General features: G+C 67.5%; 82 protein-coding genes and 1 tRNA gene (1 of these 83 running past the window's edge). 35 read left to right on the top strand and 48 right to left on the bottom strand.

What is annotated here, in order from left to right:
• Window positions 1-536: 536 nt before the first annotated feature.
• Complete coding sequence (msrQ, locus tag KUV62_RS09510; RefSeq protein ID WP_222603438.1) at window positions 537-1,145, bottom strand: protein-methionine-sulfoxide reductase heme-binding subunit MsrQ; 609 nt, start codon at window positions 1,143-1,145, stop codon at window positions 537-539.
• Window positions 1,146-1,249: 104 nt separating this feature from the next.
• Between msrQ and KUV62_RS09505 the strand changes: the two genes are divergently transcribed.
• Window positions 1,250-1,897, top strand: coding sequence for a hypothetical protein (locus tag KUV62_RS09505; RefSeq protein ID WP_222603437.1), 648 nt, complete (start codon window positions 1,250-1,252; stop codon window positions 1,895-1,897).
• A 14-nt stretch (window positions 1,898-1,911) separates the two neighbouring features.
• On the opposite strand, the gene msrP is transcribed toward KUV62_RS09505, so the two are convergent.
• A complete protein-coding gene (msrP, locus tag KUV62_RS09500; protein WP_222603436.1) occupies window positions 1,912-2,817 on the bottom strand; it encodes a protein-methionine-sulfoxide reductase catalytic subunit MsrP in 906 nt (301 codons plus the stop codon).
• A gap of 254 nt (window positions 2,818-3,071) precedes the next feature.
• Here msrP and KUV62_RS09495 point away from each other — a divergent pair, with 254 nt between their 5' ends.
• Window positions 3,072-3,689: a hypothetical protein gene (locus tag KUV62_RS09495; protein WP_222603435.1), complete on the top strand. Its 618-nt coding sequence runs from the start codon at window positions 3,072-3,074 to the stop codon at window positions 3,687-3,689.
• Window positions 3,690-3,740: 51 nt separating this feature from the next.
• On the opposite strand, the gene KUV62_RS09490 is transcribed toward KUV62_RS09495, so the two are convergent.
• Window positions 3,741-5,249, bottom strand: coding sequence for an FMN-binding glutamate synthase family protein (locus KUV62_RS09490; protein ID WP_222603434.1), 1,509 nt, complete (start codon window positions 5,247-5,249; stop codon window positions 3,741-3,743).
• Window positions 5,250-5,369: 120 nt separating this feature from the next.
• Between KUV62_RS09490 and KUV62_RS09485 the strand changes: the two genes are divergently transcribed.
• On the top strand, window positions 5,370-5,819 hold the full coding sequence (locus KUV62_RS09485) for a DUF302 domain-containing protein (protein WP_222603433.1): 450 nt from the start codon (window positions 5,370-5,372) through the stop codon (window positions 5,817-5,819).
• A 474-nt stretch (window positions 5,820-6,293) separates the two neighbouring features.
• On the opposite strand, the gene clpB is transcribed toward KUV62_RS09485, so the two are convergent.
• On the bottom strand, window positions 6,294-8,909 hold the full coding sequence (gene clpB, locus KUV62_RS09480; protein WP_222603432.1) for an ATP-dependent chaperone ClpB: 2,616 nt from the start codon (window positions 8,907-8,909) through the stop codon (window positions 6,294-6,296).
• A 206-nt stretch (window positions 8,910-9,115) separates the two neighbouring features.
• On the opposite strand from clpB, the gene KUV62_RS09475 reads away from it, so the two are divergent.
• Complete coding sequence (locus tag KUV62_RS09475) at window positions 9,116-9,394, top strand: hypothetical protein (protein WP_222603431.1); 279 nt, start codon at window positions 9,116-9,118, stop codon at window positions 9,392-9,394.
• Window positions 9,395-9,518: 124 nt separating this feature from the next.
• Window positions 9,519-10,226 carry an orotidine-5'-phosphate decarboxylase gene (gene pyrF, locus KUV62_RS09470; protein WP_222603430.1) on the top strand — a complete coding sequence of 236 codons (708 nt, stop codon included), beginning with the start codon at window positions 9,519-9,521 and terminating at the stop codon, window positions 10,224-10,226.
• Window positions 10,227-10,254: 28 nt separating this feature from the next.
• Here the strand turns inward: pyrF and KUV62_RS09465 are convergent, their stop codons facing one another.
• Both KUV62_RS09465 and KUV62_RS09460 read right to left on the bottom strand, forming a co-directional pair.
• Window positions 10,255-10,521, bottom strand: coding sequence for an NfeD family protein (locus KUV62_RS09465; RefSeq protein ID WP_222603429.1), 267 nt, complete (start codon window positions 10,519-10,521; stop codon window positions 10,255-10,257).
• Entirely contained in the window at window positions 10,518-11,417 is a 900-nt protein-coding gene (locus KUV62_RS09460) for an SPFH domain-containing protein (protein WP_222603428.1), read from the bottom strand. Before KUV62_RS09460 ends, KUV62_RS09465 begins: the two co-directional genes overlap by 4 nt.
• Before the next feature lie 121 nt (window positions 11,418-11,538).
• Between KUV62_RS09460 and KUV62_RS09455 the strand changes: the two genes are divergently transcribed.
• Window positions 11,539-11,856 (top strand): hypothetical protein, encoded by a 318-nt coding sequence (locus tag KUV62_RS09455; protein WP_222603427.1) that lies wholly within the window; start codon window positions 11,539-11,541, stop codon window positions 11,854-11,856.
• Window positions 11,857-11,863: 7 nt separating this feature from the next.
• On the opposite strand, the gene KUV62_RS09450 is transcribed toward KUV62_RS09455, so the two are convergent.
• Window positions 11,864-12,256, bottom strand: a complete 393-nt coding sequence (locus tag KUV62_RS09450) for an NUDIX hydrolase (RefSeq protein WP_315901573.1) — start codon at window positions 12,254-12,256, stop codon at window positions 11,864-11,866.
• A 67-nt stretch (window positions 12,257-12,323) separates the two neighbouring features.
• Here KUV62_RS09450 and KUV62_RS09445 point away from each other — a divergent pair, with 67 nt between their 5' ends.
• Window positions 12,324-13,577 (top strand): DNA polymerase IV, encoded by a 1,254-nt coding sequence (locus KUV62_RS09445; protein ID WP_222603426.1) that lies wholly within the window; start codon window positions 12,324-12,326, stop codon window positions 13,575-13,577.
• Window positions 13,578-13,692: 115 nt separating this feature from the next.
• Here the strand turns inward: KUV62_RS09445 and KUV62_RS09440 are convergent, their stop codons facing one another.
• The 3 genes from KUV62_RS09440 to mutL form a co-directional block, all read right to left on the bottom strand.
• Entirely contained in the window at window positions 13,693-14,022 is a 330-nt protein-coding gene (locus tag KUV62_RS09440) for a DUF3775 domain-containing protein (RefSeq protein WP_222603425.1), read from the bottom strand.
• Window positions 14,023-14,173: 151 nt separating this feature from the next.
• Window positions 14,174-15,304: a DNA recombination protein RmuC gene (locus tag KUV62_RS09435; protein ID WP_222603424.1), complete on the bottom strand. Its 1,131-nt coding sequence runs from the start codon at window positions 15,302-15,304 to the stop codon at window positions 14,174-14,176.
• Window positions 15,301-17,187 (bottom strand): DNA mismatch repair endonuclease MutL, encoded by a 1,887-nt coding sequence (mutL, locus tag KUV62_RS09430; RefSeq protein ID WP_222603423.1) that lies wholly within the window; start codon window positions 17,185-17,187, stop codon window positions 15,301-15,303. Before mutL ends, KUV62_RS09435 begins: the two co-directional genes overlap by 4 nt.
• A 499-nt stretch (window positions 17,188-17,686) precedes the next feature.
• Between mutL and KUV62_RS09425 the strand changes: the two genes are divergently transcribed.
• Window positions 17,687-18,061: a rhodanese-like domain-containing protein gene (locus tag KUV62_RS09425; RefSeq protein WP_222603422.1), complete on the top strand. Its 375-nt coding sequence runs from the start codon at window positions 17,687-17,689 to the stop codon at window positions 18,059-18,061.
• A gap of 129 nt (window positions 18,062-18,190) precedes the next feature.
• On the opposite strand, the gene KUV62_RS09420 is transcribed toward KUV62_RS09425, so the two are convergent.
• Both KUV62_RS09420 and KUV62_RS09415 read right to left on the bottom strand, forming a co-directional pair.
• Window positions 18,191-19,591 carry an aspartate aminotransferase family protein gene (locus tag KUV62_RS09420; protein WP_222603421.1) on the bottom strand — a complete coding sequence of 467 codons (1,401 nt, stop codon included), beginning with the start codon at window positions 19,589-19,591 and terminating at the stop codon, window positions 18,191-18,193.
• Between the two features lie 223 nt (window positions 19,592-19,814).
• A complete protein-coding gene (locus tag KUV62_RS09415; RefSeq protein ID WP_222603420.1) occupies window positions 19,815-20,474 on the bottom strand; it encodes a GntR family transcriptional regulator in 660 nt (219 codons plus the stop codon).
• Window positions 20,475-20,625: 151 nt separating this feature from the next.
• Here KUV62_RS09415 and KUV62_RS09410 point away from each other — a divergent pair, with 151 nt between their 5' ends.
• The 5 genes from KUV62_RS09410 (at window position 20,626) to KUV62_RS09390 (ending at window position 26,252) form a co-directional block, all read left to right on the top strand.
• Window positions 20,626-21,711 (top strand): polyamine ABC transporter substrate-binding protein, encoded by a 1,086-nt coding sequence (locus tag KUV62_RS09410; protein WP_315901572.1) that lies wholly within the window; start codon window positions 20,626-20,628, stop codon window positions 21,709-21,711.
• Between the two features lie 67 nt (window positions 21,712-21,778).
• A complete protein-coding gene (locus KUV62_RS09405; RefSeq protein ID WP_222603418.1) occupies window positions 21,779-23,227 on the top strand; it encodes an ABC transporter ATP-binding protein in 1,449 nt (482 codons plus the stop codon).
• A gap of 3 nt (window positions 23,228-23,230) precedes the next feature.
• Window positions 23,231-24,121, top strand: coding sequence for an ABC transporter permease subunit (locus KUV62_RS09400; protein WP_222603417.1), 891 nt, complete (start codon window positions 23,231-23,233; stop codon window positions 24,119-24,121).
• Entirely contained in the window at window positions 24,118-24,936 is an 819-nt protein-coding gene (locus tag KUV62_RS09395) for an ABC transporter permease (protein ID WP_222603416.1), read from the top strand. The genes KUV62_RS09400 and KUV62_RS09395 overlap by 4 nt, the downstream gene beginning before the upstream one ends.
• A complete protein-coding gene (locus tag KUV62_RS09390; protein WP_222603415.1) occupies window positions 24,933-26,252 on the top strand; it encodes an NAD(P)/FAD-dependent oxidoreductase in 1,320 nt (439 codons plus the stop codon). Before KUV62_RS09395 ends, KUV62_RS09390 begins: the two co-directional genes overlap by 4 nt.
• 360 nt (window positions 26,253-26,612) lie before the next feature.
• Here the strand turns inward: KUV62_RS09390 and KUV62_RS09385 are convergent, their stop codons facing one another.
• From KUV62_RS09385 to KUV62_RS09375, 3 genes are all read right to left on the bottom strand, one after another.
• Window positions 26,613-27,347 carry an SDR family NAD(P)-dependent oxidoreductase gene (locus tag KUV62_RS09385; protein ID WP_222603414.1) on the bottom strand — a complete coding sequence of 245 codons (735 nt, stop codon included), beginning with the start codon at window positions 27,345-27,347 and terminating at the stop codon, window positions 26,613-26,615.
• Window positions 27,348-27,379: 32 nt separating this feature from the next.
• The gene (gene ggt / locus KUV62_RS09380) at window positions 27,380-29,047 is read right to left on the bottom strand and encodes a gamma-glutamyltransferase (protein WP_222603413.1); all 1,668 of its coding nucleotides are present in this window, start codon (window positions 29,045-29,047) and stop codon (window positions 27,380-27,382) included.
• A 76-nt stretch (window positions 29,048-29,123) separates the two neighbouring features.
• Window positions 29,124-29,366, bottom strand: coding sequence for a hypothetical protein (locus KUV62_RS09375; RefSeq protein ID WP_222603412.1), 243 nt, complete (start codon window positions 29,364-29,366; stop codon window positions 29,124-29,126).
• Window positions 29,367-29,501: 135 nt separating this feature from the next.
• On the opposite strand from KUV62_RS09375, the gene KUV62_RS09370 reads away from it, so the two are divergent.
• From KUV62_RS09370 to KUV62_RS09360, 3 genes are all read left to right on the top strand, one after another.
• On the top strand, window positions 29,502-30,503 hold the full coding sequence (locus tag KUV62_RS09370) for a DctP family TRAP transporter solute-binding subunit (RefSeq protein ID WP_222603411.1): 1,002 nt from the start codon (window positions 29,502-29,504) through the stop codon (window positions 30,501-30,503).
• A gap of 65 nt (window positions 30,504-30,568) precedes the next feature.
• Window positions 30,569-31,078 carry a TRAP transporter small permease gene (locus KUV62_RS09365; RefSeq protein ID WP_222603410.1) on the top strand — a complete coding sequence of 170 codons (510 nt, stop codon included), beginning with the start codon at window positions 30,569-30,571 and terminating at the stop codon, window positions 31,076-31,078.
• Window positions 31,079-31,084: 6 nt separating this feature from the next.
• The gene (locus KUV62_RS09360; RefSeq protein ID WP_222603409.1) at window positions 31,085-32,362 is read left to right on the top strand and encodes a TRAP transporter large permease; all 1,278 of its coding nucleotides are present in this window, start codon (window positions 31,085-31,087) and stop codon (window positions 32,360-32,362) included.
• A 358-nt stretch (window positions 32,363-32,720) separates the two neighbouring features.
• On the opposite strand, the gene KUV62_RS09355 is transcribed toward KUV62_RS09360, so the two are convergent.
• From KUV62_RS09355 to KUV62_RS09315, 9 genes are all read right to left on the bottom strand, one after another.
• Entirely contained in the window at window positions 32,721-34,112 is a 1,392-nt protein-coding gene (locus tag KUV62_RS09355) for an FGGY family carbohydrate kinase (protein WP_222603408.1), read from the bottom strand.
• A gap of 3 nt (window positions 34,113-34,115) precedes the next feature.
• Window positions 34,116-35,333 (bottom strand): NAD(P)/FAD-dependent oxidoreductase, encoded by a 1,218-nt coding sequence (locus tag KUV62_RS09350; RefSeq protein WP_222603407.1) that lies wholly within the window; start codon window positions 35,331-35,333, stop codon window positions 34,116-34,118.
• Window positions 35,330-36,724 carry an NAD(P)/FAD-dependent oxidoreductase gene (locus KUV62_RS09345; RefSeq protein ID WP_261395494.1) on the bottom strand — a complete coding sequence of 465 codons (1,395 nt, stop codon included), beginning with the start codon at window positions 36,722-36,724 and terminating at the stop codon, window positions 35,330-35,332. Before KUV62_RS09345 ends, KUV62_RS09350 begins: the two co-directional genes overlap by 4 nt.
• A complete protein-coding gene (locus tag KUV62_RS09340) occupies window positions 36,717-36,869 on the bottom strand; it encodes a hypothetical protein (RefSeq protein WP_222603406.1) in 153 nt (50 codons plus the stop codon). Before KUV62_RS09340 ends, KUV62_RS09345 begins: the two co-directional genes overlap by 8 nt.
• Before the next feature lie 141 nt (window positions 36,870-37,010).
• Window positions 37,011-37,784 carry a DeoR/GlpR family DNA-binding transcription regulator gene (locus KUV62_RS09335; RefSeq protein WP_222603405.1) on the bottom strand — a complete coding sequence of 258 codons (774 nt, stop codon included), beginning with the start codon at window positions 37,782-37,784 and terminating at the stop codon, window positions 37,011-37,013.
• 181 nt (window positions 37,785-37,965) lie between these two features.
• Window positions 37,966-38,757 (bottom strand): ethanolamine ammonia-lyase subunit EutC, encoded by a 792-nt coding sequence (gene eutC, locus KUV62_RS09330; RefSeq protein ID WP_222603404.1) that lies wholly within the window; start codon window positions 38,755-38,757, stop codon window positions 37,966-37,968.
• A complete protein-coding gene (locus KUV62_RS09325; RefSeq protein WP_222603403.1) occupies window positions 38,754-40,145 on the bottom strand; it encodes an ethanolamine ammonia-lyase subunit EutB in 1,392 nt (463 codons plus the stop codon). The genes eutC and KUV62_RS09325 overlap by 4 nt, the downstream gene beginning before the upstream one ends.
• Before the next feature lie 226 nt (window positions 40,146-40,371).
• The gene (locus KUV62_RS09320) at window positions 40,372-41,814 is read right to left on the bottom strand and encodes a sensor histidine kinase (protein ID WP_222603402.1); all 1,443 of its coding nucleotides are present in this window, start codon (window positions 41,812-41,814) and stop codon (window positions 40,372-40,374) included.
• A complete protein-coding gene (locus tag KUV62_RS09315; protein ID WP_222603401.1) occupies window positions 41,811-42,548 on the bottom strand; it encodes a response regulator transcription factor in 738 nt (245 codons plus the stop codon). Before KUV62_RS09315 ends, KUV62_RS09320 begins: the two co-directional genes overlap by 4 nt.
• A gap of 211 nt (window positions 42,549-42,759) precedes the next feature.
• On the opposite strand from KUV62_RS09315, the gene KUV62_RS09310 reads away from it, so the two are divergent.
• From KUV62_RS09310 to KUV62_RS09290, 5 genes are all read left to right on the top strand, one after another.
• Window positions 42,760-44,004, top strand: a complete 1,245-nt coding sequence (locus KUV62_RS09310; RefSeq protein ID WP_222603400.1) for an ABC transporter substrate-binding protein — start codon at window positions 42,760-42,762, stop codon at window positions 44,002-44,004.
• A gap of 79 nt (window positions 44,005-44,083) precedes the next feature.
• Complete coding sequence (locus KUV62_RS09305) at window positions 44,084-44,956, top strand: carbohydrate ABC transporter permease (protein ID WP_222603399.1); 873 nt, start codon at window positions 44,084-44,086, stop codon at window positions 44,954-44,956.
• Window positions 44,949-45,860, top strand: a complete 912-nt coding sequence (locus KUV62_RS09300; protein ID WP_222603398.1) for a carbohydrate ABC transporter permease — start codon at window positions 44,949-44,951, stop codon at window positions 45,858-45,860. Before KUV62_RS09305 ends, KUV62_RS09300 begins: the two co-directional genes overlap by 8 nt.
• 5 nt (window positions 45,861-45,865) lie before the next feature.
• The gene (locus KUV62_RS09295) at window positions 45,866-46,963 is read left to right on the top strand and encodes an ABC transporter ATP-binding protein (RefSeq protein ID WP_222603397.1); all 1,098 of its coding nucleotides are present in this window, start codon (window positions 45,866-45,868) and stop codon (window positions 46,961-46,963) included.
• Between the two features lie 185 nt (window positions 46,964-47,148).
• The gene (locus KUV62_RS09290; protein WP_222603396.1) at window positions 47,149-48,576 is read left to right on the top strand and encodes an amidase; all 1,428 of its coding nucleotides are present in this window, start codon (window positions 47,149-47,151) and stop codon (window positions 48,574-48,576) included.
• Here the strand turns inward: KUV62_RS09290 and KUV62_RS09285 are convergent, their stop codons facing one another.
• The 6 genes from KUV62_RS09285 to KUV62_RS09260 form a co-directional block, all read right to left on the bottom strand.
• Complete coding sequence (locus KUV62_RS09285) at window positions 48,577-49,182, bottom strand: ABC-type transport auxiliary lipoprotein family protein (protein ID WP_222603395.1); 606 nt, start codon at window positions 49,180-49,182, stop codon at window positions 48,577-48,579.
• Between the two features lie 13 nt (window positions 49,183-49,195).
• The gene (locus tag KUV62_RS09280) at window positions 49,196-50,935 is read right to left on the bottom strand and encodes an MCE family protein (RefSeq protein WP_222603394.1); all 1,740 of its coding nucleotides are present in this window, start codon (window positions 50,933-50,935) and stop codon (window positions 49,196-49,198) included.
• Between the two features lie 2 nt (window positions 50,936-50,937).
• Window positions 50,938-51,741, bottom strand: a complete 804-nt coding sequence (locus KUV62_RS09275) for an ABC transporter ATP-binding protein (RefSeq protein ID WP_222603393.1) — start codon at window positions 51,739-51,741, stop codon at window positions 50,938-50,940.
• Window positions 51,738-52,868, bottom strand: a complete 1,131-nt coding sequence (locus tag KUV62_RS09270) for an ABC transporter permease (protein ID WP_222603392.1) — start codon at window positions 52,866-52,868, stop codon at window positions 51,738-51,740. The genes KUV62_RS09275 and KUV62_RS09270 overlap by 4 nt, the downstream gene beginning before the upstream one ends.
• 207 nt (window positions 52,869-53,075) lie before the next feature.
• Window positions 53,076-53,900: a sulfite exporter TauE/SafE family protein gene (locus tag KUV62_RS09265; RefSeq protein ID WP_222603391.1), complete on the bottom strand. Its 825-nt coding sequence runs from the start codon at window positions 53,898-53,900 to the stop codon at window positions 53,076-53,078.
• A gap of 38 nt (window positions 53,901-53,938) precedes the next feature.
• A complete protein-coding gene (locus KUV62_RS09260; RefSeq protein WP_222603390.1) occupies window positions 53,939-54,580 on the bottom strand; it encodes a GntR family transcriptional regulator in 642 nt (213 codons plus the stop codon).
• Between the two features lie 222 nt (window positions 54,581-54,802).
• Between KUV62_RS09260 and KUV62_RS09255 the strand changes: the two genes are divergently transcribed.
• Genes KUV62_RS09255 through KUV62_RS09230 form a run of 6 tightly spaced genes read left to right on the top strand, consistent with a single transcriptional unit; the run spans window position 54,803 to window position 61,906 of the window.
• Window positions 54,803-56,410 (top strand): ABC transporter substrate-binding protein, encoded by a 1,608-nt coding sequence (locus KUV62_RS09255; RefSeq protein WP_222603389.1) that lies wholly within the window; start codon window positions 54,803-54,805, stop codon window positions 56,408-56,410.
• Entirely contained in the window at window positions 56,410-57,360 is a 951-nt protein-coding gene (locus KUV62_RS09250; protein ID WP_222603388.1) for an ABC transporter permease, read from the top strand. Before KUV62_RS09255 ends, KUV62_RS09250 begins: the two co-directional genes overlap by 1 nt.
• Window positions 57,357-58,256, top strand: coding sequence for an ABC transporter permease (locus tag KUV62_RS09245; RefSeq protein ID WP_222603387.1), 900 nt, complete (start codon window positions 57,357-57,359; stop codon window positions 58,254-58,256). The genes KUV62_RS09250 and KUV62_RS09245 overlap by 4 nt, the downstream gene beginning before the upstream one ends.
• Window positions 58,253-59,227, top strand: a complete 975-nt coding sequence (locus KUV62_RS09240; RefSeq protein WP_222603386.1) for an ABC transporter ATP-binding protein — start codon at window positions 58,253-58,255, stop codon at window positions 59,225-59,227. Before KUV62_RS09245 ends, KUV62_RS09240 begins: the two co-directional genes overlap by 4 nt.
• On the top strand, window positions 59,224-60,264 hold the full coding sequence (locus KUV62_RS09235) for an ABC transporter ATP-binding protein (protein ID WP_222603385.1): 1,041 nt from the start codon (window positions 59,224-59,226) through the stop codon (window positions 60,262-60,264). Before KUV62_RS09240 ends, KUV62_RS09235 begins: the two co-directional genes overlap by 4 nt.
• 52 nt (window positions 60,265-60,316) lie before the next feature.
• Complete coding sequence (locus KUV62_RS09230; protein ID WP_222603384.1) at window positions 60,317-61,906, top strand: gamma-glutamyltransferase family protein; 1,590 nt, start codon at window positions 60,317-60,319, stop codon at window positions 61,904-61,906.
• A gap of 96 nt (window positions 61,907-62,002) precedes the next feature.
• On the opposite strand, the gene KUV62_RS22810 is transcribed toward KUV62_RS09230, so the two are convergent.
• Both KUV62_RS22810 and KUV62_RS09220 read right to left on the bottom strand, forming a co-directional pair.
• Entirely contained in the window at window positions 62,003-62,491 is a 489-nt protein-coding gene (locus KUV62_RS22810; RefSeq protein ID WP_222603383.1) for a LysM peptidoglycan-binding domain-containing protein, read from the bottom strand.
• A 117-nt stretch (window positions 62,492-62,608) separates the two neighbouring features.
• Window positions 62,609-62,692 (bottom strand) — tRNA-Leu (locus KUV62_RS09220).
• A gap of 135 nt (window positions 62,693-62,827) precedes the next feature.
• Between KUV62_RS09220 and KUV62_RS09215 the strand changes: the two genes are divergently transcribed.
• Complete coding sequence (locus tag KUV62_RS09215) at window positions 62,828-63,337, top strand: Hint domain-containing protein (protein WP_222603382.1); 510 nt, start codon at window positions 62,828-62,830, stop codon at window positions 63,335-63,337.
• An 81-nt stretch (window positions 63,338-63,418) separates the two neighbouring features.
• Here KUV62_RS09215 and KUV62_RS09210 read toward each other — a convergent pair whose 3' ends face one another.
• The 4 genes from KUV62_RS09210 to KUV62_RS09195 all read right to left on the bottom strand — a co-directional run bounded on the left by KUV62_RS09210 (window position 63,419) and on the right by KUV62_RS09195 (window position 66,306).
• Complete coding sequence (locus KUV62_RS09210) at window positions 63,419-64,330, bottom strand: DMT family transporter (RefSeq protein WP_222603381.1); 912 nt, start codon at window positions 64,328-64,330, stop codon at window positions 63,419-63,421.
• A 102-nt stretch (window positions 64,331-64,432) separates the two neighbouring features.
• Window positions 64,433-64,810 carry a hypothetical protein gene (locus KUV62_RS09205; protein ID WP_222603380.1) on the bottom strand — a complete coding sequence of 126 codons (378 nt, stop codon included), beginning with the start codon at window positions 64,808-64,810 and terminating at the stop codon, window positions 64,433-64,435.
• 12 nt (window positions 64,811-64,822) lie between these two features.
• Window positions 64,823-65,596 (bottom strand): DUF6478 family protein, encoded by a 774-nt coding sequence (locus KUV62_RS09200; RefSeq protein ID WP_222603379.1) that lies wholly within the window; start codon window positions 65,594-65,596, stop codon window positions 64,823-64,825.
• A gap of 116 nt (window positions 65,597-65,712) precedes the next feature.
• Window positions 65,713-66,306, bottom strand: coding sequence for a dihydroxy-acid dehydratase (locus KUV62_RS09195; protein ID WP_261395490.1), 594 nt, complete (start codon window positions 66,304-66,306; stop codon window positions 65,713-65,715).
• Window positions 66,307-66,510: 204 nt separating this feature from the next.
• On the opposite strand from KUV62_RS09195, the gene KUV62_RS09190 reads away from it, so the two are divergent.
• The 3 genes from KUV62_RS09190 (at window position 66,511) to KUV62_RS09180 (ending at window position 69,652) form a co-directional block, all read left to right on the top strand.
• The gene (locus KUV62_RS09190; RefSeq protein WP_222603378.1) at window positions 66,511-67,398 is read left to right on the top strand and encodes a CPBP family intramembrane glutamic endopeptidase; all 888 of its coding nucleotides are present in this window, start codon (window positions 66,511-66,513) and stop codon (window positions 67,396-67,398) included.
• Window positions 67,399-67,466: 68 nt separating this feature from the next.
• The gene (gene accD / locus KUV62_RS09185) at window positions 67,467-68,381 is read left to right on the top strand and encodes an acetyl-CoA carboxylase, carboxyltransferase subunit beta (RefSeq protein WP_222603377.1); all 915 of its coding nucleotides are present in this window, start codon (window positions 67,467-67,469) and stop codon (window positions 68,379-68,381) included.
• Window positions 68,378-69,652, top strand: coding sequence for a bifunctional folylpolyglutamate synthase/dihydrofolate synthase (locus KUV62_RS09180; protein ID WP_222603376.1), 1,275 nt, complete (start codon window positions 68,378-68,380; stop codon window positions 69,650-69,652). Before accD ends, KUV62_RS09180 begins: the two co-directional genes overlap by 4 nt.
• 595 nt (window positions 69,653-70,247) lie before the next feature.
• Here the strand turns inward: KUV62_RS09180 and zapE are convergent.
• On the bottom strand, window positions 70,248-71,324 hold the full coding sequence (gene zapE / locus KUV62_RS09175; protein WP_222603375.1) for a cell division protein ZapE: 1,077 nt from the start codon (window positions 71,322-71,324) through the stop codon (window positions 70,248-70,250).
• A gap of 143 nt (window positions 71,325-71,467) precedes the next feature.
• Between zapE and KUV62_RS09170 the strand changes: the two genes are divergently transcribed.
• Window positions 71,468-72,706, top strand: a complete 1,239-nt coding sequence (locus KUV62_RS09170; protein WP_222603374.1) for an MFS transporter — start codon at window positions 71,468-71,470, stop codon at window positions 72,704-72,706.
• A 60-nt stretch (window positions 72,707-72,766) separates the two neighbouring features.
• Here the strand turns inward: KUV62_RS09170 and KUV62_RS09165 are convergent, their stop codons facing one another.
• From KUV62_RS09165 to KUV62_RS09145, 5 genes are read right to left on the bottom strand one after another with little or no spacing between them, the layout of a single operon-like run.
• Window positions 72,767-73,678: an ornithine cyclodeaminase family protein gene (locus tag KUV62_RS09165; protein WP_222603373.1), complete on the bottom strand. Its 912-nt coding sequence runs from the start codon at window positions 73,676-73,678 to the stop codon at window positions 72,767-72,769.
• Window positions 73,675-74,295, bottom strand: coding sequence for an HAD family hydrolase (locus KUV62_RS09160; RefSeq protein WP_222603372.1), 621 nt, complete (start codon window positions 74,293-74,295; stop codon window positions 73,675-73,677). The genes KUV62_RS09165 and KUV62_RS09160 overlap by 4 nt, the downstream gene beginning before the upstream one ends.
• Window positions 74,296-74,299: 4 nt before the next feature.
• A complete protein-coding gene (locus KUV62_RS09155) occupies window positions 74,300-74,752 on the bottom strand; it encodes a YaiI/YqxD family protein (RefSeq protein ID WP_222603371.1) in 453 nt (150 codons plus the stop codon).
• Window positions 74,749-75,675, bottom strand: coding sequence for an AEC family transporter (locus KUV62_RS09150; RefSeq protein WP_222603370.1), 927 nt, complete (start codon window positions 75,673-75,675; stop codon window positions 74,749-74,751). The genes KUV62_RS09155 and KUV62_RS09150 overlap by 4 nt, the downstream gene beginning before the upstream one ends.
• Before the next feature lie 47 nt (window positions 75,676-75,722).
• Window positions 75,723-75,902, bottom strand: coding sequence for a zinc-finger domain-containing protein (locus KUV62_RS09145; protein WP_222603369.1), 180 nt, complete (start codon window positions 75,900-75,902; stop codon window positions 75,723-75,725).
• A gap of 75 nt (window positions 75,903-75,977) precedes the next feature.
• Here KUV62_RS09145 and KUV62_RS09140 point away from each other — a divergent pair, with 75 nt between their 5' ends.
• The gene (locus KUV62_RS09140; RefSeq protein ID WP_222603368.1) at window positions 75,978-76,904 is read left to right on the top strand and encodes an ABC transporter ATP-binding protein; all 927 of its coding nucleotides are present in this window, start codon (window positions 75,978-75,980) and stop codon (window positions 76,902-76,904) included.
• A 246-nt stretch (window positions 76,905-77,150) separates the two neighbouring features.
• Here the strand turns inward: KUV62_RS09140 and KUV62_RS09135 are convergent, their stop codons facing one another.
• Window positions 77,151-77,714: a hypothetical protein gene (locus KUV62_RS09135; protein WP_222603367.1), complete on the bottom strand. Its 564-nt coding sequence runs from the start codon at window positions 77,712-77,714 to the stop codon at window positions 77,151-77,153.
• A 173-nt stretch (window positions 77,715-77,887) separates the two neighbouring features.
• On the opposite strand from KUV62_RS09135, the gene KUV62_RS09130 reads away from it, so the two are divergent.
• Together KUV62_RS09130 and KUV62_RS09125 are read left to right on the top strand one after the other, a co-directional pair.
• Window positions 77,888-78,154 (top strand): hypothetical protein, encoded by a 267-nt coding sequence (locus tag KUV62_RS09130; RefSeq protein WP_222603366.1) that lies wholly within the window; start codon window positions 77,888-77,890, stop codon window positions 78,152-78,154.
• Between the two features lie 9 nt (window positions 78,155-78,163).
• Window positions 78,164-78,781: a DUF1523 family protein gene (locus KUV62_RS09125; RefSeq protein WP_222603365.1), complete on the top strand. Its 618-nt coding sequence runs from the start codon at window positions 78,164-78,166 to the stop codon at window positions 78,779-78,781.
• A gap of 3 nt (window positions 78,782-78,784) precedes the next feature.
• On the opposite strand, the gene KUV62_RS09120 is transcribed toward KUV62_RS09125, so the two are convergent.
• The 5 genes from KUV62_RS09120 to KUV62_RS09100 form a co-directional block, all read right to left on the bottom strand.
• A complete protein-coding gene (locus KUV62_RS09120; protein WP_222603364.1) occupies window positions 78,785-79,654 on the bottom strand; it encodes a dimethyl sulfoxide reductase anchor subunit family protein in 870 nt (289 codons plus the stop codon).
• Complete coding sequence (locus KUV62_RS09115; protein WP_222603363.1) at window positions 79,654-80,403, bottom strand: 4Fe-4S dicluster domain-containing protein; 750 nt, start codon at window positions 80,401-80,403, stop codon at window positions 79,654-79,656. Before KUV62_RS09115 ends, KUV62_RS09120 begins: the two co-directional genes overlap by 1 nt.
• Before the next feature lie 22 nt (window positions 80,404-80,425).
• Complete coding sequence (locus KUV62_RS09110) at window positions 80,426-81,004, bottom strand: DUF6882 domain-containing protein (protein ID WP_222603362.1); 579 nt, start codon at window positions 81,002-81,004, stop codon at window positions 80,426-80,428.
• A 111-nt stretch (window positions 81,005-81,115) separates the two neighbouring features.
• A complete protein-coding gene (locus KUV62_RS09105) occupies window positions 81,116-83,923 on the bottom strand; it encodes a molybdopterin oxidoreductase family protein (protein ID WP_222603361.1) in 2,808 nt (935 codons plus the stop codon).
• Window positions 83,924-84,014: 91 nt separating this feature from the next.
• Window positions 84,015-84,427: the 3' end of a glycosyltransferase family 4 protein gene (locus tag KUV62_RS09100; protein WP_315901571.1), read on the bottom strand. The gene runs 757 nt beyond the window's last position; the window shows 413 of its 1,170 coding nt (coding positions 758-1,170); its start codon lies off the right edge, out of view — the gene reads right to left on this strand; the stop codon is at window positions 84,015-84,017.

Genomic DNA, 84,427 nt, shown 5'->3' with positions numbered 1-84,427 from the left:
CCAAGGTCGCCCACATATCTCTTCAGATATTAGCGATGTCAAACAGCGTGAGAGACAAAAACCAGACCAGTGCGCCCTAACTTGTTCGGCGCGCCCGCCCGTCAACCTCTCGAATTTCTCTCCGCCTCGTCTGCGTCAGCTCCGCGTCTCCGCCTCGCCGCCGCCCCGTCTGGCGCCCCGTCGTGCGCCTCAGCGCCGCCGGTGAAGGGGCTTTTACGGATACCTCCCAACACCCGCAACCCCTTTTTTAGGAAAACGTCATGATTTTCCAAAATCACTAGCAAAATATAATAAATACAATAACTTAGAAGCACGATTTTCTGAAAGACAACCACCCAAAACCGCCCTGACCCAAGGGCAAGACACAACCCCCGAGTCGTCTGTTCGGGCCGGGGAGGCAGCTACCCACAGACCTATCCACAGATCGCTGCAGAATCCGGTCGATTCAGCCTCGAACTTCCCCGAGTCACCGCCCCTGAATCGCAAACGGCCCCGACTCGGACGAGTCGGGGCCGTTCAAACGAGTCGGCGAAACCTCAGCCGCGAAGCGCCACGCGGCGCTGCAGGGCCGGAAGCCGGAGCGCGACCAGCACCGCCGTCGCTCCTAGATAGAGGAGCGGCTCGACCTGGAAGCCCTTCGCCAGCATCACGAAGTGCAGCCCGCCAAGCAGCGCTGCCGCGTAGACCAGCCGGTGAAGCTGGCGCCAGCGCTTGCCCAGACGACGGATCGCCCCGTTGGTCGAGGTCAGCGCGAGAGGCAGCAGCAGCAAAAAGCCCGCCATGCCCACGGTAATATAGGGGCGCTTGAGAATGTCGGCCCAGATCCGGGCCGGATCCTGGATGTCGAGCAATAGCCAGACCAGCAGATGCAGCGCCACGTAGAAGAAGGCCATCAGCCCGACGGCGCGGCGGAACTTCAGCAGGTTCACCCCGGCGTGGCGGCGCAGCGGCGTGATGCAGAGCCCCGCGATCAGCAATTGCAGCGCCAGCTCGCCCAGCTCGTGCTCGAGCGCCTTGATCGGCTCGACGCCGAGACCGCCGGTCGCCCCGCTATAGAAGAGCCACGGCGCGGGCAGCGCCAGCAGCAGGTAGACAAGCCAGCTCGGCACACGGCGCGCCCCTTTGTTGATCCGGTCCACCAGCATGGTGCAGCCACTCCTTCCCATTGACTTCAACTTACCCGAATTCCGCGCCACTCGGTCCATATTCCCCTGCGATCGCGGGTACGGATCAATTGAGGATCGACCACATGATTGATGACACGTTTCTTCTGACCATTTGCGGCCTTGGCGCCTCGGTGCTGCTGACCATCGCCTTCGGGATCTGGAAAAGGTCCAAGGGCAAGACCTCGATCTTCGCCCAGGATGACAGCCTCGAGGATGTCGGGCTCTCGGTACTGTCCGCCGCCTTTCCCTCGCGCGCGACGACAGAGGATTTCCACACCGTACTGCGCCCTCCCTGGGGGCTGCGCATTGGCGGGCCGATCCTCGCGGCGCTGATGCTTATATATGTCGACCTCACGCCGCTGACGGACTCGCTGGGCTGGGCGCTGCCGGAAGGGGCGCTGCTCTTCAAGCTGGGGATCGGCGCGGTGCTGACCTACGCAACCGCCATGCTGCTCTTCGTGCAGCGCGTCGCCTATGACCGGCGCGAGATCCGCAGCTACGGCATCGACCCGCGCGCCCAGACCCGACAGCTCTCGGGCCTGACCGGAATCGAGATGCACCCGAAGCGGCCTGCGCTGGTACTGAGCTTTGCCGATCAGCCGCATCTCTACATCCCCAAATACCTGAGCGAGCGTGAGCGCTTCATCACGGAGATGAAGGCGATCGCCGCGCAGAACGCGCTTGTGGCGCCGAACCATGACCAGAGCCTGCGCTACCGCATGGGGCTCTGAGCCGGGGCCGGGCCTCAGAAGTTCGCAGTAAGGTCCATGCCCTCGTAGAGCGAGGCCACCTCGTCGGCGTAGCCGTTGAACATCAGCGTGGGCTTGCGGGGCGAGAACAGCCCGCCGCCGATCTCGCGCTCCGTCGCCTGGGACCAGCGCGGATGGCTCACCTCGGGGTTCACGTTGGAATAGAAGCCGTACTCGCGCGCGTTGGCCTTGTTCCAAGAGGTCGGCGGCTCGCTGTCGGTCAGGGTGATGCGCACCACCGACTTGATCGATTTGAAGCCGTATTTCCACGGCACCACCAGACGCAGCGGCGCGCCGTTCTGTTTCGGGATGTCGCGGCCGTAGATGCCGGTGGCCATGATGGTGAGCGGGTGCATCGCCTCGTCGAGCCGCAGCCCCTCGACATAGGGCCAGTCGAGCACCTTGTAGGCGGTGCCGGGCATCTCGTTGGGGCGAAGCACGGTCTCGAAGGCGACATATTTCGCCTCTGACTGCACGCCGGCCAGCGCCAGGAGATCGGCCAGCTCGAACCCGTTCCACGGCACCACCATCGACCAGGCCTCGACACAGCGGAAGCGGTAGATGCGCTCCTCGATGGTCATCTGGGACATGATATCCTCGAAGGCGTAATCGCCGGGCCTGTCGACCATGCCGTCGATCCGCACCGTCCAGGGCGCGATGGTCAGCTGCTCGGCATGGCGGGCGGGATCCTCCTTGCCGGTGCCGAACTCGTAGTAATTGTTGTAGCTGGTGATTTCTTCCCACTCATTGGGCTCGAGATCGCCCGGCGCCGCGCCTGCCCTGCCAGCGAGGCCCGCCAGACCGAGCCCCGCGGCCCCGGCCATCAGCTGGCGGCGGTTGAGCCAGACGTGCTCGGGGGTGACGTCGGATGCGGTCAGCGGACTCTTGTAGCGGCCAGCCATGCGGAACCTCCTGCGTTTGCTTTCCGAAAAGGTAAGCGAGCCATGCACATCTGCCAAAGCAAAGCGTCTCACGTTCCCGTTCGGGCGCTGAAACATTGGCCCGGCGCAATCCCCGTGCCGCGCGATGAACCTTTTCCGCGCCAGCGCGCACTTACCCGGCACACCACCGCGGCCAAAGCGCATACGGCGCCCGCAACCGCGCTCCGTCATCTCCCACCGGCCCGGAACCTGGCCGCTCATGAAAGGAAGCCCCAATGCCGAAGACCGTTGGCCTTTTGACCTACCCGACCACCATCGCCGGGATCGAACGCGATACCGAACTGGTGCGCGCCTTCTCTGCCTACCTGCGCGGCAACAAGGAATACGACGCCTATTTCAAATACGTCACCGCCGATGCCCGCCCCTGGGTGCGCTACGACATGTTCTTTGCCAAGAACGCCAGCCACAAGATCAAGATGTCGCCGAAGATGCAGCAGATCGCCGATCACGCCTCCAGCAACGAGGAATGGGACAATCCCGACTACAAGAAGGTGATCGACTTCATGGAGCAGCATTGCCGCAAGCTGCTCGACGGCAAGGCCGTGCCCGGCTTCTTCGGCAGCAAGGCCTTTGCCGATTTTCACTGCAAGCGTATCACCGGCTACCCGGACCCGAACAAGGCCGCGATCGAGGCGGCGAAGAAGCTCAACCTCAAGAACAAGAAGCATGTCGGCGTGGTGAAGCAGATCTTCCTCGAGGCACTGTTCGGCCGCGAAGCCAAGATCGCCCGGCTCAACAAGGAGCTCGAGGAGACCCGCGCGAAGGGCAGCAAGGCCAAGGGCAAGCGCGACGTCTATGCCGAGATGAAAGCCGGCCGGATGATCCACGCCTGATCCTGGGGCTCCGCCGCGCTCCCCGGCGGGGCCACCGACGCCGCGTCCGGCTCAGACGCCTGTCTGGCTCGGCGCGGTTTCCGGCTGGTAGCTCGGACGGATCTTGTTGAACGGGATCGAGCTGCCATCGGCCTGCACGATGCGCACGTGCCGCCGCCGCATCTGGCGCGGCTCCGAGACGCCCACCGAGTGCGCGATGGTCTCGACCTCCTTGATCACGCCCTTGGCGTAGTTGGCGACCTTCTTGTACTTGTTCTGCACCACCAGCCCCTGCTGAAGATGCGGGTCATGGGTGGTGATGCCCGTGGGGCAGGTGTTGCGGTTGCACTTCAGCGCCTGGATGCAGCCGAGCGAGAACATGAAGCCCCGCGCCGAGGTGACGAAATCCGCGCCAAGGCAGATCGCCCAGGCGACATCGGCGGGGTTCACCAGCTTGCCGGAGGCGATGATGCGGATCCGGTCCTTCAGCCCATAGCGGTCGCGCAGATCGACAATGCGCGGCAGCGCCTCGCGGATCGGCATGCCGACGAGGTCGATCAGCGGCATCGGCGCGGCGCCGGTGCCGCCCTCGCCGCCATCGATGCAGATGAAGTCCGGCGCACTCTCGCTGCCGCGTTCATTGATCAGCCTGAAGAGATCCTCCCAGGCGTCCGACGAGCCGATCACCGTCTTGAAACCCACTGGCTTTCCCGAGACCTCGCGGATGTGGCCGATCATGTCGAGCAGGTCGTCGAAATCGTCGATCTCCGGGTGGCGGTTGGGCGAGATCCCCGCCTGACCCACCTTCAGCCCGCGGATCGCCGCGACCTCCTCGTTGACCTTCTCGCCCGGAAGAATGCCGCCCTTGCCAGGCTTGGCGCCCTGCGCCAGCTTCAGCTCGAACATCTTGACCTGCGGATTGGCGGCCACGGCGCGCAGCTTGTCGTCGTCGATGCGGCCGTGCTCGTCGCGCAGGCCGAACTTGGCGGTGCCGATCTGGAACACCAGATCGCAGGGCGCTGCCTCGTGATAGGGCGAGAGCCCGCCCTCGCCGGTGTTGAGCCAAATCCCCGCCTCGCAGGCGCCCTTGCTCAGCGCCTCGACCGCCGGCTTCGAGATCGCGCCATAGCTCATGCCCGAGATGTTGTAGATCGACTTGGCCAGATAGGGCACCCGGGCATGCGGGCCGATCACCATCGGGTCGGTCGTGGCGAACTGGTCGTCAAGCGGCGGGAACACCGCGTTGACGAAGATCGGCGTGCCGGGAATGTTGAGGTTGCGGGTCGAGCCGAAGGCCACAGTGTTATCCTTGCCCTTGGTGGCGTGGTAGACCCAGTCGCGCTGCGCGCGGTTGAACGGCATCTCCTCGCGGTCCATGGCGAAGAAATACTGCCGGAAGAACTCGCCCAGCTTGGTGAACAGCCCGCGGAAGCGCCCGATCACCGGGTAGTTGCGCCGGATCGCATCGTTCGACTGGACCGAGTCGATGACGTAGAGCGCCAGCGCCACGAAGACGCCGATTCCCACCACGGCGACAAAGACCAGTGCCAGCACCTGAAGCGCATACATTGCCGCACCCATGGTCACATCCTCACGTATTCATTGGTTTGCATAACAGCGTCCCCCCGCATACCCTGCGAGTCCTGTTCATACAGTGACAACGCTTGTCGGAGACGGCAACCGTAAGGGAGGAGAGAAACCATGAAATGGATTGCTGCGCTCTTGTTGAGCACCGCGCCGGCACTGGCGGCCGGTGTCGTTTCTGCCGATGTCGTTTCCTATGACACCGACCAGAGCTTCGACGACGTGATCTTCGGGCTCGAAAACGCGATCATCGATGCCGGGCTGGTGGTCGACCACGTCAGCCACGTGGGCGAGATGCTCGAGCGCACCCGCGCCGATGTCGGCTCGGAGGTGGTGCTTTTCGATCAGGCGGATGTCTACAGCTTCTGCTCGGCGCAGCTGTCGCGGCAGGTGATGGAGGCGGACCCGATGAACATCATGTTCTGCCCCTACGACATCTTCGTGGCGGTCCGCCATGATGCGCCCGAAACCACCACCATCGGCTTCCGCGGCTTTCCCGAGGGCGAGATGCAGGTGATCCACGATCTGCTCGACGGGCTGGCACGGGCGGCGATCGGGATGGAGTGAGCGGCTGGGCCGTCGCAGAGTTGCGCCAAGCTCGAAGTAGAGCGCCGCGTCATTGAGCGCGCGAGATTGGGCGGCCCTAGTGGCCACCAAGTCGACTGGTCGGAAAGAAGAGCCGCGCCATCGCCGGCCCGCGGGGTGACGATCAGACGCTCTGAACATCTCGATTTATCCCAGCCAAGTCCGAGGGACCTCGACACGCATCACCCAGCTCGGCCAGATCGCCAGCCCGGGGGGCGGGTCATGCCGGAGGCATGCTTTCAGCATGACGATGGCGCGCCTCTCGGCGTTTGCTTGCAAACGCCTGCCGTCAACACATCGCGAAACGCGATGTGTGAGAGGCGCCCTTCGGGCTTGATTCCGCGCGGGGCAACGCTCGAACCCCAGACTCCAAAACGCGCTGGATAGCCAAACCACCAAACGCCCCAATGAAAAAGGCCCGCCAAGCGGCGGGCCTTTCCCATTCTTGCACGTGGATCAGTGCACCACGGCATCGTCCGGCCGCGGCCGGCTCGAGGCACCGACGCGCTCGCCGATCAGCAACCCGTCACTGCCGGCAGTCACCGGCACCAGATCGCCGTCGTGGATCTCGCCGCCGAGGATCAGCTCGGCCAGCGGATCCTGCAGCGCGCGCTGGATCACCCGCTTGAGCGGGCGCGCCCCGAAGACCGGATCGTAGCCTTCCTCGGCCATCCACTTCTTGGCGCCCTCGTCGAGCTGCAGCGTGATCTTCCGGTTGGCCAGCCGCTTGAGCAGCCGCGCCATCTGGATCTCCACGATGCCGTCCATGTCCTCGCGCTTGAGCCGGTCGAAGATGATCGTCTCGTCGAGCCGGTTGAGGAACTCGGGGCGGAAATGCGCCCGCACCGCGTCCATCACGTCGCGCTTGGCCTGCGCGCTGTCGGCCCCCTCGGGCAGTTGCGACAGCGCCTGCGAGCCGAGGTTCGAGGTCAGCACGATCAGCGTCTGCTTGAAGTCCACGGTGCGGCCCTGACCATCGGTCAGCACGCCGTCATCGAGCACCTGCAGCAGCACATTGAACACGTCGGGATGCGCCTTCTCGACCTCGTCGAACAGCACCACCTGATAGGGGCGCCGGCGCACGGCCTCGGTCAGCACACCGCCCTCGTCATAGCCGACATAGCCCGGAGGCGCGCCGATCAGACGGGCCACGGAGTGTTTCTCCATGAACTCCGACATGTCGATCCGCACCATGGCGTTGTCGTCGTCGAACAGGAACTCGGCCACCGCCTTGGTGAGCTCGGTCTTGCCGACGCCGGTCGGCCCCAAGAACAGGAACGAGCCAAGCGGACGGTTCTCGTCGTTGAGCCCGGCCCGGGCCCGGCGCACCGCGTTGGCGACCGCGCGCACCGCCTGGTTCTGGCCGACGACCCGCTTGTGCAGCCCGTCTTCCATGCGCAGCAGCTTCTCGCGCTCACCCTCGAGCATCTTCGAGGTCGGGATGCCGGTCCAGCGCTCCACCACCTCGGCGATCTGCTCCGGGCGCACGGCCTCTTCGACCATGATGTCGCCCTCGGCTTCCTCGGCCTCGGTGAGCTTCTTCTCCAGCTCCGGGATGCGGCCGTATTGCAGCTCGCCCGCCTTGGCGAAGTTGCCCTCGCGCTTGGCGATCTCGAGATCGGCGCGCAGCCGGTCGAGCTGCTCCTTGACGTCGCGGGCCGAGGCCAGCTTGTCACGCTCGGCCTGCCATTGCGCCGTCATCTCGGCGGAGCGCTCCTCGAGATCGGCCAGCTCGCGCTCGAGCGTCTCGAGACGGTCCTTGGAGGCGGCATCGTCCTCGAGCTTGAGTGCCTCGACCTCGATCTGCATCTGCAGGATGTTGCGGTCGAGCTGGTCGAGCTCTTCGGGCTTGCTGTCGACTTCCATGCGCAGCCGCGAGGCGGCCTCGTCCATCAGGTCGATGGCCTTGTCGGGCAGGAAGCGGTCGGTGATGTAGCGATGCGACAGCGTCGCCGCCGCCACCAGCGCCGAGTCCGAGATCCGCACGCCATGGTGCAGCTCGTACTTCTCCTTGATGCCGCGCAGGATCGAGATCGTGTCCTCGACAGTCGGCTCCTGCACCAGCACAGGCTGGAAGCGCCGGGCCAGCGCCGGATCCTTCTCGACATGCTTGCGATACTCGTCGAGCGTGGTCGCGCCGACGCAGTGCAGCTCGCCGCGCGCCAGCGCCGGCTTGAGCAGGTTCGAGGCGTCCATCGCGCCATCGGCCTTGCCGGCGCCCACCAACGTGTGCATCTCGTCGATGAACAGGATGATCTCGCCGGCGGCGCTCTCGATCTCCTTCAGGATCGCCTTCAGACGCTCCTCGAACTCGCCGCGATACTTCGCACCGGCGATCAGCGCGCCCATGTCGAGCGCCATCAGCCGCTTGTTGCGCAGGCTCTCGGGCACGTCGCCATTGACGATGCGCAGCGCCAGCCCCTCGGCGATGGCGGTCTTGCCGACGCCGGGTTCGCCGATCAGCACCGGGTTGTTCTTGGTGCGGCGCGACAGCACCTGCATCGATCTGCGGATCTCGTCATCGCGGCCGATGATCGGGTCAATCTTGCCCTGCTCGGCGGCCTCGGTGAGATCGCGGGCGTATTTCTTCAGCGCGTCATAGCCCTCTTCGGCATTGGCGCTGTCGGCGGTGCGGCCCTTGCGGATGTCGTTGATCGCCTCGTTGAGCTTCTGCGGCGTCACGCCACCGGCCTCCAGCGCCTCCTTGGCGCCGGATTTCTCGATGCCCAGCGCCATCAGGATGCGCTCGACCGGGACAAAGCTGTCGCCGGCCTTCTTGGCGATCTTCTCGGCCTCGTCGAGCACCTTGCCGGTGGCCGGGTCGAGATAGACCTGGCCGGCATCGCCGCCGACCTTCGGGATCTTCGCGAATTTCTGCTCGAGCGTCTCGACCACACGGGCCGGTTGGCCGCCGGCGCGGGTGATGAGATTGGACGCGAGCCCCTGCTCGTCATCCATCAGCGCTTTCAGCAGATGCTCGGGCGCGAGGCGCTGGTGGCTTTCGCGCATGGCAATGGTCTGTGCGGCCTGAATGAACCCACGCGACCGCTCCGTGAACTTCTCCAAGTTCATGGTGTCTCTCCTTCCAATAAGCGCCCGTTGGGATTTCGCCGCGCCCGGCTGGGCGGCACGCGGCAGGATCGGGCCTCGATAAGAAAATGGTCGCCCATAGCGATGGCTTCAAGATCCGTGATCACAAAAATGCGGGCGATCCGAGAGCTGCAACGGAATCGTCATGGTTTTCTGCCAAGGCTGGCCACGAGACTGGAGGCTGAGCCATGCATATCAGGGAAATCTCGTTCGACGGGTTCGACGGGTCCGAGCCCGAGGGGCTGAAACGGGGCAGCGTCTCGCTGGTCGCGGAGAACGGGCGGATCGAGGTGGCGCTGGTCGCGCCGCCCCGCGTATCGCCGTGGAAGCGCGCCCTCGAGCGGCGGCTGCTGCGCCGCGCGGTCGCGACGGTGCTGCGCCTGCCGGAGTATCGCGACGGCCGCGAGGAGCTGTGGTTCGATGGCGAGACGGTGGCGCGGATGCGCCTCGGAGTGCGGCCCGACTAAGAGCGCTCCAAGGGCCGTCCCGGAGCCTGTTTTCGGCGAAAGCCCCGCCTCTGCCCGAGCCGCGGCCTTGACGCAGGGCCAAGCGCGCCGCAAGAGGGGCCGACCCGGAAAATGGAGGCCCCCCATGTCAGATCACCGCGCCGATGACCGCCTGATCGTCGCCCTCGACGTGCCGAACGCGCTGCAGGCGCTGCAACTGACCGACCGCATCGGCGATGCGGTGTCGTTCTACAAGATCGGCCTCGGCATGCTGACCGGTGGCGGGCTGGCGCTAGCCAACGAGCTCAAGCAGGAGCACGGCAAGCGCATCTTCCTCGACATGAAGCTGTTCGACATCGGCCAGACCGTCGAGAACGCGGTGCGCGGGCTGGCGCAGTTCGATCTCGATTTCCTCACCGTGCACGGCGATCCGCACGTTGTGCGCGCCGCCAAGGAGGGTGCGTCGGGCAAGGACACCAAGATCCTCGCCGTCACCATCCTGACCTCGCTCGACCGCGGCGATCTCGATGACGGCATGATGCGCAGCGGCGATATTGCCGAGATGGTGGTCGAACGCGCCGCCCGCGCCTTCGAGGCCGGGGCCGATGGCGTCATCGCCTCGCCGAACGAAGCCGCAGCGATCCGCGCGCTGCCGCAGTCCGAAGGCCGTCTGATCGTGACCCCGGGCGTCCGCCCCGCGGGTGCCGCGGATGATGACCAGAAGCGCATCGCGACCCCCGGCAACGCGATCTCGGCCGGGGCCGATCACATCGTCGTCGGCCGCCCGGTCTGGCGCGCCGACAGCCCGCGCGACGCGGCGCTGGCGATCCAGCACGAGCTGTCCGCGCTCTGAGAAACAGGCGCGCCCGACCCGGCGCGCGTCAGTCTTCGTTGATATCGCGATCCCAGAGCTTGATCTGGCCCTTGCGCACGCCAACCAACTGCCGCAGCACCAGCCACGCGATCAGCGAGACCACCGCGAAGATCAGCAACAGCCACACCCAGGCCAGCGCGTAGCCTGCCAGCAGCCAGACGCCGACCACCGCGGCGCCGATGGCGAAGCCCAGGAAGATGAAGCCCGGCGCCAGCACCTCGAGCACGAGAAGCAGCACCGCCGCCGCCATCCAGACCCACCAGAGATAGATCATGTGCCGCGGCCCTTCAGCAGGCTGAAGGCATCGCGAAAGACGTCGACCGCATCCGCCGGCAGCACGATGGTCTGCTTGCCCTCGCCCTGCCCCAGCGCGGTCAGCGCCTCGACCTGCTTCAGAGCCACCTGGTATTGCGCCGCCGACAGCCCGTGCTCGGCGATCGCCTGCGCCACCACCTGCGTGGCATAGGCCTCGGCCTCGGCGGCGATGCGCCGCGCCTTGGCAACCTGTTCGGCGGCGTAGAGCTCGGCATCCGCCGACAGCTCGACGGCGCGCTTCTTGCCCTCGGCCTCTGTCACCTGCGCCCGGCGCGCACGCTCGGCGTTGAGCTGCTGCAGCATCGCGTCGCGGGTGGCCTGATCGAGGTTCACATCGAGGATCTCGGCCCGGGTCACCTCGATGCCCCAGTTGTCGACCGCGTCCTCGACATTTCCCTTGATAGTTGAGATCAGCGCCGCGCGGTTCGATTGCACCTCGTCGAGCTCCATCTTGCCGATCTCCGCCCGAACGATGCCCGCCACCGTGGTGGCGATGGCGGCATCAACGTCGCGGATGCGGTAAACGGTCTTTTCCGGCTCGAGGATGCGGTAGAAGACCGAGGTCTCGACCTGCACAAGAACGTTATCCGCCGTGATGGCGTCCTGGCTGGCGTTGGGCAGCTGGCGCTCGAGGATCGACACCTTGTGGCGCACCCGATCGAGGAACGGCACGATGAAGTTGATGCCCGGCCCGAGCACGGCGCGCAGGCGCCCGAAGCGCTCGACCACGTGCTTTTCCGACTGCGGGACGATGCGCACGCCCAGCAGGATGCACAGGATGATGAAGCCCGCGAGCAGCAGCACCACGAGGTTGCCGCCGAGCAGGAAATCGAGGAGAAAATCTTCTACGGTCATGTGTTCCGACCTCACAAAATGCCTGCGCACTATGGCGCGCAACCGGTAGGGGTGGAAGCCCTTTCGGGAACCGCGACCGGGGGATCGCGTTTCATTGCCGTAACAGGCAGGAGACACTCCGATGACACAGAGCCAAGCTCAGATCGGCAATCTGACCTATAATGCCGCCGATGAATGCTATCAGGCGCTAGTGACCTTCCATACCGACGAAGGCCGCATCCGCGTCGCCAGTTCCTACGCCGCGCCGCTGGACGCCGACCCCGAAGAGGTGGAGCGGGCGTTGATTTCCGATGCGCTGACCGCGCCGGACAGGCCGAACCGGCTGCGTGCCCGGCTGAAGCCGCGCCTTTCCGAGCGGCCGCGCCCGGCGCCCGAGCCCAAGACCCCGCTGCACGGCGCGGTGGACTGGCTGCGCCGGATCGGTGGCCGCGCGGCCTGAGCCGCCCTCAGCTCCGCTCGGTGAGATAGGCGTTCAGCAGCTCGCGGAAATGCGGGATGCCATCGTCCCGGGCAACGTATTCCTCCGGCGGCATCATCCACCAGTCATGGCCCTCGTCGCCGAAGCGCACGTCAGACACCCGCTCCGCCGGCAGGTGCGCGGCGAAGAACCAGCTCGGGCCATGTTGACGGGTCCAGACGATCTGTTCCTGCGACAGGCTGAGCCCGACCTCCTCGAAGGTTTCGCGCAGGGCGCATTCCTCGGGCGTCTCGTCGCCCTCGCGCCCGCCGCCCGGAAAATCGAGATAGCCCGGCCACGGGATCTCGGGCTTTTCATCGCGCCGGATCACCAGCAGCTCCTCGCCGAGGAACAGCATCAGTTTCGCACCTGAAAAGCTCACGCGATGGCCCCCGCTCTGGTTACATCCTATAGTCCCCAGATAACCACTCGGCTGCGAATGACCACCCATGCCCGCGCTTTGTCGTGATTGCCTCACCGAATTCGAGACCGGCCCGCGCTGCCCCGCCTGCGGGCGGCCGAGGGTCGTGCGCCATGACGAGCTGCGCAGCCTCTCGATCGCCCACATGGATTGCGATGCCTTCTATGCCAGCGTCGAGAAACGCGAGAATCCCGAGCTTGCCGACAAGCCGGTGATCATCGGCGGCGGCAAGCGCGGCGTGGTCTCGACCGCCTGCTACGTGGCGCGCATCCGCGGCGTGCGCTCGGCCATGCCGATGTTCAAGGCGCTCGAGCTCTGCCCCGATGCGGTGGTGCTGAAGCCGCGCATGGCGCTCTATGCCGAGGTCTCGCGGCAGATCCGCGGCTTCATGGAAGAGCTGACCCCGGCGATCGAGCCGCTGTCGCTCGACGAGGCGTTTCTCGACCTGACCGGCACCGAGCGCCTGCACGGCGCGCCGCCGGCCGTCATGCTGGCGCGGCTGGTGAAGCGGATGAAGGACGAGCTCGGCGTCACCGGCTCGGTCGGGCTCAGCCACAACAAGTTCCTTGCCAAGATCGCCTCGGATCTCGACAAACCGCACGGCTTCTCGGTCATCGGCAAGGCCGAGACGCAGGATTTCCTGAGGCCACGGCCGGTGCGGATGATCTGGGGTGTGGGTCAGGCCGGGCAGGACGCGCTCGAGCGCTCGGGCATCCGCACATTCGAAGACCTGTTGCGCTGGGATCGCGAGGGGCTGATGGTGCGCTTCGGCAGCGTGGGCGAGCGGCTCTGGCACCTGGCCCGCGGCGAGGATCACCGCCGGGTCACCCGCAACGCGCCTGTGAAGTCGATCTCGAACGAGACCACCTTCCACGAGAACACCAAGGATCCCGACATCCTCGACGGCCATCTCTGGCGCATGAGCGAGAAGGTCGCCGACCGCGCCAAGGCCAAGGGTCTGGCGGGGCGCGTGGTGGTGCTGAAGGTGAAGCGGGCCGATTTCAAGCTGATCACCCGGCGCCACGCGCTTGGAGATGCCACGCAGATGGCCGACCGGATCTACCGCACCGCGCGCGGCATGTTCGACCAGCTGGGCAGCGGCGTGTCCTACCGGCTCTTGGGCACCGGGATCTCGGAGCTTGTTCCGGCGGATCAGGCCGACCGGCTGGGCGACCTGCTCGATCCGCAGGCCGAGAAGCGGGCGGGGGCAGAGCGCGCGACGGATGCGATCCGCGCGCGCTTCGGCAACGAGGCCATCGTCAAGGGGCGCTCGCTGCGCTGAGCCGCGCCGGGTGCATTGACCCGACGCTCCGCTGCGCCCGACGGGCCAGCGCGGGCTCGGCGCGACGGGCCGTGCCGAGTGCGATGCATCGGCGGCGGGGCAGACGCGGGCGGGCTCAGGCGCCGCGGCGCATCAGCTCGTCTTCCTCGTCCTGGGCATCGTAACCCAGCGCTTCGAGCCCGGCCTCGAGGTGATCGGCCAGATGCGGCGTGCCGATCAGGTAGTTGGCGGTCGGCGTGGTGGCCTCGGCCATCGCCGTGGCATAGGCCTCGCCCCACTCGTCGGCGTCGAAGGCATCGCGACCGATCCACATGACCGCGACCAGCGCGGCCTGTTCTTCCTCGGTCATCTGCTCGATGACGCCGCGCAGCTCGCCTTCGCCACGATCCATCTCGCGGGCCAGCAGGATGACATGGGCGACTTTCCTGACACTGATCTCTTCCATCTTCCCTGTCTCCTTTCTCTGGCTAAAGAGACTGGGGCAAAGCCCCGTCCCCGTCCTTGATCCTGCGCAAGCTTACGAGAGGCGCGCGCATCTGGCAAAGACTGTCGAGAGGCAGATAAGCAATAATATTGCCCGAGGGAAGAGAGCCGGCTCAGGAGTTGCTCGGCATTGGCACGATCTTCTTGTCGCGCCCGTCCTCGAAATCGAAATTGTCGAGCCGCCGCGCCCGCTGGCCCGCCTTGTCGGCGCTGATGCGGATATCCGCCACGTCGCGCGCCGCCTGCGAGAAATGCCGGTCGAGATTCTCGACCCGCGTGCCGAGCCGCTCGACATCGGCATTGAGCAGCGCCAGCTCGCGCCGGATCGCACCGGCCTGCTCGCGCATGCGGGCATCCTTGAGCACCGCGCGCAGGGTGTTGAGCGTTGCCATGCAGGTGGTCGGCGAGACGATCCAGACCCGCAGGTTGAAGCCCTCTCGCACCACCTCCGGGAAATGCGCGTGCAGCTCGGCATAGACCGCCTCCGAGGGCAGGAACATCAGCGCCGAGTCGGCCGTCTCGCCCTCGAGGATGTAGCGCCCGGCGATGTCGCGCAGGTGCTTGCGCACCGCGAGGCGGAAGGCCTGCGCGGCGCGGGTGCGGCTCTCGCCCTTCTCGGCGCGCTGCAGCTGCTCGTAGGATTCGAGCGGGAACTTGGCGTCGATGACGATCGGGCCCGGCGGCTCGGGCATGTGGATCAGGCAGTCGGCGCGGCGGCCGTTCGAGAGCGTGGCCTGCAGCGTGTAGCTGTCGGCGGGGAGCGCCTTCGAGACGATGTCGTTGAGCTGGATCTCGCCAAAGGCGCCGCGGGTCTGCTTGTTGGAGAGGATGTCCTGCAGCGACAGCACGTCGCCCGACAGCCGGGTGATGTTGTCCTGCGCCCGGTCGATGACCTTGAGCCGCTCCTGCAGCTCGCCAAGGCTGTGGGCGGTGCGCCGCGCGGTGCCGTGCAGGCTTTCGGACATCTGCCCCTGCACCTCCGCCAGCCGGCGCTCGACCAGCTCGAGCATGGCGGTCTGGCTCTGCAGCTGCGCCTCGGTGACATGGTGCAGCCCGCCGGCGAGCCGTTCCTGCCCTTCGCCCAGCGCCTGCACCCTCTGACCGAGCTGCGCCAGCGGATGCGCCAGCCGCGCGGCACGGTTGGCGGCGCGGATCACCACAACCATGACCAGCAGCAGCACGCCAAGCGCCGCGGCGGCCCAGAGGCGCGGATCCTCGAGCATCAGGGTCAGCGGATCGCTCATGTGCGCCCGAAAAGCCGCTCGATATCCGAGAGCTTCAGCTCGACATAGGTCGGGCGGCCATGGTTGCACTGGCCGGAATGCGGCGTCGCCTCCATCTCGCGCAGCAGCGCGTTCATCTCCTCGGCGCGCATGCGGCGACCCGAGCGGATCGAGCCGTGGCAGGCGACGCGGCTGAGGATGGCCTCGATCTTCTCCTGCACCAGCTGGCTGGAGCCGAAATCGGCGATCTCGTCGAGAATGTCGGTCAGCAGCGCCTTGGCGTTGACCTCGCCGAGGATCGCCGGGGTCTCGCGCACCGCGACGGCGCTGCCGCCGAAGGCCTCGATGGTCAGGCCCATGCGCGACAGGTCGTCGGCGATGCTCAGCAGCCGCGAGAGATCGTCGGCGGAAAGCTCGACGATCTCGGGGATCAGCAGCGCCTGCGCGGCAACGCCACGCTCTGCCATCTGGTGCTTGAGCTTCTCATAGACCAGCCGCTCATGGGCGGCATGCTGATCGACGATGACGATGCCGTCGCCGGTCTGGGCGATGATGTAATTCTCATGCACCTGCCCGCGCGCGGCCCCGAGCGGCAGCGTCTCATCGGCCCCTTGCGGGCCCTCCTCGACCGGATCGACCCGGCCCGAAAAGCTGCCGGCGAACTCGGCGAAGCCGATCTCGGCGGGGCGCGGCGCGGGCGCTGCGTAGGGCTGGTAGGGCTCGACGGGCGTCATCGGCGCCTGCGCCCGGTAGGCGGCGCCGAGCGCCCCCTGCGAGGGGCGGTCCATCTGGTAGACCCGCGGTGTGCCCGAGGGCTCGGGCCGCATCGCGCCCAGCGTCGCCCCGGCCACGGTGGTCGAGGCGCGGTGCCCGGCCTCGGCCAGCGCGTGGCGCAGCGCCGAGACGATCAGCCCGCGCACCAACCCCGGCTCGCGGAAGCGCACCTCGGATTTCGCCGGATGCACGTTGACGTCGACCTTGTGCGGATCGCAATCGACGAACAGCGCCACCGCCGGGTGCCGCTCGCGGCTGAGGAAATCGGCATAGGCGCCGCGCAGCGCGCCGAGCAGCAGCCGGTCCTGCACCGGGCGTCCGTTGACGAAGAGATGCTGCGCCACCGAGGAGCCGCGCGAATAGGTCGGCAGCGCCGCCAGCCCGGTGAGCCGGAAGCCCTCGCGCTCGGCGTCGATGTTGAGCGCGTTGTCGGTGAACTCCGCCCCCATGACCTGTGCCAGCCGCCCGCGCAGCGCGTCGAAGAGATCACCCGAGCAGGGATCGGCGCGGAAGGTGGTGCGGTCCTTGCCGTCGCTGACATCGCGCAGGGTGAAGCCGACCGAGGGCTCGGCCATGGCAAGCCGCTTGATGACCTCGGAGATCGCCTGCATCTCGGCCCGATCGGAGCGCAGGAACTTGAGCCGGGCGGGGGTGGCGTAGAACAGGTCACGCAGGGTGACCACGGTGCCCCCGTTGAGCGCGCAGGGCTTCACCGCCGCCATCTGGCCGCCAGCCACGGCGATCTCGGCGGCCTCCTCGCCGCTGGCGCGGCTCTGGATGGTCAGCCGCCCCACCGCGCCCAGCGAGGGCAGCGCCTCGCCGCGGAAGCCGAAGCTGTGGATGTTGAGCAGGTCCGAGCCATCGATCTTCGAGGTGGCGTGGCGCGACAGTGCCAGCGGCAGCTCGTCGGCGCTCATGCCGCAGCCGTCGTCGGTCACCCGGATCAGCGTCTTGCCGCCGTCGGCAAGCTCGATGTTGACCCGGCGGGCGCCGGCGTCGATGGCATTCTCGACCAGTTCCTTGACCGCCGAGGCGGGCCGTTCGACGACCTCGCCAGCCGCGATCCGGTTGATCGCGGAGTCGTCGAGCTGTCGGATGACCGGGCGCATATTGGGGCTGAAGCTGTTCATTCTACCAAACCTAGCAGGCGCACCGCGATTCTGAAACGGGGGAAAGCAGAGGCCTACCGGGTTTCGCCGGCACATGGAACCAAAGTCCTAATTGGCGAGTTTGAGACATATTATTACTCTCAGCGCCGAACCTTTTGCATTTCGTTGCGCACTCACCGACAGCGCCGCTCGGCCCACAGCCAAGGCATCGGCGCCCCAGACCCGGTAGAAACCGCGACCAGACCAAGGAAAAACGCCATGCCCGTGAACCGTTTCACCTACGAGACCATCGCCAAGCTCTACGGAGAAAGCTTCGCCAGCCTGTGGTTCCGCCCGGTTTCGGCGGTCTTCAAGGACGCGACCTGACGACAGCGCCGCCCGTGCGGACTGCCCGCCCCGCGCGCAATTGCGCCCCGGCTGGGGCGGCCCGGTGCGGTGTTTTTTCTTGCCCGTCGTCATCGCACGGATACATCTCGGGTATCGAATGAAACCCGGACATCCTTTCGAGGGGAGAAAGCTCATGAAATCCGAACAGGTCGGCGACAGCATCCTAGAGACCTGGACCGTGGACGAGGTCCAGGCGGCGTTTGACAAGAATGAGATCGTGCTGATCGACGTGCGCACGCCGCAGGAATACATGTTCGAGCATATCGAGGGCGCGCTGCTGATGCCGCTGGCCTTCTTCAAGGCCGAGAAGCTCCCCGGCCAGACCGAGAAGCGCATCGTGTTTCATTGCGGCTCGGGGGTGCGCTCCGAGAAGGTCGCCCGTGCGACGATCGAGGCGGGCTTCGCCAAGGTCGCCCACATGGAAGGCGGCTTCGGCGCTTGGAAGGGCGCCAAGAAGCCCTATATCGGCACCAACATGGCCACCGGCGCCCCGCACAAGGTCAGCTGAGCCTCAGCCGCTCCCGGAAGATCGCCTCCTGCAGGCGCGACGAGACTGTTCTGAACAGCAAAAAGCCCGGCCCCGGATCATCGGGGCCGGGCTCTTGTTTTTGCGCGCGGGGCCGCACCCGCAGATGGCTCAGCGCGTGCCCGCGACCATCAGCCCCTGCTTTTTCAGCTCAGCGTGGCATTCGTCGAGCGAGCGGGTGGCACGCTCGATCAGCGTGTCGATCTCGTCCTTCGACAGCACCAGCGGCGGCGAGATGATCATGCGGTCGCCGACATGGCGCATGACGAGGTTGTTGGCGAAGCAGCGCTCGCGGCAGATATAACCCACGGTGCCCGCATCGGCGGCGAAGGGCGCGCGGCTGGCCTTGTCCGGGGTCAGCGCGATCGAGCCCATGAAGCCCGCGATCTTGGCCTCGCCCACCAGCGGGTGACCGGCCAGCGCCTCGAATTTCTGCTTGAGATAAGGGCCGGTCTCCTCGCGGACGCGGGTGACGACGCCTTCCTCGTCGAGGATGCGCAGGTTTTCCAGTGCCACGGCGGCGGCCACCGGGTGGCCGGAATAGGTGTAGCCGTGGTTGAACTCGGTCTTGCCGATGACGCCGGCGATCTCGTCGTTGACGATCGAGCCGCCGATCGGCTGGTAGCCCGAGGACAGGCCCTTGGCGATGGTCATGATGTGTGGCTTGATGCCCATGGTTTCGGAGCCGAACCAGTTGCCGGTCCGGCCGAAGCCGCAGATCACCTCGTCGGCGATCAGGATGATGCCGTATTTGTCGACGATGCGCTGGATCTCGGGCCAGTAGGTCTCCGGCGGGATGATCACGCCACCGGCGCCCTGCACCGGCTCGGCGATGAAGGCCGCAACCTTCTCGGGGCCGATTTCCTCGATGGCCTGCTCGAGCTGGCGGGCGCGCTCGAGGCCGAACTCCTCCGGCGTCATGTCGCCGCCCTCGGCCCACCAGTTGGGCTGGTCGATGTGGTGGATGTCGGGGATCGGCATGCCGCCCTGCGCGTGCATGCCCTTCATGCCGCCGAGGCTGCCCGAGCCGACCGACGAGCCGTGATAGGCGTTCCAGCGCGAGATGATGACCTTGCGCTCGGGCTGGCCCTTCTCTTCCCAGTAGGTGCGCACGAGGCGGATGTTGGTGTCGTTCGCCTCGGAGCCGGAGGAGGCATAGAACACGTTGTTCAGGTCGCCCGGCGCCAGCTCCGCCAGCCGTGCCGAGAGCTGGATCGCCGGCACATGCGTGGTCTGGAAGAAGGTGTTGTAATAGGGCAGCTCTTCCATCTGACGCGCCGCGGCGGCGGCCAGTTCCTTGCGGCCATAGCCGACGTTCACGCACCACAGGCCCGCCATGCCGTCGAGGATGCGCTCGCCCTCGCTGTCGGTGAGCCAGCAGCCCTCGGCGCGGGTGATGACCCGCGCGCCCTTGCGAGCAAGGTCCGCACCGGTGGTGAACGGGTGCATGTGGTGAGCGGCATCCAGCGCCTGAAGCTCGGCGGTGGGGGTGTTGGTGGAAATGAGCGTCATGGCCGCGTCTCCTGAAGATTCCGGGTTTCGCTGCAGAATATGATCAAATTATTTACTGTCAATCGAATCGCGGCTCTCAGGGGGCTGTGGCACGTGGATCGACCAAGGGCCGTGCACCAAGTCGGCTCTGGAGCAAGCCGCGGCACGGGGCGCCCCGCATCGGTCATGGCGCAGGCACGCCCTGGGCATGTCCCGCTCCTCATGTCCGAGGCCGCGCCGCGCCCTAGCCCTCCAGCGCGGCCGAGATCTGCTCCATCCCCTGCCGCACGTCCTGCTCCATTGCCCGCGCCGCCGCCTCGGCATCACCGGCGTCGAGCGCGTCGAGGATCGCCTTGTGCAGGTCGGGCAGGTTGCGCGTGCCAAACTGGCCGCAGACCACCCGCAGCGACGGGCCGAAGCGCAGCCACAGCCCCTCGACCAGATCGGTGAGAATCGGAGCGCCTGCGATCTCGTTCAGCTCGGTGTGGAACTGGTGATTCTCCACGAGATAGCCTGTCACGTCGCCCTTCCCGATCGCGGCGTCGAGCCGCGCGTCGGTGGCACGCAGGCGCACCACGCCCTCGGCGTCGCAGCGCAGCGCCGCGCGCCGCGCCAGCTGCGGCTCCAGCGCCACCCGGGCCAGCGTCAGCTCCTCCACCGCCGCCGCGTCGAGCACCGGCACGGTGATCCGCCGATTGCCTTGGAACACCAGCGCACCCTCGGCGATCAGCCGCCGCAACGCCTCGCGCACCGGCGTCATGCCGACCTCGAGCCGCTCGACCAGCCCCTGAATCGTCACCGGCTGGCCGGGCGCAAGCTCGCCGAAGAGGATCATGTCCCGCAGGCGGCGATAGACCACCTCGTGAGTCGGAAGCCCTGCGCTGTCTGCCCGCATATTCACCATCTGCCTCCTGCTTGACCAAAGCGCCCTCAAAGCCATCTTGCACGCCATGTTGGGCCGTGGAAACATCTCTCATGTTGCCAACGGGTGCAACATTTGATCAAATTCAGGGGCCACGGGGCGGCAAGACCCCATGACCAACCGGGAGCACATGATGAAGACACCCTTTCTGACCCTCACCGCGACCCTCGCCCTGACCGCCGGGCTGGCGCAGGCCGAAGAGGTCCGGGTCTACAACTGGTCCGACTATATCGACGAGAGCCTGCTGGCCAAGTTCGAGGAAGAGACCGGCATCGACCTGATTTACGACGTGTTCGACAGCAACGAAGTGCTTGAGACCAAGATGCTCGCCGGCGGCTCGGGCTACGACGTGGTGGTGCCCACCGGCACCTTCCTGCAGCGCCAGATCATGGCCGGCGCGTTCCAGCCGCTCGACAAGTCGAAGCTGCCGAACCTCGAGAACATGTGGGACGTGATCTCCGACCGGACCTCGAAATACGACCCCGGCAACGAATACGCGATCAACTACATGTGGGGCACGACCGGCATCGGCGTGAACGAGCCCAAGGTGCGCGAGATCCTCGGCGAGGATGCACCGGTGACCTCGTGGGATCTGGTCTTTGACCCGGCCAACATGGAAAAGCTCGCCGAATGCGGCGTGATGTTCCTCGATGCACCGGCAGAGATGATCCCGGCGGCGCTGAACTATATCGGCGAAGACCCCGACAGCCACGATCCCGACGTGATCGCCAAGGCGGAAGAGGTGTTCATGCCGGTCCGCCCCTACATCCAGAAGTTCCACAGCTCGGAATACATCAACGCGCTGGCCAATGGCGATGTCTGCGTCGCGGTCGGCTGGTCCGGCGACATCCTGCAGGCGCGTGACCGCGCCGCCGAGGCCGACAACGGCGTCGAGGTTTCCTACTATGCCCCCGACGAGGGTGCGCAGATGTGGTTCGACCAGATGGCGATCCCGGTCGACGCTCCGAACCCCGAGGCGGCCCACACCTTCCTGAACTTCATCATGGATGCCGAGAACATGGCGGCGGCGTCGAACTATGTCTACTACGCCAACGGCAACGAGGCCTCGCAGCAATATCTCGCGGAGGACGTGATCGGCGATCCGGCGATCTACCCGACGCCCGAGGCGATGGAAAACACCTACACCACCACGCCCTACGAGCCGAAAGTCCAGCGCACCGTCACGCGCCTGTGGACCAAGATCAAGTCCGGCACCTGATCCGCGACTGACCGGCCCGCGCCTTTGCGAAGGCGCGGGCCTTTCTCTGACAGGACGTATCCCGCACATGGCCCAGACCGTCTTTGCCCCCTGGGAAGACCCCGATCGGAAACCGCTGATCGAGTTCCGCAACGTGACCAAGCGCTTCGGCGAGTTCACCGCGATCGACAACCTCTCGCTCAATATCTACGAGCGCGAGTTCTTCGCCCTGCTCGGCCCGTCGGGCTGCGGCAAGACGACGATGATGCGGATGCTCGCCGGCTTCGAGAGCGTCACCGAGGGCCATATCTGGCTGGGCGGTCAGGACATCATCAACGTGCCGCCCAACAAGCGCCCGGTGAACATGATGTTCCAGAGCTACGCGCTGTTCCCGCACCTGTCGATCTGGGACAACATCGCCTTCGGCCTGCGGCGTGAGAGCAAGGACAAGGCGATGATCGAGGAGCGTGTCGAAGAGATGCTGCGCCTCACCCGCCTGACCAAGTTCGCCAAGCGCAAGCCGCACCAGATCTCCGGCGGCCAGCGACAGCGCGTGGCGCTGGCCCGCAGCCTCGCCAAGGCACCGAAGCTGCTGCTGCTCGACGAACCGCTCGGCGCGCTCGACAAGAAGCTGCGCGAAGAAACGCAGTTCGAGCTGATGGACATCCAGGAAAAGACCGGCACCACCTTCGTGATCGTGACCCACGACCAAGAAGAAGCGATGACCGTGGCCTCCCGCATCGCGGTGATGGACGAGGGCCGTCTGGTGCAGGTCGACACGCCCGACGTGATCTACGAGGCGCCGAACTCGGTCTATGTGGCCGATTTCATCGGTGACGTGAACCTGATCCCCGGCACCGCCAGGCCGCGCCCCGCCGAGCCGGTGACGCCCGTGGCTGATCCGGCCCCCGCCCCGCAGCCAGCCTCCGTCGAAGACGCCGCGCCCGCGGCGGAGGAGACCGCGCCCGAGGCCCCCGTGCAGGCACAGGCCCCGACCGATGCCCGCCAGCCCGCGCCCAACGCGCGCGGCGAGTGGCTCTACAAGAAGGTCTTCGCGCGTTTCATGGGCCAGCGCGACCTCAACACCCCGCAGCTGCCGCCGCCGAGCCCGGAAGAGCTCGCCGCCGCCCGCAAGGCCGAGGCCAAGGCCGCTGCCGCGAAGCCCGCGCCGGCCGCCGCTCCCGAACCCGCGATCAAGCCCGGCGGCATCCTCATCGACTGGGCCGAGGGCCAGCCGCCGATCATCGCCGCCAATGGCGACCCAGCGCTCGACGGCAAGCCGGTGACCCTGTCGATCCGCCCCGAGAAGGTCACCATCGACCTCGAAAAGCCTGACCGGCCCAACGTGCTGCCCGGCAAGGTCATCGACATCGCCTATCTCGGCAACATCTCGACCTACCATGTCGAGCTCGCCACCGGGCAGATGGTCAAGGCGCAGATGGTCAATGCCCGGCGCATCTCCAACCGGCACATCACCTGGGAAGACGAGGTCTGGATCGGCTTTACCGAGACCGCCGGCGTCATTCTCGAGGAGTAAGCCATGCGCCGCGCCGCCCTGATCCTCATCCCCTATCTCTGGCTGCTGGTCTTCTTCCTCGTCCCCTTCGTGATCGTGCTGAAGATCTCGCTGTCGGACGTGGCGCTGGCCCGCCCGCCCTACACGCCGCAGTTCGACCTCTCGCTCGGCTGGGAGGGCATACGCAGCTTCTTCTCGGAGCTTGATTTCGAGAATTTTGTCTTCCTGACCACCGACGATCTCTACTGGAAGGCCTATGTCAGCTCGCTGAAGATCGCGCTGGTCTCGACCCTGCTTACCCTGCTGGCGGGCTATCCCATCGCCTACGGCATGGCGCGCGCGCCCAATGAGTGGCGCCCGACACTGCTGATGCTGGTGATCCTGCCGTTCTGGACCTCGTTCCTGATCCGGGTCTACTCGTGGATGGGAATCCTGTCGAACGAGGGCACGCTCAACACCGTGCTGCTCTGGCTCGGGGTGATCGACACGCCGCTGCAGATCATGAACACCAACAGCGCGGTCTATATCGGTATCGTCTACACCTACCTGCCCTTCATGGTGCTGCCGATCTACTCGGCGCTCGAGAAGATGGACGAGAGCCTGATCGAGGCGGCAGAGGACCTCGGCTGCTCCAAGCTTGCCGCCTTCTGGCTGGTGACCTGGCCGCTGTCGCGCAACGGAATTATCGCGGGCTGCTTCCTCGTCTTCATCCCGGCGATCGGCGAATTCGTCATTCCCTCGCTGCTCGGCGGCTCGGGCACGCTGATGATCGGCAAGGTGCTGTTCGAAGAGTTCTTCTCCAACCGCGACTGGCCGGTGGCCTCGGCGGTGGCGGTGATCCTGCTGCTGATCCTGATCATCCCGATCATCCTGTTCCAGCGCAACGAGCAGAAGGCACGGGAGGCCGAAGGATGAGACGCTTTTCCTGGTTCAACGTCACCTCGCTGACGCTCGGCTTCGCCTTCCTGTACCTGCCGATGATCCTGCTGGTGGTCTACAGCTTCAACGAGAGCCGCCTGGTCACCGTCTGGGCCGGCTTCTCGACCAAGTGGTATGGCGAGCTGTTCCGCAACAAGGAGTTCCTCGACGCCGCCTGGGTCACGCTCAAGGTCGCGATATTCTCCTCGACCATCGCCACGGTGCTCGGCACGATGGCGGCCTATGTGCTGGTGCGCGCCGGGCGCTTCGCCGGACGGACGCTGTTTTCCGGCATGATCTACGCGCCCCTGGTCATGCCCGAGGTGATCACCGGCCTGTCGCTGCTGCTCTTGTTCATCGGCATCGGGCTCGACCGCGGCGTGCTGACCATCGTGCTGGCCCACACCACCTTCTCGATGTGCTACGTCTCGGTGGTGGTGTCGTCGCGGCTCACCAGCTTCGACCGCTCGCTGGAAGAGGCGGCGCTCGATCTCGGCTGCTCGCCCTTCGAGGCATTCCGGCTGGTGACCCTGCCGATCATCGCGCCGGCGGTGATCTCGGGCTGGCTGCTGGCCTTCACCCTGTCGCTCGACGACCTGGTGATCGCGAGCTTCACCACCGGCCCCTCGGCCACCACCCTGCCGATCAAGATCTTCTCGGCGGTGCGTCTCGGCGTCAGCCCCGAGATCAACGCGCTGTCCACCCTGCTGATCGGCATCGTCACCGCAGGCGTCATCACCGCCTCGATCGTGACCAAGCGGGCGGCGGTGGCGCAGGCGCGGGATGAACAGGCGGCCGAGCGCAGCGAATGAAACGGATCTACGAAGCCCCGGCCTACGGGCCGCAGGGCAAGTGCTACTGGGCCGACACCGTCGGCCCCGACGACTGGCCCGCGCTCCCCGGCCCGCGCCACAGCGAGGTCGCGATCATCGGCGGCGGCTTCACCGGCCTCTCGGCGGCTCTGCACCTGGCGCAGGACGGGGTCGAGGTCACCGTGCTCGAGGCCGAGCACGCGGGCTACGGCGCCTCGGGCCGCAATGGCGGCTTCTGCTGTCTCGGCGGTTCCAAGGGCTCGAGCGGCTACCTGCGCCGACGCTATGGCGAGTCCGGCCTGCGCGGTTGGCGCGCCACCGAGAAGGCCGCGGTCGCCACCGCCCGCCGCCTGATCGACGAGCACGGCATCGAGGCCGACACCCATTCCGAGGGCGAGACGCTGATCGCCCACTCGCCGCGCGCCTTCGCCAAGATGCGCGACGGTATCGAGGAGACCGAGCGCGAATACGGCGTCACCCCCAGGCTCATCGAGCTCGAGGACATGGCCGCGCACGGGCTCTCAGGGCCGTTCTTCGGCGCCATGACCACGCCCATCGGCATCGCGCTCAACCCGCGCAAGTATCACGCTGGCCTCGCCCGTGCCGCGCTTGCGGCCGGGGCCGTCCTGCACGGGCACAGCCCGGTTACCGCGCTGCGCAAGGATGGTCGCTGGCAGCTCGAGACCCCGCATGGCACGCTGACCGCCGACCGCGTCATCCTCGCCACCAACGGCTATTCGTCGGAGGACCTGCCCGACTGGCTGCGTGCCCGCTACCTGCCGGTGCAGTCGAGCGTCATCGTCACCGCGCCGCTCGAGCAATCTCTGCTCGACGCGCAGGGTTGGACTTCGGGGCAGATGGCCTATGACACGCGGGTGCTGCTGCATTACTTCCGGCTGATGCCGAACGGCCGCTTCCTGTTCGGAATGCGCGGCGGGCTGACCGCCACGCCACGGGCGCGAGCCGCGATCTCGCGCAAGATCCGCGCCGATTTCGCCCGCATGTTCCCCGCCTGGCACGCCGCCAAGATCACCCATGAGTGGGACGGGCTGGTCTGCCTGATGGCAAGCCTGACGCCGTTTGCCGGCGCGGTCCCGGATCACCCCGGTCTCTTCGCCGGGCTCGGCTATCACGGCAACGGCGTCGCCATGGCGAGCCACACGGGCATGCTGCTGGCCGATCTGGTGCAGGGCAAGCCGCCGCGCGGGCCCTACCCCGAGGTCATGCGCCAGCCGCCGCGCCGCTTCCCCATAGGCCGCTGGCGACGGGCGCTGCTGGCCCCGGCCTATGCGACGGCGACGCTGTTCGATCTTTAGGAGGGCGCGACCTTCAGGTTTGCAAATGGTGCAGGGCGCGACGCCCGCCGCGTCATCGCCGGCCCGCGGGATGGCGATCCGGCGCTTTGAGCCCCTTGTTTTATCCGGCTCAAATCCGAAGGACCTCGACACTCAGTGTGGGCGTCACCAAATCGCCAGCCCGTCCGGGCGGGCCGGCGATGGCGCGCCTCTCGGCGTTTGCTAGCAAACGCCTGCCGGCAACACATCGCGGAACGCGATGTGTGAGAGGCGGCCTGCGGCCTTGATTCCGCGCTGGGTCTCCGCTTGAGCGCGCCCCAAACGACAAGACCCCCGCCGCAGAAACCTGCGCCGAGGGCCCCTCATTTCAAATCCCGAACCTCAGGCGTGCTGCCCGCCGTTCACGTCGACAGACGCGCCGTTGACGTAGGAGGCCTGCTCCGAGCACAGGAACAGCACCACCCGCGCCACTTCGTCGGGCTTGCCCAGGCGCCGCAGCGGGATGATGTCGGTCATCTCCTCGGTCCCCGGCGACAGGATCTCGGTCTCGATCTCGCCCGGCGTCACCAGGTTGACCCGGACCCCGCGCGGGCCGAGCTCGGCCGCCGCCTCGCGTGTCAGCGCGTCGAGCGCCGCCTTCGAACAGGCATAGGCCGCCCCCGCATAGGGGTGCACCCGCTTGCCGACGATCGAGCCCACGTTGACCACCGCGCCGCGCGCCTGTTCCAGCTCGGGCAGCAGATCGCGCATCAGCGCCGCCGGCCCCAGCAGGTTGACCGACAGCACCTGCTGCCAGACCTCGTCGCTGCTCTCGGCAATGCCGAGCCGCGCGCCACCCTCGCCCTTGGGCGAGATTCCGGCATTGTTGACGATGGCGTGCAGGCCGCTGTCTCCCAGCGTCTCGCGCACCCGCGCCACCAGGTCGGCGCGCGCCTCGGCATCGGCGAGATCGCCCTGGAAATGGTCGGTCGAGCCCGCGTGCCAGGGGCAGCGCGAGTCGAAGGCGGTGCGCGACACGGTCAGCACCCGCCAGCCCGCCGCCTGGAACACCTTCACCGTGGCGTGGCCGATGCCCCGGCTCGCCCCGGTCAGCAGCAATGTCTTCTGATCTGTCATGGCCTCGCCTTTCTGCCCCTGCGACTCACGCCCTAGATGTGGAACGCAATGCCGTCATCGGCAAGGCCGCCACCAAGCGCCGAGACGGTTCCGTCCGCCCGCCAGCAGGCCGCGCCGGTCATTTCACCATCCGCCCCGAAGGCGATGGCGTTCATCCCACCGCCGATATGCGGTACGATCTTCATCTCGTGCCCCATCGCCGCGAGCGCCTCTTCGTGATGCGCGTAGCCCGGCTCGAGCTCCACATGCGCGCCCTCGGTCCAGATCCGCGGCGCCTCGACCGCCTGCTGCGGGGTCATGCCGAAATCGATCAGGTTGACGATGGCCTGCATCGCCGAGGGGAAGATCCGCACCGCCCCCGGCAGCCCCAGCGCAAAGCTCGGCTTGCCGTCCTTCAACACAATCATCGGCGCCATGGAGGTCGGCACCCGCTTGCCCGGCGCGATCGACAGCGCCTTCCCGGGATGCGGGTCGAAATTGTACATGTAGTTGTTGGGGATCATACCGGTGCCCGGCACCATGAAGCGCGCCCCGAAAAGCCCGTTGATGGTGTGGGTGGCCGACACGATCATACCGTCGCGGTCGGCCACGGTGATGTGGGTGGTGTTGTTGCTCTCGTAGCCCGGCGGTACGTGGCCGGCGCCGCCCGCGGGGCGCATGCGGGCGCGGCAGGCCTCGGCATAGTCCTTTGAGATCAGCTTCTCGACGGGGATGTCGACGAAATCCGGGTCGCCCGAGGCGGCGCGGCGGTCCTCGAAACCGACGCGGATCACCTCGGCCAGCAGGTGCAGGCGCTCGGGGTTGTCGAAGCCCATCGCCTTCAGGTCGTAGGCCTCGAGCATGTTGAGCATCTGCGCCACGTGCACGCCCGAAGAGGCGGGCGGCGGCGGGCCGACGATGTCATGGCCGCGGTAGCTGCCGAAGATCGCATCGCGCTCGCGGGCGGTGTAGCCCTCGAGATCCGCCATCGAAACGCTGCCCGCATCCTCGCCGCCGGTGGCCAGCGCCTCGACCAGCGCCTGCCCCAGCGCCCCGCCATGCAGCGCCTCGGCGCCCTCCTTGGCAACCAGCTTCAAGCTCTCGGCGTAATCCGCCTGCACCAGCCGGTGGCCCGGCTTGGCCGGGCTGCCATCGGGCAGGAAATGGCGCGAGATCTCGGGATCCTTCGACATGTCCTCGGCGTGGCGCTCGATGTTGGACGACAGGTAGCTCGTCACCGGGAAACCGCCGGCGGCCAGCCGGATCGCCGGGGCGATCACGTCGGCGAAGGGCAGCGCGCCGTGGGCGGCGTGCATCTGGCACCAACCGCGCAGGTTGCCCGGCACCGCCACCGAGGACGCGCCGACGAGATTGCGGCGGCCGGCGGTCTCCATGTAGTCGGGGAGCGCGTCGGAGACCGGGGTGAACATGTCGGGCGTGGCCGAGGCCGCCGCCTGCGACAGGCAGTCATAGACTTTGTGGGTGCCGTCGGGCAGGCGGAGGTGCGAGACGCCGCCACCGACGATTCCGACCATCATTGGCTCGACCACGGTCAGCGTCAGCAGCGCCGCGACCGCCGCGTCGACGGCATTTCCGCCAAGCGCCATCATCTCGTGGCCGGCGGCGGAGCCCAGCGGGTGGTTGGTCACCACCACGCCCTGCGACCCGCTGGCGGGGGTCTTGCGGCAGAGGAAGGGCAGCGGCGTGGGGTCGGTGGTCATCGGTCTGAGCTCTCTATTCCTGTTCGGTCTGTCTTTATCATCTCTGCGACTTTCGTGCAGCAGAATGTGGTTTCGGTCAAAATACTCGTGCAATCATGAACTTGGCAAGGTTGAGCACGGCGAGCCCTGCAAAACCTGAGGAAAACCGCGCCTCCGGGCCGTTTGATACGGCTTGTTCTTGCGCCGAAATGCCCTTATCCGCCATCGCGACCGGCAGATCTCGTGAGATTTTCCTCCCCGACAGCGCGCAGATCGGCGCATTTCGCTCAAAAAACGGGCAAATATTTTGGATTTTCCCATAAAAACGGGCAAAATCCATCAAAATGGCCAAAAAGATGCCCGAACAGTCGATATTTTATGATTACTCAGTCATAAAGACGTCACACGGACCAACACCGTTCACAACAGGGATTCGCCCGGGACAACGCCAGCGGGCCACCGAAGGAGACACGACATGACCTTTTCCAAACCCCTCGGCGCACTGGTCGCCGCCGCGGCGCTGAGCGCCGCCATTGCAGCCCCCGCCGCCGCGCGCGACATCAAGATCGGCCATTTCGGCGCTCCGGGCACCCCGTTCGATCTGGGCGTGCAGTATTTCGCCGAGCAGGTCGAGGCACTGTCCGACGGCGAATACACCGTGACCAACTTCCCTTCGGGCCAGCTTGGCAACGAGGCGCAGCAGATCGGCGCGCTGCAGGGCGGCCTGCAGGAGATGCTGATCACCTCCTCGACCAACCTGATCAAGTACAACGAGCTGTTCCAGCTCATCGACCTGCCCTTCGCCTTCGAAGACGACGCCGCCACCGACAAGGTGCTGCTCGGCGAAGTCGGTGCGAAGATGCTGGCCGGTCTCGATGGCTCGGGCATGAAGGGCCTGACCTTCATCGACAACGGCTTCCGCGACCTGTCGAACTCCGAGCGCCCGATCGAGAGCCTCTCCGATTTCGAGGGCCTGTCGTTCCGCGTCATCGGCGCGCCGGTGTTCATCAACACCTTCTCGGCGCTCGGCACCAACCCGGTTCCGATGCCCTTCCCCGAGGTTTACACCGCGCTCGAGACCGGCACCGTCGACGGCCAGGACAACCCGCTGATCACCGTGCGTGACGTGAATTTCTTCGAGGTTCAGGATTACCTGACCACCTCCAAGCACGCATACTCGGCGCTGGTGCTGCTGGTCAGCCAGCCGTTCTGGAACAGCCTGTCGGACGAAGACAAGGCGCTGCTGCAGGACGCGGCCGACAAAACCGCCGTCGAAAACCGCAAGATCATGCGCGCCGCCGTCGAGGACGCCAAGGCGTTCCTGTCGAGCGAAGAAGGCGGCATGACGATTTCCGAGTTCACCCCGGAAGCCCGCGCCGAGATCGTCGAAGCGGTCGCGCCGGTCACTGAGGAACTCGTCACCGATGCGATCCGTCCGCTTTATGACGAGATGCAGGCCACGCTCGCCGCGGACTGATCGTATCGCCAAGGGGTCGGTGCCGCTCCCAGCGCCGGCCCCTTTCTTATTCAAGGAGACCCTGAATGCCCGTACTGCGCCTCGCCGAGAAACTGCTCGAGGCCCTCGTCGCCGCCCTGCTCTTCGCACTGGTGGCGATGGTCTTCGTCAACGTCATGCTGCGCTTCTTCATGAATTCCGGCATCGTGGTGACGGAAGAGCTGTCGCGGATCGTGCTGTCGATCCTGATCCTCAGCGGCGCCGTGCTCGCGCTGATCCAGCAACGCCACATCGCCATGACGCTGGTGGTCGACCGCCTGCCCAAGGGCGGCAAGAAGGCCATCGTCGCGCTGACCGGCGCGATCATGCTCTACGGCAACTACCTGCTCGCCAAGGGCGCGTGGATGCAGGCGACGCTGAACTTCTCCTCCTCCTATCCGATTTCCGGCCTGCCGATGGCGACGATCTACATCGTCGCGACCCTCGCAGGCGCCGCGCTGGCGCTGGTCGTCGCGGTGCGCATGGTGCTGATCCTCTCGGGTCGCATGGAGCCGGAAACCTTCTTCCAGGCCGCCTCGGCCGATATCGCGGAGTGATCCTGCGTGACTTTCGTTGTCTTCCTTTCCGTCCTGATCCTCGGCATCGTGCTCGGCCTGCCCATCGCCTGGGCGCTGATCGCCTGCGGCATCGCGCTGATGCTGCATCTCGACTACTTCAACGCCCAGATCATCGCCCAGAACATGATCCTCGGCACCGACAACTTCATCCTGCTGGCGATCCCATTCTTCATCCTCGCCGGTGAGCTGATGAACCGGGGCGGGCTCTCGCGCCGCATCATCGAGGTCGCCATGGCCGCCTTCGGCCACGTCTCCGGCGGTCTCGGCTACGTGGCGATCTGCGCCTCGCTGATCATGGCCTCGCTTTCGGGCTCGGCGATCGCCGACAGCGCCGCGCTGGCCGCGATCCTGATTCCGATGATGAAGCTCGGCAACTATCCCGAAGGCTCCTCGGGCGGCCTGCTCGCCGCCGGCGGCGTCATCGCCCCGGTGATCCCGCCCTCGATCGCTCTGGTGGTCTTCGGCGCCATCGCCAATGTCTCGATCAGCGGGCTGTTCATGGCCGCCATCGTGCCCGGCACGCTCATGGCCGTGTCGCTGATCGTCGCCTGGCGCTTCGTGTCGCGCGGCGGCGGCTTCCAGACACTCGAGCGTCAGCCCCGCGCCGAGGTGCTCCGCGCCCTATGGCGGGCGCTGCCGGCGCTGGTGCTTCCCATCGTGGTGATCGGCGGCCTGCGAGTCGGCATCTTCACCCCGACCGAGGCCGCGGTGATTGCCGCCGTCTACGCCTCGCTCGTCGGCGCCTTCGTCTATGGCGAGCTTACGATCAAGAGCTTCTACGAAGGGCTCGTCGAGGCCGGCAAGACCTCCGCGGTGGTGATGTTCCTCATCGGCACCTCAATGGTCTCGGCCTGGCTGATCACCATCGCCAACCTGCCGACCCAGGTGATCGCCTTCCTGCAGCCCTTCATGGACACGCCGCAGCTTCTCGTGGGCATGATCGTCGTGCTGACGCTCCTTCTGGGCATGGTGCTCGATTTCACCCCGCTGAGCCTGATCCTGATGCCGATCGTGATCCCGCTGGCCAAGGCCGCCGGCATCGACCTGATCTATTTCGGCGTGGTCTTCACCATCGCCGGCGCGCTCGGGATGCTGACCCCGCCGGTGGGCAACGTGCTCAACGTGGTGGCCGGCGTCGGCAAGGTGCGGCTCGACAAGATCATGGTGGGCGTGCTGCCCTTCCTCTTCGCCGAGCTTGCGGTTCTGGGCCTCCTGGTCGCCTTCCCGTGGATCATCACCGGACCCCTGGACCTGCTCCGCTAGGCCTGCTCAAGACACCGCCCGGACCGATTTCTCCCCTAAGGTCCGGGCAAGAGCGCCGCTCCGCCCACCGGAGCGGCGCTTTCTTTTTGCGAAAAGGCACGGACCTGAAGGTTGCGCCCCGCCGGCCTCGGGGCCGCGACACACAGGGGGCGATCCCCAGTCTCGTCTCGCTCACGCCCGACGCATCTGGAAGCCGCGCGTGAGTGCCGTGCCTCCGGCCGTTCTTCAGACCGGGCATCCGACCCGTCGCTTCCGGTGCATCACCGCCCTACCCCCTGCCGCGCCAGACAAAAAAGCGCCGGGTGGAGGGACCACCCGGCGCTTTGCCCACGCGTTGCTGTCGGAACAGGGGGAGAGATCAGCCCCGCCAGCCGCGCGAGCGGGAGACCGCGTCGGAGAAGCGCGCCATGCGTGCCGCCCGGTCGCAGGGGCGCGGGCTGACCACCGCGCGCGGCGCGGGAGAGGGCAGCGTTCCGCCATGGCCAAGCGCTGCGAGCTGCGCCGCGCCGAGCGCCGTCAGTTCCTCGGTGCCGGGCAGCACGATCTCGGCCCCGCTGACGTCGGCGAGGAACTGGCAGAGATAGGCCGAGCGCGTCAGCCCGCCATCCATCGACAGCCGTGCCACCGGCCCCATGCGCGCGATGACCTCGGCGGCGCGCAGGGCCACGCCCTCAATCAGCGCCTGCGCCATGTCTTGCCGCGTGGTCGCCCCGGTCATGCCGATGAACAGCCCGGCAGCGGAGCCATCCCAGTGCGGCGCCGCGAGGCCGGCCAGCGCCGGCACGAATGCCAACCCCCGGTCGATGGCGGCGGGCGCATCGAAATGGCCAAGCGCCTCGGGGCTGTCGAGCAGACCGATGCGCAGCGCCCACTCGACCGCAGCCCCGGCGGCATGCACGCCGCCATCGACGGCAAAGGTCGTCTCACCGCCGATCTGCCAGGCCACGGTGGGCAGCAGTCCGCTGTCATCCTCCGCAGGGCGGGTCTCGCCGGTGACTGCGAGCGCGAAGGCGCCGGTCCCGAAGGTGATCTTGGCATCGCCGGGCGCGCGGCAGCCATGCCCGTAGAGCGCCGCCTGCTGGTCGACCACCGCCGCCGTCACCGGCACGCCGCCGATCCTACCGAAATCCGACACCGTGGGGCGGATCTCGGGGAGGCACTCGATCTGCACGCCGAAGAGCTCGCAGAGCTCCGGATCCCACCGGCCGGTCTCGAGCGACATCAGCGAAGTCCGCGAGGCGGTGGTGATATCGGTGAGTGCCTGGCCTGTCAGGTGCTGGAGAAAGAACGCATCCGTGGTGCCGAGCCGCAGCCGTCCGGCGCGGTGCGCCTGCTGAACCTTGCGATTGTTGTCTCCCAGCCAGCCGAGCTTGGAGGCGGAGAAATACGGGTCGAGCGGCAGCCCGGTGCGGGCGCGGACCTTGTCGGCCTGCTCCGCCATGCCGGCGAGCTTCGCCTCGGTGCGGCGATCCTGCCAGACGATGACCGGAGACAAGGGCTCACCGGTCACCGCGTCCCAGGCGAGACAGCTCTCGCCCTGGTTCGACAGCGCAATCGCATCGACCGGCCCGGCGGCCTCGATCACCGCACGCAGGTTCGCCAGCAGCTCCATCGGGTCGTGCTCGACCCGGTCGGCTTGCGGGAAATGCTGTTCGTGCCGGACCGCGTGCACGATCTCGGCCAGGCCTGTATCATCGGCGACCAGCCCCCGCGTGGAGGTTGTCCCCTGGTCGAGCGCCAGTATCCGCATCTCTCAGTCTATCCTCTCGAGCCGCAGGCTAAGATCGCCCGAGAGCGCGTGAGACTCCAGTGCCGGAACCGACAGCCGCACCGGCTGTTCGGGATAGCTGCGCACCGAGCGCGCCGCGAGCTCGCGGCCGCTGGCATCGCTCAGCACAAGGCGGCCGCGCACGGCGCCATCGGTGCGGATGTTGAGCGTGGCGGCAGATCCCGCGGCAAGCCGCTGCGGCACCACGTAGCGCAGCCCTTTGCCGGGAACCACGCGGGCGCCCGAGGCGGGCTCGGGGGTCTTGCGCAGATCCCTGAAGATCGTCTGCGCGACCCGGCGCCCCTCGGCCCAGCAATGGCCCGCGGTCTCGACCGGGTGCAGAACGTTTCCGGCCACGAAGACCTGCGGATCCGAGCTGCGCCCCTCGGCGTCGATCTCGGGCCCCAGCGTGCCCGCGTCGAGCACCATGTCGCTCTGCCGCGCCACCGTGGCTTCCGGCGTGAAGCGGCCCGAGAAGACGATGCCGTCGCAGTCGAGCCGGCGCTCCTCGCCCTTGTGGCGGAGGCGCAGCGCCTCGACGCGGCGTGCGCCCTCGATGGCCAGCAACTCGGCCCCGGTGAGCACCGGCACGCCCATCAGCCGCGCCAGCACCATGTCGATGCGACGGGTCTGCGGGCGGTCGCGGGTCTCGACCATCGCGACCGGCCTGATGCCGTGGCGGCGGCAGGTCAGCAGCGCAGAGAGCGCGACGATCTCGGAGCCGATGATCACCGGGCGCGAGAACGGGCGCTTGCCCTCGAGATAGACCATCGATTGCAGCGCACCGGTGTTCATCACGCCGACCGGGCGCACGCCCGGGGCCAGAAGCTGCGCGCGGGTGCGCTCGCGGTTGCCGGTGGCAATGAGCACCCGGCGCGCGGTGAGTGTTTGCGGGCCTTGCGTCGTCGCAAGCTCCAGAACGCCGCCGGGGCGGATCGCGGTCACGGTGGTGTCGGTGCGGATCTCGACGCCGGCATCCTCGGCGGCATGCACGAGCCGCCTTGCATAGGCCGGGCCGCTCAGCACACGGCGGAACTCGCGCATCCCGAAGGGCGGGTGGCCGCAATGGCGCGGAATGCCCCCGGCCTCGCCGAAGCGCTCGAGCACCACCACACGGCGCAGGCCGAGCTTGCTCAGCTCCAGCGCCGCGCCAAGCCCGGCGGGGCCACCGCCGACGATGGCCACATCGCAGGTCATGCTCATGCCGCGTCCTCCGGCAGGATCGGCGCGCTCAGCTTGCCCTCGGCAAGGCTGGCGATGCGTCCGAGACAGTTGAAGCCCTGGCAACGGCCCATGGCACAGCGGGTGCGGCGGCGCAGACCGCCGAAATCGCCCGGCGGCAACCGGCTGTCGAAGGCGGCGCGGATCTCGCGCGCGGTGACCATCTCGCAATGGCAGACGATGCCGTCATGGCCAGGGATCTGGTAGTCGCGCGGCAGGTGCTCGGCCAGGTTCGGCATCCACGGCGCCATGACATCGTTGGGCTTCGACCAGGCCAGCGAGTTGCTCTCGCTCCACAGCGCGAAGACGTGCCGCGCGATGCCCAGCGCCGCCGTAAGCCCGGTGGAGCGGATGCCTCCGGCGCAGTAATAGCCCAGCTCGGCATCGGCATGGACGCGGTATTCCTTGCGTTCGCTGGCGGGGCGCAGCCCGGCATAGACCGCCGTCACCGGCATCGCTTCGAGCGACGGCACCAGCTCGACCGCCTTGGCGATCAGCATCTCGAGCTCGGGGGTTGTCACGTCGGGGCGGTCGCGCGCCTCCTGCTCCTCGGCGGTGGGGCCGACCAGCAGGTTGCCAAAGGCGGTGCGGGTCAGCACCACGCCCTTGGTGCGATCGTTAGGCACCGGCAGCAGGATGGTGCGCAGATGCTCCGAGGCCGCCTTGTCGAAGACCACGAACTGGCCCTTGCGCGGGCGGATCTCGAACGACGGCGCCCCGGTGAGGATCTCTTCCACCTTGTCGCCGTAAAGCCCGGCGCAGTTGACCACCGTCTTGGCCATCAGCGGGCCGGCCCCGGTCTCGAGCTGCCAGGTGTCGCCGTCGCGGCGCGCCCCGGTGAGTGGCGCGTTGAAGCGGAAATCGGCCCCCAGCGCCTTGGCTTGCGTTGCATAGGCCAGCGGCGCCGACCACGGGTCGATGACATGCTCGCGCGGCACCAGGAGCGCCCCGCGCACGTGGGAGGCCAGCGCGGGCTCGCGGGCCAACACCTCGTCGCGGCTCAGGATGCGCGTGTCGGTAACGCCATTGCCCTGCGCCTGCGCCAGAAGGTCGGGCAGGCGCGCCTCCTCGTCCTCGGTCCAGGCCGCGACCATGGCGCCGGTCTCGAGCACCGGCAGGTTCATCGACTGGCGGATCTCCATGTACTCATCATAGGCCGCCTGCATGCAGGACAGCTCGAGCGAGTCCGGCGGCGCGTCGAAGCCGGTGTGCAGGATCGCGCTGTTGGCTTTGGAGGCGCCCGAGAGGATGTCGGGCGCGGCCTCGAGCACGCAGACCCGCGCCCCTTCGAGCGCGAAGCGGCGCGCCATCGCGCAACCGACCACCCCGGCGCCGATGATCGCCACATCCATTTCGGCAGAAAAATCAGCCAAACCTCGTCTCCGTCCTAGAATCGTCGCGCCGGGCGCTGGTCGCGCCGCGCGGCTTTTCCTGAACGTGCATAATTTTGACCGAATCCACAATATTGACCGGAGGGAAATCGTCAAATTCCCCCAATTCGGTCAGAATTTGCGGCATTTTTCGGCATCCGACGCCCGACGCGCGGGCTCAACGGCCCTCATCGGACGCGGCGGGCTGGCCAGCGCCAAACGAAAACACCGGGCGCTTGCGCTGCCCGGTGTCATTTTCTGCCCTGTCTGCAAGGCCGAGCCTAGAGGCTCAGGCGATGACCACCTCGACCCCGGCCTCGGCAAGCGCTTCGGCCATCTCGGGCTCGGGCGCACGGTCGGTCACCAGCCGGTCGACCTCGGAGAGCGCCGCGACCTCGAACACCGCCGCCCGGTCGAGCTTGGTGTGATCGGCCAGCACCGTGAGCTTCGCGCCGCGGGCGACCATCGCGCGGGCCATCTCGGTCTCGCGCAGGTCGTAATCCATGATCTCGCCCCGGGTCATTCCGCCGATGGTCAGCACCACGTGCTCGGCCTTGAAGCGGCCGAGCTGCTCGATGGCCAGCGCGCCCAGCGTCTCGCGCCCCTCGGCGGCGATCTCCCCGCCCAGCAGGTAGAGCCTGTGGTGGCCCTCGGGACGCGCCAGCAGGCCGGCGATCTCGGGCGAGTTGGTGATGACGGTCAGCCCGCGCCGCCGCGCCAGCGCACGGGCAAAGGCGATGGTGGTCGAGCCGGTATCGACGAAGATCACCGCGCCCTCGTCGAAAAGCTCGGCGGCGCAGCGCCCGATGGCGGTCTTCTCGGCGGTCATCGTCACCATGCGGGCCTCGAACGGCCCCTCGGTGAGGCCGCTGTCGGTGAAGCTAGCGGTCTTGCGGGCGCCGCCGTGGAACTTGCGGATGCGACCAGCCGTGTCGAGCTCGTTGAGATCGCGGCGGATTGTTTCACGTGACGTCTCGAACTGCTCGGAGAGCGCATCCACATGCACCTCTCCCCATTCCTCGACAAGCTGCACGATTGCCTCGCGGCGGGCGGCCGGTTTCATGCGGCGTCCTTTCTGCTCCTGAATGCCGGGGCCGCCGATACTGGCGATCCGGTCACGGCGTCTTGCCTGTTCCCACTCTCTGGCGAAACTCCGCGCCCGCCGCAACGGGCAGCGACGGCGAAATCGCGGCGACGCTGCGCCATGCGCGGCGCGGTGGCGCACATGGGAACCGGCGCCCTGCTCATCCCTCGACCTGCGCCTTGGCGTCGACCGTCACGGTGCGATCCTTCAGCCCGACGCCCGAGAGCTGCAGCTTGAAGGCCTCTCGGGCCAGCCATGCGGCGCGATAGGCGGCGTCCTCGTAGCTCTGCCCGCCGGGGCGGATGTTGGAGATGCAGTTGCGATCGGCATCGGTGCGCCCGACCTTGGGCGCCCATGTCAGGTAGAGGCCGAGGCTGTCTGCGGCCGAGAGGCCCGGACGCTCGCCGATCAGCATGACCACCAGCTTCGCGCCGAGGATGGCGGCGATCTCGTCGCCGATGGCCACCCGGCCCTGCGTTGCCACCACCAGCGGCGCGACGCTGAGACCGGCCTCTTCCAGCAGCGGCTGAAACGCCTTCAGGAAGCCCGGCGCCGATTGCTGCGTCGCCAGCGACGACAACCCGTCGGCCAGCACCAGCGCCACGTCGGGCGCGCTCGCGGGGCGCGCAGCCTCGACCTTGGCGACCGACTCCGTGTCGAGCCGGCGCCCCCAGTCGGGCCGTTGCAGATAGGCCGCGCGGTCGGGCGCGCGGCTGGCCACCCGCAGCAGCGGCTGTCCGAGATCGGCCTCGAGCGCGTCGAGATCGAGCGGCGAATGCACCGCCGTCCGGGCCTGCGCGTGCGCCATCTGGAACTCGAGATTGCGCGCGGTGGAGAGCGATACGCCGGTGCGCCCGAGCGCGATCCGCGCCGAGGTATGACGGCGCAGCCCGGCCCAGGGATCCTCGGCGCGCTGCGCGTCGGGCTCGTAGAGATCGGGGAGCTTGGTCATTCTGCCTCCAGAAGCGTCATGCGTTGCGACAGCGCGGCGGGCGGGCGGCTGGCCGGGGTGAAGGCGCCGTCCGAGGGCATCAGCCCCATCTTGTCGAGCCATTCCTCGAATTCCGGTGCCGGACGCAGCCCGAGCAGGCGGCGGGCATAGAGCGCATCGTGGAACGAGGTGGTCTGGTAGCTCAGCATGACGTCGTCCGAGCCGGGGATGCCCATGATGTAGTTGATGCCGGCCGCCCCGAGCAGCGTGAGCAGAATATCCATGTCGTTCTGGTCCGACTCCGCGTGGTTGGTGTAACAGATGTCACAGCCCATCGGCACGCCGAGCAGTTTGCCGCAGAAATGGTCCTCGAGCCCGGCGCGGATGATCTGCCGCCCGTCATAGAGATACTCCGGTCCGATGAATCCGACCACCGTGTTGACCAGAAGCGGCTGATATTTGCGCGCCACCGCATAGGCGCGGGCCTCGAGCGTCTGCTGATCGACGCCGTGATGGGCATCGGCGGAGAGGCAGGAGCCCTGCCCGGTCTCGAAATACATGCAGTTCTGCCCGACCGTGCCGCGCTTGAGCGATTGCGTCGCATCATGGCCCTCGGTCAGAATGTCGAGCGTGATGCCGAAGGAGGTGTTGGCGGCCTCGGTGCCGGCGATCGACTGGAAGGTCAGGTCGACCGGGGCGCCCTCTTCGATGGCGGCCATGGTGTTGGTGACGTGGCTCAGCACGCAGGATTGCGTCGGCACGTTGTATTCCTGGATCACCTCGTCGAGCAGGTGCAGCAGCTCGACCGTGGCGTGCAGGTTGTCGGTGGCCGGGTTGATGCCGATCACCGCGTCGCCCGAGCCATACATCAGACCGTCGAAGGTCGAGGCGGCGATGCCGCGGAGGTCATCTGTCGGGTGGTTCGGCTGCAGCCGCGTCGCGAGGCGCTTCTCGAGCCCGAGCGTGTTGCGGAACTTGGTCACCACGCGGCATTTCGAGGCGATCAGGATCAGATCCTGCACCCGGCAGAGCTTGGAGACGGCGGCGGCCATCTCGGGCGTCAGCCCCGGTGCCAGCGCTGCCAGCGCGGCGCTGTCGGCGGCATCCGAGAGCAGCCAGTCGCGGAAATCGCCCACGGTCATGTGGCTGATCGGCGCGAAGGCGGCCTTGTCATGGGTGTCGATGATCAGCCGCGTGACCTCGTCGGCCTCGTAGGGGATCAGTGCCTCGGTGAGAAAGGTCTTGAGCGGCACCTCCGCCAGCGCGGCCTGCGCGGCGACGCGCTCGACATCGGTGGCGGCGGCGATGCCGGCGAGCTGATCGCCCGAGCGCAGCGGCGTGGCCCGCGCCATCAGGGTCCTGAGATCCGGGAACCGGAAAAGCTCGGCCCCGACTTGATGGCTGTACATGTCAGCCCTCCGTTCAAAAAAGACGATGCGCGCCAAGGCGATGTGCGAAGGCGCGGTTTTCGATATGCCCGTTCGGGCAGATTAGCATGAATCAAGTGCCCGAACGGTCTTATGTCGAGTGTTAGGCGAGGTTTCGCGCCCGGTCTACTGCGCGGGGCGCGTGATAGCGGCATCGAGAGCCAAAGCGACCGATATTTGAGCAGTTCGCAGGGTCGCGATGGGTCAATCAGGCGCGGCGGATGGTAAACATCGCCCTGAGACCGTGCGGCGCGGTCTCGAAACGCAGCTCGCCGCCATGCATCATGGCGATGGTCGAGACGATGCTGAGCCCGAGCCCGGTGCCATCGGTGAAGCGGGCGTTCTCGCCGCGGCGGAACGGCGCCATCAGGGCCTCGATCTCCTCCAGCGGGCGGCGGCCGCCCTCGTCCTCGACCGAGATCGTTGCCATGTCGACGCCCGCTTCGAGCCGCACCACCGCGCGGCGGCCGTATTTCAGCGCGTTGTCGATCAGGTTCGACAGCGCCCGCTGGATCGAGACCGGGCGCGCGGTGACGATGATCCGGTGCTCGCCCGCGATCACCTGCGACGCGCGCCGCGACGAGAACAGCGAGCGCCCGCCCCGCACCATCACGGGCGCGCCCTCGGCCAGCGTCACCGGGTGGCCCATGTCCTGGTAGTCGTCGACCAGCGCCTCGACAAGCGCGCCGAGCGACAGCTCACGCGGCTCCTCGACATTGAGCTCGGCGCGGGTCAGGGTCAGCACGCTCTCGATGATGCCGGTCATGCGATCGATATCGGTCTCGAGCCGGGCGCGCAGCTCGACATCCTCGATCAGCGCGCTGCGCAGGCGCAGCCGGGTGGCGGGCGTCCCGAGATCGTGGCTCACGCCGGAGAGCACCACCGCGCGCTCCTCTAGGCGCTGGCGTTCGGTCTCGAGATAGGTGTTCACCGCGTCGACGATGGCGCGCAGCTCCGCCGGGCCCTCGGCCTCGTAGCTCTCGGGTCCGCCAAGCTGGCGGCGGGTGCCGAGCGCCCGGGCAAAGCCAGCAAAGCGCGCCGCGGTGTCGCTGACCAGCGTGAAGATCACCGCCGCCGCGAACAGGCCCAGCGCGATGGCCGGCAGGCGCAGGTCGGTGGGCGCCGCCGAGCAGCCCCAGAGCGCGCCGCCCTGGACCCGCAGCCACTGCCCGTTGCCGGGCTTGGCGAGGATCAGCGGCTGGCTGCAATAGCGCGCCATCAGCCGGGTCAGCTGGCCCAGCGTCTCCTCCGGGCGCTGGCGCGAATGAGTCACGAGATCGGCGACCCGGTATTGCAGATCGTCCGAGACCACCACAAGGCTCAGCCCGGCGCCGCCGGTGGCGTCGGGCAGGATCGGCGCGATGGTGAGATAGGCCGGGCGCGGCAGCCCGCTGATGCGCGAGAACTCCCCCGCCTCCGCCAGCGCCTGATCCTGCGGCGATAGCCGCGTGATCGTGACACCCTCGGGGGCGACAGCCCCGCGCGAGAGCGTGTTGTAGAGCAGCATGCCGTTGCGCTCGGCGCGGCTGAGATATTCCGTCCAACGCGCCTGCGTCACGCCCCACATGGTCGCCACGATCAACCCCGCCGCCATCGCCGCGAACATCAGGAGCGCGCCGCTGTCGCGCAGGCTGAGGCCCCAGCGGCTCACGTGTCTTCCGAGGTCACGTCGGCGGTAAAGACATAGCCCACGCCGCGCTCGGTGCGCAGCATCTGTGGGTCCTTCGGCGCCGCCTCGATCTTCGAGCGCAGCCGCCCGACCAGCACGTCGATGGCGCGGCCGTGGGCCTCGTCATGCGGATCGCCCTCGCCGGTCACGTCGAGCGCGGCGGCGATCTCCTCGCGGGTCAGCGGGATGTGCGGGTTGGCGAGGAAGGCCTGCAGGAGCGCCGTCTCGCGGCGCGACAGCGCCACCTGATAGCCGTCGGGCGCGAGCACCTCGTTGCGCTTGGCATCGTAGCTCCAGCCGTTGAAGCGGAAGGTCTTGGTGCGCCGCCTGTAGGCAAGCGAGGCCGACCGCCCGGCCCGCGCCAGCACCGCGCGCACCCGCGCCAGCAGCAGGTCGGGGTTGAACGGCTTGGCGATGTAATCGTCGGCGCCGACCTCGTATCCCGCCATGCGCTGGTGATCCGCCGACAGCGCCGAGACCATGATGATCGGCACGTCCTGATCGCGGCGCAGCCGGGCGCAGATCTCGAGCCCGCTCTCGTCGCCCAGCATCACGTCGAGCAGGATGAGGTCGATCCGTCCCGCCGACATCGCCGCCTCGATCCCCGAAAGGGAGGCCGCGCCCAGCGCCATGAAACCGTTCTTGCGGAGAAACTCGGTCATCATGTCGCGCATCTCGTCATCGTCATCGACAACCAGCAGTCTCGAGATGCTCACATGACCCTCCTTCGCGTTCGCCCAGAAGCTGCGGCGTTCTATCACGCGCAAGGAAAATCCGCGAGCCTGTAACAGGTTGTAACAAGAACGCCCAAAATCTCACCCTTTGGGCGCAAACAGCCCGCGCAATACTCTTGCGCGAGTCAGGTGGCGGGGCGCAAAATTACGCCGGAGCTGCCGGTCCGGCAGTCTAGTTTGGGAGGACTACACCATGAAATATACCACTCTGGCCGCGATTTCGTCGCTGGCCCTCTCCGTCGCGACCGCCGGTCATGCCGAGCCTCAGGCCGAGGTACTGCACTGGTGGACCTCGGGCGGCGAAGCCAAGGCGGTTGGCGTCCTGCAGGAAGAGTTTGCCGAGAACGGCGGCACCTGGACCGACATGCCGGTCGCAGGCGGCGGCGGCGATGCAGCGATGACCGCGCTGCGCGCCCGCGTGCTCTCGGGCAACGCGCCCACCGCCGTGCAGCTCAAGGGTCCGGCGATCCAGGAATGGTACGAGGAAGGCGTTCTGGCCGACATCTCGTCGGTGGCCGAGGCCGAAGGCTGGGCCGACGTGCTGCCCGCCTCCATCGCCGCGCACATGAAGTGCGAGGACACCTGGTGCGCCTCGCCGGTCAACGTGCACCGCGTCGACTGGATCTGGGCCAATGCCGAGGTGCTCGAGGCCAACGGCATCGAGATGCCGACCACCTGGGACGAGTTCAACGCCGCGGCTGAAAAGCTTCAAGAAGCCGGTGTGATCCCGCTCGCCCATGGCGGGCAGGCCTGGCAGGACGCCACCGTGTTCGAGACCGTGGTGCTTGGCCTCGGCGGGCCGGAGTTCTTCCAGAAGGCGCTGGTCGATCTCGACCCGGAAGCGCTGACCTCCGACACCATGAAGGCCTCGTTCGACCAGATGCGTACCCTGCGCGGCTATGTCGACGACAACTTCTCGGGCCGCGACTGGAACCTCGCCACCGCGATGGTGATGAACGGCGAAGCTGCGTTCCAGATCATGGGCGACTGGGCCAAGGGCGAATTCCTCGCCGCCGGCAAGGTGCCGGGCGAAGACTTCCTCTGCGCCTCCACCCCCGGTGACGGCTATCTCTACAACGTCGACAGCTTCGCGATGTTCAACGTCGACGGCGACGACAAGAAGGCCGGCCAGGACCTGCTGGCCAAGCTGATCGTTGGCCCGAACTTCCAGAAGGTGTTCAACATGAACAAGGGCTCGATCCCGGTACGCACCGACGTGTCGCTCGACGAGTTCGACATGTGCGCCCAGAAGTCCTCCGAGGACATGACCGCCGCCTCCGACAGCGGCGCGCTTCTCCCCTCCTATGCCCACGGCATGGCGCTGCGCGGAGCTCAGGCCGGTGCGATTACCGACGTCGTGACGGCGCATTTCAACTCGGACATGTCCTCTGACGAGGCGGTCCAGATGCTCGCCGACGCGGTCGCCAACTCGATGTAATCCGGGGGCTTGCGCCCCTCACCAGACCAAGACCCGTCCCGCCCCGTTTTTCGGGGCGGGACATTCAGGGGAGGACAACATGGCCAAGTGGTTCGAAACCCATTTGCCAAAGATCGTGCTGGCGCCCAGCTTCATCGCGATCCTGATCTTCGTATACGGCTTCATCGCATGGACCGCCTGGGTCTCGCTGACCCGCTCGCGCCTGCTGCCGAAATACCAGATCGAAGGCTTCATCCAGTACGAGCGCCTGTTCGACTCGCCGCGTTGGGACACGGCGATGAACAACCTCTACATCTTCGGCGGCCTGTTCATCGGCGTGTCGATGATCCTCGGCCTGATCCTCGCGATCCTGCTCGACCAGCAGATCCGCGTCGAAGGGGCGATCCGCACCATCTATCTCTACCCGATGGCGCTCTCGATGATCGTCACCGGTACGGCGTGGAAATGGATCCTCAACCCGGGCCTCGGGCTCGAGGCGATGGTCAAGGGCTGGGGCTACGAGAACTTCACCTTCGACTGGCTGGTGAACCCGGACATGGCGATCTATACCGTCGTGCTGGCGGCGATCTGGCAGAGCTCTGGCTTCGTCATGGCGCTGTTCCTCGCGGGCCTGCGCTCGGTCGATACCGAGATCATCCGCGCGGCGCAGATCGACGGCATCCCGACATGGCGCGTCTATGTCTCGATCATCATTCCCTCGATGGCCCCGATCTTCCTGTCGGCCTTCATCGTGCTCGCCCACCTCGCCATCAAGGCCTTCGACCTCGTCATCGCCCTGACCGGCGGCGGACCGGGCTACGCCACCGACCTTCCCGCCACCTACATGTATGCGATGGCCTTCTCGCGCGGCGACATCGGCCAGGCCGCGGCCTCGGCGATGATCATGATGCTCGTCGTCTTCGCCATCGTGGTTCCCTATCTCTATTCCGAACTGAGGGCGCGCAATGACTGATGTCTCCGCAACCCCCGCCACCGTCGCCTCGGAGCGTCCGCGCGGCCGCTCCTTCGGCAAGATCGCCCTGCGCTGGCTGCTCTACATCGTGCTTGGCCTGTTCGCGCTCTACTACCTCATGCCGCTCTTCGTGATGGTCACCACCTCGCTCAAGAGCCTCGAGGAGATCCGCACCGGCGACCTGCTGTCGCTGCCGCGCGAGCTCACCTTCGACGCCTGGCGCACCGCCTGGTCCGAGGCCTGCACCGGCATCCAGTGCGAAGGCGTGAAGCCGTATTTCTGGAACTCGGTGATGCTCGCCGTCCCGGCGGTGCTGATCTCGACGCTCTTGGGCGCGATGAACGGCTACGTGATCGCGCAGTGGCGCTTCCGCGGCGCCAACATCATCTTCGCGCTGATGCTCTTCGGCTGCTTCATCCCGTTCCAGGTGGTGCTGCTGCCGATGGCACGGATGCTCGGCATCATGGGCATCGCCGGCACCATCCCGGGGCTGATCTTCGTGCACGTGATCTACGGGCTCGGCTTCACCACGCTGTTCTTCCGCAACTACTACGTCACCATTCCGGTCGAGCTGGTGAAGGCCGCCAAGGTCGACGGCGCGGGCTTCGTGCGGATCTTCTTCGCGATCTTCCTGCCGCTCAGCATCCCGATCATCGTGGTCAGCGTGATCTGGCAGTTCACTCAGATCTGGAATGACTTCCTGTTCGGGGTGTCGTTCAGCCAGGCCGGCACCCAGCCTGTCACCGTTGCGCTCAACAACATCGTCAACTCGACCACCGGCGTGAAGGAATACAACGTCGACATGGCCGCCGCGATCATCGCCGCCCTGCCGACCCTCCTCGTCTACATCGTCGCCGGCAAATACTTCATCCGCGGTCTGACCGCCGGCTCCGTCAAAGGATGACCCAAATGGCCCCGATCCTCGAAATCACCAACCTCTACAAGAACTACGGCGCGACCGAGGTGCTGAAGGACATCAACGTCTCGATCGACAAGGGCGAGTTCCTCGTGCTCGTCGGCCCCTCGGGCTGCGGCAAGTCGACCCTGCTCAACTGCATCGCCGGGCTCGAGCCGATCTCGGGCGGCACACTCAAGATCGACGGTCACGACATGACCCATGTCTCGCCCAAGGACCGCGACATCGCGATGGTGTTCCAGTCCTACGCTCTCTACCCGACGATGAGCGTCGCCAAGAACATCACCTTCGGCATGAAGGTGCGCGGCGTCGATCCCGAGACCCAGAAGAGCAAGCTCGCAGAGGTGGCCCGCCAGCTCCAGATCGAGCCCTTCCTCAACCGCCGCCCCGGCCAGCTCTCGGGCGGCCAGCGGCAGCGGGTTGCGATGGGCCGCGCGCTGGTGCGCGATCCCAAGCTCTTCCTCTTCGACGAGCCACTGTCGAACCTCGACGCCAAGCTCCGCGTCGAGATGCGCACCGAGATCAAGACCCTGCACCACAAGCTCGGCGCCTCGATGGTCTACGTCACCCACGACCAGATCGAGGCGATGACGCTGGCCACCAAGATCGTCGTGATGAAGGGCGGCATCATCCAGCAGATCGGCTCGCCGTCGGAGATCTACAACCGCCCGGCCAACCTCTTCGTGGCGGATTTCATGGGCTCGCCGGCGATGAACCTGATCCCGGCGAAGACAAGCCGCGGCAGCGGCGGCACGATGATCGAGATCCAGCGCCCGGATCTCGAGCCGATCCGGCTCACCGACCCGCGCGCGCAAGGTTTGCCCGAGGACATCATCCTCGGCCTGCGCCCCGAGGATATCTCGGAGCCCGGCTTCCGGGTCGGCGAGCTGGTGCAGGAAGCCCCTTGCAAGGTCGAGATCGTCGAGCCCGCGGGCGCCGACACCTATGTGCAGACCCGCCTTGGCGGCAAACCCCTGACCGCGCGCCTGCATTCCGAGACCGAGGCGGCGCCGGGCACGGTGCACAACCTCGCCTTCGACCTCGCCAAGGTCTCCTACTTCGCACCCGAGACCGGCGAGCGCATCAACTGAGCTCTCAGGGGTGGCGCGCCACGCGCCGCCCCTGCCCCGTGCCGGGCAAGGGCCCGCCGCCGCTGGCAATTTCCGCGCCCGAGCTTGACCATCGCCGCCCGCCGGTCAACCATCCCCGCGACCGACCGCGGGACCGTGCAGGCCTTTCCGGATCGACGCCCCCGCCATCCGAAGAGGCCCAGCCCATGACCCCCAAGCTTCTTGCCGCGCTCACCGATGCCGGCGCCACAGACCTCGCGGCGGCGCTGCGCGCGAAACACGTCTCGGCGCGCGAGCTGATGCAAGCCGTGCTCGACCGCATCGACGCCACCAACCCTCAGGTCAACGCCATCGTCACCCTGCGCCCGCGCGAAGAGCTGCTGGCCGAGGCCGCGGAGCTGGATGCCGAGCCGCATCCCGGCCCGCTCGCGGGGCTGCCCATCGCGGTGAAGGATCTCGTGGCGACCAAGGACATGCGGACCACCTACGGCTCGCCGGTCTTCAAGGATTTCGTCCCCGCTGCCGACGATCTCGTGGCCGCGCGCCTGCGCAAGGCCGGCGCGATCCTGATCGGCAAGACCAACACGCCGGAATGGGGCCACGGCTCGCACAGCTTCAACGAGGTCTTCGGCGCCACGCGCAATCCCTATGACGCCACGCGCAGCGCCGGCGGCTCCTCGGGCGGTGCGGCGGCGGCGCTGGCGGCGCGGATGCTGCCGCTGGCAGACGGCTCCGACATGATGGGCTCGCTGCGCAACCCCGCCGCCTTCTGCAACGTCTACGGCTTCCGCCCGAGCTGGGGGCTGGTGCCGCCGGATGCGGGTGGCGACACGTTCCTCGCGACGCTGGCCACCGAGGGCCCTATGGCGCGCAGCCCGCGCGACGTGGCGCTGCTGCTCTGGGCGCTCGCCGGGCCCAACCCCGAGGTGCCCTTCGGGCGCGCGGCGGAGGACTATACTGCCCGCTTCGGCGAGGGATTGAAGGGCAAGCGCATCGGCTGGCTGGCCGACTGGGGCGGCGCCTACGCCACCGAGCCGGGGATCCTCGAGACGGTGGAATCGGCGTTGAAGGTCTTCGAGGAACTCGGCGCCATCGTCGAGCCGGTCTCCGCCCCCTACCCGGCCGAGAAGCTCTGGTCGTCGTGGATCACCCTGCGCGCCGCGCTCAACGCCGGCGCCAAGCGAGACCTCGCTGCAGACCCGGGCAAGCGCGCGCTCACCAAGCCCGAGTCGCTGTGGGAGATCGAGCAGGGGCAGGGGCTGAGCGCCGAAGCGGTCTACGAGGCCAGCAAGACCCGCTCGCTCTGGTATCGTCGCGCAGCGCGGCTGTTCGAAAAATACGACGCGCTCGCCCTGCCCAGCGCCCAGGTCTGGCCCTTCCCGGTCGAGTGGCGCTGGCCCGAGGCGATTGCCGGCCGCAAGATGGACACCTATCACCGCTGGATGGAGATCGTGGTGCCGGTGAGCCTCGCCGGGCTGCCCTGCCTCGGAATGCCCGCCGGCTTCTCGCAAGACGGCCTGCCGATGGGGATGCAGCTCTTCGGCCCTACCGGCAGCGACGCCGCGCTGCTGGCAATGGGCGATGCCTACCACCAGGCGACGGACTGGCCGAACCGGCGGCCGCCGCAGCTCTGATCAGCGCGCCTGCGCCACGATCCACCCCACCGCCTCGGGCAGCAGCCGCGAGACGGCGCTGTCGAAGGCGGCGACGACGATGTCGGGATCGGCCGAGGCCGCCAGCTCGGTGGCCTCGAAACTCCGCGTCGCGACAACGCGCGCATCGCGCTCGCGCACCACGCGCAGCACGAAGCGCACCCGCACCAGCCCGGCCTCTTCGCCCTCGGTGGCCTCGGCCTGGAAATCGGTCAGCTCCCCCAGAACGGCGTAATCGGCGCGCGGCCCCACGGGGCGGCGGCTGACCGAGCCCAGCGCGCCGGTCTCCCCGAGGCTGCGCACCAGCAGGGTCTGCAACATCGCCGGCGCCGGATCGGCCCAGCGCACCCCCGGCAGGTATTGCGCCTGCAGCGCCGAGGGCCGGATCATGATGCGCTCGGTCGAGAGCGAGCCGCTGGCCAGCGGCTCCTCGACGATCACCTCGACACCGCGCCGAGCGCCGCCCTGCGCCACCGGGGGCGTGCGCAGCTCGTAGACCTCGAGCGGCGTCGAGGCCTCCTCGAGCGCGGAAAGCGCGCCACAGCCCGCGAGGGCGGCGGCGAACAGGATCGGGTACAGGCGCAGCATGGGGGTCATCTCCTTATCGCCCGTATTCCGGGGCACGCTGGTCGAGCAGGAAACGGCTCGGGTCGCGCCGGAGGCGCTCGACCAGGTCATCGAGGTTGTTGATCAGGGTGCGGGTCTCGACCGCCAGCCGACCGAACTGCGGCAGCGCATCGGTGGCGAAGGCGCGCACCGCCGGCGCGCTCTGGTTCACCGCCGTCTCGATCTCTGCGAAGGCGGCCTGCGCCGAGCGGCTGGCGGCGCGCAGCTCTTCGGTTACGCCGGGCACTTCGCCCGCGACCTCGGCCACCGCCGTCTCGAGCTGGGCCAGGGTCGAACGCAGGCTCTCTGCGATGCCCGCCACCTCCTCGTTCATCACGCGGTCGGCGCCCTGAAAGGCGGACTCGGCGGCGCGCAGGGCGCGGTCGCCGGTTTCGAGCGCTGCGTTGATGGCGGCGAGCGTGTCGTTGGCATTGCCGAAGGTGACGCGCACGCTGTCGAGCGTCTCGCCGGCGTTGCGCGCCAGATCATCGACCTGACCGGAGGCCGAGGAGAGATCCTCGCCCACCTGCGCCACCACGCCCGAGGCGGTTTCGGTGGCGCTACGGATCTCGGCGATGATCGCGGGAAGGTCGGTCTCCGCCACCGCGCCGACCTGGGCGATCACCCGGCGCGCCTCCTCGGTGGCCGCGCGCAGATCGGCCACCAGCGCCGTGCCGTCGCCGGCGATCAGCGTGTCGACGCTTTGCGCCGCGCCATCGACACTCTGCATCGTGGCACTGATGCCGGCGATCATCTCGTTGGTCGCCGCCAGCGTCTCGCGGGCTTCGGTCAGGCGCTGCGTGGCGGTCGCACCGGTCTCGGTGAAGGTCTCGACCAGCCCGCCGGCGCTGTCGGACAGCGCGGCGAAGCGGGTCTCGATATCGGCCACCGAGCGCTGCAGCTGCTCGGTCGCCGGCCCGAGCTGGTCGGTGACGTAGCGCTCAGCCGAGCCGATGGCGCTGTCGGCGCGCTCCAGCGTACCGCCGCCCTGCTCAAGCACCACCCGCGCCTCCTCGGAGAGATCCCGAACCGAGACCACCGCCTCGCGCACATCCGCCAGCGTCGCCGAGGCATCGCGACTGACCGAGTCGAGCGTGTCGTTGAATCGGTCGATCTGTTCCGCAAAGCTCGAAACCGATCCGCCGACACGGGAGAAATCCTCGAGCGCCTGCCCGAAGGCGACAGAGGAGTCCTCGATATTGTCGAGAATGTTCTGCACCTTGCGCTGGTTCTCGTCGCCGAAGAGCTGGCGCACGTCCTGCACAGCGCGCAGCGTCTCGGAGACCAGCCGGGGCGCGTCCTCGGTCAGCGATTGCAGCACCGACTGGCCCGCCTCGATCTTCGGCACGGACTCCTCGGAGACCTCGCTCAGCAGCGGCGCGTCCGGCGTCCCGGAGGAAATCCCGACATAGGACACCCCCGTGACCCCCTGCGCCTCGATGGTGGCGATGCTGTCGCTGCGCACCGGCGTGTCGGCGCCGATCTCGACCCGCACCCGCACCGTTCCGTCGCGTTCGGGCGACAACCGCACCTCCACGACCTGCCCCACCGGCAGCCCGGAAAAGCGCACGTCGGAGGCATCCGACAGGCCCGAGACACTGGGGAAATCGATGTCGTAGTAGGCGAACTGGCGGTCGAGCTGGATGTTGGCGAACCACATGAAGGCGGCCAGCATGGCGAGGAAGCCCGCCAACGTGAAGGCCCCGATCAGCACGTAATTGGCACGGGTTTCCATCGTCAGTCTCCCCTGCCTGCTTCAGAGTCGGCAAATGCCGCCCGGGCGCGCGGCCCGTGGAAATATTCGCGCACCCACGGATCGTCGACCTCGAGCATGTCGTCGAGGCTGCCGGTCACCAGCACGCGGCGCTCGGAGAGCACGGCGATGCGGTCGCAGATCGCGTAGAGCGTGTCGAGATCATGTGTCACGAGAAACACCGTGAGTCCAAGAGACTGGCTGAGGTTACGGATCAACGTATCGAAGGCCGCCGCGCCGATGGGGTCAAGCCCCGCCGTGGGCTCGTCGAGAAACACGATCTCCGGGTCGAGCGCCAGCGCCCGCGCCAGACCGGCCCGCTTGCGCATCCCGCCCGAGAGCTCGGAGGGGTAGAGATCCCCCGCGAGATACGGCAGCCCGACCATCGAGATCTTCAGATCCGCCAGCTCGCGCCGGATGTCGGGGGCCAGCCCCGGCACCGCCTTCATCGGCACCTCGATATTCTCGCGCACGGTCAGCGACGAAAACAGCGCGCCATCCTGAAACATCACGCCCCAGCGGTCGTCGAGGCTGTCACGCCCGGCGCCGCGCGCCAGCACGTCGACACCGAACACCTCGATTTCGCCCGCCGCCGGGGTCTGGAGACCGGTGATGGTGCGCAGCAAGACCGACTTGCCGGTGCCCGAGCCGCCGACCACGCCGAGGATCTCGCCGCGATAGACGTCGAGGTCGAGATCCTCGTGCACCACGTGATTGCCGAACTGGTTCTTCAGCCCGCGCACCCGGATCACCGCCTCGCGCTCTGCCGGTGTCACAGCCCCGCTCATATGCCCACCTTCGCGAAGAACACCGAGAACAGCGCGTCGGCGAGGATCACCGCGAAGATCGCCGCGACCACCGCGCCCGAAGTCATCCGCCCCAGCGACTCGGCGTTGCCCTTGACCTGCATGCCCGCGTGGCAGCCCACCACGCCGATGATCAGCGCGAAGGCCGGTGCCTTGACCAGCCCGACGAAGAGATGGCCGACCCCGGTGCCTTCGATCAGCCGCGTGACGAACATCGACGGCGAGATGCCAAGCTCGAGCCACGCCATCAACGCACCGCCGAAAAGGCCCATGAAATCGGCGATCAGCCCGAGGATCGGCAGCATCAGCAGCAATGCGAGGATGCGCGGCACGAAGAGCATCACCGCCGGATCGAGCCCGAGCGTGCGCATAGCGTCGATCTCCTCGCGCATCTTCATCGAGCCGATCGCTGCGGTGAAGGCCGAGGCGGTGCGGCCCGCCACGATGATCGCGGTGAGCAGGATGCCCAGCTCGCGCAGCACCGAGATGGCAATCAGATCGACCACGAAGACCTCGGCGCCGAACTGCCGCAGCTGCTCGGAGCCCTGAAAGGCCAGCACCACGCCGATCAGGAACGACATCAGCGCCACGATCGGCACGGCGCGCAAGCCGACATCCTCGCAATGCGCCACCAGCGCGGTGAGGCGGAACTGGGAGGGATGGCGCAGCAGCCGTGCCAGCCGAGCGAGGAACAGGCCGAGAAAGCCGGTCAGATCGGCGAAATAGCCGGCCGTGCCAACCACTGCGCGGCCGGTCTGGTCGAGCAGCGCCCGAACACCGCGCGGCGCGGGAGGCCGTTCTTCGCGCTGCGGGCGCGCCTGACGCACGTTGTCGAGCAGTTGCATGGTCGTGTCGCCGGCGTTGCGCAGCGCGAGCGACGCGCCGTTCGCGGTCGCGCGGGCTTCAAGCTCGGCCAGAAGCCAAGCCCCGGCGGTGTCGATGCGCTCCACGGAGGCAAGGTCGACGACCAGCGGACGGTCGAAGTTCAGGGCGGAGAGGCGGTCGCGCAGCGGGCTGACGGTGCGCACCGACAATACGCCGGAGAGGCGCAACACCGCCTCCGTCGCCGTCTCGGAGAGATCGAGCTCGATCCGTCCTTGTTCCGCCATCTGCCTCGCCTCTGCTCCGGCACCGGTCGCGCGGCCCGAGGGGGTACGACGGGCTCAGGCCGGGAATGCCATGCACGACCCTGCGGGCCCCGAAGTCCGGGCCGCAGGATCGAAAGCACGGTATCGTCTTTGAGGATGGCAGCAACCGGTGTTTGCACCGGCGTGCCATGCGGCAACTCGAAGCATCAGCCACATGGCGCGGCGCGCTCAGCCCATGATCGCCTTGCGCAGCATGTTGAGCGCCACGAGGATCAGGAACGCGCCGAACAGCTTCTTGAGCGGCGCCGGGTCCATTGCGTGGGCGAGCTTGACGCCCAGCGGCGCGGTGAGCAGCGTCATCGCGATCACCACGAGAAAGCCCGGCAGGTTGACCGCGCCGAGGGTGAAGGGCGGGCGCGAGCCCGGCTCGATGGTCAGCAGCAGGAAGCCCACCGCCGAGGGCACCGCGATCAGCACGCCGAAGCCGGCGGCGGTGGCCACTGCGCGGTGGATCGGCACGTTGTGCAGGCTCATTAGCGGCACGCCGAAGCTGCCGCCGCCGATGCCCATCAGCACCGACAGGAAGCCCACCGCGGGGGAATAGATGTATTGCTTGCCGCCGCTCGGCATCGCCTCGGCCAGCCGCCAGCTGCGCTTGCCGAAGGCCATGTAGGCGCCGATCACCAGCGCCAGCACGCCAAAGATCACCTGCAGGCTGGTGGATTTCAGCGCCGAAGCGGCCAGCATGCCCACAATCGCGCCGATGACGATGCCCGGCGCCCAGCCCCTGAGGATCTCCCAGTCGACCGCGCCCTTGCGGTTGTGGCTGATCACCGAGCGCAGCGAGGTGACGATGATCGTCGCCAGCGAGGTGGCAAGGCAGACCTGCATGGTCTGGGGCCCGTCATAGCCCAGCGCCTGAAAGGTGAAGAAAAAGGCCGGCACCAGAACGATGCCCCCGCCGACGCCGAGAAGCCCAGCGAGCACCCCCGCGAAGCCTCCTATCACCACCATGAAGAGCAGCAGTTCCAGCGTCAGTGTCAAATCGGGCATGTAGGTCTCCAGAATGGCAGGGGCGGCATAGGCACGGATCACTCCGCCCGGCGGGCAAGGATATCGGTCAATACGATGTAGGACGACGCCACGTGGCTGCGCATCAGCCGCCGCGTGGTCTCGGCGTCCTGGGCGAGAATGGCCTCGGTGATGCCGCGGTGCTCGGCGCGCGAGGTTTCGAGCCGCGAGGCGTCTTCGTGGAAATTGGCGGCACGCCAGGCCAGCGTGCGCAGGTTCAGCTCGTCGAGCGTGGCGGCGAGGATGGCGTTGCGGGCGCCGCTCTTGATGGTGTCGTGAAAGCGGGCGTTGATCGCGCCGTAGGCTTCGGGATCGTCGCAGGCATCGCCCTCAGCGAGAATCGCCTCGAGCTTGCGGCGCTCGATCTCACTCATGCGGTTGGCCGCCAGCGCCGCCAGCCCGCTCTCGACCTCGCCCGCGGCCTCGAAGAGCTCGGCCAGATCGTCGGGTGCCATCTGGCGCACAAAGAAGGCACGGCGCGCGCCGCGTTCGGCGAGGCTGGCCTGCTCGAGCCGGTGCAGCGCCTCGCGCACCGGCGTACGCGACACACCGAACTGCTCGGCCAGCGCCTTCTCCACCAGCGGCTCACCCGGAGGCATCCGCCCGGCCACGATGCCGTCGACCAGGGTCTCGAAAATGTTTTCTGCCGTGCGAATAGACATCTGTCGTCCACCTCTCACGTTTGGAGCACTTTTATCTTGCATATGTATACATGTCTGGACAAGTTGAATTCATAACAACGTCGCATGATTAGGGAGACATCGACAAAAACGCCTCGAAACCAGGCCGAGGCGGGCGAGATCCGGGAACAACCGGGCCGCGACAAAGGCACTGGCCTCTAAGGACAAAAAGGGAGGAGACCATGCCAACAGGAGAGACAAGGAATGACGAAGGTAGATCACAAGAAGGTCCTGGCCGAGCGCCTCTCGGCGCGATTCGGACGCCGGGCCGTGCTCAAGGGGATGGGCGCCGGCCTTCTGACCGCAGCCGCCTCCACCGGCGCGCCGGGCATCGCCCGCGCCCAGCAGAGCGGCCACCTCAAGATCGCGTCGATCAAGGTGATCGACACGCTGGACCCGCATTTCACCGGGTTCCTCTCGGCGATCCAGATCATCAACAACATTCACAACGGCCTGCTCAAGATCGCCTATGACGGCACCAACGTGTCCTTCGAGCCCGATCTGGCCGAAACCTGGGATCTCGAGGACGACAAGACCCACGTGTTCAAGCTGCGCGAAGGCGTGATGTTCCACGACGGCACGCCGTGCAACGCCGAAGCCGTGAAGTTCTCGCTGCTGCGCGTGAAGGAAGGCGAACCCAAGTCGCCGCACGCCTGGAAACTGGCGCTGCTCGACGAGATCGAGATCATCGACGACCTGACCTTCAAGCTGCACTTCTCGCAGCCCTACGCCTTCCTGCCCGTGGCGCTGAACGGCTCGACCGGCCGCGCCGGCACCATCGTCAGCCCCGCCGCCGTGCAGAAATACGGCGCCGATTATGGCCGCAACCCGGTCGGCACCGGCCCGTTCAAGTTCGTCTCCTGGCGCGAGAACGATGCCATCGAGCTGGAAGCCAACACCGAGTATTTCGAGGAAGGCCTGCCCAAGCTCGAGCGCGTCACCTTCGTTCTGATGAACGAAGCCTCGACCGCGCTGGCCGCCCTGATGGCCGGTCAGATCGACGGCATGACCGACTGCCCGATGCAGCTGGTCGATCAGGTCGACGCCTTCCCGAACGCCACGCTCTACGGCGAGATCGAGGGCAACTACACCTTCGTCGGCATGAACTGCGCCCGTGCGCCGTTTGACGACATCAACCTGCGCCGCGCCGTGGCATGGGCCCTGGATCGCGAGACCCTCGTGAAGCAGGCCTATTTCGGCCGCGCCCAGCAGGCCTACACGCCGATCTCCCCGCCGATGACCGATTTCTTCGATCCCAACATCGCGACCTCGGGCCGCGGCCAGTGGTTCGATCTCGAGAAGGCCAAGGAGTTCCGCGCCAAGGCCGCCAACCAGGGCGAGGTCGAGGTGACCTACATGATGGCCGAGCGTGGTCCGGTCGGCACCCGTGTCGCCCAGACCGTGGCGCCGATGCTGGCCCAGATCGGCATCAAGGCGAACCTCGAGCTGATCGAGCCCGCCGCCTGGGTGAAGCGCCGCAACGAGGGCGATTTCGACCTTTACGATTTCGAGTGGGTGGCCGACCTCGACCCGGACGAAACGCTTTATCCCGAGTTCCGCTCGGACGGCGCGTGGAACTTCGGCAAGTGGATCAACACCGAGTTCGACGAGCTCTGCGCGCAGGCGCAGGTGGTGCTCGAGCCGGAGGCCCGCAAGGAGCTCTACTACAAGGCCGAGGATCTGCTCATGGATGAGGCCGGCATCGCCGTGATGGCGCATATGCCGATCTACAAGGTGTTCTCGAACAAGGTGCAGGGCTTTGAATACATTCCCGCCGACCTCGTGAACCTGCACACGGTGAGCCTCGCCTGATGTGGGGACAGGCACTGGGAAAGATCGCGCAGACGCTTGTCGTGCTGTTCGTCGTCTCGGTGGCCAGCTTCGGACTTCTGAAGCTGGCGCCGGGCGACCCGATCCAGATCATGCTGGGATCGGAGTACTCGCAGGAAGCGTATGAGTCGCTCACCGCCGAGCTGGGGCTGGATCAGCCCTTCCTCGCGCAATATGCCGACTGGGCGGTGAGGTTCGTGCAGGGTGATTGGGGCACGTCCTATGTCGCCCGGACGGATATCTTTACCTATGCCTTCAAGGAGGCGCTGCCCGTCACGCTGACGCTCGCCTCCTTCTCCCTCGCCTTCGCGATCCTGATCGGCGTGCCACTCGGCGTGCTGTCGGCGGTCAAGAAGGACACCGCGTTCGACGCGGGCGCCGCGGTGCTGGCCCTGACCGGCACCGCTTTCCCTTCCTTCCTGCTCGGCATCCTGCTGATCTGGTTCTTCGCGGTGAAGATGCAGCTCTTCCCGGTGATGGGCTACGTCTCGCCGTGGCAGGATTTCTGGGGCGGCATCTATCACATGATCCTGCCCGGACTGACGCTTTCCACCTATTTCATCGCCATGATCACCCGCCTCACCCGCGCCACCCTCATCGAGGTGATGGAGCAGCCCTACATCGCCGCCGCCCGCGCGCGCGGCGAGCCGTCGTGGCGGGTGATCTGGGTGCATGGCGTGCGCAACATCGCGATGCCGCTGGTGACCATCCTCGGGCTTCAGCTCGGTGTGCTGCTGCAGGGCACGGTGCTGACCGAGACGGTCTTCAACCTGCCGGGCATCGGCCAGATGCTGACCTCCGCCGTTCTGGGCCGGGAATACATGGTCGTGCAGGCCGGCGTGATGATGACCGCCACCCTCTTCATCGGAGTGAACCTCCTCGTGGACCTCTCCTATCCCTTCCTCGACCCGCGGCTGAGGGCACGGAAATGAGCATCCAGACTCCCGAAGCCCCGACCACCCTGCCGCCCGCCGAGCCGCCGAAAAAGGCTAAGACCGGCCGGCGCTCGATCTTCCTGCGCCGCCCGTTCTTCACGATCGCGCTGATCGTGGCCGCGGCCTACGTTCTGGCGGCGATCTTCGCGCCGTTCGTGGCGCCCTATGATCCGGTGATGCAGGACATCAACGCGATGATGCAGGCGCCGAGCGTGGCGCACCCGCTGGGCACCGACAGCTACGGCCAGGACATCCTGAGCCGGGTCATCTACGGCGCCCGCTACGCGCTGATCATCGGCATTTTCTCGGTGCTGATCGGCGCCGCAGGCGGCCTCGTCATCGGGCTGGCCGCCGGGCTGTCGGGCGGCTGGCTTGAATGGGCGCTGATGCGGCTCATCGACTCGATCCTCGCGCTGCCCTCGCTGATCCTCGCGGTGGCGTTCATCGCCATCCTCGGTCAGGGCGTCGACAAGGTCGTCGTGGCGGTGGGCCTGTCGATGATCGGCCCCTTCGCGCGCACCGTGCGCGCCGACGTGATGCAGGTGCGCGTGCAGCTCTTCGTCGAGGCCGCGACGCTGATGTCGATCCCCTATCTCAAGGTGATCTGGCGCCACGTGCTGCCCAACGTGATCTTTCCGCTGGCGGTGCAGGTCACCATCCGCATCTCCGAGGCGATCCTCGTCTCCTCGTCGCTCTCCTTCCTCGGCATCGGCGTGACGCCCCCCACCCCCGACTGGGGCCTGATGATCGCCGAGGGCCGTGCCTTCGTCAGCTTCGCCGCGTGGATGTCGGCGATGCCCGGCTTCGCGCTCGCGCTGCTGCTGATCGCGCTGTCGATCGTCGGCGACGGCATCCGCGAGGAGTTCGACCCCAAGCTCCGGAGGGGCGCATGAAGGACATGGCCTCCAACCCGATCCTCAGCCTCCGCGACCTCAGCGTGCATCGCGGCACCGCCAAGATTCTCGACCGCGTGAACCTGTCTCTGGCCGAGGGCGAGACGCTTGCCCTCGTGGGCGAAAGCGGCGCCGGCAAGTCGACCATCGCCACGGCGCTGATGCGCCTGCTTGATGGCGCCAAGGTCGAGGGCTCGGCCGAGATGGAGGGCGCCGGCGACCTGCTGGCGCTGTCCGAACGCCAGATGGTCAAGCTGCGCGGCCGCCGGCTGTCGATGATCTTCCAGGATGCCGGCTCGGCGCTGAACCCCTCCTACACCGTGGGGCGACAGCTGATCACCGTGCTGCGCCGCAACCTCGGGCTCTCGAAAGCCGAGGCGCGGACCCGCGCCGTCGAGCTCTTCACCTCGGTCGGGATCAACGACCCCGAGGGCCGGATGAGCGCCTATCCGCACCAGCTCTCGGGCGGCATGCAGCAGCGCGTGATGGTGGCCATCGCGCTGGCCTGCAACCCCGACCTGCTGCTCGCCGACGAGCCGACATCGGCGCTCGACGTCACCATCCAGGCGCAGATCGTGCGACTGATCCTCGCGCAGACGAAGTCGCGCGGGGCGAGCTGCATCTTCGTGCTGCACGACCTGGCGCTGGCCAGCCAGTCCTGCGACCGCATCGTGGTGCTCTATGCCGGGCAGGTGGTCGAATCCGGTCCCGCCCGCGACATCCTCGAGTATCACCGACACCCCTATACCAAGCAGCTCAAATCCTGCGTGCTCGAGATCGGCACCAAGGAGGTCACCGCGCCCGAGGGCACGGTGCCGCCGCATAGCGAGATGCCCGTGGGCTGCCGCTTCGCCACCCGCTGCCCGCGCGCCCTGCCACGCTGCGCCGGCGAGGCACCGCCCCTGCAGCCGGCCCGCGCCGGGGCGGACGGCCCGCTCGATCACCAATTCGCCTGCTGGAACCCGGAATGATCATGTCGCAGATCCAGACCAAGCGCCCCGCAACGGCGCCCAATCCGCCGGTCTTCGAGCTGATCGAGGTCGAGCAGGAATTCTCCGTGCCGAAGCCCGGCCGCGGGCTCTTCAACCGCGACACGGTCGGGCTCAAGGCGCTCGACGGCGTGCGCCTGAGCATCGCGCAGGGCGCGTCTTTGGCGCTGGTCGGCGAAAGCGGCTCGGGCAAGTCGACGCTGCTGCGGGTGCTCCTCGGCCTCGACGCCCCGAGCGGCGGCCGCGCGCTCTATCGCGGCAGGCCGATCCGCGAGGCCCGCGCCCGTGGCACCGGCTTCGCCCGCGACGTGGCGATGGTCTACCAGGACGCGCGCGGCTCGCTCGATCCGCGCATGACCGTGGGCCAGCTCATCGCCGAGCCGCTGCGCCACTTCAACATCGTGAAGAAGGGCGAGGAAGCCGCCCGCGTGGCGCAGCTCATTGACCGTGTGGGCCTGCCCACCGACGCCGCCAGCCGCTATCCCTCGGGGCTCTCCGGCGGACAGGTGCGCCGCGTCGCCATCGCCCGCGCGCTGGCCTCGGAGCCTTCCGTGCTGGTCGCCGACGAGGCCGTTTCCGGCCTCGACGTCTCGACCCAGGCGCAGCTCTTGACGCTCCTGCGCAGCCTGCAGCGCGATATGGGGCTGACGCTGGTCTTCATCACCCACGACCTCGGCGTCGCGAGCTATCTCTGCGAGGAGATCGCAATCATGTATCTGGGCCGGATCGTCGAGACCGGCCCCACTGACGCGGTGCTCGACGCACCCGCGCATCCCTATTCTGCAGCCCTCCGGGCGGCGGCTCCGCGGTTCTTCGAACCGATCCCCGAGCCGCTGCCGGGCGAGATCCCGAGCCCTCTGGATCTGCCCAAGGGCTGTCGTTTCTCCTCGCGCTGCCCGGCAGCGCAGGAGGATTGCCGACTGCGCGACCCGCAGCTCGGCCAGCAAGGCGCCGGGCGGGCCGTCGCATGTCTTCACCCGCTCACTTCGACGGGGGCGCAAGCCTCCGAAAATCGCTAAGGTCCACACATCACTCACGGAACCGAAGCACCAAAGCAGGACACAAAGACCAATGTTCGACTTCTTCTCCGCCCGGCGTCCCAGCACTCTGGCCTCCAACGCCATGATCGCCACGTCGCATCCGCTGTCGACGGCGGCCGGGCTCGAGATCCTCTCCGCCGGCGGCAATGCCGTCGATGCCGCGATCTGCGCCGTGGCGGTGCAATGCGTCGTCGACCCGCTGATGACAGGCATCGGCGGCGACTGTTTCGCGCTCTACGCACCCAAGGGCGGCGCGGTGAAGGCGCTGAACGGCTCCGGCCGCGCGGCCAAGGCCGCCACCGTCGAGGCGCTGAAGGCCGCGGGCCTCACTGACGAGATCCCCCAGACCAGCCCGCACGCGGTCACCATTCCGGGCGCGATCTCGGCCTGGTGCCGGCTGCACGACGATCATGGCTCGCTGCCGCTCGAGCGGCTCTTCGCCCGCGCCATCCACTACGCCGAGAACGGCTACGTCGTGACACCGCGCGTCGCGATGGACTGGGCCGAGCACGCCGCGCAGGTGGGGGCAGACGAGCACGCCGCCAAGGTCTTCCTGCCGAACGGCGCCGCGCCGAAGGTCGGCGAGATGCATGCCCAGCCGCTGATCGGCGCGCGCCTGCGCGAAATCGCCGAGAAGGGCGCTGCCGGCTTCTACGAGGGCGAGACCGCCGCCAAGATGGCCGCACACCTGCAATCGCTGGGCGGGCTGCAGACCGAGGAGGATTTCCACGCCGGCAAGGACGCCGCGATCTGGGTCGACCCGATCTCCACAGAGTTCGGCGGCTACGACATCTACGAGTGCCCGCCCAACGGCCAGGGCCTCGCGGCGCTGCTGATCCTGCGCATCCTGTCGAAATTCGACATGGGCCCGGAGCTTTCCGAGGCCGACCGTATCCACATCCATGCCGAGGCCGCCAAGCTCGCCTATCACCACCGCGACGCGCTGATCGGCGATCCCGCCGCCTGCGAGGGCGTGGTCGAGACGCTGCTCTCCGACGAGGTCGTCGACACGCTCGCCGCCCGCATCGACATGAGCAAGGCCGGCGCGCCGGCGCTCTGGGACGAACCCGAGCACAAGGACACGATCTATCTCTGCGTGGTCGATGGCGAGGGCAACGCGCTGTCGTTCATCAACTCGATCTTCCACGGCTTCGGCTCGACCCGGCTCGACCCCGACACCGGCGTGCTGTTCCACTCGCGCGGTGCCTCGTTCCGGCTGATAGAGGGCCATCCCAACGCCATCGCGCCGATGAAGCGCCCGATGCACACCATCATCCCCGGCATGGTCTGCAAGGATGGTCAGGCGGTGATGCCGTTCGGCGTGATGGGCGGCCAGTACCAGGCGGCAGGCCACGGCCAGTTCCTGTCGAACATGTTCGATCTCGGCATGGACCCGCAGGCGGCGATGGACGCCCCGCGCAGCTTCGCCTTCGGCGGCGAACTGCAGCTCGAGCCGGGCGTCTCGGCCGAGGCCCGCGCCGAGCTCGAGGCGCGCGGCCACAAGCTCGCCATCCAGACCAGCCCGATCGGCGGCAGCCAGGCGATCAGGATCGATCGCGAGGCCAAGACGCTCACCGGCGGCAGCGACACCCGCAAGGACGGCATGGCGCTGGGTTTCTGATCCCCGACTGACCGCCATCCTGCGGTCACTTCCCGGGCGTCACTCCTTGCGGGGTGGCGCCCTTTTTCCTGTCCGGCAGCCCGGGCGGAGTCGGCTTCAGAGATCGTTGCGCGGGATCCGGAGCACCTGCCCCGGAAAGATCAGGTTCGGGCTCGCCAGCACGTGCTGGTTGGCCTCGAAGATCGGCTCGAAAGCGCCGTTGCCATAGACCTGCTGGGCGATCTTTGTGAGCGTGTCGCCCGGCTGCACGGTGTAGGGCTGCCAGCCGCTGTAGCCCGGCAGGATGCGCGGGCCGAACAGCACCGGTACCGTAACCGAAGGTCCGTTCTCGTTGCCGGTATCGTCCGCCAGCGTCACGAACAGCCGGTTGAGCTGGAAGGCGTTGGTCTCGGGGATCTCGAACTGCGCCTGGAATTGCCGCAGGCCCAGCGAGCCGACCTGAGTGAAGCCCTCGAACTCGTCATGCCCCTCGGAAACCCGGATGGTGAGCGTGCCCTCGAAGGCCGTGGCGTTGCCGGCGATCAGGAGCGTGGAGCCGACGAGGTCGAACGGCTGGGGCTGCTGGATATCCAGGGTCACTGACATGGCGCGTTCTCCTCCTCCGCGATGCGGGCCGGGTGGCCCTCGGTATCCGGGAGGATAGCACAAACGGCACAACCACGCGACGAGTGCCGCAGGTCAGTCAGGAAGCTCGGGGATGCGTGGTGCGGGTGAAGGGACTCGAACCCCCACGCCAAAGGCGCCAGAACCTAAATCTGGTGCGTCTACCAATTCCGCCACACCCGCTTAACGCCGCGCTGTCCTAGCAAAGCCACGCTGCCAAGGCGAGTGGAAAATGCGGCGCGGAAAAGCCGCGACATTAACCGAATCTTGCCATAGTCTGACTGACAATAACGAGGCAGACACAGCAGGATTGCGCCCATGGAACCGAAAACGGTCCGGCGCGATGGCACGGCCGGGGGCGCGACCGTCCCCGCACGGCACATCGTGGCGTCGCAGACATTGAACGCACTGGTCGCGGGCACAGTGGTGCTCACGCTCGAAGGCGCGATCCCGGTGGAGTATCTCTCGCCCGGCGACCGCGTCATCACACGCGACAGCGGCACCGCCACGCTCACCGCCATCCATCGCCGCACCGAACGGGTGAAGCTGGTTGCGATCCGCGCCGGCACGCTGGGCAATTCCCGCCCCGACAGCGACGCGGTTCTGCCCGCCACGCAAGAGATCCTCGTGCGCGACTGGCGCGCCAAGGCCCTGTTTGGCGCCGATCGCGCGCTGGTCCCGGCGGAGCGGCTGGCCGATGGCGAATTCATCCGGGTGATCGGCACACGCGAGATCGCGCTGATCGAGCTCTGCTTCGATGCGCCCCACATTCTCTATGGCGACGGGCTGGAGCTGGCCGCCGCGGTAGCGGAGCCTGTCACCGCCTGACAGACGGCCTGACGGTGCGACCCGTCAGGGCCACCTCATCCTTTGAGGACATCATCCCGCAGCGCCGACCTCGGCAGGGCGTCAGCCCTGCGGCGTCATATTCGGGCGGGCGCGGTTGCGCTGCAGCCCGAGATAGCGCTCGCGCAGGATGATCGCCACGCCCGAGGCGATCACCACCGCCGAGCCCAGCAGCATCATCGCCGTCGGTACTTCGGCGAAGACCAGGTAGCCGATCAGGATCGCGAACAGGATCGAGGCATAGTCGAACGGCGCCAGCAGTCCCGCCTCGGCGCCGCGATAGGCCGAGGTGATGCAGATCTGCGCCACGCCCCCGATCAGGCCGGCGGCAATCAGCATGAGCGTCTCGGGGCCGCTCGGCATCACCCAGCCGAACGGCAGGGTCAGCAGCGACAGCACCGTCGAGGTCATGGTGAAATAGAACACGATGGCCGAGGTCTGCTCGGTCTGGACCATGCGGCGGATGTGGATCTGCACCAGAGCCCGCAACACCGCCGAGGCCATGACGAAGCCGATGCCCAGGAGCACCGTGTCGTTCATTTCCGACACCGTCAGCAGCGGCCACATCACCAGCCCGACACCAAAGATCCCCATCGCAACCGCCGAGAGCCGGAACAGGCGCACCTGCTCGCCCAGCAGCACCGCGCCGAAGATCACCGTCAGCAGCGGCGCGGCATAGCCCAGCGCCGTGACCTCGGGCAGCGGCAGCAGGGTCAGCGCCGCGAAGTTGAAGCCCATCGCCGAAACCCCGACGATGCCGCGCAACACGTGCAGCGAGGGCTTGTTGGCGCGCAGACCGGTCGCCATGTCGCCGCGCCAGAGCAGCCAGCCGATGATCACCGGCAGCGCAAAGAACGAGCGGAAGAACACCGCCTCCCCGGTGGGCACGCTGTCGGACGCCTTGATCAGCGACGACATGATCACGAACAGGATGACCGAGGTGATTTTCAGCGCAATGCCGCGCAGCGGTGTCATGGGGGCTCCGGGTGGTATACCAACCTCGCCACTGTGACCGCTCACACGCCCGTGTGCAATGTCCCGCGGGCGCAAAGCCGCTATTCGTGTGCGAACGGTCGCCTACATGGTCTCGAGACAATGGCGCCGGAACGCCCGCTTGAGCATGTCGAGCTCGGCCCGCAGCAGCGAGACCTCGGCGCGCAGATCATCGTCCAGCGCCTCGCCGGCGATCAGCGTGAAGCTGCCCAGCAGCGCATCGCTGGCGGCCTCGCGGATCGTGAAGCTCTGCACCCCGTCGCAGATCGCCTCTTTCGGCACCGGCACCTCGAGCGCCCAACGCCCGGGCTCCCCGGTTTCGGCCACCGCGACGCCGCGCACCGGGCGACCGTCGAAATCGACGATGATCTCGGGGGTCGGCGCGCCGGAGGCCTCGGCGGTCAGCAGACCCTCCCAGACCCCCTCCTTGAACCGTGTCTTGCTCAGCGAGTAGGCGCTCATCGCGTGTCTCCGTTACATCTCGGCCCGCGGGCGTCGGCTGAAGGTGAGGTCGCGCAGGATCACCTGGTTCATCTCGGGCCCCTCGAAGATCAGGTCAAGCCACATGCGATCGGCGCGCTTCTCGTTGAGGTTGGTGTAGGCCAGGTCGAACTCGACCCGGATCTCCTCTTCGCGCAGCGGCAGCTCGCGCACGATCTGCTCGGTATTGGGCCCGTGACGGATGTTGAGCCGCGCGAAGATCTCGAGCGGTTTCTCCATCTCGACGATGGTGTCGACGCGGATCAGGTGCTTGCGCCGAAGCCCCTCGCAGCTCGCATCCGGCAGATCGACGGCGAGCGACAGGTAGGATCCGTCGAACTTGAACACGTCGAGCCGCAGACCGTAGGCGGCGAGGTCGCACTCGCGCGTGTTGCGCAGCTGGCGCAGGGTGATCTCGGAATGCGCGCAATCGTGAAACAGGGTCACCTCGTTGCCCAGCCGCGACTGCGACTGCACCGAGGACAGCCCCACCACCGACAGCGGCCCGCACCAGAGCTCGGGCCGCCAGGCCCAGTCGGTGTTGTGCGGGCGCGGGAACGACTGGTTGCCACGCAGCGGCAGGGCCAGCCTCCCGTCGGCCACGTGGATCAGCCGGTCGAGACGATCGCGCAGACGCCGCGCCAGAGACCGCTGGCGGCGCAGCTGGCGCAGATCGGTTGTCTCGGCATCGCGCGCCGCCTCGGTCCAGCGCCGCAGCACCATCGCCGATACCGCCCGGCTCATCCAACCATCGCCGATGCCGCTCATCTGCCTCGCCCGTTGCCACGTCTGTCCCGGCCACTCTCGCGCCGGTGACCCTCGGCACAGTTATGGCAAATCCTTTGCATCGAATAAACGGGCAAAAACCGGCGCGGCGGCGCGGGTCAGCCGTCGGCGGCCGCGCTGCTGACCGGCGCAAGCTCCGGGCTCAGGCGCAGGATCTGGCGATGCACCCGGCTCAGCATCTCGGCGCCGTCGCGCCCGACGAAGCGGCTGCCCTCCGGCGCGTAGAGCGCCAGACCGATCAGGTGACCGTTCTCCACGAAGGCCCCGCGCCAGTAGCGCGGATCACCATCGTCGAGCACCTCGCCACCGCCTCTGCCCAGCAGCGCCGTGGTCAGACCGTCGCGCGCGCTGCCCGAGACGAGCGGCTGCCCGGCCTCCGCGGCCAGCGCCTCGGGGGCGGGGATCGCCGGGCTTTGCTGGCGCGGGCCCACGGTGATCGTCACCATCATCGGCTCGACGAAGATGCCGTCCTCGCCCCCGGACAGGATGTTGCACGAGGCGAGCACCGCGAAGCTGCGGCTGGTCCCTCGCGACAAGGTCACCGGATCGACGCAGTAGCCCCTCGGCCCGGCCACCACGATCTCGCCCCCGGCGAGCGGCGCGCTGGCGAGCGGCGCGCTGCCGGAGGTCGGCACGCAGGCCGCCAGCATCGCCAGCCCGGTGAGGCTGGCCAGTGCCCTGTTCCACGTCATGCCATCTCGCTCCATCCCCGACCCGACCCGACCCGACCCCATCGGGATAGCGAAGCGCTTGCGTTGAAACAAGAAATGAATCCCGCAGCTTGTCGCTATGCCCCCCGCGACGGCCGGGGCGCTTGCCGGGTCGCGCCCGAGGGCCTATCTCCAGTCCAACCGAGGAGCGGCGCACCGCCCTCCCGCCGCGCCGGATCCGCCGCCATGTCCTATCGCCCGTTCCTGCTGATGACCGGCAGCGCCCGACGCACCGAGCTCTGGCGGCTGATCATCGGGCTGTGCCTGATCGTGCTGGTCGCCTTCGCGCTGCCGCAGGGCCTCTTCACGGTGCTCTCCGTCGTGGTTCCGGCCGAGACATCGCGGCAGTTCCTGCTCGGGCTGCAGCAAGGCGACACCCCCGCCACCCTGCTGGTGCTGCTGCTGGGCATGGGCGCGCTGGGGATCGGCACCATCGCCGCCTCGCAGCTGATCCACCAGCGCCGCGCCCGCAGCCTGTTCGGCCCGCTGCCGATGGCGGTGCGCCAGTTCGTCCGGGTCTTCCTCGCGGTGGGGCTGCTCTACCTGGTGATCGGCGCGCTGCCGCCCTGGGACATCGCGCAAGAGCTGCAGCCGGGCCTTGCCCTCGGGCCCTGGCTGGCGCTGCTGCCGCTGACGCTCGCCGCGCTGCTGATCCAGACCGGCAGCGAGGAGCTGCTGTTTCGCGGCTACCTGCAATCGCAGCTCGCCGCGCGGCTGCCGCACCCCGCGGTCTGGCTGATCCTGCCCTCGGCGCTCTTCGCCCTCGGGCACTGGACCCCGGCCACCTATGGCGGCAATGCCTGGCTGGTGATGGCCTGGGCCTTCGCCTTCGGTCTCGCCGCCGCCGACCTCACTGCGCGGGCCGGCACGCTGGGGCCGGCGGTCGCGCTGCACATGCTCAACAACCTCGTGGCCATCGCGCTGATATCGCCGCAGGGCACGATGTCGGGGCTGGCGCTCTACCACCTGCCCTTCGGCGCTGGCGACGAAGAGGCGATCCGTGCGCTGCTGCCGCTCGATCTCGCCTCGATCGGACTGAGCTGGCTGGCGGCACGGATTGCCCTGCGGGCCTGAGCCGCGATTGCATTTCCGTGCGAGCAGGCATAAGTGAGCCGCGACACGAAGTCGCGAAGGGCGCAGTTATGAACTGGATCACCAATTACGTTCGTCCCCGGATCAACTCGATCTTCTCGCGCCGCGAGATGCCCGAGAACCTCTGGACGAAATGTGACAGCTGCGGAACCATGCTGTTCCACCGCGAGGTGACGGACAATCTCGGCGTGTGCACCAACTGCAACCACCACATGAACATCACGCCGCGCGCACGCTTCACCGCGCTGTTCGACGGCGGCATCTTCTCGGAGATCGACGTCCCCGAGCCGACGCAGGATCCGCTGCATTTCCGCGACCAGAAGAAATACCCCGACCGCATGCGCGCCGCGCAGCGCGTCACCGGCGAGAAGGAGGCGATGCTGGTCGCCACCGGCGAGATCGGCCGCACCCCGGTGGTCTGCGCCGCGCAGGATTTCTCGTTCATGGGCGGCTCCATGGGCATGTATGTGGGCAACGCGATCATCAAGGCCGCGCAGGAGGCCAAGCGCCTCAAGCGCCCGCTGATCCTGTTCTCGGCCGCCGGCGGCGCGCGCATGCAGGAGGGCATCCTGTCGCTGATGCAGATGCCCCGCACCACCGTGGCGATCCAGATGCTGCGCGAGGCCGGCCTGCCCTATATCGTGGTGCTCACCCACCCGACCACCGGCGGCGTCACCGCCTCCTACGCGATGCTGGGCGACGTTCAGATCGCCGAGCCCAACGCGCTGATCTGCTTCGCCGGTCCGCGCGTCATCGAGCAGACCATCCGCGAGAAGCTGCCCGAGGGCTTCCAGCGCGCCGAGTACCTGCTCGAGCACGGCATGCTCGACCGCGTCACCGACCGCCGCAAGATGCGCGAGGAGCTGACTACCATCGTGCGCATGCTCACCGGTATGCCGCCGGCGGTGGCAGGCGATCTGCCCGCCCCCGAGCTGCCCGACACCCCCACCGCCGACGCCAAATGACCGCGCAGGGGTCCGACGCGATCCTGCAGCGGATGATGTCGCTGCATCCCAAGATCATCGACCTGACCCTCGACCGGGTCTGGCGGCTTCTCGACGCGCTCGACCACCCCGAGCGCAAGCTGCCGCCGGTGATCCATGCCGCCGGCACCAACGGCAAGGGCTCGACGCTGGCGATGATCCGCGCAGGCTACGAGGGCGCGGGCAAGCGCGTCCATGCCTATACCTCGCCGCATCTGGCGCGCTTCCACGAGCGCATCCGCCTCGCCGGAAAGCTGATCCCCGAAGACCAGCTGTCGCAGGTGCTCGACGAGTGCTGGGACGCCAATGGCGGTGAGAGCATCACCTATTTCGAGATCACAACCTGCGCCGCCTTCCTGGCCTTCTCGCGCACGCCTGCGGACGTGACGCTGATGGAGACCGGCCTTGGCGGGCGGCTCGACGCAACCAACGTGTTCGAGCGCCCGGCGCTGACGGTGATCACCCCGATTTCGCTCGATCACCAGCAATTCCTCGGTGAGACGCTGGCCGAGATCGCCGGCGAGAAGGCCGGCATCCTCAAGCGCGGAGTGCCCTGCGTGGTCGGCCCGCAGCCCGAGGCGGCGATGGAGGTCATCGAGGCCCGCGCCGAGCGCCTTGGCGCGCCGCTTCTGGCGCATGGCCAGCACTGGCATGTCTGGGAAGAGCGCGGCCGGCTGGTATTCCAGGACGAGACCGGTCTGCTGGACCTGCCGCTGCCGAACCTGCCCGGTGCCCACCAGATCGAGAATGCCGGCGCCGCGCTGGCGGCGCTGCGTCACCTCGGCTTCGGCGCCGATGCCTGCGATGCCGCGGTGACCGAGGCCCAATGGCCCGCCCGCATGCAACGCCTGCGCAGCGGCCCGCTGGTCGAGGCCGCGCCGGGCGTCGAGCTCTGGCTCGACGGTGGCCACAACCCGGCGGCGGGGATCGCGCTGGCGCGCCACCTCGGCACTCTGCCCAAGCGCCCGACGCACCTGATCTGCGGCATGCTCAACACCAAGGACATCGGCGGCTACCTGCGCCCGCTGGCGGGCGAGGTCGCGAGCCTCACCGCCGTGTCGATCCCGGGCGAGGCCAACACGCTGCCGGCAGACGAAACCGCCCGCATCGCGGCCTCGGTCGGCATGACCGCCGTCACCGCCGGCTCGGTTTCCGAGGCGCTGGCGGAGATCTCCGCGCGCGAGCCGCATGCCCGCGTGCTGATCTGCGGCTCGCTCTACCTTGCAGGGGCGGTGTTGCGCGAGAACGGCTGAGCGCCGGGCCCTGTGCCAACCTCCGAGCTTGACCAAGTGATTCGCGAGTGTCTATGTGTCGGCAGGCGGGATGCAACTCTGGCGCTAACAGCGCCGCGACCCACTCGCCGGAAATCATCGTGACAAAGATGCCTCATTCATGAGCAAAAAGAACCACAACCCCTTGGGGTTGTCGCGAAATTTCCCCATACCCCTTGGCCGCGTCACAAAATATTGACGGTTCTCTGTAAAATCACCTATGCTGACAGGACAAGCAGCGTGCGGCGCAAGATCGCGCGCAAGCCTGAGGGACAGGGAAATGGGGACAAAATTCACCCCTGCGCGGCATCGCCTCGCAGACGGGACAGGAGCAGAGTCATGACCGGGTGCAATCGCCCCGCGCCGACGCGCTCCGCAGGATTCTGCCTCCGCGCCAACACCACTCACAGAACCAGCGGACAACAGCCTCGCGCATATTCAGCGCAGACGCCGACCACCGCGTCTGCTCTCGGGACGCTTTACTAACAGGCAACAATAATCAATCGAGCAGCCTAAGAGGGTCCTTCGGGACCCTCTTTTTTTGTCCGCCGCCGGAGCCTCCAGTCGCAGCCCCGCCTCAGTGGCCGTGGCCCCAGTCGGCGGCCTGCATCTCGCGCAGACGGCTCGCGGTGCGCTCGAACTCGAACGCGCCCGGGCCCTCGATATAGAGGCTCTCGGGCTCGTCCACCGCCGAGACGATGAGCTTCACCTTGGCCTCGTAAAGCGCGTCGATCAGGGTCACGAAGCGCTTGGCCTCGTTGAAGTTGCTCCGCCCCAGCCGCGGCAGGTTCTCGAGCACAAGCAGGCGCAGCGCGTCGGCGATGGCGAGGTAATCGCCCGGCCCCAGCATCTGCCCGCAGAGATCGTAGAACGAGGCCCGCGCCACCCCGTTGTGATAGCGCGGCAGCTCGAGCTTGCGGCCCTTGATGGTCAGGACGAGCGGCTCCTCGTTGCCGTGGGTCAGCTCCTGCCAGACCCGGTCGATCTCGGCCCGCGCATCGCGGTCGATGGGGGTGAAATAGACCTTCGCCCCCTTCAGGCGGTCCTGCCGGTGATCGCGCTCGGAGGCCAGCTCACGCACCACCAGCCGCTCCTTGATCAGGTCGATGAAGGGCAGGAAGAGCTGCCGGTTGAGCCCGTCCTTGTAGAGATCGTCGGGCACTCGGTTCGAGGTGGTGACCACCACCGTGCCGGCCTTGAACAGCTCTTCGAAGAGCCGCCCCACCAGCATCGCGTCGGCGATATCGGTGATCTGCATCTCGTCGAAGGCCAGCACCTTGATCGCGTCCGAGACGCCCTTTGCCATCGGCTTGACCGGATCGTCGACACCCTCGCCGCGCAGGCGGTGCAGCTCGGCCTGCATCTCCTGCATGAAGGCATGGAAATGCACCCGGCGCACCGGCACGTCGAGGCCCTCGACGAAGAGGTCCATCAGCATCGACTTGCCGCGCCCGACGCCGCCCCAGAGATAGAGCCCCTTCGGCGGCTCGGGCGCCTTGGCCTTGCGGAACAGGCCGCGCCTTTGCGGCTCCGGCGCCTCGGCCAGCTCGCGGCGGATGCGTTCGAACTCGGGAAGTGCCTCTTCCTGCGCGGGGTCGCGCAGGATGTGCCCTTCGGCAACGCGTTCGTCATACAGGTCGGTCAGCGTGGTCATGTCCCGCGCATAGCCCGCCCGGCGGGAAAAGTGTAGATGCGTCAAGCACCCCGAAACATGATTGTATCGGTAACATTTCTTCGATTGACCCTCCCGGGGCCCCGGCTCAGGTTGACGCCGCATTGCCGCATAGGAATTTCGTCATGCAAAAGCAGCCCAGCATCTTCACCCCGGTCCTGATCGTCGGGTGCATGATCATCCTCGTCTCCTTCGCGGTGCGGGCGAGCTTCGGCGTGTTCCAGATCCCGATCGCCGAGGAGTTCAACTGGCCGCGCGCCGAGTTCAGCCTCGCCATCGCGCTACAGAACCTGTTCTGGGGCATCGGCCAGCCGCTCTTCGGCGCCGTGGCCGAGCGCATTGGCGACCGCAAGGCGATCATCATCGGCGCACTGTTCTATGCGGTGGGCCTCGTGCTCTCGGCCGGCGCCAACACGCCGCTCGGCATGCAGAGTGCCGAGGTTCTGGTGGGCTTCGGCATCGCCGGCACCGGCTTCGGGGTGATCCTCGCCGTGGTGGGGCGGGCGTCGTCCGACGAGAACCGCTCGATGTCGCTGGCGATCACCACCGCCGCGGGCAGCGCCGGTCAGGTGATCGGCGCGCCGCTGGCCGAGGCGCTGCTCGGGCTCTACACGTGGCAGACCGTGTTCATGATATTCGCCGGCGTCATCCTCGCCATGCTGCTGACCCTGCCGATGATGCGCGCGCCCGCCGCCAGCAAGGCCGAGATCGAGGAGAGCATGGGCACGATCCTCAAGCGCGCGGCGCGGGATCCCTCGTTTGCGATGATCTTTATCGGCTTCTTCTCCTGCGGCTACCAGCTGGCCTTCATCACCGCGCATTTCCCGGCCTTCGTCGAGGAGATGTGCGGCCCGATCCAACCCGGAGGCGTGCTGCATTCGGTCGGCATCACAACCACCTCGGCGCTCGGTGCCTGGGCCATCGCGGTGATCGGCATCGCCAATATCGCCGGCACGCTGGCCGCCGGCTGGGCCGGCAAGCGCTTCCCCAAGAAATACCTGCTGGCGCTGATCTATACCGGTCGCACCATCGCCGCGGCGCTGTTCATCTTGATGCCGATCACGCCCGCCACGGTGATCGTGTTCTCGGCCGTCATGGGGTCGCTCTGGCTCGCCACCGTGCCGCTGACCTCCGGCCTCGTCGCGCATCTCTACGGGCTGCGCTACATGGGCACGCTCTACGGCATCGTGTTCTTCTCGCACCAGCTCGGCGGCTTCCTCGGCGTCTGGCTCGGCGGGCGGATGTATGACGCTTACGGCGATTACACGCTGGTCTGGTGGATCGGCGTCGGTGTCGGCGCGCTCTCGGCGATCATCCACCTGCCGGTGAAGGAAACCCGCGCGCCGGTGCCGGTGGCAGGGTAAGCCCCGCGCCGCACGAACGATGCGCAAATCGCCCGGGCGCTCTGCGCCCGAGCGCCGGCCTCACTCCGCCAGCCAGCGCGCGTGCACGTAACGGCTGGTCATCAGGTCGAGATGCGCGCCGCCGCCGTTCTTGAACAGCGTGATCTCCGCGTCGCTCTCGCGCCGCATCGCGTCTATGCCGTAGTAATCCGCCAGCACCTGCTCGCGGGTGATGGCCCCGGTCTCGAGCGGGATCTTCAGCTCGCCGATATGGCTCAAGGTGGTGTCGTAGCTGTCGACGAAGACCCGCGCGCGCTGCAGCGCCACGTCATCGGCCTCGCGCATGTCGGGGCGATAGGCGCCGATCAGGTCGAGATGCTGGCCGGGCTGAAGCCAGTCCCCACGGATCACCGGCTCCGTCGACATGGTGGCGCAGGTGACGATATCGGCCTCCGCCACCGCCGCCTCGAGATCCTCCGCCACGCCGATGCCCAGCTCCTCGGCCATCGCCTCAGCCTTGGCGAGCGTGCGGTTCCAGACCTTGACGCGTGCCCCCGGAAAGCCCGCGCTATAGGCCTCGAAGAGCGAATGCCCGACATGGCCGGCGCCGACGATCAGGACCTCCGTCGAGTCCGGTCGCGCCAGACGCAGCGCGCCGAGCAGACTGTCCCCGGCGGTCTTCCACTTGGTGATCAGGTGGAAATCCACCACCGCCTCGAGCAGCCCGGTCTCGTCGCCGTAGAGCGACACGCCGCCATTCACCATGCCGACCCCCTTCTCGGGATTGCCCGGGAAGATCGTCGCCGATTTCACCGCCAGACCCAGCCCGTCGATCCAGGCCGCGCGATTCAGCAGCGTGTCCTTGCCGCGATAGAGGAAACTGTCGGCGATCTCGGCCTTGGGGCACTGATGGCCCTGCTTGAACGCCTCCGTGAGACCCAGCCAGTCGAGCTTCGCCTCGGCCTCGTAGGGGATGAATGCGGGCGCGGTCATGTGTCGTCTCCTTCCGTCAGGAGCCCGTGCGCGCGCAGGCACGCGGCCCAGCCCTCCGGCCCCTCGAACAGGTGCGTCTGCCAGCCGCGCGCGGCGGCGGCGGCGATGTTGTCTTCGCGGTCATCGGTGAACAGCAGGCGCTCCGGGGCCAGCCCGCAATCCGCCTCGACCATCTCGTAGATCCGCGGGTCGGGCTTGGTCACGCCCATGAGGCCCGAGACATAGCGCCGGTCGAACGCCTTCAGCACCGGGTAGGCCGCCTCTGCCAGCGCCATCGTCGCCTCGCCGATATTGCTCAGCGCGAAGACCGGCACCCCGGCGCGGCGCAGCGCCAGCAGGGTCTGTCCGGTTTCGGGAATCTCGGGCGACGCGAGCGCGCTCCAGTTGTCGTGCCAGTGCCGGATCTCCTCGGCCCAGCGCGGGTGTGCCTCGGCGGTCTCGTAGACCACGGCGCGAAACGCCTCCCCCGCATCGATGCGCTCGTTCATGCCGTGCAGGTCGACCTCGGCAAACATCTCGCGCCGCGCTGCCTCGCCGATCAGCGCGTCGTAATAGAGCTCGGGCTGCCAGCGCAGCAGCACGTTGCCGATGTCGAAGATCACCGCGTCGATTGCCATGCGCTTAGCCTTTCGCCTGTCGGATCTCGCGCTCGAGCGCGTTGAGGAAGCGTGAGCGGTCGGCCTTGGTGAAAGCCCTGCCGCCGCCGCCCTGGTTCAGCGGGTTGGCGGCGCGCAGGTCGGCCATCAAGTCGCGCATCGCCAGCTGCTGGCCGATATTGGCCTCTGTGAAGCGTTCGCCATTGTGGCGCAGCACCGCCGCCCCGGCGGCGATGCATTTCGAGGCCAGCGGGATATCCCCGGTGACCACGACGTCACCCGGCCCGCAGCGCGCGGCAATCCACATGTCGGCGACGTCGGGTCCCTCTGGCACGATCACCGTCTCGACCAGCGGGTTCTGCGAGGGCCGGAGCCCGCCATTCGAGACCACGAACATGCGCAGCTTGTGCCGCGTGGCGACCCGCTCGGCCTCGGCCTTCACCGGGCAGGCGTCGGCGTCGATGTAGAGCGCGCTCACGGGTTCACCAGCGCGATCACCGTGCTCACGGTGAGGATGCTGAAGGCGGTCGAGATCAGGATCGCCGCCGAGACCCGCTGCGGCGCGATGCCATAATGCTGCGCCAGCATGAAGACATTGCCCGCCACCGGCAGTGACGCCGTGGCCACCGCCACCGCCGCCTGGAAGGGCGGCACCGGGAACAGCAGGTAGACCCCGCCGGCCACGAAGAGCGGGTGCAGCACCAGCTTGGCGAAGCTCAGCCAGCCCGAGACCGCAAGCCGCTCGGCGGATTTCGACGCCAGCGAGGCACCGATGGCGAAGAGCGCGCAGGGCGTCGCGGCATTGCCGAGCAGGGTGACGAACTCGTCAACCACGGTGGGCAGGGAATAGCCAGAGGACGACACGGCGAGCCCGGCCACGATCGACACGATCATCGGGTTCTTCACCAGCCCCATGCCGATATTGGCGAAGATCCCGAGCGACATCCGCCCCTCGCGCGCCACGGTGACGAGGATCACCAGCAGCGCGGCGAAGACGATGAGGTCGATGCTGAGCATCAGGATGATCGGCGCGACGGCAGCCTCGCCCAGCAGCAGCGCCAGCATGGGCAGGCCGAGAAAGCCGGTATTGCCGATGCTCGCGGTCTGCGCCTCGATGGCGGCGGTCTGCAGGTCCTGCTTGCGGGCGAAGGCCACGGCGGTGGCCACGAGATAGACCCCCATGGTCCCTGCGAGATAAGCCGCCGCCAGCCGCGCATCGAAGATCGCCGAGATCGACAGCGAGGCCGAGAACCGGAACAGCATCGCCGAGAGGGCGAAGTAGAACACGAACTTGGTGAGCGCCGCGGTCGCGGCCTCGGGGAAGAAACGGATCCGTCCGGCGCCGTAGCCGAGCCCGATCAGGGCGAAGAACGGAATAGTCTTGAGAAAGATGGCGAGCATGTCACCCCGTCATATTCGGCGGGTGTCTGCCGCCCGTTTGGCTTGGCTCAGACCTTGCCTTCGAAATCGCGGTGCACGTATTTCGCATCGCAATAGGGGCATTCGACAAAGCCCTCGTCGGGCGGGATCATCAGCCAGACACGCGGGTGGCCCAGCGCCCCCTCACCGCCGTCACAGGCGATGCGGTGGCTGTCGACGATCTTGATTTCCGGGGCTTCGGTCGCCATCGCTGCGGTTTCCTTTTCGTCACACCTGCACTACCTGCGTTATGAGCGAAGACCAGAACAGGAGCAAGGCTCGGCATGAGTGGAGACGCGATCCGCATCGAGGCGCTGCGCAAGACCTATGCAGGCGGCAAGGAAGCCCTCAAGGGCGTCGATCTCAACGTGCCCACGGGCTCGATCTTCGGACTGCTCGGCCCCAACGGGGCGGGCAAGTCGACGCTGATCAACATCCTCGCAGGGCTGGTTCTGAAGAGCTCGGGAAAGGTGTCGATCTGGGGCTGGGACCAGGATCGCAACCCGCGCCAGAGCCGCGCCTCGATCGGCGTGATGCCGCAGGAGCTCAACCTCGACCCGTTCTTCACCCCGCGCGACGCGCTCGAGGTGCAGGCCGGGCTCTACGGCGTCGCCAAGCGCGACCGCCGCAGCGACGAGATCCTCGAGATGGTGGGGCTGTCGGACAAGGCCGAGGCCTATGCCCGCACGCTCTCCGGCGGTATGCGCCGCCGCCTGCTGCTGGGCAAGGCGCTGGTACACCACCCGCGCATCCTGGTGCTCGACGAGCCCACGGCCGGCGTCGACATCGAGCTGCGCCAGATGCTGTGGCAGAACGTGCGCCGGCTGAACCGCGAGCGCGGCATGACGATCATCCTCACCACTCACTATCTCGAGGAGGCAGAGGAGATGTGCGACGAGATCGCCATCATCAACCAGGGCGCGGTGGTGGCGCGCGACAGCACCGCCAACCTGCTCGGCCAGATCGACGCCAAGACCATGGTGATCCAGCCCGACACCCTGCCCGACACCCTCCCCGAGGCCCCCGGCATCACCGCCGAAGCTCGCGACGGCGGGTTGATCGCGCTGAGCTACCGCGCCACCGAGACCGCCGCCGAGGACGTGCTGGAACTGGTGCGCAATGCCGGCATCCGGATCCGCGACGTGCGCACCGAGCAGGCCGATCTGGAGGATGTTTTCCTCGAGCTCACCCGCTCGCGCCCCGCCGCCTGAGCCTCAACGCCTGTCATCCCGACCGCCGCAAGAGACAAGGGCGCAGCGCCCCTGTCTTCTCTTCGTCAAAAATACTCCCGCCGGAGGCAGGCCGGCCCGCGCGGCCAGGTGCGGCTCTCATATGACGCGTTCGCGCTGGCGCCACCGTCGGCGGTTGGGGGCGCTGCCCCCGCCCCGGCAGAGCCGGGACTCCCCCGAGGTATTTCGCAACCAGAGAAGACCGGGGCGTGGCGCAAGTCGGGCGGGTCAGCCGCCGAAATTGGCCATGGCGTCGAAATCCATCGCCTCGAGCAGCCTCTTGCGGGTCTCGGCATCCGGGCCGTCGACCTGCAGCAGGATGCGGTTGGCGATCAGGCCCATGGTCTGATCGTCCTGAACGGCGAATTTCTGGCGCCCGATGCGCTCGGTCTTCAGCCCCATGGCGCCGGCATTCATGATCATCGCCGACATGCTCGCGACCATCGGATTGTCGGCGAACATCTGCACCGTGTAGTAGTCCCCCTCCGGCGTGCCATAGCTGGCCTCGGCCGCCACGCCGCCCCCCATCATCGCCATGCCGGCATTGGCCTCGGTGTCGATCTCGCGGGTCCAGCCCTCCGGGGCCTCGGGCAGGAAGGCGCTGAGCGCGTCGGTCTTCAGCTCGTTGAGCTTCGAGCGGGCGTAGTCGAGCTCTTCCAGAGCGTATTGCACATCGCCCTGCTCGTAGGCCTCGATGGCCGATTGCAGCGTGTCGGTGATCTCGTCGGCAGCGGCCGGGGCGGCGAGCAGCGCGAGGCTCGCGGGAAGCGCGAAAAGAAAGGTGCGGATCATGATGTCTTTGCCTGAAATGAAAATTCTAACAGCGCAAAGATGCCCCGCCGGATGCCGATCTGGCAAGCTGCGGATTTTCCCACCGGAGCCTTGCCGGCGCGTAGCGGTTGATTTTCGCGCCACCGGCGGGTCTGGTGAGGCGGGGCGCAGGACGCCCGTCGGAGGATCATGCGATGCTGGCACTGCTGCGACTGTTGGGGATCGGCTTCGTCGTGCTGACGCTGGTCTATGCCGCGCTGTCGCTGTGGTCGCGCCGGGTGCGGCGGCGCAAGCTCGAGGCAGAATGGGACGAGGCGCAGGGCCCGGGCGGGCGCGCGGCCTTCGTCGAGGCCGGGCTCGAGGCCTACGACCATTCGCTGCGACGCAAGCTGATCCTGGGGGTGTATGTCGTGCCGCTTTGCCTTATTGGGCTGATCGTCTATCTGACCAATTTCCACTAGGAGGTCGTCATGCGCTACGTGAAATGGTCCATTATCGTGCTGTTCTGGGCGCTGGTCGCCGCCTTCCTGCATTACACCCTGCCGCAGCACGACATCGCGCGGATCACCGACACCTACGAGAAGCGCATCGACCCGGGCGAGAACAGCCTGTTCTGGTCGAACGCCGCCACCGGCGAGAGCCTCAACGTCACCGGGCGCGACGTGTTCTTCATCCAGACGCGGCTCAACAGCGACAAGGTGATGGTCTACCGCAACGAGGATACCGGCTGGGGCTGGCCGCCCTATTTCAAGTTCGACACCGCCAACCTGCAGGCCGAGGCCGCCGATCTGCGCTCCACTGCCGCCGCGCCGCAATGGGTGGTGATCCGGCATTACGGCTGGCGCAACGAGTTCCTCTCGGTCTACCCCAACATCGTGAGCCTGCGCCCGGTCGACAGCCCGGATGTGCGCATCATCCCCTGGCTCAACATCATCCTGCTGACCCTGCTCGTCGCGGTGGTCTGGGCGCTCTACGTGCGCTGGCGGCGCTTCCGCCAAGCGCGCATCGACCCGGTGCTCGACGATATGGGCGACAATCTCGACGAGGCCGGTGGCCGCCTCAAGGGCTTCTTCCGCCGCAAGGGCTGAGCCTCAGCGCTTGCCGTAATAAAGGCCGACCACGTGCTCGGCCTCCGCGAAAAACAACCAGCGCGCAGTGAGCACGCCGGCGGCGTGCGAGAGCAGCGCCAGAAAACCGAAAAAATGCGGCAGCGGCAGTTGCAGCAGGAGCAACGGCAGCAGCGTCATCAGCACCAGCGCGATGGCGCGCAGCTTCAGCGCGTGGCGGCGGGCGACGACGTAGACCATCTCGTCGAGCAGGTAGTTGCTGCCCGTGTGCGGCGGGAACAGCGCGCGCGGCGTGCCGCGCTCGCCGAGGCCGGTGGCGCTGGCCAGCGTGGTGCCGGAGCGCGCGAAGCGGCGGTCGCCGTCGTACCAGACCCAGAATTGCAGCGCCGCGCTCAGCAAGAGCAGCACGCTGGCGATCAGCACCCGCCCCGAGAGCAGCGCGCCTCCGCTCAGCGAGAGCGCAAGGAACAGCGCCGGGGTCGACCAATGATGCCAGCGCGGCACGGTGCGGAGCTGGGCGTAGATCATCGCCGTCGCGCCGACCGTGGCGAGCGACAGCGCCGCGCCCAGCCAGCCCAGCGGCTGCAGCGCCAGCCCGAAGAGCAGGCCCAGCGCGTAGAGCCCCGAGACCCCGAGCGCCAGCACAGCGAGCCAGGCCTCGCGCGAGAGCCAGCTCGTGCGCCACTGGCGGAACGCCTTCAGCGCCCTGTCGCGGCGGCCGAGGTGGAAGCTCGAGGCGGCGAGGCCCGCAAGCGCCAGCGCATAGGCGATGGCGTAGAAGGCGAAGGCCACCCAGCCGGTGGGCGGCGTCGGATCGACACCCAGCCAGACCAACAGTCCGAAGCCGAGCCCCGAGAGCGTGGTGAACAGTATGATCGACGGTGCCGGGTGCATCAGAGCCTCCCGAGCGTCCGGTCGAGCCAGCCGAGAAAGCCCTGCGGCTCCTCCGCCACCGGCGCGAGGAACGGCGCCAGCACGTCGGTCTCCTCGCCCCAGCCATCCCGTGCCCGCGGCGGCAGGTACTTGTTGACCGGCCTGGTGCCCTGCTCGGGCATCAGGTCGATACCGCCGCGCGCTGCGACAAGCTGGGAGACTTCGCTCTCCGGGTCCGAGAGATCGCCGAAATGGCGCGCCTCGGCCGGACAGGTGCGCACGCAGGCGGGCACACGGTCTTCCTCCGGCAGGGCCTCGTTGTAGATGCGATCGACGCAGAGGGTGCATTTCTTCATCACTCCGGCGGCGAGATCGAGCTCGCGCGCGCCGTAGGGGCAGGCCCAGGCGCAGAGGCCGCAGCCGATGCAGGCGTCTTCCTCGACCAGCACGATGCCATCCTCGACCCGCTTGTAGCTGGCCCCGGTCGGGCAGACGGTGACGCAGGGCGCGTCCTCGCAATGCAGGCAGGATTTGGGGAAATGCACGTGCTGGGCCGGGCCGCGCTCGGGCACGACCTCGTAGCTGTGCACGCGATTGAGGAAGGTGCCCTGAGGCGCACCGCCCTGCGGGTCCTGATCGGAGAGTGGAGCGCCGTAGCCCTGATCGTTCCAGCCCTTGCAGGCGACGACGCAGGCGTGACAGCCGACGCAGGTGTCGAGGTCGATCACCAGCCCGAGCCGGCGCTCGGTGCGGTCGGGCAGCGCGGTCATGCGATGGCCCCCGCGCGGGAGGTCAGCTCACCCAGGACGGCGTGTCGATGGCGTAGACATGGGTCATGCCGCCGCCGACCTGGGCGCAATAGACCAGCGGCATGCCGGCACCCCGCGCCGTCATCGCGCCGAGGCGCCAGGCTTCGTCCTGATTGGCCAGGAGCGACGGCTCGGTCAGCAGATCCCAGCCCTTGCGGTCTCCGGTCAGGCGCATCCGGCGCGCCACCGAGACCAGCTCCGCCGGGGTGTTCCACTCGGGCGGGAAGGCCCAGCTCCAGAGCCAGCTGTGGCTCTCGGCCCGCCACGAGGCGAGCAGGGCGTAGCGCGCATACCAGCTTCGGCCGGAGGCGGTGGTGAGCTTGAAGAGCTGGCGGTCGGGAAACACCTGCCAGCTGCCGCCGGGAGCGGACAGGCCGGTATGCTCGAAGAGGTCGGGAAGACGATCGCGGCAGAAATCCTCGGCGCGCTGGAGCCGGGCCGCAAGCGCCGGGGCCGGCGCAAGCTCGCGCAGTTGCTGGCGGATCGGGCAATAGGACCAGATCCCCTCGCCACTGTAGGCATTGCCCCCCGGTTTGGAGCTGTGCCTGTCCTGTTCGTTCATCTGTCCTGCCCCACCGTCTTTGCACGGAGAAGTTGCACGATAATTGCGGCGGAAGTTTGACCTTGTTTCCGAAACAATGTGTGAAAAGGCGGGCAGAATTGGCAATTCGCATCAACAATCTCCTGTCCCACGCCCGATCGGAGAGCGCAGCGCGCCAAACACCGGCTGGCTTTCCTCCGGCGCGGCGGATTTCTCGAGCTTCACCCGCAGGTCGAACCACGCTGCCTGCCCGGTCACCGGATCGGAATTGGCCCAGCGCAGCCCGTCGCCGCGCTCGGGCAGCAACTCGTGAATCAGGTGATTGAGAAGGAAGCCCCTGGTGGACTCCGGCGCGTCTGGATCGAGCGCCCAGGCGCCCTTGCGCTTGCCGATGGCGTTCCAGGTCCAGACCGTGTTGGGGTTCAGCGCCGCCATATGCGCGGCGGGCACGGTGATGCCGCCGTGGCTCGAGGTGACACGCACCCAGTCGCCCTCCTTCAGCCCCAGCTTCTGCCACCAGTAGGTCGGCAGGTAGAGCGGGTTCTGGCCGTGGATCTGGCGCAGCCATGCATTCTGGCTACCCCAGGAATGATACATCGCCATCGGGCGCTGGGTGAGCGCGTGAACGGGGAGTTCCGCCGGGTCCTCGACCGCGTCGGAGAGCGGCGCGTACCAGATCGGCAGCGGGTCGAGCGTGGCACGGATCCGCCCGCGCAGATGCTCCGGCGGCTGCACCGGACCCTGCCCCTCGGCGGCCAGCTGGAAGCGCCGCAGCGGCTCGCACCAGAGCTGGATCAGGTAGGGCTGCGGCTTGTCGGCGAGGCCGAAGCCCACCGCCCAGTCCTGGTAGGCCCGGTTCCACGGCTTGTAATAGGCGGCCTCCGGCGGGATATGCGCGGTGAAGAAGCCGCCATTGCCGATGTAGCTGTCGATCTGCGCCGCGTTCGGCTCGCCGCGCCCGTGGGTCAGACCGTGAGGCCCCATGCGCCAACCCGCAAGCGGCCCGATGCCGGGCTTGCGCTCGTGGTTGGTGATGTAGTCGGCGTAGTCGGCATATCGGGCCGATCCATCCGCCTCGGTCATCCCCGGCAGGCCGAGACGCGCACCGAGGTCGAGCAGCACCGACTGGAACGGCCGCACGTCACGGTCTGGAGCGATCACCGGCCAGCGGATGGCGTCCGCCGCCGCGTCGGGCTCGGAGATCGGCCGGTCGAGCAGCGAGATACAATCGTGACGCTCGAGGTAGGTAGTGTCGGGCAGGATCAGGTCGGCATAGGCGACCATCTCCGAGCTGTAGGCGTCGGAATAGATGATGCGCGGGATGATGTACTCGCCATCCGAGTCCTGCGCCGTCAGCATCTCCATGGTGCCGCGCGTGTTCATCGACGAGTTCCACGCCATGTTGGCCATGTAGAGAAACAGCGTGTCGATGCGGTAGGGATCGCCCGCCGCAGCGTTGGAGATCACCATGTGCATGAGCCCGTGCGGCGAGAGCGGGTTCTCCCAGGTGAAGGCCTTGTCGATGCGCGCCGCGCTGCCGTCCTCGTGCAGCGCGAGATCCTCCGGCCCCTGCGGGTAGCCGAGGGCCGGCCCGTCGAGAGGCGCGCCGGGGGTGGCTTGGAAATGCGGGCGCGGGTGGGACTCGGCGGGCTTGGGATAGGGCGGCTTGAAGCGGAAGCTGCCCGGGGTCTCGACCGCGCCGAGCAGGCTCTGCAGCAGGTGCAGCGCGCGGCAGGTCTGGAAGCCGTTGGCATGGGCCGAGATGCCGCGCATGGCGTGAACCGCCACCGGCCGGCCCGGCATGGTGCGGTGCGCCTTGCCGCGGAAATCCGTCCACGGCCTCTCCAGCACCACCGGCGCGTCGAAGGCGGCGCGCGCCAGTTCCGCAGCGACCCGGCGGATCTGATCCGCCGAGATGCCGCAGCGCTCCGCCACCTTCTCCGGCGCGTAGGCGGGATCGAGGTAGCGCTCGGCCAGTTCGAACATCACCGCGCGGTGGGTGACCCCGGCGCGGCGCAACCGCCCGCGCAGGTCGGGCTCCACCCCTTCGCCATCCCAGGGCGCCGGCTTGCCGCTGCGCCGGTCGATGACAAGCGGACGCCCTTCGGCGTCGCGCAGGAAGAGACCATGCGTCTCGGATCTCGGATCGCAATCAAGCAGCACCGGCGCGTTGGTGAAACGAGCGAGGAAGTCGAGGTCGATCTTGCCGGCGCGCAGCAGCTCGTGCACCAGAGACAGGATGAACAACCCGTCGGTGCCCGGGGTGATCCCCACCCAGTCATCGGCGATGGCGTTGTAGCCCGAGCGGATCGGGTTCACTCCGACGATCCTCGCCCCCCGCGCCTTGAGCCGTGCGAGGCCGAGCTTGATCGGGTTGCTGTCGTGATCCTCCGCCACCCCGAAGAGCAGCAGCAGCTTTGCCTGCTCCCAGTCGGGCGTGCCGAACTCCCAGAACGACCCGCCGAGCGTGTAGATCCCCGCCGCCGCCATGTTGACCGAGCAGAACCCGCCATGGGCGGCGTAGTTGGGCGTGCCGAACTGCTGCGCCCACCAGCCGGTGAAGCTCTGCGACTGGTCGCGGCCGGTGAAGAAGGCGAGCTTCTCCGGCGCCGTCTCGCGCAGCGGCTTCAGCCACGACACCGCCGTCTCGAGCGCCTCCTCCCAGCTGATCTCCTCGAATTCGCCCGAGCCGCGCGGCCCGACCCGGCGCAGCGGCGCGCGCAGGCGTGCGGGCGACATCACCTGCTTGATCCCAGCCGCCCCCTTGGCACAGAGCACGCCGCGATTGATCGGGTGCGCGCGATTGCCCTCGATATAGGTGACGCGGCCATCCTTCAGGTGCACGTTGATGCCGCAGCGGCAGGCACACATGTAGCAGGTGGTCTGGCGCAGCTCGTCCGAGATCCGCGGGCTCAGGTCGATGGTGGGCTGATCGCTCATGCGCTGGCTGCTCCCCTCCCGGGAAAGCTAGGACAGGAAAGTCAGCCTGACCAGTGGCTTTGCCAGCATCCGGCAGCCCGGACGCTTCCCCTCAGCCCCGCATCGCCGCAACGCAGTCCCGCAGCTGCCCGGCAACGGTCTGCCCCCAGGCATCCCAGTTCAGGAAGCGGTCAAATTCGGCCCGCGCCGATTGCTCGAGCGCGGCGTAGTCCGCCGGTGCATCGAGATAGCGCTCGATCACCTCGGCGAAGGCCTGCGGCCCGCTCTCGGGCGGCAGCGCATGGCCGTTGACGCCGTCCCGCACCGGCACCCCGCCGACCCTGAGGCAGAGCGACGGCAGCCCGTAGGCCGAGGCCTCGCAGAAGGCGAAACCAAAGCTTTCATAGGAGGGCTGGACGAGGAAATGCGCGTCGCTCAGGGTGCGCTCGAACAGCGCCATCTGCTCGGGCACGCTCTTGTCGAGCTGCTTGTGCACCGTGACCCATTCGTTGCGATGGAATTTCG

Origin of the sequence: Salipiger bermudensis (genome assembly GCF_019801965.1) — a bacterium.
Taxonomy (GTDB): Bacteria; Pseudomonadota; Alphaproteobacteria; order Rhodobacterales; family Rhodobacteraceae; genus Salipiger; species Salipiger bermudensis_A.
The sequence above is the reverse complement of the archived record's forward strand: the minus strand, read 5'-3'. Positions and strand labels throughout refer to the sequence as shown.

What these genes read in the sequence shown, in the direction of transcription:
- KUV62_RS09210 (WP_222603381.1), bottom strand. Translation starts at nt 64,330, where the DNA reads ATGACACCGCTGCGCGGCATTGCGCTGAAAATCACCTCGGTCATCCTG.
- KUV62_RS09440 (WP_222603425.1), bottom strand. Translation starts at nt 14,022, where the DNA reads ATGGAAGAGATCAGTGTCAGGAAAGTCGCCCATGTCATCCTGCTGGCC.
- KUV62_RS09215 (WP_222603382.1), top strand. Translation starts at nt 62,828, where the DNA reads ATGGAACCGAAAACGGTCCGGCGCGATGGCACGGCCGGGGGCGCGACC.
- KUV62_RS09370 (WP_222603411.1), top strand. Translation starts at nt 29,502, where the DNA reads ATGACCTTTTCCAAACCCCTCGGCGCACTGGTCGCCGCCGCGGCGCTG.
- KUV62_RS09170 (WP_222603374.1), top strand. Translation starts at nt 71,468, where the DNA reads ATGCAAAAGCAGCCCAGCATCTTCACCCCGGTCCTGATCGTCGGGTGC.
- KUV62_RS09145 (WP_222603369.1), bottom strand. Translation starts at nt 75,902, where the DNA reads ATGGCGACCGAAGCCCCGGAAATCAAGATCGTCGACAGCCACCGCATC.
- ggt (WP_222603413.1), bottom strand. Translation starts at nt 29,047, where the DNA reads ATGACCACCGACCCCACGCCGCTGCCCTTCCTCTGCCGCAAGACCCCC.
- KUV62_RS09410 (WP_315901572.1), top strand. Translation starts at nt 20,626, where the DNA reads ATGAAGACACCCTTTCTGACCCTCACCGCGACCCTCGCCCTGACCGCC.
- KUV62_RS09310 (WP_222603400.1), top strand. Translation starts at nt 42,760, where the DNA reads ATGAAATATACCACTCTGGCCGCGATTTCGTCGCTGGCCCTCTCCGTC.
- KUV62_RS09245 (WP_222603387.1), top strand. Translation starts at nt 57,357, where the DNA reads ATGAGCATCCAGACTCCCGAAGCCCCGACCACCCTGCCGCCCGCCGAG.
- KUV62_RS09180 (WP_222603376.1), top strand. Translation starts at nt 68,378, where the DNA reads ATGACCGCGCAGGGGTCCGACGCGATCCTGCAGCGGATGATGTCGCTG.
- KUV62_RS09115 (WP_222603363.1), bottom strand. Translation starts at nt 80,403, where the DNA reads ATGACCGCGCTGCCCGACCGCACCGAGCGCCGGCTCGGGCTGGTGATC.
- KUV62_RS09125 (WP_222603365.1), top strand. Translation starts at nt 78,164, where the DNA reads ATGCGCTACGTGAAATGGTCCATTATCGTGCTGTTCTGGGCGCTGGTC.
- KUV62_RS09235 (WP_222603385.1), top strand. Translation starts at nt 59,224, where the DNA reads ATGATCATGTCGCAGATCCAGACCAAGCGCCCCGCAACGGCGCCCAAT.
- KUV62_RS09395 (WP_222603416.1), top strand. Translation starts at nt 24,118, where the DNA reads ATGAGACGCTTTTCCTGGTTCAACGTCACCTCGCTGACGCTCGGCTTC.
- KUV62_RS09490 (WP_222603434.1), bottom strand. Translation starts at nt 5,249, where the DNA reads ATGGGTGCGGCAATGTATGCGCTTCAGGTGCTGGCACTGGTCTTTGTC.
- KUV62_RS09415 (WP_222603420.1), bottom strand. Translation starts at nt 20,474, where the DNA reads ATGGTGAATATGCGGGCAGACAGCGCAGGGCTTCCGACTCACGAGGTG.
- KUV62_RS09140 (WP_222603368.1), top strand. Translation starts at nt 75,978, where the DNA reads ATGAGTGGAGACGCGATCCGCATCGAGGCGCTGCGCAAGACCTATGCA.
- KUV62_RS09190 (WP_222603378.1), top strand. Translation starts at nt 66,511, where the DNA reads ATGTCCTATCGCCCGTTCCTGCTGATGACCGGCAGCGCCCGACGCACC.
- KUV62_RS09455 (WP_222603427.1), top strand. Translation starts at nt 11,539, where the DNA reads ATGACACAGAGCCAAGCTCAGATCGGCAATCTGACCTATAATGCCGCC.
- clpB (WP_222603432.1), bottom strand. Translation starts at nt 8,909, where the DNA reads ATGAACTTGGAGAAGTTCACGGAGCGGTCGCGTGGGTTCATTCAGGCC.
- KUV62_RS09485 (WP_222603433.1), top strand. Translation starts at nt 5,370, where the DNA reads ATGAAATGGATTGCTGCGCTCTTGTTGAGCACCGCGCCGGCACTGGCG.
- KUV62_RS09375 (WP_222603412.1), bottom strand. Translation starts at nt 29,366, where the DNA reads ATGGATTTTGCCCGTTTTTATGGGAAAATCCAAAATATTTGCCCGTTT.
- KUV62_RS09365 (WP_222603410.1), top strand. Translation starts at nt 30,569, where the DNA reads ATGCCCGTACTGCGCCTCGCCGAGAAACTGCTCGAGGCCCTCGTCGCC.
- KUV62_RS09105 (WP_222603361.1), bottom strand. Translation starts at nt 83,923, where the DNA reads ATGAGCGATCAGCCCACCATCGACCTGAGCCCGCGGATCTCGGACGAG.
- KUV62_RS09230 (WP_222603384.1), top strand. Translation starts at nt 60,317, where the DNA reads ATGTTCGACTTCTTCTCCGCCCGGCGTCCCAGCACTCTGGCCTCCAAC.
- KUV62_RS09120 (WP_222603364.1), bottom strand. Translation starts at nt 79,654, where the DNA reads ATGCACCCGGCACCGTCGATCATACTGTTCACCACGCTCTCGGGGCTC.
- msrP (WP_222603436.1), bottom strand. Translation starts at nt 2,817, where the DNA reads ATGGCTGGCCGCTACAAGAGTCCGCTGACCGCATCCGACGTCACCCCC.
- KUV62_RS09475 (WP_222603431.1), top strand. Translation starts at nt 9,116, where the DNA reads ATGCATATCAGGGAAATCTCGTTCGACGGGTTCGACGGGTCCGAGCCC.
- KUV62_RS09290 (WP_222603396.1), top strand. Translation starts at nt 47,149, where the DNA reads ATGACCCCCAAGCTTCTTGCCGCGCTCACCGATGCCGGCGCCACAGAC.
- KUV62_RS09420 (WP_222603421.1), bottom strand. Translation starts at nt 19,591, where the DNA reads ATGACGCTCATTTCCACCAACACCCCCACCGCCGAGCTTCAGGCGCTG.
- KUV62_RS09390 (WP_222603415.1), top strand. Translation starts at nt 24,933, where the DNA reads ATGAAACGGATCTACGAAGCCCCGGCCTACGGGCCGCAGGGCAAGTGC.
- KUV62_RS09255 (WP_222603389.1), top strand. Translation starts at nt 54,803, where the DNA reads ATGACGAAGGTAGATCACAAGAAGGTCCTGGCCGAGCGCCTCTCGGCG.
- KUV62_RS09160 (WP_222603372.1), bottom strand. Translation starts at nt 74,295, where the DNA reads ATGGCAATCGACGCGGTGATCTTCGACATCGGCAACGTGCTGCTGCGC.
- mutL (WP_222603423.1), bottom strand. Translation starts at nt 17,187, where the DNA reads ATGAACAGCTTCAGCCCCAATATGCGCCCGGTCATCCGACAGCTCGAC.
- KUV62_RS09435 (WP_222603424.1), bottom strand. Translation starts at nt 15,304, where the DNA reads ATGAGCGATCCGCTGACCCTGATGCTCGAGGATCCGCGCCTCTGGGCC.
- KUV62_RS09195 (WP_261395490.1), bottom strand. Translation starts at nt 66,306, where the DNA reads ATGACGTGGAACAGGGCACTGGCCAGCCTCACCGGGCTGGCGATGCTG.
- pyrF (WP_222603430.1), top strand. Translation starts at nt 9,519, where the DNA reads ATGTCAGATCACCGCGCCGATGACCGCCTGATCGTCGCCCTCGACGTG.
- KUV62_RS09250 (WP_222603388.1), top strand. Translation starts at nt 56,410, where the DNA reads ATGTGGGGACAGGCACTGGGAAAGATCGCGCAGACGCTTGTCGTGCTG.
- KUV62_RS09275 (WP_222603393.1), bottom strand. Translation starts at nt 51,741, where the DNA reads ATGAGCGGGGCTGTGACACCGGCAGAGCGCGAGGCGGTGATCCGGGTG.
- KUV62_RS09355 (WP_222603408.1), bottom strand. Translation starts at nt 34,112, where the DNA reads ATGCGGATACTGGCGCTCGACCAGGGGACAACCTCCACGCGGGGGCTG.
- KUV62_RS22810 (WP_222603383.1), bottom strand. Translation starts at nt 62,491, where the DNA reads ATGTCAGTGACCCTGGATATCCAGCAGCCCCAGCCGTTCGACCTCGTC.
- KUV62_RS09385 (WP_222603414.1), bottom strand. Translation starts at nt 27,347, where the DNA reads ATGACAGATCAGAAGACATTGCTGCTGACCGGGGCGAGCCGGGGCATC.
- KUV62_RS09200 (WP_222603379.1), bottom strand. Translation starts at nt 65,596, where the DNA reads ATGAGCGGCATCGGCGATGGTTGGATGAGCCGGGCGGTATCGGCGATG.
- KUV62_RS09405 (WP_222603418.1), top strand. Translation starts at nt 21,779, where the DNA reads ATGGCCCAGACCGTCTTTGCCCCCTGGGAAGACCCCGATCGGAAACCG.
- KUV62_RS09110 (WP_222603362.1), bottom strand. Translation starts at nt 81,004, where the DNA reads ATGAACGAACAGGACAGGCACAGCTCCAAACCGGGGGGCAATGCCTAC.
- KUV62_RS09445 (WP_222603426.1), top strand. Translation starts at nt 12,324, where the DNA reads ATGCCCGCGCTTTGTCGTGATTGCCTCACCGAATTCGAGACCGGCCCG.
- KUV62_RS09165 (WP_222603373.1), bottom strand. Translation starts at nt 73,678, where the DNA reads ATGACCGCGCCCGCATTCATCCCCTACGAGGCCGAGGCGAAGCTCGAC.
- KUV62_RS09300 (WP_222603398.1), top strand. Translation starts at nt 44,949, where the DNA reads ATGACTGATGTCTCCGCAACCCCCGCCACCGTCGCCTCGGAGCGTCCG.
- KUV62_RS09285 (WP_222603395.1), bottom strand. Translation starts at nt 49,182, where the DNA reads ATGCTGCGCCTGTACCCGATCCTGTTCGCCGCCGCCCTCGCGGGCTGT.
- KUV62_RS09325 (WP_222603403.1), bottom strand. Translation starts at nt 40,145, where the DNA reads ATGTACAGCCATCAAGTCGGGGCCGAGCTTTTCCGGTTCCCGGATCTC.
- KUV62_RS09495 (WP_222603435.1), top strand. Translation starts at nt 3,072, where the DNA reads ATGCCGAAGACCGTTGGCCTTTTGACCTACCCGACCACCATCGCCGGG.
- KUV62_RS09270 (WP_222603392.1), bottom strand. Translation starts at nt 52,868, where the DNA reads ATGGCGGAACAAGGACGGATCGAGCTCGATCTCTCCGAGACGGCGACG.
- zapE (WP_222603375.1), bottom strand. Translation starts at nt 71,324, where the DNA reads ATGACCACGCTGACCGACCTGTATGACGAACGCGTTGCCGAAGGGCAC.
- KUV62_RS09240 (WP_222603386.1), top strand. Translation starts at nt 58,253, where the DNA reads ATGAAGGACATGGCCTCCAACCCGATCCTCAGCCTCCGCGACCTCAGC.
- msrQ (WP_222603438.1), bottom strand. Translation starts at nt 1,145, where the DNA reads ATGCTGGTGGACCGGATCAACAAAGGGGCGCGCCGTGTGCCGAGCTGG.
- KUV62_RS09400 (WP_222603417.1), top strand. Translation starts at nt 23,231, where the DNA reads ATGCGCCGCGCCGCCCTGATCCTCATCCCCTATCTCTGGCTGCTGGTC.
- KUV62_RS09340 (WP_222603406.1), bottom strand. Translation starts at nt 36,869, where the DNA reads ATGCCGCAAATTCTGACCGAATTGGGGGAATTTGACGATTTCCCTCCG.
- KUV62_RS09350 (WP_222603407.1), bottom strand. Translation starts at nt 35,333, where the DNA reads ATGAGCATGACCTGCGATGTGGCCATCGTCGGCGGTGGCCCCGCCGGG.
- accD (WP_222603377.1), top strand. Translation starts at nt 67,467, where the DNA reads ATGAACTGGATCACCAATTACGTTCGTCCCCGGATCAACTCGATCTTC.
- KUV62_RS09505 (WP_222603437.1), top strand. Translation starts at nt 1,250, where the DNA reads ATGATTGATGACACGTTTCTTCTGACCATTTGCGGCCTTGGCGCCTCG.
- KUV62_RS09265 (WP_222603391.1), bottom strand. Translation starts at nt 53,900, where the DNA reads ATGCCCGATTTGACACTGACGCTGGAACTGCTGCTCTTCATGGTGGTG.
- KUV62_RS09260 (WP_222603390.1), bottom strand. Translation starts at nt 54,580, where the DNA reads ATGTCTATTCGCACGGCAGAAAACATTTTCGAGACCCTGGTCGACGGC.
- KUV62_RS09460 (WP_222603428.1), bottom strand. Translation starts at nt 11,417, where the DNA reads ATGACCGTAGAAGATTTTCTCCTCGATTTCCTGCTCGGCGGCAACCTC.
- KUV62_RS09295 (WP_222603397.1), top strand. Translation starts at nt 45,866, where the DNA reads ATGGCCCCGATCCTCGAAATCACCAACCTCTACAAGAACTACGGCGCG.
- KUV62_RS09135 (WP_222603367.1), bottom strand. Translation starts at nt 77,714, where the DNA reads ATGATCCGCACCTTTCTTTTCGCGCTTCCCGCGAGCCTCGCGCTGCTC.
- KUV62_RS09130 (WP_222603366.1), top strand. Translation starts at nt 77,888, where the DNA reads ATGCTGGCACTGCTGCGACTGTTGGGGATCGGCTTCGTCGTGCTGACG.
- KUV62_RS09150 (WP_222603370.1), bottom strand. Translation starts at nt 75,675, where the DNA reads ATGCTCGCCATCTTTCTCAAGACTATTCCGTTCTTCGCCCTGATCGGG.
- KUV62_RS09465 (WP_222603429.1), bottom strand. Translation starts at nt 10,521, where the DNA reads ATGATCTATCTCTGGTGGGTCTGGATGGCGGCGGCGGTGCTGCTTCTC.
- eutC (WP_222603404.1), bottom strand. Translation starts at nt 38,757, where the DNA reads ATGACCAAGCTCCCCGATCTCTACGAGCCCGACGCGCAGCGCGCCGAG.
- KUV62_RS09425 (WP_222603422.1), top strand. Translation starts at nt 17,687, where the DNA reads ATGAAATCCGAACAGGTCGGCGACAGCATCCTAGAGACCTGGACCGTG.
- KUV62_RS09305 (WP_222603399.1), top strand. Translation starts at nt 44,084, where the DNA reads ATGGCCAAGTGGTTCGAAACCCATTTGCCAAAGATCGTGCTGGCGCCC.
- KUV62_RS09205 (WP_222603380.1), bottom strand. Translation starts at nt 64,810, where the DNA reads ATGAGCGCCTACTCGCTGAGCAAGACACGGTTCAAGGAGGGGGTCTGG.
- KUV62_RS09335 (WP_222603405.1), bottom strand. Translation starts at nt 37,784, where the DNA reads ATGAAACCGGCCGCCCGCCGCGAGGCAATCGTGCAGCTTGTCGAGGAA.
- KUV62_RS09280 (WP_222603394.1), bottom strand. Translation starts at nt 50,935, where the DNA reads ATGGAAACCCGTGCCAATTACGTGCTGATCGGGGCCTTCACGTTGGCG.